The 111,564-nt window shown below is 67.8% G+C and carries 116 protein-coding genes (2 of these 116 only partly in view); 65 read left to right on the forward strand and 51 right to left on the reverse strand.

Translation table 11 applies throughout. The annotated features are described in order from the left end of the window. Together OHA70_RS29895 and OHA70_RS29900 are read right to left on the reverse strand one after the other, a co-directional pair. Positions 1-1,246: the 5' portion of a hypothetical protein gene (locus OHA70_RS29895; RefSeq protein ID WP_328323109.1), read on the reverse strand. It extends 278 nt beyond the left edge of the window; 1,246 of the gene's 1,524 nt are visible here — the first part of the coding sequence; the start codon lies at positions 1,244-1,246; its stop codon lies off the left edge, out of view. Between the two features lie 63 nt (positions 1,247-1,309). Next, positions 1,310-1,804, reverse strand: a complete 495-nt coding sequence (locus OHA70_RS29900) for a DUF402 domain-containing protein (protein ID WP_328323111.1) — start codon at positions 1,802-1,804, stop codon at positions 1,310-1,312. A 64-nt stretch (positions 1,805-1,868) separates the two neighbouring features. On the opposite strand from OHA70_RS29900, the gene rfbB reads away from it, so the two are divergent. The 4 genes from rfbB (at position 1,869) to OHA70_RS29920 (ending at position 6,028) form a co-directional block, all read left to right on the forward strand. Beyond that, a complete protein-coding gene (gene rfbB, locus OHA70_RS29905; RefSeq protein WP_328323113.1) occupies positions 1,869-2,864 on the forward strand; it encodes a dTDP-glucose 4,6-dehydratase in 996 nt (331 codons plus the stop codon). A 148-nt stretch (positions 2,865-3,012) separates the two neighbouring features. Further along, positions 3,013-4,803 (forward strand): LamG domain-containing protein, encoded by a 1,791-nt coding sequence (locus tag OHA70_RS29910; protein ID WP_328323115.1) that lies wholly within the window; start codon positions 3,013-3,015, stop codon positions 4,801-4,803. Between the two features lie 44 nt (positions 4,804-4,847). Beyond that, positions 4,848-5,486, forward strand: coding sequence for a hypothetical protein (locus tag OHA70_RS29915; protein ID WP_328323116.1), 639 nt, complete (start codon positions 4,848-4,850; stop codon positions 5,484-5,486). Between the two features lie 104 nt (positions 5,487-5,590). Continuing rightward, on the forward strand, positions 5,591-6,028 hold the full coding sequence (locus tag OHA70_RS29920) for an SUKH-3 domain-containing protein (RefSeq protein ID WP_328323118.1): 438 nt from the start codon (positions 5,591-5,593) through the stop codon (positions 6,026-6,028). Positions 6,029-6,097: 69 nt separating this feature from the next. Here the strand turns inward: OHA70_RS29920 and OHA70_RS29925 are convergent, their stop codons facing one another. Continuing rightward, positions 6,098-6,610, reverse strand: coding sequence for a DUF402 domain-containing protein (locus tag OHA70_RS29925; protein ID WP_328323120.1), 513 nt, complete (start codon positions 6,608-6,610; stop codon positions 6,098-6,100). A gap of 170 nt (positions 6,611-6,780) precedes the next feature. Here OHA70_RS29925 and dxs point away from each other — a divergent pair, with 170 nt between their 5' ends. From dxs to OHA70_RS29950, 5 genes are all read left to right on the forward strand, one after another. After that, the gene (dxs, locus tag OHA70_RS29930; RefSeq protein WP_328323122.1) at positions 6,781-8,673 is read left to right on the forward strand and encodes a 1-deoxy-D-xylulose-5-phosphate synthase; all 1,893 of its coding nucleotides are present in this window, start codon (positions 6,781-6,783) and stop codon (positions 8,671-8,673) included. Next, the gene (locus tag OHA70_RS29935) at positions 8,633-10,009 is read left to right on the forward strand and encodes a hypothetical protein (protein WP_328323124.1); all 1,377 of its coding nucleotides are present in this window, start codon (positions 8,633-8,635) and stop codon (positions 10,007-10,009) included. The genes dxs and OHA70_RS29935 overlap by 41 nt, the downstream gene beginning before the upstream one ends. Before the next feature lie 139 nt (positions 10,010-10,148). Beyond that, positions 10,149-11,492, forward strand: a complete 1,344-nt coding sequence (locus OHA70_RS29940) for a hypothetical protein (protein ID WP_328323126.1) — start codon at positions 10,149-10,151, stop codon at positions 11,490-11,492. A 72-nt stretch (positions 11,493-11,564) separates the two neighbouring features. Continuing rightward, positions 11,565-13,043, forward strand: a complete 1,479-nt coding sequence (locus tag OHA70_RS29945; protein WP_328323128.1) for an APC family permease — start codon at positions 11,565-11,567, stop codon at positions 13,041-13,043. Positions 13,044-13,149: 106 nt separating this feature from the next. Then, complete coding sequence (locus OHA70_RS29950; protein ID WP_328323130.1) at positions 13,150-14,448, forward strand: hypothetical protein; 1,299 nt, start codon at positions 13,150-13,152, stop codon at positions 14,446-14,448. On the opposite strand, the gene OHA70_RS29955 is transcribed toward OHA70_RS29950, so the two are convergent. From OHA70_RS29955 to OHA70_RS29970, 4 genes are all read right to left on the reverse strand, one after another. Then, positions 14,445-14,915: a vitamin K epoxide reductase family protein gene (locus tag OHA70_RS29955; RefSeq protein ID WP_328323132.1), complete on the reverse strand. Its 471-nt coding sequence runs from the start codon at positions 14,913-14,915 to the stop codon at positions 14,445-14,447. The two genes, OHA70_RS29950 and OHA70_RS29955, sit on opposite strands and share 4 nt — an antisense overlap. Positions 14,916-14,919: 4 nt before the next feature. Then, positions 14,920-15,828 (reverse strand): DUF929 family protein, encoded by a 909-nt coding sequence (locus tag OHA70_RS29960; RefSeq protein WP_328323134.1) that lies wholly within the window; start codon positions 15,826-15,828, stop codon positions 14,920-14,922. A 146-nt stretch (positions 15,829-15,974) separates the two neighbouring features. Beyond that, complete coding sequence (locus tag OHA70_RS29965) at positions 15,975-18,089, reverse strand: 3-hydroxyacyl-CoA dehydrogenase NAD-binding domain-containing protein (RefSeq protein ID WP_328323136.1); 2,115 nt, start codon at positions 18,087-18,089, stop codon at positions 15,975-15,977. Beyond that, positions 18,086-19,291: a thiolase family protein gene (locus OHA70_RS29970; protein ID WP_328323138.1), complete on the reverse strand. Its 1,206-nt coding sequence runs from the start codon at positions 19,289-19,291 to the stop codon at positions 18,086-18,088. The genes OHA70_RS29965 and OHA70_RS29970 overlap by 4 nt, the downstream gene beginning before the upstream one ends. 246 nt (positions 19,292-19,537) lie before the next feature. On the opposite strand from OHA70_RS29970, the gene OHA70_RS29975 reads away from it, so the two are divergent. From OHA70_RS29975 to OHA70_RS29985, 3 genes are read left to right on the forward strand one after another with little or no spacing between them, the layout of a single operon-like run. Next, entirely contained in the window at positions 19,538-20,128 is a 591-nt protein-coding gene (locus OHA70_RS29975) for a hypothetical protein (protein ID WP_328323140.1), read from the forward strand. 10 nt (positions 20,129-20,138) lie between these two features. Further along, entirely contained in the window at positions 20,139-20,813 is a 675-nt protein-coding gene (locus tag OHA70_RS29980) for a dienelactone hydrolase family protein (protein ID WP_328323142.1), read from the forward strand. An 8-nt stretch (positions 20,814-20,821) separates the two neighbouring features. Further along, positions 20,822-21,310, forward strand: a complete 489-nt coding sequence (locus OHA70_RS29985) for a glutathione peroxidase (protein WP_328323144.1) — start codon at positions 20,822-20,824, stop codon at positions 21,308-21,310. A 65-nt stretch (positions 21,311-21,375) separates the two neighbouring features. Here the strand turns inward: OHA70_RS29985 and OHA70_RS29990 are convergent, their stop codons facing one another. After that, positions 21,376-22,764 carry an MFS transporter gene (locus OHA70_RS29990; RefSeq protein ID WP_328323146.1) on the reverse strand — a complete coding sequence of 463 codons (1,389 nt, stop codon included), beginning with the start codon at positions 22,762-22,764 and terminating at the stop codon, positions 21,376-21,378. Positions 22,765-22,942: 178 nt separating this feature from the next. Here OHA70_RS29990 and OHA70_RS29995 point away from each other — a divergent pair, with 178 nt between their 5' ends. Next, positions 22,943-23,527, forward strand: a complete 585-nt coding sequence (locus tag OHA70_RS29995; RefSeq protein ID WP_328323148.1) for a helix-turn-helix domain-containing protein — start codon at positions 22,943-22,945, stop codon at positions 23,525-23,527. 11 nt (positions 23,528-23,538) lie between these two features. Here OHA70_RS29995 and OHA70_RS30000 read toward each other — a convergent pair whose 3' ends face one another. Beyond that, the gene (locus OHA70_RS30000) at positions 23,539-24,828 is read right to left on the reverse strand and encodes an HRDC domain-containing protein (protein ID WP_328323150.1); all 1,290 of its coding nucleotides are present in this window, start codon (positions 24,826-24,828) and stop codon (positions 23,539-23,541) included. Further along, the gene (locus OHA70_RS30005) at positions 24,825-25,427 is read right to left on the reverse strand and encodes a DUF3000 domain-containing protein (protein ID WP_328323152.1); all 603 of its coding nucleotides are present in this window, start codon (positions 25,425-25,427) and stop codon (positions 24,825-24,827) included. Before OHA70_RS30005 ends, OHA70_RS30000 begins: the two co-directional genes overlap by 4 nt. An 83-nt stretch (positions 25,428-25,510) precedes the next feature. Between OHA70_RS30005 and hemE the strand changes: the two genes are divergently transcribed. The 5 genes from hemE to OHA70_RS30030 all read left to right on the forward strand — a co-directional run bounded on the left by hemE (position 25,511) and on the right by OHA70_RS30030 (position 29,680). Then, positions 25,511-26,596: a uroporphyrinogen decarboxylase gene (gene hemE, locus OHA70_RS30010; RefSeq protein WP_328323154.1), complete on the forward strand. Its 1,086-nt coding sequence runs from the start codon at positions 25,511-25,513 to the stop codon at positions 26,594-26,596. A 25-nt stretch (positions 26,597-26,621) separates the two neighbouring features. Then, positions 26,622-27,098: a GNAT family N-acetyltransferase gene (locus OHA70_RS30015; RefSeq protein WP_328323156.1), complete on the forward strand. Its 477-nt coding sequence runs from the start codon at positions 26,622-26,624 to the stop codon at positions 27,096-27,098. Positions 27,099-27,110: 12 nt separating this feature from the next. After that, positions 27,111-28,514 (forward strand): protoporphyrinogen oxidase, encoded by a 1,404-nt coding sequence (gene hemG / locus OHA70_RS30020; protein ID WP_328323158.1) that lies wholly within the window; start codon positions 27,111-27,113, stop codon positions 28,512-28,514. 84 nt (positions 28,515-28,598) lie between these two features. After that, the gene (gene hemQ / locus OHA70_RS30025) at positions 28,599-29,300 is read left to right on the forward strand and encodes a hydrogen peroxide-dependent heme synthase (protein WP_328323160.1); all 702 of its coding nucleotides are present in this window, start codon (positions 28,599-28,601) and stop codon (positions 29,298-29,300) included. Positions 29,301-29,302: 2 nt separating this feature from the next. Continuing rightward, entirely contained in the window at positions 29,303-29,680 is a 378-nt protein-coding gene (locus OHA70_RS30030; RefSeq protein ID WP_328323162.1) for a VOC family protein, read from the forward strand. A gap of 1 nt (position 29,681) precedes the next feature. Here OHA70_RS30030 and msrB read toward each other — a convergent pair whose 3' ends face one another. Both msrB and OHA70_RS30040 read right to left on the reverse strand, forming a co-directional pair. Beyond that, a complete protein-coding gene (gene msrB / locus OHA70_RS30035; protein ID WP_328323164.1) occupies positions 29,682-30,101 on the reverse strand; it encodes a peptide-methionine (R)-S-oxide reductase MsrB in 420 nt (139 codons plus the stop codon). 120 nt (positions 30,102-30,221) lie between these two features. Next, positions 30,222-31,814 (reverse strand): M4 family metallopeptidase, encoded by a 1,593-nt coding sequence (locus tag OHA70_RS30040; RefSeq protein WP_328323166.1) that lies wholly within the window; start codon positions 31,812-31,814, stop codon positions 30,222-30,224. Between the two features lie 160 nt (positions 31,815-31,974). On the opposite strand from OHA70_RS30040, the gene OHA70_RS30045 reads away from it, so the two are divergent. Further along, positions 31,975-33,045 (forward strand): DNA polymerase domain-containing protein, encoded by a 1,071-nt coding sequence (locus tag OHA70_RS30045; protein WP_328323168.1) that lies wholly within the window; start codon positions 31,975-31,977, stop codon positions 33,043-33,045. Here OHA70_RS30045 and OHA70_RS30050 read toward each other — a convergent pair. Both OHA70_RS30050 and OHA70_RS30055 read right to left on the reverse strand, forming a co-directional pair. Beyond that, on the reverse strand, positions 33,037-33,792 hold the full coding sequence (locus OHA70_RS30050) for an SDR family oxidoreductase (RefSeq protein WP_328323170.1): 756 nt from the start codon (positions 33,790-33,792) through the stop codon (positions 33,037-33,039). The two genes, OHA70_RS30045 and OHA70_RS30050, sit on opposite strands and share 9 nt — an antisense overlap. 181 nt (positions 33,793-33,973) lie before the next feature. Next, the gene (locus OHA70_RS30055; protein WP_328323172.1) at positions 33,974-34,792 is read right to left on the reverse strand and encodes an SURF1 family cytochrome oxidase biogenesis protein; all 819 of its coding nucleotides are present in this window, start codon (positions 34,790-34,792) and stop codon (positions 33,974-33,976) included. A gap of 69 nt (positions 34,793-34,861) precedes the next feature. Between OHA70_RS30055 and moaA the strand changes: the two genes are divergently transcribed. Then, positions 34,862-35,878 (forward strand): GTP 3',8-cyclase MoaA, encoded by a 1,017-nt coding sequence (moaA, locus tag OHA70_RS30060; protein WP_328323174.1) that lies wholly within the window; start codon positions 34,862-34,864, stop codon positions 35,876-35,878. A 65-nt stretch (positions 35,879-35,943) separates the two neighbouring features. Here moaA and OHA70_RS30065 read toward each other — a convergent pair whose 3' ends face one another. Both OHA70_RS30065 and OHA70_RS30070 read right to left on the reverse strand, forming a co-directional pair. Beyond that, positions 35,944-36,150, reverse strand: coding sequence for a hypothetical protein (locus OHA70_RS30065; RefSeq protein ID WP_328323176.1), 207 nt, complete (start codon positions 36,148-36,150; stop codon positions 35,944-35,946). Positions 36,151-36,358: 208 nt separating this feature from the next. After that, complete coding sequence (locus OHA70_RS30070; protein ID WP_328323178.1) at positions 36,359-36,682, reverse strand: DUF3099 domain-containing protein; 324 nt, start codon at positions 36,680-36,682, stop codon at positions 36,359-36,361. Positions 36,683-36,755: 73 nt separating this feature from the next. Between OHA70_RS30070 and OHA70_RS30075 the strand changes: the two genes are divergently transcribed. The 5 genes from OHA70_RS30075 to OHA70_RS30095 all read left to right on the forward strand — a co-directional run bounded on the left by OHA70_RS30075 (position 36,756) and on the right by OHA70_RS30095 (position 41,215). Continuing rightward, on the forward strand, positions 36,756-36,968 hold the full coding sequence (locus OHA70_RS30075; protein WP_270130378.1) for a dodecin: 213 nt from the start codon (positions 36,756-36,758) through the stop codon (positions 36,966-36,968). 176 nt (positions 36,969-37,144) lie between these two features. Beyond that, positions 37,145-37,849, forward strand: coding sequence for a 3-oxoacyl-[acyl-carrier-protein] reductase (gene fabG / locus OHA70_RS30080; protein WP_328323182.1), 705 nt, complete (start codon positions 37,145-37,147; stop codon positions 37,847-37,849). 20 nt (positions 37,850-37,869) lie between these two features. After that, on the forward strand, positions 37,870-38,646 hold the full coding sequence (gene fabI, locus OHA70_RS30085) for an enoyl-ACP reductase FabI (protein WP_328323184.1): 777 nt from the start codon (positions 37,870-37,872) through the stop codon (positions 38,644-38,646). A 2-nt stretch (positions 38,647-38,648) separates the two neighbouring features. Then, a complete protein-coding gene (locus OHA70_RS30090) occupies positions 38,649-40,334 on the forward strand; it encodes a Mur ligase family protein (protein WP_328323186.1) in 1,686 nt (561 codons plus the stop codon). A gap of 38 nt (positions 40,335-40,372) precedes the next feature. After that, positions 40,373-41,215, forward strand: coding sequence for a hypothetical protein (locus OHA70_RS30095; RefSeq protein WP_328323188.1), 843 nt, complete (start codon positions 40,373-40,375; stop codon positions 41,213-41,215). Between the two features lie 124 nt (positions 41,216-41,339). Here OHA70_RS30095 and OHA70_RS30100 read toward each other — a convergent pair whose 3' ends face one another. The 8 genes from OHA70_RS30100 to OHA70_RS30135 form a co-directional block, all read right to left on the reverse strand. Next, entirely contained in the window at positions 41,340-42,521 is a 1,182-nt protein-coding gene (locus OHA70_RS30100) for a Dyp-type peroxidase (protein ID WP_328323190.1), read from the reverse strand. Then, entirely contained in the window at positions 42,518-43,051 is a 534-nt protein-coding gene (locus OHA70_RS30105) for a copper chaperone PCu(A)C (RefSeq protein ID WP_328323192.1), read from the reverse strand. Before OHA70_RS30105 ends, OHA70_RS30100 begins: the two co-directional genes overlap by 4 nt. Before the next feature lie 78 nt (positions 43,052-43,129). Continuing rightward, positions 43,130-45,940, reverse strand: a complete 2,811-nt coding sequence (gene cphA, locus OHA70_RS30110) for a cyanophycin synthetase (RefSeq protein WP_328323194.1) — start codon at positions 45,938-45,940, stop codon at positions 43,130-43,132. Further along, positions 45,937-47,073, reverse strand: coding sequence for a cyanophycinase (locus tag OHA70_RS30115; RefSeq protein WP_328323196.1), 1,137 nt, complete (start codon positions 47,071-47,073; stop codon positions 45,937-45,939). Before OHA70_RS30115 ends, cphA begins: the two co-directional genes overlap by 4 nt. 191 nt (positions 47,074-47,264) lie before the next feature. After that, positions 47,265-48,668, reverse strand: coding sequence for a glycoside hydrolase family 16 protein (locus tag OHA70_RS30120; protein ID WP_328323198.1), 1,404 nt, complete (start codon positions 48,666-48,668; stop codon positions 47,265-47,267). Positions 48,669-48,798: 130 nt separating this feature from the next. After that, the gene (locus OHA70_RS30125; protein ID WP_328323200.1) at positions 48,799-49,623 is read right to left on the reverse strand and encodes a GNAT family N-acetyltransferase; all 825 of its coding nucleotides are present in this window, start codon (positions 49,621-49,623) and stop codon (positions 48,799-48,801) included. Positions 49,624-49,757: 134 nt separating this feature from the next. After that, positions 49,758-50,978: a phosphoserine phosphatase SerB gene (gene serB, locus OHA70_RS30130; protein WP_328323202.1), complete on the reverse strand. Its 1,221-nt coding sequence runs from the start codon at positions 50,976-50,978 to the stop codon at positions 49,758-49,760. A gap of 28 nt (positions 50,979-51,006) precedes the next feature. Then, a complete protein-coding gene (locus OHA70_RS30135; RefSeq protein ID WP_328323204.1) occupies positions 51,007-51,750 on the reverse strand; it encodes a hypothetical protein in 744 nt (247 codons plus the stop codon). Between the two features lie 153 nt (positions 51,751-51,903). Here OHA70_RS30135 and OHA70_RS30140 point away from each other — a divergent pair, with 153 nt between their 5' ends. From OHA70_RS30140 to OHA70_RS30155, 4 genes are all read left to right on the forward strand, one after another. After that, positions 51,904-52,686, forward strand: a complete 783-nt coding sequence (locus OHA70_RS30140; protein ID WP_328323206.1) for an ABC transporter ATP-binding protein — start codon at positions 51,904-51,906, stop codon at positions 52,684-52,686. Between the two features lie 89 nt (positions 52,687-52,775). Further along, a complete protein-coding gene (locus tag OHA70_RS30145; protein ID WP_328323208.1) occupies positions 52,776-53,306 on the forward strand; it encodes an NfeD family protein in 531 nt (176 codons plus the stop codon). Positions 53,307-54,288: 982 nt separating this feature from the next. Continuing rightward, the gene (locus tag OHA70_RS30150) at positions 54,289-55,452 is read left to right on the forward strand and encodes an SPFH domain-containing protein (RefSeq protein ID WP_328323210.1); all 1,164 of its coding nucleotides are present in this window, start codon (positions 54,289-54,291) and stop codon (positions 55,450-55,452) included. A 173-nt stretch (positions 55,453-55,625) separates the two neighbouring features. Then, positions 55,626-56,372: a sulfite exporter TauE/SafE family protein gene (locus OHA70_RS30155; RefSeq protein WP_328323212.1), complete on the forward strand. Its 747-nt coding sequence runs from the start codon at positions 55,626-55,628 to the stop codon at positions 56,370-56,372. Here OHA70_RS30155 and OHA70_RS30160 read toward each other — a convergent pair. After that, the gene (locus OHA70_RS30160) at positions 56,356-57,018 is read right to left on the reverse strand and encodes a TetR/AcrR family transcriptional regulator (RefSeq protein WP_328323214.1); all 663 of its coding nucleotides are present in this window, start codon (positions 57,016-57,018) and stop codon (positions 56,356-56,358) included. The genes OHA70_RS30155 and OHA70_RS30160 overlap by 17 nt on opposite strands. Before the next feature lie 82 nt (positions 57,019-57,100). Here OHA70_RS30160 and OHA70_RS30165 point away from each other — a divergent pair, with 82 nt between their 5' ends. Both OHA70_RS30165 and OHA70_RS30170 read left to right on the forward strand, forming a co-directional pair. Beyond that, positions 57,101-58,054 (forward strand): quinone oxidoreductase family protein, encoded by a 954-nt coding sequence (locus OHA70_RS30165; RefSeq protein WP_328323216.1) that lies wholly within the window; start codon positions 57,101-57,103, stop codon positions 58,052-58,054. Between the two features lie 20 nt (positions 58,055-58,074). After that, the gene (locus OHA70_RS30170) at positions 58,075-58,506 is read left to right on the forward strand and encodes an organic hydroperoxide resistance protein (protein WP_328323218.1); all 432 of its coding nucleotides are present in this window, start codon (positions 58,075-58,077) and stop codon (positions 58,504-58,506) included. Between the two features lie 33 nt (positions 58,507-58,539). Here OHA70_RS30170 and OHA70_RS30175 read toward each other — a convergent pair whose 3' ends face one another. The 3 genes from OHA70_RS30175 to OHA70_RS30185 all read right to left on the reverse strand — a co-directional run bounded on the left by OHA70_RS30175 (position 58,540) and on the right by OHA70_RS30185 (position 60,256). After that, on the reverse strand, positions 58,540-59,364 hold the full coding sequence (locus OHA70_RS30175; RefSeq protein WP_328335238.1) for a helix-turn-helix domain-containing protein: 825 nt from the start codon (positions 59,362-59,364) through the stop codon (positions 58,540-58,542). A 68-nt stretch (positions 59,365-59,432) separates the two neighbouring features. Continuing rightward, positions 59,433-59,966, reverse strand: coding sequence for a YbaK/EbsC family protein (locus tag OHA70_RS30180; protein WP_328323220.1), 534 nt, complete (start codon positions 59,964-59,966; stop codon positions 59,433-59,435). Then, positions 59,963-60,256, reverse strand: coding sequence for a GNAT family N-acetyltransferase (locus tag OHA70_RS30185; protein WP_328323222.1), 294 nt, complete (start codon positions 60,254-60,256; stop codon positions 59,963-59,965). Before OHA70_RS30185 ends, OHA70_RS30180 begins: the two co-directional genes overlap by 4 nt. Before the next feature lie 116 nt (positions 60,257-60,372). Here OHA70_RS30185 and OHA70_RS30190 point away from each other — a divergent pair, with 116 nt between their 5' ends. From OHA70_RS30190 to OHA70_RS30200, 3 genes are read left to right on the forward strand one after another with little or no spacing between them, the layout of a single operon-like run. Beyond that, complete coding sequence (locus OHA70_RS30190; RefSeq protein WP_328323224.1) at positions 60,373-61,965, forward strand: MFS transporter; 1,593 nt, start codon at positions 60,373-60,375, stop codon at positions 61,963-61,965. A 32-nt stretch (positions 61,966-61,997) separates the two neighbouring features. Next, positions 61,998-63,467, forward strand: a complete 1,470-nt coding sequence (locus tag OHA70_RS30195) for a cobyric acid synthase (protein ID WP_328323226.1) — start codon at positions 61,998-62,000, stop codon at positions 63,465-63,467. Positions 63,468-63,482: 15 nt separating this feature from the next. After that, positions 63,483-64,046, forward strand: coding sequence for a DinB family protein (locus OHA70_RS30200; protein WP_328323228.1), 564 nt, complete (start codon positions 63,483-63,485; stop codon positions 64,044-64,046). A 42-nt stretch (positions 64,047-64,088) separates the two neighbouring features. Here OHA70_RS30200 and OHA70_RS30205 read toward each other — a convergent pair whose 3' ends face one another. Then, on the reverse strand, positions 64,089-64,775 hold the full coding sequence (locus tag OHA70_RS30205) for an SDR family NAD(P)-dependent oxidoreductase (protein WP_328323230.1): 687 nt from the start codon (positions 64,773-64,775) through the stop codon (positions 64,089-64,091). A 16-nt stretch (positions 64,776-64,791) separates the two neighbouring features. Then, positions 64,792-65,673, reverse strand: coding sequence for an NAD(P)H-binding protein (locus tag OHA70_RS30210; protein WP_328323232.1), 882 nt, complete (start codon positions 65,671-65,673; stop codon positions 64,792-64,794). A 69-nt stretch (positions 65,674-65,742) separates the two neighbouring features. Between OHA70_RS30210 and OHA70_RS30215 the strand changes: the two genes are divergently transcribed. The 10 genes from OHA70_RS30215 (at position 65,743) to OHA70_RS30260 (ending at position 73,828) form a co-directional block, all read left to right on the forward strand. Beyond that, on the forward strand, positions 65,743-66,549 hold the full coding sequence (locus OHA70_RS30215; protein WP_328323234.1) for a LysR family transcriptional regulator: 807 nt from the start codon (positions 65,743-65,745) through the stop codon (positions 66,547-66,549). Positions 66,550-66,572: 23 nt separating this feature from the next. After that, entirely contained in the window at positions 66,573-67,508 is a 936-nt protein-coding gene (sigJ, locus tag OHA70_RS30220; protein WP_328323236.1) for an RNA polymerase sigma factor SigJ, read from the forward strand. Between the two features lie 20 nt (positions 67,509-67,528). After that, positions 67,529-68,284, forward strand: a complete 756-nt coding sequence (locus OHA70_RS30225; RefSeq protein ID WP_328323238.1) for an SDR family oxidoreductase — start codon at positions 67,529-67,531, stop codon at positions 68,282-68,284. Beyond that, positions 68,281-68,703 (forward strand): hypothetical protein, encoded by a 423-nt coding sequence (locus OHA70_RS30230; protein ID WP_328323240.1) that lies wholly within the window; start codon positions 68,281-68,283, stop codon positions 68,701-68,703. Before OHA70_RS30225 ends, OHA70_RS30230 begins: the two co-directional genes overlap by 4 nt. A 39-nt stretch (positions 68,704-68,742) precedes the next feature. Then, the gene (locus OHA70_RS30235; protein WP_328323242.1) at positions 68,743-69,870 is read left to right on the forward strand and encodes a CaiB/BaiF CoA transferase family protein; all 1,128 of its coding nucleotides are present in this window, start codon (positions 68,743-68,745) and stop codon (positions 69,868-69,870) included. 10 nt (positions 69,871-69,880) lie between these two features. Next, complete coding sequence (locus tag OHA70_RS30240; RefSeq protein ID WP_328323244.1) at positions 69,881-71,023, forward strand: acyl-CoA dehydrogenase family protein; 1,143 nt, start codon at positions 69,881-69,883, stop codon at positions 71,021-71,023. 664 nt (positions 71,024-71,687) lie between these two features. Further along, a complete protein-coding gene (locus OHA70_RS30245; protein WP_328323246.1) occupies positions 71,688-72,284 on the forward strand; it encodes a sulfite oxidase-like oxidoreductase in 597 nt (198 codons plus the stop codon). Further along, a complete protein-coding gene (locus OHA70_RS30250; RefSeq protein WP_328323248.1) occupies positions 72,254-73,009 on the forward strand; it encodes a ferredoxin reductase in 756 nt (251 codons plus the stop codon). The genes OHA70_RS30245 and OHA70_RS30250 overlap by 31 nt, the downstream gene beginning before the upstream one ends. Continuing rightward, the gene (locus OHA70_RS30255) at positions 73,006-73,281 is read left to right on the forward strand and encodes a DUF6510 family protein (protein ID WP_328323250.1); all 276 of its coding nucleotides are present in this window, start codon (positions 73,006-73,008) and stop codon (positions 73,279-73,281) included. Before OHA70_RS30250 ends, OHA70_RS30255 begins: the two co-directional genes overlap by 4 nt. Positions 73,282-73,360: 79 nt before the next feature. Next, complete coding sequence (locus OHA70_RS30260; RefSeq protein WP_328323252.1) at positions 73,361-73,828, forward strand: DUF6985 domain-containing protein; 468 nt, start codon at positions 73,361-73,363, stop codon at positions 73,826-73,828. Positions 73,829-73,872: 44 nt separating this feature from the next. On the opposite strand, the gene OHA70_RS30265 is transcribed toward OHA70_RS30260, so the two are convergent. Together OHA70_RS30265 and OHA70_RS30270 are read right to left on the reverse strand one after the other, a co-directional pair. Next, entirely contained in the window at positions 73,873-75,006 is a 1,134-nt protein-coding gene (locus OHA70_RS30265; protein WP_328323254.1) for a hypothetical protein, read from the reverse strand. A 56-nt stretch (positions 75,007-75,062) separates the two neighbouring features. Then, positions 75,063-75,803: a MerR family transcriptional regulator gene (locus OHA70_RS30270; protein WP_328323256.1), complete on the reverse strand. Its 741-nt coding sequence runs from the start codon at positions 75,801-75,803 to the stop codon at positions 75,063-75,065. An 85-nt stretch (positions 75,804-75,888) separates the two neighbouring features. Here OHA70_RS30270 and OHA70_RS30275 point away from each other — a divergent pair, with 85 nt between their 5' ends. Both OHA70_RS30275 and OHA70_RS30280 read left to right on the forward strand, forming a co-directional pair. Continuing rightward, positions 75,889-77,109, forward strand: a complete 1,221-nt coding sequence (locus OHA70_RS30275) for an acetyl-CoA C-acetyltransferase (RefSeq protein WP_328323258.1) — start codon at positions 75,889-75,891, stop codon at positions 77,107-77,109. Continuing rightward, the gene (locus OHA70_RS30280; protein ID WP_328323260.1) at positions 77,106-79,250 is read left to right on the forward strand and encodes a 3-hydroxyacyl-CoA dehydrogenase NAD-binding domain-containing protein; all 2,145 of its coding nucleotides are present in this window, start codon (positions 77,106-77,108) and stop codon (positions 79,248-79,250) included. The genes OHA70_RS30275 and OHA70_RS30280 overlap by 4 nt, the downstream gene beginning before the upstream one ends. Before the next feature lie 2 nt (positions 79,251-79,252). Here the strand turns inward: OHA70_RS30280 and OHA70_RS30285 are convergent, their stop codons facing one another. Both OHA70_RS30285 and OHA70_RS30290 read right to left on the reverse strand, forming a co-directional pair. Continuing rightward, complete coding sequence (locus tag OHA70_RS30285; protein ID WP_328323262.1) at positions 79,253-80,239, reverse strand: small ribosomal subunit Rsm22 family protein; 987 nt, start codon at positions 80,237-80,239, stop codon at positions 79,253-79,255. Then, positions 80,232-80,765: a YbhB/YbcL family Raf kinase inhibitor-like protein gene (locus tag OHA70_RS30290; RefSeq protein ID WP_328323264.1), complete on the reverse strand. Its 534-nt coding sequence runs from the start codon at positions 80,763-80,765 to the stop codon at positions 80,232-80,234. Before OHA70_RS30290 ends, OHA70_RS30285 begins: the two co-directional genes overlap by 8 nt. A 90-nt stretch (positions 80,766-80,855) precedes the next feature. On the opposite strand from OHA70_RS30290, the gene cobT reads away from it, so the two are divergent. The 4 genes from cobT (at position 80,856) to OHA70_RS30310 (ending at position 84,866) form a co-directional block, all read left to right on the forward strand. After that, entirely contained in the window at positions 80,856-81,953 is a 1,098-nt protein-coding gene (gene cobT, locus OHA70_RS30295) for a nicotinate-nucleotide--dimethylbenzimidazole phosphoribosyltransferase (protein WP_328323265.1), read from the forward strand. Further along, positions 81,950-83,203 carry a uroporphyrinogen-III C-methyltransferase gene (cobA, locus tag OHA70_RS30300; RefSeq protein ID WP_328323267.1) on the forward strand — a complete coding sequence of 418 codons (1,254 nt, stop codon included), beginning with the start codon at positions 81,950-81,952 and terminating at the stop codon, positions 83,201-83,203. Before cobT ends, cobA begins: the two co-directional genes overlap by 4 nt. Continuing rightward, a complete protein-coding gene (locus OHA70_RS30305) occupies positions 83,200-84,003 on the forward strand; it encodes a TrmH family RNA methyltransferase (RefSeq protein WP_328323269.1) in 804 nt (267 codons plus the stop codon). The genes cobA and OHA70_RS30305 overlap by 4 nt, the downstream gene beginning before the upstream one ends. Before the next feature lie 305 nt (positions 84,004-84,308). Beyond that, the gene (locus OHA70_RS30310; RefSeq protein ID WP_328323271.1) at positions 84,309-84,866 is read left to right on the forward strand and encodes a GNAT family N-acetyltransferase; all 558 of its coding nucleotides are present in this window, start codon (positions 84,309-84,311) and stop codon (positions 84,864-84,866) included. On the opposite strand, the gene OHA70_RS30315 is transcribed toward OHA70_RS30310, so the two are convergent. Next, positions 84,828-85,976, reverse strand: a complete 1,149-nt coding sequence (locus OHA70_RS30315; protein WP_328323273.1) for a HAMP domain-containing sensor histidine kinase — start codon at positions 85,974-85,976, stop codon at positions 84,828-84,830. The two genes, OHA70_RS30310 and OHA70_RS30315, sit on opposite strands and share 39 nt — an antisense overlap. Continuing rightward, on the reverse strand, positions 85,969-86,664 hold the full coding sequence (locus tag OHA70_RS30320) for a response regulator transcription factor (protein WP_328323275.1): 696 nt from the start codon (positions 86,662-86,664) through the stop codon (positions 85,969-85,971). The genes OHA70_RS30315 and OHA70_RS30320 overlap by 8 nt, the downstream gene beginning before the upstream one ends. 87 nt (positions 86,665-86,751) lie before the next feature. Between OHA70_RS30320 and OHA70_RS30325 the strand changes: the two genes are divergently transcribed. The 5 genes from OHA70_RS30325 (at position 86,752) to OHA70_RS30345 (ending at position 90,621) form a co-directional block, all read left to right on the forward strand. Beyond that, positions 86,752-87,360, forward strand: a complete 609-nt coding sequence (locus OHA70_RS30325) for a M15 family metallopeptidase (protein WP_328323277.1) — start codon at positions 86,752-86,754, stop codon at positions 87,358-87,360. A 64-nt stretch (positions 87,361-87,424) separates the two neighbouring features. Continuing rightward, a complete protein-coding gene (locus tag OHA70_RS30330; RefSeq protein ID WP_328323279.1) occupies positions 87,425-88,390 on the forward strand; it encodes a D-isomer specific 2-hydroxyacid dehydrogenase family protein in 966 nt (321 codons plus the stop codon). Continuing rightward, positions 88,383-89,429 carry a D-alanine--(R)-lactate ligase gene (vanA, locus tag OHA70_RS30335; RefSeq protein ID WP_328323281.1) on the forward strand — a complete coding sequence of 349 codons (1,047 nt, stop codon included), beginning with the start codon at positions 88,383-88,385 and terminating at the stop codon, positions 89,427-89,429. Before OHA70_RS30330 ends, vanA begins: the two co-directional genes overlap by 8 nt. Next, positions 89,419-90,027 carry a D-Ala-D-Ala dipeptidase VanX gene (gene vanX, locus OHA70_RS30340; protein ID WP_328323283.1) on the forward strand — a complete coding sequence of 203 codons (609 nt, stop codon included), beginning with the start codon at positions 89,419-89,421 and terminating at the stop codon, positions 90,025-90,027. Before vanA ends, vanX begins: the two co-directional genes overlap by 11 nt. Before the next feature lie 33 nt (positions 90,028-90,060). After that, positions 90,061-90,621, forward strand: coding sequence for a maleylpyruvate isomerase N-terminal domain-containing protein (locus OHA70_RS30345; protein ID WP_328323285.1), 561 nt, complete (start codon positions 90,061-90,063; stop codon positions 90,619-90,621). 6 nt (positions 90,622-90,627) lie between these two features. Here the strand turns inward: OHA70_RS30345 and OHA70_RS30350 are convergent, their stop codons facing one another. Further along, complete coding sequence (locus OHA70_RS30350) at positions 90,628-91,296, reverse strand: GAF and ANTAR domain-containing protein (RefSeq protein WP_328323287.1); 669 nt, start codon at positions 91,294-91,296, stop codon at positions 90,628-90,630. Positions 91,297-91,508: 212 nt separating this feature from the next. On the opposite strand from OHA70_RS30350, the gene OHA70_RS30355 reads away from it, so the two are divergent. Genes OHA70_RS30355 through OHA70_RS30370 form a run of 4 tightly spaced genes read left to right on the forward strand, consistent with a single transcriptional unit; the run spans position 91,509 to position 96,025 of the window. Continuing rightward, positions 91,509-92,942: an aldehyde dehydrogenase family protein gene (locus tag OHA70_RS30355; RefSeq protein ID WP_328323289.1), complete on the forward strand. Its 1,434-nt coding sequence runs from the start codon at positions 91,509-91,511 to the stop codon at positions 92,940-92,942. 11 nt (positions 92,943-92,953) lie between these two features. After that, the gene (locus tag OHA70_RS30360; protein WP_328323291.1) at positions 92,954-94,267 is read left to right on the forward strand and encodes an ABC transporter substrate-binding protein; all 1,314 of its coding nucleotides are present in this window, start codon (positions 92,954-92,956) and stop codon (positions 94,265-94,267) included. A gap of 1 nt (position 94,268) precedes the next feature. Continuing rightward, on the forward strand, positions 94,269-95,186 hold the full coding sequence (locus OHA70_RS30365) for a carbohydrate ABC transporter permease (protein WP_328323293.1): 918 nt from the start codon (positions 94,269-94,271) through the stop codon (positions 95,184-95,186). After that, on the forward strand, positions 95,183-96,025 hold the full coding sequence (locus tag OHA70_RS30370; RefSeq protein WP_328323295.1) for a carbohydrate ABC transporter permease: 843 nt from the start codon (positions 95,183-95,185) through the stop codon (positions 96,023-96,025). Before OHA70_RS30365 ends, OHA70_RS30370 begins: the two co-directional genes overlap by 4 nt. Here the strand turns inward: OHA70_RS30370 and OHA70_RS30375 are convergent. Next, entirely contained in the window at positions 96,015-96,767 is a 753-nt protein-coding gene (locus OHA70_RS30375; RefSeq protein ID WP_328323297.1) for a helix-turn-helix domain-containing protein, read from the reverse strand. The two genes, OHA70_RS30370 and OHA70_RS30375, sit on opposite strands and share 11 nt — an antisense overlap. A gap of 88 nt (positions 96,768-96,855) precedes the next feature. Between OHA70_RS30375 and OHA70_RS30380 the strand changes: the two genes are divergently transcribed. Beyond that, positions 96,856-97,236 (forward strand): nuclear transport factor 2 family protein, encoded by a 381-nt coding sequence (locus tag OHA70_RS30380; protein WP_328323299.1) that lies wholly within the window; start codon positions 96,856-96,858, stop codon positions 97,234-97,236. Positions 97,237-97,238: 2 nt separating this feature from the next. Here the strand turns inward: OHA70_RS30380 and OHA70_RS30385 are convergent, their stop codons facing one another. From OHA70_RS30385 to OHA70_RS30410, 6 genes are all read right to left on the reverse strand, one after another. Beyond that, on the reverse strand, positions 97,239-97,772 hold the full coding sequence (locus OHA70_RS30385; protein WP_328323301.1) for a hypothetical protein: 534 nt from the start codon (positions 97,770-97,772) through the stop codon (positions 97,239-97,241). A gap of 11 nt (positions 97,773-97,783) precedes the next feature. Then, positions 97,784-98,839 (reverse strand): LacI family DNA-binding transcriptional regulator, encoded by a 1,056-nt coding sequence (locus OHA70_RS30390; protein WP_328323303.1) that lies wholly within the window; start codon positions 98,837-98,839, stop codon positions 97,784-97,786. A 23-nt stretch (positions 98,840-98,862) separates the two neighbouring features. Then, positions 98,863-99,972, reverse strand: a complete 1,110-nt coding sequence (locus OHA70_RS30395) for an amidase (RefSeq protein WP_328323305.1) — start codon at positions 99,970-99,972, stop codon at positions 98,863-98,865. Positions 99,973-100,022: 50 nt separating this feature from the next. Then, complete coding sequence (gene def, locus OHA70_RS30400) at positions 100,023-100,634, reverse strand: peptide deformylase (RefSeq protein WP_328323307.1); 612 nt, start codon at positions 100,632-100,634, stop codon at positions 100,023-100,025. 87 nt (positions 100,635-100,721) lie between these two features. Next, entirely contained in the window at positions 100,722-101,531 is an 810-nt protein-coding gene (locus OHA70_RS30405) for an LLM class F420-dependent oxidoreductase (protein WP_328323309.1), read from the reverse strand. Between the two features lie 74 nt (positions 101,532-101,605). After that, positions 101,606-101,983 (reverse strand): hypothetical protein, encoded by a 378-nt coding sequence (locus OHA70_RS30410; protein WP_328323311.1) that lies wholly within the window; start codon positions 101,981-101,983, stop codon positions 101,606-101,608. A gap of 81 nt (positions 101,984-102,064) precedes the next feature. On the opposite strand from OHA70_RS30410, the gene OHA70_RS30415 reads away from it, so the two are divergent. Further along, the gene (locus OHA70_RS30415) at positions 102,065-102,568 is read left to right on the forward strand and encodes a DinB family protein (RefSeq protein ID WP_328323313.1); all 504 of its coding nucleotides are present in this window, start codon (positions 102,065-102,067) and stop codon (positions 102,566-102,568) included. Between the two features lie 22 nt (positions 102,569-102,590). On the opposite strand, the gene OHA70_RS30420 is transcribed toward OHA70_RS30415, so the two are convergent. Further along, a complete protein-coding gene (locus OHA70_RS30420) occupies positions 102,591-102,941 on the reverse strand; it encodes a winged helix-turn-helix transcriptional regulator (RefSeq protein ID WP_328323315.1) in 351 nt (116 codons plus the stop codon). Between the two features lie 64 nt (positions 102,942-103,005). Here OHA70_RS30420 and OHA70_RS30425 point away from each other — a divergent pair, with 64 nt between their 5' ends. Continuing rightward, a complete protein-coding gene (locus OHA70_RS30425; protein ID WP_328323317.1) occupies positions 103,006-103,647 on the forward strand; it encodes an NADPH-dependent F420 reductase in 642 nt (213 codons plus the stop codon). Position 103,648: 1 nt separating this feature from the next. Here the strand turns inward: OHA70_RS30425 and OHA70_RS30430 are convergent, their stop codons facing one another. Next, a complete protein-coding gene (locus tag OHA70_RS30430) occupies positions 103,649-104,047 on the reverse strand; it encodes a hypothetical protein (RefSeq protein WP_328323319.1) in 399 nt (132 codons plus the stop codon). A 122-nt stretch (positions 104,048-104,169) separates the two neighbouring features. Here OHA70_RS30430 and OHA70_RS30435 point away from each other — a divergent pair, with 122 nt between their 5' ends. Beyond that, positions 104,170-105,156, forward strand: coding sequence for an SMP-30/gluconolactonase/LRE family protein (locus OHA70_RS30435; RefSeq protein WP_328323321.1), 987 nt, complete (start codon positions 104,170-104,172; stop codon positions 105,154-105,156). Positions 105,157-105,164: 8 nt separating this feature from the next. Here OHA70_RS30435 and OHA70_RS30440 read toward each other — a convergent pair whose 3' ends face one another. Next, positions 105,165-105,938 carry a dioxygenase family protein gene (locus OHA70_RS30440; RefSeq protein ID WP_328323323.1) on the reverse strand — a complete coding sequence of 258 codons (774 nt, stop codon included), beginning with the start codon at positions 105,936-105,938 and terminating at the stop codon, positions 105,165-105,167. A 63-nt stretch (positions 105,939-106,001) separates the two neighbouring features. Next, positions 106,002-107,714, reverse strand: a complete 1,713-nt coding sequence (locus tag OHA70_RS30445) for a BCCT family transporter (protein ID WP_328323325.1) — start codon at positions 107,712-107,714, stop codon at positions 106,002-106,004. Positions 107,715-107,883: 169 nt separating this feature from the next. Here OHA70_RS30445 and OHA70_RS30450 point away from each other — a divergent pair, with 169 nt between their 5' ends. Continuing rightward, on the forward strand, positions 107,884-108,738 hold the full coding sequence (locus tag OHA70_RS30450) for an LLM class flavin-dependent oxidoreductase (protein WP_328323327.1): 855 nt from the start codon (positions 107,884-107,886) through the stop codon (positions 108,736-108,738). Here the strand turns inward: OHA70_RS30450 and OHA70_RS30455 are convergent. Both OHA70_RS30455 and OHA70_RS30460 read right to left on the reverse strand, forming a co-directional pair. Continuing rightward, positions 108,719-109,222 carry a DUF6328 family protein gene (locus OHA70_RS30455; RefSeq protein ID WP_328323329.1) on the reverse strand — a complete coding sequence of 168 codons (504 nt, stop codon included), beginning with the start codon at positions 109,220-109,222 and terminating at the stop codon, positions 108,719-108,721. The genes OHA70_RS30450 and OHA70_RS30455 overlap by 20 nt on opposite strands. 92 nt (positions 109,223-109,314) lie before the next feature. Beyond that, positions 109,315-109,518 (reverse strand): cold-shock protein, encoded by a 204-nt coding sequence (locus OHA70_RS30460; protein ID WP_012921273.1) that lies wholly within the window; start codon positions 109,516-109,518, stop codon positions 109,315-109,317. Between the two features lie 449 nt (positions 109,519-109,967). On the opposite strand from OHA70_RS30460, the gene OHA70_RS30465 reads away from it, so the two are divergent. Next, positions 109,968-110,243, forward strand: coding sequence for a protealysin inhibitor emfourin (locus tag OHA70_RS30465; RefSeq protein ID WP_328323344.1), 276 nt, complete (start codon positions 109,968-109,970; stop codon positions 110,241-110,243). Positions 110,244-110,267: 24 nt separating this feature from the next. Here the strand turns inward: OHA70_RS30465 and OHA70_RS30470 are convergent, their stop codons facing one another. Then, positions 110,268-111,564, reverse strand: the 3' portion of a protein-coding gene (locus OHA70_RS30470; RefSeq protein WP_328323346.1) for a beta-N-acetylhexosaminidase. 329 nt of this gene lie beyond the right edge of the window; the window shows 1,297 of its 1,626 coding nt (coding positions 330-1,626); its start codon lies off the right edge, out of view — the gene reads right to left on this strand; its stop codon occupies positions 110,268-110,270.

Below are 111,564 nucleotides of genomic sequence, written 5' to 3' on the forward strand. Positions count from 1 at the left end.
CGGTCTGCGGACGGAAACGGACTGTCTGCAAGGGCAGGTCCGCGTACCCGACGACAGACTGCGAGGAGAAAGTCCAGACCGCCGAGCCTCGCACCGACAGCTGCGACCAGCTCGGCCGCGAGTAGTTGACTTCGAGGCGGTATTTGGTGGCCTTGCTGGGCAGGTCGGCTGCTTCGAGTCTCAGGTTGGACGACTTCAGCAGACGGCCGTCGGCGTACAGCCGCATCGCCTCGGTATCGAGGGGCGAGTAGCCGGGGTGGCCGTCCTGATCGCTGTGGGACATCAGATCGAACGTCATCTGGTTCTCCTGGCGTTCAGCCCGGCCGAGTAGGCGCCAGGAGGGATAGAAGGGGGCGGCGTTCCATCGGCGGACGTCGGCCGTGGGTAGGTTGAGGCCGAAGAGATCGGTGCTCCGATCGCCGCCGCCCAGCTCGACGAACTCGACGTCCCACGGGACCGGATCCATGTAGTGCGTCACCGTGCCCGACCGGCGGAAACGGAACTCGGCGATCGCTCCGGGAATGTCACCCGCCGAGGAGGACACCTCCTTCAGCAGCGGCCGGGCGGAGGTTCTGGTGTGCTGTGAGACGACCTTCGTCAGGCCGGCCTCGCGAACGACCCGCTGATAACCGGTCGGAAAGCCCGAGATCCGCTGCGAGAGGTCGTAGCTGAAGGGCGTGTCGGCGAAGTCGCCCTTCGGCCCAGGGACGGCCCAGTTCGAGCTGATGTGGGATTGGAAACTCATCCCGGCGGGGATCGGGCCGACCTGTGCCGTGAACAACCGATGCCCTGGCTCGGCGTGCAGCGTGTCTGCCACCCCGGCGTCACCCAACCGCGCTATGTAATCCACCTGGATGCTGTCCATCACCCGGGCCGACTTGCGCGGCACCGTAGTGGTCACCGGCTTGGCCAGGCGGGTGTCTACGACGATGGGCTTGTTTCCCTTCACCTGCAGGCCTGGCTGGACGAGTCGGTACCTGTCCCCGCCAGCCGTCGGCACGCTGCTGTCGAGAAGGTAGAGGCCCTTGGGTACCCGCGTCCTGGCATGGCCGTTCGTGACGGTGATCGTGCCTGGATCCTCGCCTTCTTCGGTGAGCGGTGACAGCAACAGCTCGGCGTCGTGCGCGAGCCGGCCGTCCGGGCCGATCACTGTGAAGACCAGCTCGTACTTCGCCGGCGTCGGCGCCGCTCCGCCAGTGGTCACCAGTACTGCGGCCATTCCGGCCGCGATCCATCGCATTGCCATGGTCGTCCTCCCCAGGTCGTTTGCTGGTTGACGCTGGGAGGACGGTGTTTGTTGGCGGAGCTGCTAGCGGACCTTGTCGAGCCAGGTCTTGAAGACGGTGAGGAAAGGCTCTTCGGTGGCGACCGCCGTGACCAGCCAGTCGGCGGTGGCCTGGGCCTGCTCGATCACCTCGGGCGGGTAGCTGTACTTCACCTGGTGCTCGGCGAACTCGTCCTCGTCGTCGATGTAGATCGAGCCGTCGCGCTTGCGGATGACGTCCAGGTCGAGGTCGACCATCGTGACGACGTCGTCCTTGAACTCGACGAGCGTGGTCACGTCGCAGTAGATCTCGGTCGAACGCGGCTCGTCGTTGAAGATCGCGGTGAACCAGCGGTCGCGCGGGAACAGCTGAACATGCGCCTGCTCGTGGTGCAGTTCGGGCTCGTCGCCGCGCTGGGAGACCGAGTTCGGCGGGGCGCCGAGCCACACGCCGTACTGGTCCTCGCCCAGGTACTGCATCCACTGGTGCCAGTGGAGCTTCTCGTCGAACTTGCGATAGACCACCCGGACGTTCCGCATGGCGTCACCGTACCGGCGCGCCCGGTCACCGCGCCGCTGGATATCGGCTGGCTATCCTGACCGCATGCAGCGGATGCTCGTCACGGGTGGGGCAGGATTCATCGGCTCGAACTTCGTCCTCGACACGCTGCGGCGGTCCCCGGACCTGGCGATCACCGTGCTCGATCTGCTGACGTATGCCGGCAGCCAGCGCAACCTCGACCAGGTGTCCGACCGGATCACCTTCGTCCACGGCGATATCTGCGACGCCGCGCTGGTCGACGGGTTGGTCCGTGATACCGACGTACTGGTCCACTTCGCCGCCGAGTCGCACGTCGACAACTCGCTGAACGACCCGTCGCCGTTCATCCGGACCAACATCCTCGGCACCTTCACGCTGCTCGAGGCGGTCCGTCGCCACGACAAACGAATGCACCACATCTCCACCGACGAGGTCTTCGGGGACCTCCCGCTGGACTCGGACGAGCAGTTCACCGAGCAGACGGCGTACGACCCATCGAGCCCGTACTCCGCCAGCAAGGCGAGCTCCGACATGCTCGTCCGCGCCTGGGTCCGCTCTTACGGTGTCGCCGCCACCCTCTCCAACTGCGCGAACAACTACGGCCCGTACCAGCACGTCGAGAAGCTGATTCCGCGCCAGATCACCAACGTCCTGCTGGGCGACCGGCCGAAGCTCTACGGCGCCGGCGACAACGTCCGCGAATGGACCCACGTCGACGACCACAACGAGGCCGTCCACCGCATCATCGCGAACGGCCGTATCGGCGAGACCTACCTGATCGGCTCCGGCGACGAACGCAGCAACAAGCAGATCATCGAACAGATCCTGCAACTGATGGACCAGCCCGCCGACGCCTACGACCACGTCCCGGACCGCCCCGGCCACGATCTGCGCTACTCCAACAACACCACCAAACTCCGCACCGAACTCGGCTGGCTCCCCACCTACGACTTCACCGCCGGCCTCACCGCGACCATCACCTGGTACCGCGAAAACCCCAGCTGGTGGAAACCCGCCAAATCCCAAACCGAAGCCAAATACAAACTCCTCGGCCGCTGACCCCGCGCGTTACCTCCGTTGCACGTTGCTGCAAATATCCACCCTTCGATAGACACCGCCCGCTGCACGCCGCAGGCTGATCCGGCCTGCGACTACACGAGCCGCCGGCGATGGGGAGGACTACATGGCCGGGTGGGGTAGGCGACGCGTGCGCGGAGTCGCCGTCATTGCTGCGTTGACACTGGGGATCGCAACTCTGACCGGCCTGCAGGCCTCGGCCGGCTCACTCGACGACCCGCCGGTACCACCGGCCGCGCCGCAGATCACCGCGACCTTCAACGGCGCCGCGATCCTCAACTGCCTGGACCAGCCGACCTGCCCGCAATCCGCGGTCACCGGCGAGCCGATCACGTTCACGATCACCACGACGTCGCCGAACGTGGTGCGGCAGCGCTACCGCTTCAACTCCATCACCCAAGAGGTCGACGGCGCGAACGTCACGCTGTCGCTGGTCTCGAACGGTCCCGGGCTGCAGCAACTCGAAGTCCAGAGCTACAACGAGATCGGGCAGTTCAGCGCGACCTCGTACTTCCGTCTCAACGTCGGACCGCGCCCGAAGGCAGTCGGTTCGTGGGGGTTCGACGACGGCTCCGGTACGACGGCCGCCGACGGCGCTGTCGTACCCCATCCGCTGACCCTCGTGAACGGGGCGGCGCTCGACGGCAAGGGCCGCATCCTCGGGTCGGTGGCCCTCGACGGGACCGACGACTACGCCGAGACCGCCGATCCGGTGATCGACACCTCGAAGAGCTTCACCATCTCCGCCTGGGCCCGGCCGACGAACGCCAGCAAGACGGGCGTGGTCGCGGCGGTGGGCGGTACGAACAGCAGCGCGTTCGTTCTGTACTACGACGCGTCGGCCAAGCGCTGGCTGTTCGCCCGGACCTCGGCGGACGTGAACAACCCGACCCGCTACCAGGCAGCCTCCAAAGAGGCGCCCGTCAACGGCGCCTGGACGCATTTGATCGGTACCTACGACGCCGCGACCGGTGCGCTGCAACTGTTCGTCAACGGTCGTCTTCAGCAGAGCGCTAGCTCTCCGACCACTCCCGCCTGGCACGCCGCCGGACCGCTCACGATCGGCCGGGCCAAGTACGCCGGCGCGCTGACCGGCTACTTCGCGGGCTCGCTCGATCAGATCAACCTGTGGCAGCGGGTGATCGTCGCCGGCGAGATCGGGCCGCTGGTCGACCCCCGGCTCGGCGCCAGCGGACACGACCGGCTCGCCGCGGGCGTAGCGGCGTACTGGCCGCTGGACAACGCGATCAAGGGCTCGAACAACGTCTGGCACACCCCGGAGGCCGTCCGCGGAGCCGACCTCACCGTTGCGGGCGTCGGGTCCTCGAGCAACCAGTCGGGTGCCTTCGTCGACGACCCGGAGCGCGGCCGGGTGCTGCAGTTGACCGGCAAGTCCCGCGAGTCCGTCACGCTGAACCGCCCGGTCGTCGACGGCAGCCTGAGCTTCACCGTCGCGGTCCGGGTCAAGATCGCCGACCCGTCCAAGCCGATGGTGATCGCTCGCCAGGGGACGGCCGGGAAGGACACCTGGCGGCTGGAGTACAAGCCGGTCGACCAGTTCAGCAGCCAATGGATCTTCGCTCGGGGCGACGCAGCCTCCGCCACGGAGACGCTGGCGGTCTGGCCGGTCGATCGCGAGACGCTGTCCGAGTGGCACCTGCTCGCCGGTACCTACGTCCCTGCGTCGGGTGAGTTCGATACCACAAAGCTGGAGCTGACCGACAACCTTCGTTCCTTCGACGGCTCCACCGTCCCGTACGCCGCCACGCCGCCGCGAGCCGGTGACACCGTGGTCGGTGCCGCCCGTACGACCGGCAAGGCATTCAACGGCCGCCTCGACGATCTGCGGCTCTACGCGGGCAATGCGCAAGGACCGAAACTCTGCGAAGACTACCCAGACCTCGACAACTGCGGCTCCTAAGCTCTCTTATGGTCCGATGAACGTACGAACGGTCGCCGGGCAGCATGGCGACGGCTGAGCGGGTGCTCTCGGTGGTGGACGCCACCGAGGGCTGGGACACGGAACTCGCCGAGCTGGGGGCTCGGGCGGAGGCCGCGGAGTACGGGCTGGTGGCCGATCTCGAACTCGAGGTCACCTTCCGGGGACCGAGCGACCTCACCTGTTTGCGGGTCGAAGGCTTCGATGAGGAGGGCTCCACGCTGGCCGTGGTGGTGACGTTGCCACACGGGCTGGTCCGCGAGCGCGACCAGGCGCTCCTGATGCTGCTGCAAGAGGCGCTGGACGCCGCGGACACCTTCGCCGAGGAGTCGGCCCGTGCAGCCGACCTGTGGGCCGCCTGGCAGGTCATGGTCCGCCTGACGTCGGGCGGTACGCCGTACGAGCGCTGGATGGACGCCTACATGCTGGCCCACCACGCCCCGGAGTCCCTGCGCACCCAACCCTGCCCAGATTGCGGCGCGTACCAACTCCACCTCGAATTCGAAGTACGCGACCCCTGCGCCGACCACGGCACCGCCTACTTCTGGTGCAACGCCTGCCTCAAAGGCCCGATGCCCAATACCGCCCCGCTCCCACCCAACGCCCGAACAACCCCGTGGGGCACCCTCAACCCACCCAACTACAAAATCATCCCGGAGAGCTGAGGGACATCGCAGGAGCTGGAATCGCCTACCATCCAGCCATGCAATGGCTTCGGCGCACCAGACGACAGCCTGCGCCACCCCTAGCCCGTCCGAATCCTCAATCAGTGGCCGAGTTCGAAGAGTTGGGCGCGAAGTGCCTCCCCGCGGCTGGCTGGCGGGAAGGCCGGCAGGTCGACGCGGACAAGGACCGGCAGGCTTATCTCGACGATGGATATGAGTGGCCGGGTTTCGTCGACTCACTGCTGGCGGAGTTCGGTGGATTGATCTTCGGCGAGCCATTCGGCCCTTTTGGCGACATCCTGACGATCGATGCCGCCCTGGCGGTCTCCGGGATCTACAAAGAGCGGGTCGAGGAGTACGAGGAGTTTCTGAGGCTGAAACTGTTCCCTGTCGGTGTTGGAGCCCGGGGCGTCCTGACCGTTGTGCTCAGCCCAGACGGCTCGTTCCACGGCGGCTATGACGATCACCTGGAGTTCCTGGGCGGCACCGTGCGCGAAATGCTCGGCCGGTTGACCGCAGGCGGCGGCGTCAAAGTGCGCTAGATGTGCTCGGATGAGCGAGTCCGCCCAGCGGATCGGAGTACCGACAGAAGACTGTCGTCGAGGAGTGGGCTAGCTGGTGATGCTTAGGGCCCGGAGGTTTTCGAGGTAGGTCTTGTAGACGGTGGTGAAAGGCTCGGCGGTGGCGATGTTGGCTACTACCCAGGCGCAGGTGGCTTGGGCGGTGGCGACTATTTGGGGCGGGTAGTCGTAGAGCTTTTGGTGGGTGAGGAATTCGTCTTCGTCCATGACTTTGATGGTGCCGTCTCTCAGGAGGCGGATGTCCAGGTCCAGGTCGACTGTGGTGACCGAGTCGACGCCGAAGACGGGTGGGGTGGTGATGTCGCAATAGATCCGGGTGGGGTGCGGGGTGTCGTTGAATAGGGCGCTCCACCATTGGCCTCGGGGGTAGAGGCGGACTCGGTGGTGGTCGATCGTCACCCAGGTGCCGTCGGCTCGCTGGCCGCGGGAGCCGGGTAAGGAACCCACCCACAGGCCGTGTTCGTCCTCGCCGAGATTGATGGACTCAAGGAGGCGGTGTGGCTTGCCGTCGTACTTGCAGAAGAGTGTCCTCACCATCTCCATGGCGCTCACTTTAGGTGAGGGTGGCATCACAAGCGAGCAAGCGCGCTCCGGCCGGGTCGGGCTGAGCGTGGGGGAGTGTGAGAAACGCATCTGCCGGGCTGCTGAGTTCGGTTTCGTCGCTGTCCGTGCATAGACTCAAGCGTTCGAGGACAACCCTGCGGAGGAGCTCGATGCGCGTTCTGGAGACCGTCGAAGGCCCGGCGGACCTCAAGGCGATGGCCGACGCCCAGCTGCGTGAGCTGGCCTCGGAGATCCGTGACGTCCTGGTGGAGACGGTGTCGCGGACGGGTGGCCACCTCGGGCCCAACCTGGGCATGGTCGAGATCACGCTGGCGATGCACCGGGTGTTCGAGTCGCCGCGCGACCGGCTGATCTACGACACCGGTCACCAGACGTACGTCCACAAGCTGCTCACCGGCCGGGCGGCGAAGTTCGACACGCTCCGTCAGGAGGGCGGCCTGTCCGGCTACCCGAGCCAGGCCGAGTCCGAGCACGACGTGGTCGAGAACAGCCACGCCTCGACGAGCCTCTCGTACGCCGACGGCCTGGCCAAGGCGTACCGGCTGCGCAAGGAGGACCGGCACGTCGTCGCGCTGATCGGCGACGGCGGCCTGACCGGCGGGATGGCCTGGGAGGCGCTCAACAACATCGCCGCGGCCAAGGACCTCAAGCTCGTCATCATCGTCAACGACAACGGCCGCTCCTACAGCCCGACCGTCGGCGGCCTGGCGACGCACCTGACCAGCCTGCGCACCAACCCGCGGTACGAGAAGATCCTCGACCTGGTCAAGAAGAACCTCGGCCGCACCCCGTATGTCGGCCCGCCGATGTACGAGGTGCTGCACGGCGTGAAGAAGGGCCTCAAGGACATGCTCGCCCCGCAGGGCATGTTCGAGGACCTCGGCCTCAAGTACGTCGGCCCGGTGGACGGCCACGACCGGCAGGCGATGGAGGACGCGCTCGCCAAGGCGAAGGCGTTCGGCGGCCCGGTGATCGTGCACGCGGTCACCCAGAAGGGCTTCGGGTACGCCGCCGCCGAGCAGGACGAAGAGGACAACTTCCACCAGGTCCGGCCGAAGAGCAAGCCGCGCGGCTGGACCGACGTGTTCGCCGACGAGATCATCGAGATCGGCCACCGCCGGCCCGACGTGGTCGCGATCACCGCCGCGATGCTGCACCCGACCGGTCTGGCGGCCTTCGCCGAGGAGTTCCCGGACCGGATCTTCGACGTCGGTATCGCCGAGCAGCACGCGGTGACGAGCGCTGCCGGCCTAGCGATGGGTGGTCTGCATCCGGTCGTCGGTCTCTACGCGACCTTCCTCAACCGCGCCTTCGACCAGCTCCTGCTCGACGTCGCGCTGCACAAGTGCGGCGTCACCTTCGTGCTCGACCGGGCCGGGGTAACCGGTGACGACGGTGCGAGCCACAACGGCATGTGGGACATGTCGATCCTGCAAATCGTCCCGGGCCTGCGGTTGGCCGCGCCCCGCGACGGCAGCCGGCTGCGCGAACTGCTGAACGAGGCGGTCGAGGTCGACGACGCCCCGACCGTACTGCGCTACGCCAAGGGCGAGGTCTTCCCCGACATCGAGGCCATCGACCGCGTCGGCGGCTGCGACGTCCTGGTCCGAACCGGTACCGACGTCCTCATCATCGGCATCGGTTCGATGGCCGCCACCGCGGTCGACGTCTCGCAAAGGTTGCAGCAACAAGGCTTCGGCGTCACCGTCGTCGACCCCCGCTGGGTGAAGCCGGTCGACCCGAAGCTGGTCGAGCTGGCCGGCCAGCACAAGTTCGTCGTCATCATCGAGGACAACGGCCGGGTCGGCGGCTGTGGTGCGGCGATCTCGCAGACGCTGCGCGACGCGGGCGTGACGACGCCGGTCCGCGACTTCGGCATCCCGCAGAAGTTCCTCGAGCACGCCAAGCGGGACAAGATCCTGCAGGAGATCGGTTTGACCGGCCAGGGGCTGGCCCGGGACGTGATAGAGATGATCGCCAAGCAAGGGGACGCGATCACCAGTGAGTCAGACACCGCGAGCGGCAGGCCGGGCGGGGCCTGACGGGGGACCGGCGAGGGGCCGTCACTCGGCGGCCCCCCGGCAGCGACGGCTGTGGCCGCTGCTGCTCTCGCTGGTTCTCATCGCCGGCGCTGTCGCCGGCGGTCTCGCCCTGCACCAGTCCAGCGCCGATGGCCAGGCGAACCTCGCCACGCCCAATCCGTCCGGTTCGCCAGAGGTCGACGAGACCGCCCGCGCGGCCGGCGTCAACAAGGTGCTGGTCCGACGCGCGCAGGCGATCCGGAACAACGACGAGGCCGAGTTCCTGCAGGACGTGGACCCGGCGGACAAGCTGCTCGTCGCCCGGCAGAAGCTGCTCTTCGAGAACCTGCGGCAGTTCGGGTTCGCGAGCCTGAGCTACGAGCAGCTCCGTGAGCAGTTCGACCAGCGGCTCGTCGACAAGTACGGGCCGTCGACGTACCTGGTCGGCGTGGCGATGACGTACCAGATCAAGGGCATCGACCCGCAGCCGGTCCGGACGATGCTCGGCTACACGTTCACCCAGAAGCGCGGCGGCAGTTGGCAGTTGGTGTCCGACTCGGACATGGACCACCTGCTCCCGCGCGGATCGCACCAGGAGGCTTGGGATCTCGGCGAGGTCCTGGTGAAGCGCGCGCCCCGGGTGCTGATCGTGGTCGAGCGCAACGAGGCCAAGCTCGCCGACAACCTCGCGGCGAAGGCGGTGAGCGCGGTCCAGGCGGTCAGCAAGGCCTGGCCCGGCGGCTGGACGGGCTCGGGCGTGGTGATCGCGCTGGACGACAAGATCGTCCGGGGCGCCGACTACACCGTCCCGAAGAACGCCGAGGACGCGCTCGCGATGGCGACCTGGGTGTACCGGACGCTGCCCGGTGAGACGACGGAGCTGGGGGAGCGAGCCGACTCGTACGTCGTGATCAACCCGCGCAACCGCGACAAGATCGACGCGCGCACGCTGGCGCACGAGTTCACGCACGTGGCGACCGCGCCCTACGGGGCCTACGCGCCGCGCTGGCTGGTGGAGGGCGCAGCGACGTACGTCGAGTTCCTGCCGATGGCCGGCGAGGAGAACCTCGCGCTGGACAAGTACCGCAAAGAGGTCCAGACCAAGTACCTGGCGAAGGCGAAGAGCCTGCCCACGGACAACGTGTTCTTCAAGGACTCGGACAGCTCGTACCCGATGTCCTGGCTCGCCGTCGACTACCTGTTCCAGCACTTCGGCGCGGTCGAGGTCGGCACGCTGTACCAGGAGATGGCCTCGCTCGGCTCGACCCAGGCCGAGCGCAACCGGATCATGCTGGAGCACCTGAATCTCACCGAAGGCCGGCTCTTCCTCCAGCTCAAAAAGGAAGCGGGCAGCTAGGGGCAAGTTGTATACCCGGCGTGTCGGTGGTGGAAACGGCTGGACCGAGTAGGGTAGCCGGGCTGTAGCAGGACGGGCGGACCGGAGGAATCGACCCGACGTGAGTTCCACACCACCTAGTGCCGCACCGTCCGGCACTATGGCTCCGCCCCACGGGCCCCGCCGCTGGCTGGGCCTGCTGATTGCTGTGGCCGTGGTCTCCGCCGGCGTCGTCTACGCGGTCGAGGACCGGGAGCAGGATGCCCGGGCCAGGCCCAGCGCGCCCCTCACCAAGACCCCGACGACGCAACCGAACAACGGTAAGAAGCCGCCGTCCAAGACGGCTGCCGCGGTCGCGGCCCGCCGGCTGGCCGTCGACACGATCCTGCTGCGCCGCGCCAAGGCCGTCCGGACCGTCAACGAGAAGATGTTCCTGGAGGACGTCGACCCGGCGAACACGAAGCTGCGGCAAGAGCAGAAGGTGCTGTTCGCGAACCTGGTCGAGCTCGGCCTGGACGAGATCGGCTACAGCCAGGCCGAGGAACGGTTCGACCAGAAGGCGGTCAAGGCGCACGGCCCTTCGACGTACCTGGTCCGGGTGCTGATGCGGTACCAGATCCACGAGGTCGACCTGACGCCGGTGACCACCGAGCTCGGCTACACCTTCGTGCATCGCGGCGGCCGCTGGATCATGGCCGACGACAACGATCTCGACGACGAGCTCGGCCCGGGCGCGCACCAGGAAGCGTGGGATCTGGGCCGCTTCGAGGTGCATCGCGCACCCCGTGTGCTCGTGCTGGTCGACAAGGGTGACACCCAACGCGGCCGCTCGATCGTCACCGAGGCCACCGAGGCGCTCGGCGAGGTCACGGCCTACTGGCCGCGCAAGTGGCGTGGCTCCGTGCTGATCGCCGCGCTGGACGACGCCGATGTCCGCGACGCGCGGTTCAACGACGAGGACGTGGAGTCCGCCGCGAGCGCCGGGTCGACCTTCTCGTCGCTGCCCGGTCAGGACACCGCCGACGGTACGGTCGCCGGTGCCTACATCGTGGTCAATCCCAAGGAACGCGACCGCGTCGACGAGATCCTGCTGTCGCATGAGATCACTCACGTCGCCACGGCCGACCTCGGTGGGTACGAGCCGTTGTGGCTGGCCGAGGGCGCAGCGGAGTACGTGTCCTGGCGTGGGATCGAGGCGATCAGCGGACCTGGCGAGGTCGGCAAGTGGGAGCAGGAAGTCATCGACGACGCCCTGCCGTTGCTCAGCGCGCTGCCGTCCGATCAGGGCTTCTACAACAACACCGCCGACGTGTACGGCGTGAGCTGGCTGGCTGTCCGCTTCCTGGTGAAACGGCTTGGACTGGCGGCTGTCGAGGACCTGTACGAGGATCTGGCTAAGCATGGAACCGATCAGGCGTCGCGGGACCGGATCCTCCTGACTCGCACCGGGTTCACCGAGGCGACACTCTGGATCTACCTTAAGGACTACGAGCCTCAACGCTGAGTGGCGGTTTGACCTCAACCCGTCAGCTTGGCAGGCTCGGAGGGTTCCGTCCGAGTTTGAGGAGGCGTACAGATGAGTCTGTTGCGAACCAAGACGATCGAGCAGTCGATCGCGGACACCGACGAGCCGGAGTACCAGCTCAAGAAACGCCTCACCGCCCTCGACCTGACCGTCTTCGGCATCGGCGTCATCATCGGCGCCGGCATCTTCACCCTGACCGGCCGGGCCGCCAAGGCCTACGCGGGTCCGGGCATCGCGTTGTCGTTCGTGTTCGCGGCGATCTGCTGCGCGCTGGCGGCGCTGTGTTACGCGGAGTTCTCGTCGACCGTGCCGGTCTCCGGTTCGGCGTACACGTTCTCCTACTTCTCGCTGGGCGAGATCTTCGCCTGGATCATCGGCTGGGACCTGCTGCTCGAGTTGATGCTCGGGGCAAGCGTCGTCTCCCAGGGCTGGTCCACCTACGCGAAGCTCTTCCTCGACGAGATAGGACTGGGCTGGCCCGACTCGATCGGGCCGGACGCCCACGTCAATGTGCTGGCGATGCTGTTGGTGATCGTGCTGACCATCTTGGCGACGGTCGGCATCAAGGAGTCGCTGCGGGTCAACCTCGTGCTGGTCGCGGTCAAGCTGTTCGTCGTGCTGTTCGTGATCATCGCCGGGCTGTTCTACATCAAGAGCTCGAACCTGACTCCGTTCATCCCGCCGGCGGTGCCGGCCCCGAACCATGACGCCACCATCACGACGCCGCTGATCCAGTGGATCTTCGGGGCGCCGTCGACGTTCGGCGTGATGGGCCTGGTCTCGGGCGCGTCGCTGGTGTTCTTCGCGTTCATCGGCTTCGACGTGGTCGCGACGACCGCGGAAGAGGCGAAGAACCCGCAGCGCGACCTGCCCCGCGGCATCCTCGGCTCGCTGGCGATCTGCACGGTGCTCTATGTGCTGGTCTGCATCGTCATCACCGGCATGGTCAAGTACACCGATATCAGTGGTGAGGCGGCGCTGGCGGAGGCCTTCCGGTCGGTCGGTAAGCCGGGCTTCGCGACGCTCATCTCGGCCGGCGCGGTCGCCGGTCTGACCACCGTCGTGCTGACGCTGATGATCGGCGCCGCGCGCGTCGTCTTCGCGATGAGCCGGGACCACCTGGTGCCGGCCAGGCTGGGCAAGACGCACCCGAAGTTCGGTACTCCGTACCGCCTCACGATCGGTATCGGCGTGACGGTCGCGATCGTGGCCGGGGTGACGCCGATCGGCAAGCTCGAGGAGATGGTGAACATCGGCACGCTGGCCGCGTTCACGCTGGTCTCCATCGCGGTGCCGCTGCTGCGCCGGAGCCGTCCGGACATCGAGCGCTCGTTCAAGGTGCCGGGCAACCCGGTGGTACCGATCATCGCCGCGGCGATCTGCATCTACCTGATGCTGAACCTGTCGCTGGAGACCTGGATCCGGTTCCTGGTCTGGATGGTGCTGGGCTTCGCCGTCTACGCCCTCTACGGCTACCGCAAGAGCCGCGTCGGCGAGACGGAGCGCACCGGCGAGAGCACCAGAGCGTAGTCGGGCAGGGCCGCGTCCTCAGGATCCATTCCGGGGACGCGGCCCTTTCGACGGTTTTGGGGAGTAATATCCGTCCGGCCGGATCGGGCCGGGCGAGGAGCTGGACATGACGATGCAGCGGGGACGCCTGTTCGCGGGCGCTACCGTGCTGGTCCTGGCGAGTGCCGTCGGCGTCGTCGTGGTGACCAAACCGGACGGCAAGAGCGCCCCGGGCGGTACTGCGGCCGCTGCCGAGGCCACCCTCAAGACCCCGTCGCCGACGTCCCGGACGGCCGCGCTGAACGCGATTCTGGCGCAGCGTGCGACCGCGGTCCTCAAGGACGACGTGAAGGGGTTCATCGCCTCGGTCGACCCCAAGCAGCCGAAACTCGTGGCCGAGCAGCGGGTGCTGTTCGGCAACCTGCGGCAGTTCGACTTCACCACCCTGCGGTACTTCGTCGCCGACGAGCGGGTCGCGCCGACGATGATCCAGAAGTTCGGCAAGACCGCCTTCACCACCCGCGTGATGATGCGCTACGAACTCACCGGGCTCGACCCGAAGCCGGTGCAGACGGACCTCGGCTACACCTTCGTACTCCGCTCCGGCCGCTGGATCCTGGTCGCCGACGACGCGATCGAGGAGGCACTGAGCGAGGACGGCCACCGCCAGCCGTGGGACTTCCAGCCGGTCAAGGTGGTCCACCGCGGCACGGTCACCGTCGTGGTGGACAAGAAGGAAATCCCGATGGGCAAGAAGATCGCCGGCATCTCGCAGGACGCCGTCGCCGCCGTCCGCCGGCACTGGCCGCGGCCCTGGAACGGCAAGGTGCTGGTGGTCGCGATGCCGGAGCCGCGGGTGATGTCGATGCACTGGACGACGGGCACCGGCAACGGCTGGACGATCGCGGCCAAGGCCGTCACGCTGTACGACGGTGAGCCGCTGAGCGTGAAGGCGGTCGCACCGGTGGGCAGCAGGATCGTGATCAACCCGGCCGTCCGCAAGAGCCTCGACGAGGATCTGCTCGTGCACGAGATGACGCACGTCGCCACCGTGCCGACCGGTCTCGGTACGCCGACGTGGCTGGTCGAAGGTCTCGCCGAGTACGTGCGGTGCCGGTCGATCGAGGACGACCCGCAATGGACCGTCGATCCCTACCGCAGGACGGTCAAGACGAAGTACCTGCCGTCGATGAAGGTGCTGCCGGGAGAAGCGGAGTTCGACGCGAACGGCGACCGCTCGTACGGGCAGGCCTGGTGGGCGACGGAGTACCTGGTCTCCACCGAGGGCGTGAAGGGGATGGCGGCGCTCTACCTGGATCTCGCCCAGCACGGGGTCAGCCCGGCCGCCGATGCCACGATCATCAAGAAGCACACAGGCAAGACGACGGCCGAGCTGGTCACCGCGGTGAAGAAGTTCCGGGGCTAGTCGTCAAGCGGTGGTAGTGCCTGACGGATGACGACCAAGCCGAACAGGATGATCGTCAGGCCATGGACGACCGTGCACCACAGGCAGATCGCGTCGATCTGGAACAGCTCGGCCCAGATCAGGTAGCAGACGAAGACCACTCCGACGACTACGGCCGCCAACCGCAGCCGACTCGGCCACGAGGACGTAGTACGCCAGAGCGGTGGCAACGAGAGCGCCGTCATCCCGACGAAGAACAGCAGGCCGAGCAGCGCGACCGGGATGCCGAACAGCTTCGAGTACTGGCTGCTGGTGACCTTCATGCAGTTCACGACACCCGTGTCCGGGCAGGCAAGCGTCGTACCGGCGGTGAAGTGCTCGTAGGTCAGGTACGCCGCCACCGCGACCCCGGCGACGGAGAGCACCAGGGTCGTCCAGGGGAGCCAGCCGAGCGACTTGCGCTCCGTCGTCGTGACACCGGCGCTCATCTGGTCAGCTCTTCTTCTCGAGCTTGCTCGCCGCTGCCTTGACCACGTCCGTCGAGCAGACGGCGGCGGGCTGGTTGTTGGTCAGCGCGCAGATGGCCGCGGTGTAGACGTTGGCCGAGCCGTCGACCGCCTTGGCGATCGGGCTGCTCGCGTCCTTCAGCGCGTCGGCGATCTCGGCCTGGGTCTTCCCGGCCAGGATCTCCGGCGAGTACGTCGCGCCGGAGCCGACGAACTTGCCGCCGAGGTCGACGAACGGGATCGAGCCGCCGCTCTGCACGTAGGGCGGCTGGTTGAACGTCGAGAAGGTCTTCTGGTCCTCGGCGGTTGGCGTGTCCAGCGGCGCGTACTGGCCGTTGACCTGCTCGTTGGTGGTCGTCTCGACGCCGGTGAAGGCGAGGTACTGGCTGGTGTAGGTGGCGCCGTGGAAGGACAGCGTCGCGGTGTTCGGGAAGACGTCGGCGGAGGCCGAGTGGGTCGTGCCGAGGTTCTTGAAGGTGCCGAAGCGGGAGAGCGCGACCGTGACGGGCCAGCGCTCCGCGGCGCAGTACGGGCAGAACTCGGCGCCGATGTAGAGCACCTTCGGCTTGCCGCCGGCGGTCAGGGCCGGGGCGGTGATGGCTGAGGGAGAAGCGTTCACGGCGCCGGTGCCGACCGCGGCGAAGGTCTCCGGCGGGATGCCGGCCAGCGTGGAGATGAGGTTCGTGTCGGCCGTACCGGAGGGTCCGGCGGCTTCGTCCTTCTTGCCGCCACCGGCGAGGCGGACGGCGACGAGCCCGCCGATCACCACGATGACCACCACGACGGCGCTGACTGCGATCAGCAGCTTCCTGCGGCGCTCGGCCCGCGCCTGCTCGGCGGCCAGTGCGGCCGCCCGCTCGCGAGCCTGAGACTTCTGTTCCACGCGCTTGCTCATGTTCTCCCCAGCTCTGGTTCAGTCCACCAGGGACAACTGCCGACAAACCAAAGAAGTTCCGCGCGACATGTTGCAAACCCGAGAAAGTTGCTGGGGGCCGGACCGGGCTTCCGGCGCCGGACCGACCCCCAGCAGTTCAGGTGGTACTACGCGATGCTTGCGACGCCCTTCGCCAGGAAGCGCTTGCCGTTGGTCTTCTCGGCGATGCCGCTGCGGTCCAGGTACGGCGTGATGCCACCGAGGTGGAACGGCCAGCCCGCGCCGAGCAGCAGGCACAGGTCGATGTCCTGAGCCTCCGCGACCACGCCCTCGTCGAGCATGATCTGGATCTCCTCGGCCAGCGCCGACAGCACCCGGGTCCGGAGCTCCTCGGCCGTCGACGGCTTGTCGCCGACGGTCACCAGCGCCTCGACCTCCGGGTCGACCGACGGCTTGCCCTCGGCGCTCCAGACGTAGAACGAACTCTTGCCCGCGGCAACTACCTTGGCGAGGTTCGCCGACACCGCGAAGCGATCCGGGTACGCCCGGTTCATCGTCTCCGCGACGTGCAGCGCGACCGGCAGCCCGACGAGCTGCAGCAGCACGAACGGCGGCATCGGCAGACCGAGTGCCGAGAGCGCCTTGTCCGCCTCGGGAATCGGCGTGCCCTCGTCGACCGCCGCGCTGACCTCACCGAGGAAGCGGGTCAGCAGCCGGTTCACCACGAAGGCCGGCGCGTCCTTGACCAGTACGCAGGACTTCTTCAGCGTCTTGCCGACCGCGAAGGCCGTCGCGAGCGAGGCGTCGTCGGTCTGGTCCGCGCGGATGATCTCCAGCAGCGGCAGGACCGCGACCGGGTTGAAGAAGTGGAACCCGACGACCCGCTCCGGGTGCTCCAGATCGGCCGCCATCTCGGTGATCGACAGCGAGCTGGTGTTGGTCGCGAGGATCGCGTCCGGCCGGACGATCTTCTCCAGGTCGGCGAAGATCGTCTTCTTCAGCTGCAGCTCCTCGAAGACCGCCTCGATCACGAAGTCGGCGTCGGCGAAGACAGCGCGATCCACCGAACCGGTGACGAGCGCCTTCAGCTGGTTGGCCTTGTCCGGCCGGATCCGGCCCTTGCCGAGCAGCTTGTCGATCTCACCGTGCACGTAGCCGACACCACGGTCGACCCGCTCCTGGTCGAGGTCCGTCAGTACGACGGGAACCTCGAGCCGGCGCGCGAACAGCAGCGCCAGCTGACCGGCCATCAGACCGGCGCCGACGACACCCACCTTGGAGACCTTGCGGGCCAGCGACTTGTCCGGCGCACCCGCCGGACGCTTGGCGCGCTTGTTGACCAGGTCGAAGGCGTAGAGGCCGCTGCGCAGCTCCTCGCTCATGATCAGGTCGGCGAGCGCCTCGTCCTCGGCGGCGAAGCCACGGTCGCGGTCGTTGTCCTTGGCCGCCGCGATCAGATCCAGGGCCCGGTACGGCGCCGGCGCCGCGCCGCTCACCTTGAGGTCGGCGAACGCCTTGCCGCGGGCAACCGCCGCGTCCCAGGCTTCGCCCCGGTCGATCTCGGGCCGCTCGACGACGATCTCGCCGGTCAGCACCTTGCTCGCCCAGATCAGCGACTGCTCCAGGAAGTCGGCCGAGTCCAGCAGCACATCGCCGATGCCGAACTTGACCGCCTCGGGACCGCTGAGCATCTTGTTCTGGTTCAGGGCGTTCTCGACGACGACCTTGACGGCCTTGTCCGCGCCGATCAGGTTCGGCAGCAGGAAGTTGCCACCCCAGCCCGGCAGCAGTCCGAGGAAGACCTCGGGCGTCGAGATCATCCCGGCCGCGACCGAGACCGTCCGGTACTGCGCGTGCAGCGCCACCTCGAGGCCGCCACCAAGAGCGACCCCGTTGACGAACGCGAACGACGGCTTGCCGCCATCGAGCAGCTTGCGCATCACGCCGTGCCCGATCTTGCCGAGGTTGAGCGCCTGCTCCCGCCCGGCCAGCTTCGGTACGCCGCTGAGGTCCGCGCCCGCCGCGAGGATGAACGGCTTGCCGGTGACACCGATCGCGACGACGTCCTCACGAGCCAGTGCGGCGTCGATCGCCTTGTTCAGCTCGGCCAGACCCTTGGGGCCGAAGGTGTTCGGCTTGGTGTGGTCCTGGCCGTTGTCGAGGGTGATCAGGGCCAGCGTGCCGGCCTTGTTCGGCAGGACGACGTCGCGGCTCGGCGCCAGCGTGACGAGCTCGTCGTTCTCGATCGCCACGGCCTCGTCGATGAGGTCTTGCAAGCTCATGCCTTGTTCCCCTCGAAGTTCGGGTTCTCCCAGATGACGGTCCCGCCCATGCCGAGGCCGACGCACATCGTGGTCAGGCCGTACCGGACCTCGGGGCGCAGCTCGAACTGCTTGGCCAGCTGGGTCATCAGCCGGATGCCGGACGAGGCCAGCGGGTGGCCGTACGCGATCGCGCCGCCGTACGGGTTGACCCGTGGGTCGTCGTCGGCGATGCCGTAGTGCTCGAGGAACGCCAGCACCTGGACGGCGAACGCCTCGTTCACCTCGAAGGCCTGGATGTCGTCGATGGTCAGGCCGGCCAGCTTCAGCGCCTTCTCGGTCGCCGGTACCGGGCCGAAGCCCATCACCTCGGGCTCGACGCCGACGAAGCCGTACGAGACCAGCTTCATCTTCGGCTTCAGGCCGAGCTCCTCGGCTGCCTCGGCCGACGTCAGCAGGGCAGCTGTTGCGCCGTCGTTGATACCGGCCGCGTTGCCCGCCGTGACCCGGCCGTGCGGGCGGAACGGGGTCTTGAGCTTGGCCAGGTCCTCCAGCGTGGTGCCCGGGCGCATTGGCTCGTCGGCGGTCGCCAGGCCCCAGCCGTGCTCGGCCGAGCGGATCGCGATCGGGACCAGGTCCGGCTGGATCAGGTCGTTCGCGTACGCCTTGGCGGCGCGCTCCTGGGACAGTACGGCGAAGGCGTCGGTCCGGGCCTTGGTGATGCTCGGGTACCGGTCGTGCAGGTTCTCCGCGGTGGAGCCCATCACCAGCGCGCTGGTGTCGACGAGCTTCTCGGAGATGATCCGCGGGTTCGGGTCGACGCCCTCGCCCATCGGGTGCCGGCCCATGTGCTCCACACCGCCGGCGATCACCACGTCCTGGGCGCCGAAGGCGATCCCGGAAGCGAGCGTGGTCACCGCCGTCATGGCGCCGGCGCACATCCGGTCGATGGCGTAGCCGGGGGTGGTGTTCGGCAGGCCGGCCAGCAGGGCCGCGGTCCGGCCGATGGTCAGGCCCTGGTCGCCGATCTGGGTGGTGGCCGCGATGGCGACCTCCTCCACCTTCTCGGGCGGCAGCGACGGGTTGCGCCGGAGAATTTCCCGGATGCACTTGATCACCAGATCGTCGGCGCGCGTCTCGGCGTACAGGCCGGTGGCCTTGCCGTTTCCGAACGGGGTGCGAACGCCGTCGACGAAGACGACATCGCGGATCTCACGGGGCACGAGGCCCTCCTCTGGGTTCCAGGAGTGGGAGCACCCCCGATGCTACCCGCCGGTAACACTTCACCCCAACCCGCCACGCCTGTGCCGCTGCTCACAAGCCGATTCGAGTGACCCGTGGCGTCGGCGGGGTTTCGGGCGCATTCTGGGACGAGGAGCGTCTCAGGAGCCGCAATGAATAATTTCGAGCTTGCTGTCCCGGTTCTGTCGCGGGGCAAACATCGCAACCCTCGCAAGGGTGCCTGCTTCATGGAGTTCGCCTCGTACCTCGCGGGCGAGCCCTGGTCGGATCACCCGGCCTGTACCCATCCACTGCTGGCCGGAGTGGCCCGCGACGTCAACGACTGCACCACGGACGCAGGGCGGTCGCGCCTGGCTCCGATGATCCCCTCGGTGATCGGGCTGGTCCCGGAGGACCCGCACGTCGTACCGATGGTGACGGCGATCTGCATCCAGCACGCGTTGCCAGTGGTGTCGCAGGAGCGGCAGTACATCCTGGCGGTCGCACTGCTGGTGGGGGAGCGCCACCTGGCCGCGCTGGACGGCCGCCCGCTCGACAGTCTGCGGCCTGAGGCTCAGGAGGCGCTGGACGGAGTACCGGCGGCTACCAAGTGGGCCAGGACCTTCACTGCCCGGCCACACCGCGGTACTCCGGACTTCGAGCGCCGGACGGCTCCACGGGCTGTCTCGTGTGCCGTGGAGGGCATTTCGCAGGCCTGCGTGTCCAACCCGGACGAGCGGCTCTATGAACTCCTTCGAGCAACCATCGCGGAGTCCGAGCGCTGGATGCCTGCGCCGGTAGCCCCGGTGTCGCAACGGGAGACTGTAGAGGCGAAGTAGGCTCCAAGGTGTGACCTTGGAGATTGATACCGGCTCAGGGTTGATGCCGGCACACGAGTGGGGACCTGCCAACGGATCCGGGCCCGGCATCCTGCTGCTGCAGGAGATCTTCGGGATCTCCGACTACATCAAGCAGCGGGCCGAGGACCTGGCTTCACTCGGGTACTACGTGATCGCACCGGAGATCTACTGGCGCCTGGACAATGCCGAGCTAGACGAGTCGGGTCCGGACCTGCTGGGCCAGGCGGTCGGGCTGATGCAGCAGGTCGACTGGCCGACCGCCGTGTCGGACTCGGTGGCCGCGCTCGACTACCTGCGCAGTCGTGAACAGGGCGTCGGCATCGTCGGGTTCTGCTTCGGCGGGGGACTGGCCTTCAATGTGGCCGCCGTGTCGTCTCCCGACGTACTGGTGAGCTACTACGGCTCCGCCCTGCCGCAGTTGCTGGAGCTCGCTCCCGACGTCGACACGGTCAGCCTGCATCACTTCGGTGACGCCGATGACTACCTGACCGACATCGACAAGCTCGTCGAGGCCCTTGACGGTCCCGAGAACGAGATCTACCGCTATCCCGGAGCCGGGCACGCCTTCGACAACCCGATGCCCGCCTTCCACCACGCCGCGGCCTCAGCCCTCGCGTGGAGCCGTACCGAAGACTTCCTCAACCGCCACCTGCCAACCGCTTAAGGATTTTGATGAGCCTGTACGACATTCCGCTGCAGACCCTGTCCGGCGCCGACACCTCGCTGGCCGAGTACAAGGGCAAGGCCGTGCTCGTCGTGAACGTCGCCTCCAAGTGCGGCCTCACCCCGCAGTACGAGGGCCTGGAGAACCTGCAGAAGCGCTACGAGAGCCGCGGCTTCACCGTGCTCGGCGCGCCCTGCAACCAGTTCGGCGGCCAGGAGCCCGGCACCGCCGAGGAGATCGAGACCTTCTGCTCGACGACGTACGGCGTGACGTTCCCGATGCTCGACAAGCTCGAGGTCAACGGCGACGACCGGCACGCCCTGTACTCCGAACTGACCCTGACCCCCGACGCGGAAGGCGCCGCCGGCGACGTCCAGTGGAACTTCGAGAAGTTCCTCCTCACCCCCGAGGGCACCGTCGCCGCCCGCTTCCGCCCGCAGACCCTCCCCGAGTCGGACGAGGTCATCACCGCAATCGAATCCCAGCTCCCGGCCTGATCGTCCCGAGGCTCGGCGTCCCGGCGCCGAGCCTCGCTGCGTCAGCGCCCTCTGCCTCGCCGGCGTCAGCCTCGTGGCTGGATTCGGGTGCTGTTGATTGCCGCGACCAGGAGCAGGGCCGCGGCCGATCCGAGGCTGATCCGCAGCCCGGTGAGGAAGGTGTCCGGGTTGGCGATCAGGGCGCCGAAGACGGCGATGGCGACTGCTCCGCCGATCTGGCGGAAGGTGTTGAACACGGCGCTGGCGGTTCCTGCCCGCTCGGCCGCGACACCTTCGAGCACGACTCCGGTGATCGAGGGCATCGCCAACGATCCGCCGGCGCCGATCGGCACGACGCAGAGGGCGGTCACGACCGGCGACTCCAGCGGTGCCGAGACGAGCAGGGCCAGGAGTCCGGCGGTCATCGACAGCAGCCCGGCCACGACCGGGACCCGCGCTCCGAACCGGTTGGTGATCGGGCCACTGGCGAGGTTCCCGGCGATCGCGAAGAAAGCGGAGGGCAAGAACGCCAGCCCGGCGTGCAGCGGCGACAATCCGAGGTGCTGCTGGAGGTACAGGCTGACGACGAACACGTTGCCGTAGTTGCCGACCATGAAGGCGAACCCGACGGGCAGGGCCAGTCGGAAGCCGCGCGCCCGGAACAGTTCCAGCGGCATCATCGGGTGCCGGCCACGGGCCTGAACGGCCAGGAAGGCGGCGAGGGTGATCACGGCGCTCGCGAGCGCGGCGACGACGGCGGGATGGGTGAACCCGCGATGGCCGCCTTCGATGAGTCCGTAGACCAGGGTGGACAAGGCAACGACGGCGAGGATCTGGCCGGCCCAGTCGAACCGGGACGGTCGGGTGGGCGAGGCGGCCACCGCGACCAGGAAGGCGACCATGCCGACGCAGACGGGCAGGTTGATCGTGAAGACCCACCGCCAGTCGAGAGTCGTGAGCAGCCCGCCGAGAGGTTGTCCGACCAGTCCGGCGACGGCGCCGCCGACCGCCCAGACGCCGAGCGCACGGGCTCGGCGGCGTGGGTCGGGGAACGCTTCACGCAGCAGGGCCATCGACGCCGGCAGCATGATCGCGGCGGCAGCGCCTTGCGCACAGCCGGCGGCGACCAGTACGCCGATCGTGGGCGCGGCCGCACAGGCGGCCGAGGCCAGTCCGAACCCGACGATGCCCGCGCCGAGAGCCTTCTTCGCGCCGATCCGATCCGACAGGTTGCCCGCGAACAGCAGCAGCGCGGCGAACAAGAGGGTGTAGCCGTCGATCGTCCACTGCTGGCCGGTCGTTCCGCCGCCGAGCTCGGTCCTGATCCGGGACAGGGCGACGTTGACGATCGAGATGTCCAGCGTGATCAGGAAGAAGCCCAGTGAGGCGATCGTGATGACGATCCGCGCATGCGGCGCATCCGGGATGGCTGCGTCCTCGGTCGGGCGGCTCGGCTCTGCGTCGGTACGTGACAAGGCATTCCGCTCTGCGCACAGTTGCGCGGTCGGTCTCGATACATCAGCTCGCGTACCGAGTCTCCCAAATTCGCTCGCGACAAGGCAGGTACTGCGATTACCCCGGTTCATGTCCGCACAGTGCGGCTGGGCTCCCTAGAGCTGCAACATTGGTTGCTGTTTCTGGGACAGTGGGTGGATGGGCGAACAACCGGCGTACCAGGCGGTGCTTGACGAGGTGGGGGAGCGGCTGCGGCGGTTGCGGGCGCAGCGGGGGATCACGCTGGCGGTACTGGCCGAGACGACCGGTATTTCGAAGAGCACCTTGTCGCGGCTGGAGTCGGGCCAGCGTCGGCCGAGTCTGGAGTTGCTGTTGCCGCTCGCAACGGCGTACCGGGTGCCGTTGGACGAACTGGTCGGGGCTCCCGAGGTGGGTGATCCCAGGGTGCAGTTGAAGCCGCATAAGTCGGCGAGCGGGGAGACGTTCGTGCCGCTGTCCCGTGCGCCGGGGCCGCTGCAGGCGTACAAGCTGATCGTTCCGGATCGCGGGACCGAGCCGAAGCTCCGCAGCCACGAGGGTTATGAGTGGCTGTACGTGCTGCACGGACGGCTGCGGGTGGTGCTCGGCGAGCATGACGTCGTGCTCGGGTCCGGCGAGGTCGCGGAGTTCGACACAAAGGTCCCGCACTGGTTCGGCAGTGCGGACGGCCGGCCGGTGGAGGTGCTCAGCCTGTTCGGCCGGCAAGGCGAACGCATGCACGTCCGCGCGAAAACCACCGACTGAAAGCGCAGAAGCTAGGGAGCCTCGGGCTCGGTCGGTTCCAGCGGCGCACTCGGGGCGGCCTCGGTCGCGAGGGCGTCGGTGAGGACCTCGGCGGTGAGACCGATCTGCCAGTCGCGGGCGTTGTGTTCGCGCAGGAACGTCGACACCGCCGTGAGGTCCGCGTCCGCTGGCGGGGTCCAGGCGAGCCGCCGGATCGTGTCGGGGGAGAGCAGGTTCTCCGTAGGCAGTCGGTGCGATTCGGCGATCTCGCTGACGGCCGAGCGCGCTGCCGACAGCCGAGCGGCCGCGTCGGGGTCGCGATCCGCCCAGGCGCGAGCCGGTGGCGGTCCGTCGTACCGGGGGCCTTGCTTGGGGAGCTCGCTGTCGGGCAGGCGGCGAGCGTGGTCGATCGCCTCCCACCAAGTGCGCATGTGGCGATGAGCGCCGCGCCCCTTGAAGGCGGTCAACTTCTGCAACGTGTCGCGATCGACCGGCATCGCGGCGGCCGCCTCGACGATGGCCGCGTCCGGCAGGATGCGGCCGGGGGAGATGTCGGCGGACTCGGCGATCTGGTCGCGCGCTTCCCACAACGCCCGTACCACGGCCAGGCTGCGGCGGTTGCGGACGCGGTGCATGCCCGACGTCCGTCGCCACGGATCCGGCTTGGGCTCACGCGGCGGAGCGTTCAGGATCGCGAGGAACTCCTGCTGCGCCCACTCCCACTTGCCCTCGCGGCGCAGCTCGGCCTCGATCGCGTCGCGCAGCTCGATCAGCATCTCGACGTCGAGCTGGGCGTAGATCAGCCACGGCCCGGGCAGCGGACGCGTCGACCAGTCGGCCGCCGAGTGCTCCTTGCGCATCTTGTAGCCCAGTACTTCGCTGACGAGCGACGCCAGCCCGACCTTGGGGTAACCGAGCAGCCGGCCGGCCAGCTCGGTGTCGAAGACGGTCTGCGGGACCATCCCGACCTCGGCCAGGCAGGCCAGGTCCTGGTTCGCCGCGTGGATGATCCACTCCGCGTCGACGATCGCGTCGCCGAGCGAGGACAGGTCGCCGAACGGGATCGGGTCGACCAGCGCCGAGCCGGAACCCTCCCGGCGCAGCTGGACCAGGTACGCGCGGTGCGAGTAGCGGTAGCCGGAGGCCCGTTCGGCGTCGACGGCCACCGGGCCGGTGCCGGAGCGGAAGGCTTCGACGACCTCGGCCAGGGCCGGGTCGGTATCGATCACGTCGGACAGTCCGTCGCGCAGTTCGAGCAGAGGCTGTTCCTCGGCCGGGTCGTCCGGCACGGGCGGCTGCTGCTGGGTCTCGGCCGGGCTCATCGGCCCCGCTGACCGCGCCGGGTCGGCATCGCGACCACCCCCGGCGGTACCGGCGGGAGTCCCGCCGCCGTACAGAGCACCTCGCCCCAGGCCTCGGCATGGTGACTCACGTCGACCATCCCGTCCGGTCCGGGGACAGGACTCCAGGACGCACGGATCTCGATCTCAGCCGTCGCGTCGTCATCGGCCATCCCGCCGAAGCTCTCGGATACCACCCTCGTGACGGTACCGCTCGGGGCCAGGTACTCCGCGCCCCGGTCGGCCAGTGCCTCCATCAGCCAGGTCCAGCCCACGCCACCGAGCAGCGCGTCCGTCACCATCTCCGGTTCGACGGCGGCACGCACATACGCGACACAGCGGAAGGTCGACTGCCAGGCGTCGTTCCCCGCGGGGTCGTAGAGGACGACCAGCCGGCCGGTGGCGACATCATCGCCATCGACCGTCACGTCAGCGCTGACCGCCGCCGCATGCGGTGCGATCCGCTGCGGTGCGGGCATCTCCTCGACGAACACCTCGGGCCGGAACCGGGCCTCACGCAACTGAGTGAGGGCCTCGGCGAACTCCGCGGGTGGCGCGTCGACCTGCTTGCGGGCACCCATGCTTCGCAGCCTACGACTGATTACTCACCGACGCCGGTGACGACGCGCCGGTGACAGGTTCCGGGCATGGGATCATCGGACCTGTGCCCGTGACGCAACCTGCCCAATCACCCACCGCTACCAGTGCCCTACCGGAGTCCGCCTTCCTGCGGGCCGCCCGGGGTGAACCGGTCCCGCACACGCCTGTCTGGTTCATGCGCCAGGCGGGTCGCTCGCTGCCGGAGTACCGGGCGATCCGCGAAGGCACGACGATGCTCGAGTCCTGTATGCGGCCCGACCTCGTCGTGGAGATAACGCTGCAGCCGGTACGCCGTTACGGCGTCGACGCGGCGATCTTCTACTCCGACATCGTGACGCCGCTGAAGTCGACCGGCTTCGGTGTCGAGATCAAGCCCGGTGTCGGCCCGGTGGTCGCGGACCCGATCCGGGACCTGGCCGGTCTGGATGCGGTTCGGCCGGTCACTGAGGCCGACGTTCCGTACATCATCGAGTCGGTGCAGGAGCTGGTGTCGCAGCTCGGTGGGACTCCGTTGATCGGGTTCGCCGGGGCGCCGTTCACGGTCGCGTCGTACCTGGTCGAGGGTGGGCCGAGCAAGGACCACGCGAAGACGAAGGCGCTGATGCATGGCGACCCCAAGCTGTGGCACGCGCTGGCGGATCGGCTGGCGGATGTGGCGATCGCCTATCTGTCGGTGCAGATCGAGGCGGGTGCGTCGGCGGTCCAGCTGTTCGACTCGTGGGCCGGCGGGTTGTCGGCGCGCGACTATGCGGAGTTCGTGCAGCCGCATTCGGCGAAGGTTTTTGCTGCACTCGAGCAGTACGGCGTACCGCGGCTGCACTTCGGGGTGAACACGGGCGAGCTGCTCGGGCTGATGAGCGAGGCCGGCGCGGATGTCGTCGGTGTTGACTGGCGAGTGCCGCTGGATGAGGCCGTACGCCGGATCACCGCGGCCGGCGGTTCGCCGAAGCCGGTCCAGGGCAACCTCGACCCGGCCCTGCTGATCGCCGGCTGGGACGCCATCGAGCCCGAGATCGACCGCATCCTGGCCGAGGGCAAAGCCGCCCCGGGCCACATCTTCAACCTCGGCCACGGCGTCCCCCCGACGACCGACCCTGACGTCCTCCACCGAATCGTCAAGGCGGTCCAGGAGAAGTCCGCCCGTGGTTGATGGAGGTCTGCCGGGCGGAGCTCGGTTGGAGCGTCTACGGGTTGAGCACGGACCGGCGCTGCTGGCGTTCGAGGTGGAGAACCGGGCGTACTTCGCCGGCTTCATCTCCGATCGTGGGGATGCGTTCTTCGCGGAGTTCGATGAGCGGCTGGCGGCTCTGCTCGGGTATCAGGCGGACGGGACGGATCATCCTCATGTCTTGGTCACTGACTCGGGTGAGGTGGTCGGCCGGGTGAATCTGGTCGATGTGACGGACGGGTCAGCCGAGCTCGGGTACCGGATCGCGGAGAAGGCGGCCGGGAAGGGGCTGGCGACGGCGGCCGTGCGGGAGGTCTCTGCGCTGGCGGCGGGGGAGTACGGGCTGCGGGAGTTGCGGGCAGGGACGAACCTGGACAACGCGGCCTCCCGGGCGATTCTCGAGCGGACCGGATTCGTACCGGTCGGGGAGCGGGACTACGGCGGCCGGCCGGGGATCGAGTACGTGCTGGCTTTGACCGTCTGATCTGATGGGGCTGTGGAGCGTCGTTCGGTAGTTGTCGTCGGTGGCGGGATCAGTGGGCTGGCTGCGGCACACGCGTTGGCGAGTGGACCCAACCCGCCGAAGATCACCGTGCTGGAGTCGTCGCCACGCCTCGGCGGGAAGCTGGCAGGAGCCGAGCTGGAAGGCGTCCCGGTGGACCTCGGTGCGGAGTCTGTACTCGCCCGCCGGCCCGAAGCTGTCGAGCTGATCAAGGCCGTGGGGCTGGGGGACGACCTGGCGCACCCGGCAACGACCTCGGCCGGGCTCTGGATCGGCGACCGCATCCGCGCCATCCCGCCGACGGTCATGGGCGTACCGACCGACTCCTCATCGACGGTCGATGTCCTCGGCGAGGAGGCGGCCGAGGTGGTCGCGCACGAGCCCGAGCTGGCGGCGCCTGCGTTGACGGAGGACGTCGCGATCGGACGGTTCGTCGCCGAGCGGATGGGTGCAGCCGTCTCCGACCGGCTCGTCGACCCGCTGCTTGGTGGGGTCTACGCCGGCCGTGCCGAGGAGATCTCGCTGGCGGCCGCAGTACCGGAGCTGTACGCCAAGCTGAAGACGGCTCCGAGCTTGCTGGCGGCAACGGCCGAGTTGCGGGAGATCGGCCAGCGCCGCAACACACCTGGCGCACCTGTCTTCGCAGGCATCGTCGGAGGCATCAACAGGCTGATCACCGCCCTAGAAGCCGAACTGGTGGCCCGCGGTGTCCACATCCAGCGCAGCGCGACCGTACGCCGGATCCGCCGCACTCCAGACGGCTACGAGCTGGAGTCCGGCCCAGTGCCCGCTCCGACCTTCCTCAAGGCCGACGCGATCGTCATAGCCGTCCCCGCAGCCCCGGCGGCCCGCATGCTCGCCGACGTGGTCCCGCAAGCCTCTACCGAGCTCGCAGCCATCCAGTACGCGAGCATGGCGATCGTCACCCTCGCAGTACGCAAGGCGGACTGGCCGGCGGGTACAACCGGCTCCGGCTTCTTGGTGCCGTCCGTCGAGGGCCGCACGATCAAGGCGTCGACCTACTCCCACGCCAAGTGGCAGTGGTCCGCCGATGCCGGGGGAGACCTCGCGGTACTCCGCTGCTCCGTCGGCCGCCTCGGCGAGGAGTACGTGCTCCAGCGGTCGGATGAGGAGCTCGCAGCCCTCGCAGCCGCCGACCTACGAGCCGCCATAGGCCTTCAGGCGCCCGTAGTCGGTTCCTTGGTGACCAGGTGGGGTGGTGGGCTTCCGCAGTACGCCGTGGGGCACCTGGACCGCGTTGACCGGGTAGAGGCGGCCGTTGCTGGTCAACCTGGGCTGGCCGTGTGCGGAGCGGCGTACCGGGGTGTTGGGATCGCTGCCTGCGTCGCCAGTGCTGGAAAGGCGGCAAGCCAGGTGCAAGCGCATCTGCGCAGGTGATTCCCGCGGGTAGTGACTGTTGTCACGAAGAGTAGGAGCAACCCGGGTGCACGCTTGGGCGGATCCATTGGTGACAATGGCTGGGTGACCGAGACGAAGCCGAAGGCGCGCGAGCTGAACAATGTGATCCGCTACACCATGTGGTCGGTGTTCAAGGTGGAGACGCCGCTCGGTGAGGCCGATCGCGAGGAGCTGGCGGCGGAGCTCGAGGAGGCGCTGGGCAAGCTCGGTGCCGACGAGGATGTGGTGATCCGCGGCTGGTACGACGTGGAGGGCTTCCGCGCCGACGCCGACTTCATGGTCTGGTGGCACGCGCCGACGTCCGACGCGCTGCAGAAGGCCTACCACCAGCTGCGTCGCTCGCGGCTCGGGCGGCACCTCGCGCCGATCTGGTCGCAGTTCGCACTGCACCGGCCGGCCGAGTTCAACAAGAGCCACATCCCGGCGTTCCTGGCCGACGAGGAGGCGCGGGCTTACATCTGCGTCTACCCGTTCGTGCGGTCCTACGAGTGGTACCTGCTGCCCGACGAGGAGCGCCGGTTCATGCTCGCCGAGCACGGCAAGATGGCGCGCAGCTACCCCGACGTCCGGGCGAACACCGTGGCGTCGTTCGCGCTCGGCGACTACGAGTGGATGCTCGCCTTCGAGGCCGACGAGCTGCACCGGATGGTCGACCTGATGCGTGACCTGCGGGCGTCGACGGCTCGTCGCCACGTGCGCGAGGAGGTCCCCTTCTACACCGGCAAGCGGACCGACCTCGGTGACCTGATCGCGAACCTGGCCTGACGATGGAGCGCAAAGCCTTCCCGGTCCTGTACGTCACCGACGTCCGCCGGTCACTCGAGTTCTACGCCCTGCTCGGCTACGAGTCCCGGTACCAGTTCCCGCTGGAAGGCGATCCACACTACGTCGGCCTCGAACGCGGCGACTCCTCGCTGGGAATCGCCGACGCCAACTGGCCCGAGGCCCAACTCGGCATCACCGTCGGCACGGCGCCCCGCTTCGAACTCTTCGTCTACGTCGACGACGTCGAAGCCACCGTGGAGACCTTCCGCACGGCCGGCCACCCGATCCTCCAGCAGCCGGCCACCATGCCCTGGGGTGAACGCCAGGCCTACGTCTCCGACCCGGACAACAACCCGGTCGCCCTGGCCACCCCGATCTGAGTTACTCCGCGGGAGCCAGCGCGAGGCTGACGGAATTGATGCAGTAGCGGAGGTCGGTGGGGGTGCCGTAGCCCTCGCCTTCGAAGACGTGGCCGAGGTGGGAGCCGCAGTTCGCACAGCGGACCTCGACGCGCTTCATGCCCAGGTCGTGGTCCTCGATGTACTCGACCCGGTCCTCGGCGAGCGGGGCGAAGAAGGACGGCCAGCCGCAGTGCGAGTCGAACTTGGTCTCGCTGCGGAACAGCTCCGCGTCACACGCGCGGCACTTGTAGACGCCGATGGTCTTGGTGTCGGTGTATTCGCCGGTGAACGGACGCTCGGTACCGGCCTTGCGAAGGACCTGGAACTCCGCGGGAGACAGCTTCGCGCGCCACTCCTCGTCGGACTTCTGTACTGCGTACTGCCTGGTGCTCTCTGTCATGTCCCCATTATCGGCGGCCGGTCAACCAAAACCCCGCGCTGTCCGCCGACGTAAGCGTGCCGCAATCGCCGGGGCCTGTCCGCCCCAGTGGGACAGGCCCCGGCGATGCGGCAGCTCACCTCAGTTGACGCTGACCGCCGTCCAGGCAGTCGCCACGGCGGCCCGCTCGGCGCTGGCGGCGCCGTACAGGTCGGTGGCCGCGTTGAGCGTCGCGACCCGCGCCTGGGCGTACGTCGTACCGGTGGTGAAGTACGTCGTCAGTGCCCGGTACCAGATCTTGGCGGCCTTGGCCTCCGTGATCCCGTTGAAGGTCGACCCGGTGCAGCTGCTGCCGTTGTGCGGCAGACCGCCGATGGTCTTGGGGCCGGTGCCCTCGGAGAGGAGGTAGAAGAAGTGGTTCGCCACCCCCGAGGAGTAGTGGACGTCCAGGTTGCCGGTGCCGGACGTCCAGCAGTCGACCGAGTTGCCGTCCTTGCTCGGCTTGTCCATGAACCGCAGGGCCGGCCGGTCCTTCATGATCTCTTCGCCGATGTAGTAGTCGCCCGGGTCGTTGGCGTTGTTGGAGTAGAACTCCACCGCGGTCCCGAAGATGTCACTGGTCGCCTCGTTCAGGCCGCCGGACTCACCCGAGTAGGTGAGGTTCGCGGTCGCCGAGGTGACGCCGTGGGACATCTCGTGACCGGCCACGTCGATCGAGACGAGCGGACCTGCCACGACGTTGTCGCCGTCGCCGTACGTCATCTTCTTGCCGTCCCAGAAGGCGTTCACGTAGTTCGTGCCGTAGTGCACCCGGCTCGGGACGCCCTTGCCGTCGTTGAAGATGCCGTTCCGGCCGTGGATGTTCTTGTAGTAGTCGAACGTGGTCGCCGCGCCGTAGTGGGCGTCCACCGCGGCCGAGGCCCGGTCCGTGTTCAGGCCGGTACCCCAGTGGTTGTCCGCGTCGAGGAACTTCACCGCGACCGGGCAGCCCAGCCCGAACAGCTGGCACAGGATCGAGTCGGTCTTGTTCTGCGCGTCGAGGGTGGTCCCGCCGCCGCGCACCGTGTCGGTCAGGTTGAACCCGCCGGTCACGGCCGTGGTGTCGATCGGCACCGTTCCGGAGTACAGGCTCTTGCCGTCACCGGTGACCGTCTCGATGTGCTGCTCGCTGACGAGCTTGGCGCCGGTCAGTGCGTCGATCGTCGTGGTCACATTGCTGGGTGTGCCATCGGCCTGCGTACCGCCGCTGGTGACCAGGTAGGCGAGCCGTGGAGCTCCCTTGCGGGCCTCGATGACCAGGGACGGCTTGCCTTCGGCCTTGAGGCCGCCGGCGACTCCCTTGGCGAGTGCGGTGGCGGTGCTGACCTTGGGCGTCCGGCTGACGTTCGCCGACTGGGTGAGGGTCTGGCTGACGCCCTTGAGGGCGCCGTCCTTGGCCTGGTGCATGACGAGGTCGCCACCCAGGACCGGCAGACCACCGATCGTCCGGTCCATCCGGACATGGCTGGTGCCGTCGGCGTCCAGGATGACGTCCTTCACGACGAAGGCGTCGGCGCCGGTGGCTCTGAGCGTGCCGAGATTCCCAGGGATCGCAGCCTTGGCCCGGGCGACCGCTGCGGCTGGGGTGGTGCCCGGGTCGGCCTTCGGTGCGCCGGTGGCGGTACCGGCACCGAGCCCTAGGGCGGTTGCGGTCGCCACTGCGGTAGCAGCGGCGAGCAGGGCGGATTTCTTCATCCTCGTGCTCCTTCAAGAGTGTCCCGGGGGCCTCACGCCCCAGGAACGAGGTGCGGGTACGTTACCGCTCGGTCACCTAGGGTGGCCAGGGGTTGAGAAAACTTCCCTTTTCCGTGGGCCTCACGGCATTTGGTCCCCGCCGACCGGTAGCGTCCCGAGCATGGCGGCGACCAAGGCAATCGAGCTGGAGATCGCGGGGCGGACCGTCCGGGTGAGCAATCCGGACAAGCCGTACTTCGCGGACCGTGGACTGACCAAGCTGGACATCGTGAACTACTTCGTCGCGGTCGGCGACGGCATCCTGGGCGCGCTCCGGGACCGGCCGACCACCCTGGAGCGCTGGCCCGGCGGCTGGTTCGAGGGCGCCAAGCTGTCGACCCGGATGGACAACAAGGGCGACGCGTTCTACCAGAAGCGGGTCGCCAAGGGCGCGCCCGAGTGGGTCGAGACGGCGACGATCAAGTTCCCCAGCGGCCGGCCCGCCGACGAGGTCTGCCCGACCGAGTTGGCCGTCGTCGCCTGGGCGGTCAACCTCGGCACCCTGACCTTCCACCCGTGGCCGGTCCGCCGCCCTGAGCTCGACTCGCCGGACCAGCTCCGCATCGATCTCGATCCTCAGCCAGGTACGGACTTCAAGAGCGCTGCGGTCGTAGCGCCGGTACTACGTGAGCTGCTGGCCGAGCATGGACTGGAGGGGTACCCGAAGACGTCGGGCGGTCGCGGCCTGCACGTGTACGTCCCGATCGAACCGCGCTGGGACTTCATCCAGGCACGCCGGGCCGTCATCGCGGTCGGTCGCGAGTTGTCCCGCCGGATGCCCGACCAGGTCACGGTCAACTGGTGGAAGGAGGAGCGTGGCGAACGCGTCTTCATCGACTACAACCAGATGGCCCGCGACCGCACGATCGCCTCGGCGTACTCGGTCCGCCCCAACGCCCGGGCCCGCGTCTCGGCGCCGCTGCGCTGGCAGGAGGTGTCCGAGGTGGTACCGGACGATTTCGACGTACTGACGATGCCGGCCCGCTTCGCCGAGGTCGGTGACCTGCATGCGGCCGTCGGCGAGAAGGCGTTCTCGCTCGAGTCGCTGCTGGAGCTGTCCGCCAAGCACGAACGCGACTTCGGCGAGGGCGACATGCCGTACCCGCCCGAGTACCCGAAGATGCCGGGCGAGCCGAAGCGGGTCCAGCCGTCGAAGGACCGCGACAGGCCCAAGGATGAACCGTCAGAGTGAGCGGAGCGCGCCGCCGTCGATCGGGATGATGGCGCCGGTCAGGTAGGACGCGGCGGGGGAGAGGACGAAGGCGGCCACCCGGCCGAATTCGTCCGGGTTGCCGTAGCGGCGCAGCGGGATCGCCTTCTCCGCGGTACGCCGGGCAGCGTCCGGGTCACCCGTCTTGCCGTCGAGCTCCTTCAGCCGGTCGGTCGCGATCCGGCCGGGCATCAGCCCGTTGACGCGGACCCCTTTCGGGCCGAGCTCGTCGGCGAGGGTCTTGGCGACCATCGCGAGCCCCGGCCGCAGCCCGTTGGAGATCGCCAGTCCCGCGATCGGCGCCTTCACCGATGACGAGAGCACGAAGGCGATCGAAGTACCGTCGGTGCCCGCGCGGGCGACCGAGCGGGCGATCCGCAGGCCGCCCAGGAAGACGCTGTCGAAGGCTGCTCGCCAGTCGTCCTCCTCGGTGTCCATCGCCGTGCCGGGCCGGGGGCCGCCGACACTGATCAGGGCGCCGTGCAGGGCACCCCACTTGGCGACCGCGGTCGCGGCCAGCCGCTCGGCGCTCTCCGGGTCGGCGTTGTCGACCGGGATGCCGACGACGTTCTCGCCGAGCTCGGCCGCCGCCCGGGAGATCGACTCCTCGTTGCGGCTGGAGATCACCAGCCGGGCACCCTCCGCGGCGAGGGCTTTCGCGGTGGCGAAGCCCAATCCACCGCTGGCGCCGGTGACGATGTAGATGCGATCGCGCAGTCCTAGGTCCACGGCTCCATCCTGCCTGACGCCGGCTGATCTCGCCGCCGAGCGCGCCACGACGGGTGGCAACGATCTCACCCAATGGAACGCTGTCTCACCGCAAGGTCGTTGCCGCCAGCGTCAGACGCCCGATCACCGTCTGTACAAGGCCCGACACGCCGGTGGTAGCCAGAGGCAACGGCAATCGGTACTACGGACCGTCCGCGCCTGATCGCGATCCGGCCGTCGTCGTTGCAGGGGGCAACGACTCCTCGGGACTCCCGGACTCACTTTCTGTACTGGCGTTGTCACCCGTCACGTCGCGCCGGGAGAAGTAGACCAGCCCGCCGATCGCCAGCAGCGCGAAGAAGAACCACTGCAGCGCGTAGAAGAAGTGCGGCCCGTCGTCGATCTCCGGCCCAGGAAACCCGTCGAAGGCCGGATCAGCGGCCGGAGTCTGCTGCGTCACCGTCATGTAGCCGTCGTACAGCGTCAGGCCGAGTACAGGGGCGAATTCGGGCCCGTTGATGAGCCGGGCGGTCCCGTTGTCCGGCGTACCGCCGTTGGTGTGCCCACCACGCTCGCTCCGGCGGAGCCGACCGGTCACGGTGACCTCGCCGGTCGGCGCCGCCGGGATGCTGCTGGGAGCCAGCTCGCCGCCCTGCTTCGGCAGGAAGCCGCGGTCGACCAGTACGGCGCTGCCGTCGCTCAGCATCAACGGCGTGACGATCTCGAACCCGGGCCGGTCGTTGATGTTCCGGTACCGCATCACGACCTGCTTGCTGGAGTCGTACCGTCCCGTGGCGACCGCCGTCCGCCAGTCGTGCTGCTCGCCGATCACCCGTTGCGGCCCGACGATCTCGGCCAGCGGCGCCGGCGGAGCGGCCAGGTTGGTCCTGGTGACCTCGTTGCGCGCCTTCCGGGCGTCCAGCCGATGCAGCTGCCATCGGCCGAGCTCCACACACACCCCGGACAGGAGGAGGATCACCAGCGCAGTGGCGATCCACCGGACATTCATCAGACGACGCACAGCTCGAACTTAAGCCATCCACCGAAACGCCCGGCCGTCGGCTGCTGGCTGCGACGTAAGCTGGGCCGGATGACAGCGCCCAGCACGACCCAGACAGGCCTGGCCGACAGCTACGGCCGGGTCGCTACCGACTTGCGCGTGTCCCTTACGGACCGCTGCAACCTGCGCTGTACCTACTGCATGCCCGAAGAGGGCCTGGACTGGCTCGGCAAGCCTGAGCTGCTGACCGACGACGAGATCGTCCGGCTGATCGAGATCGCCGTCACCCGCCTCGGTGTCGACGAGATCCGCTTCACCGGCGGTGAGCCGCTGCTGCGCCGGGGCGTGGTCGACATCGTCACCCGTACTGCGAAGCTGGAGCCGCGACCGCAGTTGTCGATCACCACGAATGGGATCGGCCTGTCCCGGCAGGCGAAGGCGCTCCGCGAGGCCGGCCTGGACCGGGTGAATGTGAGCCTCGACACGATCCGGCCGGACACCTTCAAGGAGCTGACCCGGCGCGACCGGCTGAAGGACGTACTGGAAGGGCTTGCGGCGGCTCACGAGGCCGGTCTGACGCCCGTGAAGGTGAACGCGGTCCTCATGCGCGGCGTGAACGACGACCAGGCGCCGGAGTTGCTGCAGTTCTGCCTCGACCACGGTTACGAACTGCGGTTCATCGAGCAGATGCCGCTGGACGCCCAGCACGGCTGGAGCCGCGACCAGATGGTGACCGCGGACGAGATCCTCGAACTGCTCGGCGAGCGCTTCACGTTGTCGCCGACCGATGCGGCGACCCGTGGCAGCGCGCCGGCCGAGTCCTTCACGGTCGACGGCTACGCGACGACCGTCGGCATCATCGCGAGCGTGACGCGACCGTTCTGCGGCGATTGCGACCGGGTCCGGCTGACGGCCGACGGTCAGGTCCGCGATTGTCTGTTCGCGAGGACCGAATCAGACCTCCGTACGGCGTTGCGCGACGGCGCCGACGACGAGGAACTGGCCGACCGCTGGCGGCGCGCGATGCGCGGCAAACTGCCCGGCCATGGCATCAACGACCCGAGCTTTCTGCAGCCGGTCCGGCCGATGTCCGCGATCGGCGGCTGACCTTTCTAAACCGGAAATTTACTTTTTCCGGTGTAACGCAGACCGGCGTCCCAGTAAGGGGCGCGTTAGGGCCGCGGGAAAGCCTCGACCTCGCGCAGGAAAGAACGCGCGCCGAGGAAGTCGGACAGGCTCTGCTTGTGGTCGTCACAGGCCAGCCAGGTCTTGCGCCGGTCGGGGGTGTGGATCTTCGGGTTGTTCCACAACAGCGCCCAGGTGGCCGGTTGGCCGCATCCCCTTGCAGAGCAGGTGGACGGGATGGCTTCTTCGCTCACAGCTGGGTCTCCTGGGGGGCATTGCGGTCGGCACAGGCAATTGTTCCTGACCACTCAATAATCAATAGCCTGGGCAAAATGAAGCGACGTCGGACAGCCACGGGGGGAGCCGTCCGACGCCGCATCAAGTCTCTGAATTCCAACCGTGAACTTCAGAGCACGCAGATTCTGACACGGATCCGTCGTGAGAATCCAGTCCCGACGCAGATCACTTTTCGGTGTCGTGATCCGGACCGAGTTCGGGCCGGGCCGGCGGCACGTAGACCGCGGCTCCGGACACTGCTTTCGTCCGCCGCGCATTGGCCAGTACGACGGCCACCGACGGCAGGAAAACGGCCCCGACGAGCAGGATCCAGCGCCACGGCGACGGGGTGATGACGGCGGCGACGAAACACACCACCCGCAGCGACATCATCCAGGCGTACCGGAAGATCCGGCTCTCCAGGTCCTCCGACCGGCCGGGCTGCGCGCTGGTCACCGAGATGACCTCTGCTTCTGCCCGCTCTCGAGCCCGCTTACTGCGCTGTGACATCTATTCTCCTCACCAACACCCAACGGTACGCCGGTGCAGAAGTTCCGGCGCACCCAGGCGAAGGGGAACAGTCATGACCGATCGGACCTACCGCGTCACCGAACTCGTCGGCACCTCCAAGGAGGGCGTCGACGCGGCGATCACGAACGCGATCAGCCGGGCCGGCGAGACGCTGCGGCACCTGGACTGGTTCGAGGTGACCCAGATCCGGGGCCACATCGTCGACAACGCGATCGACCACTACCAGGTCGGCCTGAAGGTCGGCTTCCGCCTCGAGGACTCCTGACCCCCACCCACCTGTTCATTCGCCCCGTTTTCACCCGCCACGCCGAGCCGCTGAGGCCCGCGAGCCTGTAGAGCGGGTGAAAACGGGGCGAATGAACAGGTGTGGGGGTGGGGGAGATAACGTTCGTGCGGCAGCGCCGTACAACGGCTGGAAGCACTTCTGTGAGGAGATGGAACGTGGCGAGATCGGTACTGGTCACCGGGGGCAACCGGGGCATCGGCCTGGCCATCGCGACCGCCTTCAAGGAGGCGGGCGACCAGGTCGCCATCACCTACAACAGCACCGAGCCGCCGGAGGGCTTCCTCGCCGTCAAGTGTGATGTGACCGACACCGCGCAGGTGGAGGCCGCGTTCGACACGATCGCGGCCGAGCACGGCCCGGTCGAGGTACTGATCGCGAACGCCGGCATCACCCGCGACACGCTGCTGCTGCGGATGTCCGACGACGACTGGGACGCCGTCATCCAGACGAACCTGACCGGTTCGTTCAAGGTCGCCAAGCGCGCGGCCAAGGGCATGCTGCGGCTGCGCCGGGGCCGGATCGTCTTCATCTCCTCGGTGGTCGGCATGCTCGGCTCACCCGGTCAGGTGAACTACGCCGCCAGCAAGTCGGGTCTGATCGGGATGGCCCGTTCGATGGCCCGCGAGCTCGGCAGCCGTGGCATCACCACCAACGTGGTCGCGCCCGGTTTCGTCGAGACCGACATGACCGCGGTACTGCCGGAAGAGACCCAGCAGCAGTACCTGAGCCAGATCCCGCTCGGCCGGTTCGGCCTGACCGAGGAGATCGCCAACGCCGTGCGCTGGTTGTCGTCGGACGAGGCCGGGTACATCACCGGCGCGGTGATCCCGGTCGACGGCGGCATCGGCATGGGCAACTAACTACTTTTAGAAGAAAGGGCATGCCGGTGGGCATCCTCGACGGCAAGCGGATCCTGGTGGCGGGCGTGACGCTCGACTCCTCGATCGGCTTCGCGACCGCCAAGGTGGCGCAGGAACAAGGCGCCACGGTGCTGATCTCGAACTTCGGCCGGGCGCTGAACATCACCAAACGGATCGCCGGCCGGCTGCCGGTCACGCCGCCGGTGATCGAGCTGGACGTCACCGACGAGGAGCACCTCGCGGCGCTGCCCGACGCGATCCGCGAGCACGTCGACGGCCTGGACGGCGTCGTGCACTCCATTGCCTACGGCAACCCCGAGACGATCCTCGGTGGCAAGTTCCTCGAGGGTCCGTGGGACGACGTATCGCGCGCGGTGCACGTCTCGGCGTACAGCCTGAAGTCGCTCGCGGTGACGTGTGCTCCGCTGATGAGCCGGGGCAGCAGCGTCGTCGGGCTGACCTTCGACGCGTCGGTCGCCTGGCCGGGCTACGACTGGATGGGGGTCGCGAAGGCGGCGCTCGAGTCGACCTCGCGCTACCTGGCGCGTGACCTCGGCGCGCAGGGGATCCGCTGCAACCTGGTCTCAGCCGGTCCGCTGAAGACGCTGGCCGCGAAGGCGATCCCGGGCTTCGAGAAGTTCGAAGGACCGTGGCTGGACCAGGCCCCGCTGGGCTGGGACCCGTCCGACCTCGAACCGACCGGCAAGACGATCGTTGCCCTGCTCAGTGACTTCTTCCCCTCCACCACCGGCGAGATCATCCACGTCGACGGCGGCTTTCACGCGATGGGTGCCTAGCTGTGTCCACCTCTTTGGTCGAGCTCCGTGTTCTGGACGGGGCCAACCTGTACTTCAGCCGTGCGGCGGTCAAGCTCACGCTCGACCTGACGGCTCTCATCGACGCCCCGGCTCCGGCCGCGAAGGCGTACGCGCAAGCGCTCGGACTGGGCGCGACCCGGCCCGGGCGGATCGGGTCGGGGTTCCGGCAGCGGTTCGCGGTGCGGGTGGTCGGGCACATCGTCCGGCGGATCGCGCGCGAGGCGGGGATCGGGCGGATCGGCGTACGGGTCAGGTCTGAGACCGATGTGCATCGCCTCGTGGTGGCGTTCCCGTGGGCGCATGAGGGCCGCGCCCGGGCGCTCGGTCAGGCGATCGTCGATGTGGTCGACGCGTTCGGCGCAGAGCACCTGCCCGAGCTGGTGGCGACCGTCGGCGACCGGGTCCGCAACGAGCCGGCCGGCGACGCGCCGCCGACGCTGCGGCCGAAGATTCCCGTCGTCGCGGTCACCGGGACGAACGGCAAGACGACCACCTCGCGGATGATCGCGCACATCGGCCGCGCGGCCGGGCTGCACGTCGGTTGGTCGAGTACCGATGGCGTGTACTTCGACGGCGAGCTGGTCAAGTACGGCGACTTCTCCGGCCCGAGCGGCGCTGGTCAGGTGCTCTCGCAGCCTGGCGTCCAGCTGGCCGTCACGGAGACGGCCCGCGGCGGCATCCTGCGACGCGGGGTCGGCGTGGCGTACAACGACGTCTCTGTCGTGACCAACGTCACCGCTGATCACCTCGGCCTCGGTGGGATCGACACCGTCGACCAACTCGCCGAGGTGAAGGCCGTGATCACCAAGATCACCCGCCCGCGGGGCTGGTGCGTGGTGAACGGCGACGACCCGCGGACGTTCGCGATGCGGCTCGACTCGCCGGCCAAGTGCTGGGTGTTCTCCCGCGACCCCGACTCGCCGTCGATTCGCAGCGTGCTCGACGAGGGCGGCCGGGCGACCACCGTGCTCGATGGGTTCATCACCGTGCTCGACCAGTCCAGTGACGCCGAGCCGCTGCTGAAGGTCGTCGACGTGCCGATGACGCTGTCCGGGCTCTCGCACTACAACGTCGAGAACGCCCTGGCTGCAGCCTCTGCCGCGCTCGGTCTCGGACTGCCGCGCGCCGCGGTGATCGAGGGGCTCAGCACTTTCTCGCCGTCCGAGAACAACCCGGGCCGGATGAACATGTACACCGTCCGCGACTTCACCGTCGTGATCGACCTCGCCCACAACGAGGCCGGCCTCGAAGCGCTGCTGGAGATCATGAACGGGGTCCGCCAGCCGGGTGGGCGACTGCTGCTCGCTCTCGGCTCGCCGGGCGACCGGGCCGACGACATGGTCAGCGCGATGGGGGCGATCGGTGCCCGTGGCGCGGACCGCGTCGTGATCGGGCACAAGGGCGAGTACCTCCGTGGCCGGCCGCCCGAGGAGCTGGAGGCGGTCTTCCGCGAAGGCACCAGTTCGGTCGGCGTCGACGACGTACCGTCCTTCCCGACCGAGCTCGAAGCGGCCCAGGCACTCGTCCGGGAAGCGCAGGCCGGTGACGTGGTCGCGGTGATGTCTCTGCAGGATCGGGCGAGTCTTGACGCCTGGTTGCGGTCCGAGGGAGCTACCGTCGATAACCCGGAGACCTTGAAGGCGAAGGTCGAACGAGCACAGCACTGATCCCCGGGACTCCACCGCCCGGGGCGGATCGGGGTTTCATGCGTTACTTGTGGTCGATACCGGCGGCGGTGGTCGCCTGGTTCGTGGCCGGCTTCGCGCCGACCTATCTGAACGGGCTGCCGGCCGGCTCGACCACGTTCGTCGGGACCCGGGTGGATCTGCTCGTCCTGGGCGGATTCACCGGGGGAGTGCTGGCCGGGCTGATCGTCGGCCGGGTGCGGATCGCGGTGCCGTTGGTCCTGATCGTTGCCGCGGGCGCCTGGTGGTTGAGCGGGTACGACCTGTCGGACAAGCGGTTGCCGGCGATGTTGCTGGCGGCAAGTGTCGTCGGTGCGTTCTTCGGTGCCCTGGGCATCCGAAGTACGGTGCTGGCGGCGTTCGCCTTGGCGGTGCCGATCGCTTGGTACGCGCTGCGCCCGGCGGCTGAGCTGCAGGACTGGCGCTGGCTGTGGCAGCTCAACGGACTCCTCGTCGCGATGGGCCTCACGATCATCCTGTACGTCGCCTGTTGGCGGCGAGGCTGGCGATCGGCGTACTTCTGGCTCCCGTTGACCGCGTTCTACCTGGCGTCGTTCGCGATCGTCGAGGGACTCCAGGCGGTGACGGCGGCCAAGGGCAAGTCGGTCAACGAGATCGCCAACGCCGGTACCGATGCGTTCTTCGACGGCTTCGAGCCGCTGCTGCGGGAGTACTGGCCGTGGCTGGCGCTGGCCGTGCTGCTGGCGATCCCGATGGTCGCCCTCAAGGTCAGGGCGCTGCCTCCGCCGCCACCACCACCCACGCTCGACGACGGCCGCGGCAACGACGCGGTCCTGTCCGACGACCTCGACTGGATCGACCGCGAAGAGCCAAAGCGCCGCCTACTCCCGGCCCGCCGCTAGACCAGGACGCGCTTCGGTTGCTTACGGCCGGACCGCCACCACATCAATACCCCTCGGGAGATCGATTGCCGTCGGCGTGTCGAGGTGGTCCGCGAGGGTTCTGTAGTGGTGGCGGTCCGGCCCGCTAACTCAGCAACCCTTCGCCGAGCCAGCTGGCTTCGTGGAAGCCTGGTGGGATCGCGAAGGTGGCTGAGCCGATGGTGGTGGTCCATTCGTTGAGGGCGTCGGCGGCGTTTAGTCGGGTGAGTAGGGGCAGGAACTGGCTGACCAGGTCGGCTTGGTAGCTGAGGAAGATCAGGCCTGACTCGCGGGTGGCGCCGGTGTCTTGGACGTAGTTGAGGCCCTTGCGGAAGATGCGGCGGCCGTCGTTCTCCGAGTGGTGGGAGAGGCGGGCGTGTGCGTTCTTCGCGATCACCAGGCGGTTGTCGGCGTCGCGGGCTTCGAGGTCGAGCTCGTCGTGTTCGGCGGTGCTGGTGAGTGGTGCGCCGTTCGAGAGTTTGCGGCCGACGGCACGCTCTTGTTCGGAGCGGGTGAGTTCGTCCCAGGTGTCGAGGTTCAGGCGGATCCGGCGGACGACGAGGGTGGTGCTGCCGTCGGCATTCCAGACTGTGGCGTCGAATTCCGGCGTACCGGGGGCGGGGTTGCCGGTGCCGTCGACCTGGTTGAAGAGGTTGCGTCCGGTGACCGGCTGACCGTCGGCGCCCGTACTGTTCCAGAAGCCTGTCTGTCGCCAGAGCGGCTTTGCGAAGGGTGCTGCATCAGCGACCAACCGCCGGACCGCGTGAACCACCGACACCGCGTCGTCCGCGCCGACGAGGATGAGCAGATCGCCACCGGTCCATCCGGGTTGCAGGCGATCGAGTGACATCGCCGGTACTTCGCTGAACCCGTGTGGCTTGCGGCCGGTGAGTCCAGGCAGGCCGAACACCTTGGGCCCGAAGCCCACGGTGATGGTGAGTGCGACGCCGGGCAGAGCCAGCTCGGGAGCCGTATCGCCCGGAGCTGGACGTCCAGCGGCGAGGGCGGTGATGTCGTTGCTCCACAAGCGCATCAGCCGGCCGAGTGCTGCTTTGTCGGTCGTCGGCAGCATCGTGAATGCGACCAGCTCGGCGTGCTTCGGCGAGGCAGTCGCGATGGCCGGCTGGCGGTCGCCGTACGGGCTGATGTTCTGGGCGGCGACCAGCGCGGTGTCGGGGGCAGTGGCGGAGTCCTTGCCTAGGGCAACTGCTCCACCAGTGACCGCAGCTCCTGCGGCGGCGGCTCCGGCGTACCCGAAGAGCTGCCGCCGGGACGGGCGTCCGGTCAAGGTGTCGTGCTGGGGGTCGTCGACGGGTGGTAGTGCTCTTCCTCCTCGGTGAACGCCTTCACCGGCACGGTCAGATCGTGCGAGGTGCCGTCGGAGAACTTCAAAGTGATCGGTACTTCGTCACCCGGCTTGAGCGCCTGCTTGAGCCCCATCAACATCACATGGTCACCACTCGGCGCGAGGTGCGCGTGCGACTCGGCCGGCACCTTGATGCCGCCGGCCTTCTCCTGCATCACCATCTTGCCGTCCTTCATCGCCATCTCGTGGATCTGCACCATCCCGGCCACCGGAGAGGTTGCCGAGGTCAACGAGATGTCGGCCTTGCCCGGGTTGGTCAGCGACATGAACGCCGCCGTCATCGTGGTGTCCTTCGACCCGACCGTCGCGCGTACCCAGGCGTCCTCGACCAGTACGCCGGGAGTCGTCACGGCTGCCTTGGTCACCGGCGCATCCTTCTCAGAGGATCCGCAGGAGGACAGCAGAAAGGGGAGGGCGACAGCCAGGCCGGCCATCAGCAGCTTCGTCTTCACGGACAGGCCAACGATGCTTCCGGCAACCGAGTTCCCGGTAGAGCGGGGACACACCGTGTGTCCCCGCTCACGATCTGGTTACTCCTCTGACTGGTCAGGGTCCGACTCGTCCGGCTTCACGAAGTCGGGGTCGCCGCCTTCGTCGCCGGAGCGGGCACCGGCCTGGGCAAGGTGGGACACCGACTCGAGGTGGGCCAGCACCTGCTGGTGCTGGTCGACGCAGAGCACCACCAGGTCACCGCGGTTCGACCGGGACAGCGCGTGCTGTACCGCGGTCAGCTCCTCGAGCACCGTCTCGACCTGACGGCAGCGGGCGCCGTTCTCCATCGCCCGCCGAACGCCCTCGGTGACGAGCTCAGCCGTGCTGCCGGCTGTCCGGCCGCGCAGCCGGACGTCCTCGCGCACGATCACCACGTCGAAGTGCTGCGCGGCGACCTCGCCGAGCTCGCGCATGTCGTCGTCGCGTCGGTCGCCCGCGGTCGCGATCACGCCGATCCGCGACGGCCGGCCCAGCTCGGACGAGGCGTTCAGGCTCTCGCCGAGCTTGTCGACGAAGTCGCCGAGCATCCGCATCGCGGGCGCGTTGTGGCAGTAGTCGACGATCACGGTCCGGCCGTCGACGTCGATCTCGTTCAACCGGCCGGGCGATAGGTAGTACGAGGTGCTGAACGTGCGCAGGCCCTGCCGGATGTCGTGCAGCGGAGCGCCGGCGGCGAAGGCGGCGGCCGCGGCGGCCATCGCGTTCTGCACGTTCATCATCGCCCGGCCGCCGAACGTTGCCGGCAGCAAGTGCGTCCAGGCCAGCTGCATCGAGCGCCGGCCGTGCTTCATGATGATCATGTCGCCCAGGTCGGACCGGTCGAGCACGACCGCGCGGCCACCGCGCCGGCAGTGGCCCTCGATGTACTCGCGTACCTCGCTGCCCGGCTCGGCGATGCTGAACCAGACCACCTCGCCCGAGCACCTCCGCCGCATCTTGCGGACCAGCGGGTCGTCGGCGTTCAGTACTGCGAACCCGTTGCGCGGCACCGCCTCGACCAGCACGGCCTTCACGTCGGCCAGTTGGTCCAGCGTGTCCACCCCACGCATCCCGAGGTGGTCCGGCTGGATGTTCAGCACCACGGCCACGTCGTTGCGCTGGTACCCAAGACCCTCGCGCAGGATGCCGCCGCGAGCCACCTCGAAGACGGCGAAGTCGACGCGCGGGTTCTGCAGCACCATCCGGGCGGACTTCGGCCCGGACGCGTCGGACCGGATCACCAGTCGCTCGTCGATCACGATGCCGTCGGTCGAGGTCATCCCGACCTTGCGGCCCATCCCCTTGAAGACGTGGCTGATCATCCGCGAGGTAGTGGTCTTGCCGTTCGTACCGGTCACCGCGACGATCGGGATCCGGCTGGTCGCGCCCGGCGGGAACAGCATGTCGACGACCGGCTTCGCGATGTACTGCGGATCGCCGATCGTCGGGTTGGTGTGCATCCGGAACCCGGGAGCGGCGTTGACCTCGCAGATCGCGCCACCGGTCTCGCGGACCGGCTGGGTGATGTCGGGGCAGATGAAGTCGATGCCGGCGATGTCGAGCCCGATCATCCGGGCCGCCTCCTCGGCGATCTCGACGTTCTCCGGGTGCGCCTCGAAGGTGCGGTCGATCGAGATGCCGCCGGTGGACATGTTGCCGGTGAGCGTCAGCTTCACCATCGTCTCTTCCGGCGGTACGTCGTCCATCTCGAAGCCCTGCGACTTCACCAGCTCGCGCGCGGCGTTGTTCACGGTGATCCGGGTCAGGATCTTCTCGTGGCCGACACCGCGACGCGGGTCGGCGTTGGTGATCTCGACCAGCTCCGCGACGGTGTGGACGCCATCACCGACGACATGTGCGGGGACCCGCTCGGCGATGGCTTCCATCCGCCCGTTGATGATCAGGCAGCGATAGTCCTTGCCGGTGACGAAGCTCTCGACGATCACCGAACCGCGTCGCGACTGCTCGGCCGCGATCGGGAAAGCCTCCCGGACGGCGTCCGCGTCCTGCAGGTTCAGGCAGACGCCACGGCCGTGGTTGCCGTCGAGCGGCTTGCACACGACGGGGTAGCCGATCTTGTTCGCCGCCGAGACAGCGTCGTCCACGTCACGGACGGAGGCGGAGCGAGGTACCGGTAGGCCGGCGGAGGCGAGCAGTTTGGTGGTGAGGTCCTTGTCGCTGGCCACGTCGACCGCGATCGAGCCGGTCTCGGACGTCATGGTCGCCCGGATGCGCTTCGCATGGACGCCCTGACCGAGTTGCACCAGGCTGAACTTGTTGAGCCGGATCCACGGGATGTCGCGGGACACCGCCTCGTCCACGATCGCCTGCGTCGACGGGCCGAATGCGCTCCGCTCGGCGATCCGGATGAACTTCTCCAGCTCGGTGGTGAAGTCGAAGTCCTCGGTCGGCTGGACCAGGTAGTTGACGAACCGGACGGCGAGTTCACCCGCGGCCAGTCCGACGCCCTCATCGGCGTACGAGTAGATGATGTTGTACCGGCCGGGCACACCCTTGACCTGGCGGGTCTTGCCGCGCCGCATGTCGTGGCCGGCCTCCTGCTGGAGTTGCAGCGAGACGTGCTCGGCGATGTGGCCGAGCCAGGTGCCCTCTTGCAGCCGCTCGATGAAGCCGCCGCGCCGGCCGCGCGAGCAGTGGTGCTGGTCCAGCCGGGGCAGGTACTCGAGCAGCCGCTCGGTGAAGCCGTCGATCGTGTTCGACGGGAAGTCCTCCAGCGAGCCCAGGTCGACCACCAGGTGGATGGCCGGGTCGTAGCTCCAGATGTTCGGACCGCGGTAGACGCGGGTCTCGATGATCTTCAGGTCCGGGCTCGGCGTCCCGTGGGTCTGGTCGGGGGCGGTGTCGGTCATGCTCTCCCACTGTCTGCTTGCGGGTCGGTGTCTGGTCGGCTGAGTTCGGCGCCCGCGCTCAGAGGCTCGGTCGCCTCCGGTCTGGACTGGGCCGCCGCCGACGACCTCGACTTCTTCGACGCCGCCGCCTTCTGCGAGACAGCTGTCTTCTTGGCGGAGTCGGTGGCCTTCGCCGTACGCCGGCCCGCCCGGCGCTTGCGCTCGGCGTAGTACGCGGGGGACACGCCCTCGGCCGCGATCTCCTTGGCCAGCTTGCGCAGGTCCGCCTCGGCGGCCTCGATCGACGCGATCTCCTCGGCCGGCGGCTGCGGACCGAACGACAGCAGCACGCGCGCCTTCAGGTCGAAGGTCGACGACGCGGGCAGGACATGCAGGACGACGCCCGACGCGAGGATCGCCTCGGACCGGCTCGCGTAATGCGCGTTGGAGGTGATCCGGCTGCCGTCGAAGATCGTCACAGCACCCCGCCCGACGACCTCCAGGTGAGATCCCCGTACTACGGCCGCCGTGTCCTCGTCGACGCCGATGCCGAGCAACCCGGGGGATTGCGCCACGAGCGAGAGCAGGCGGCCGTACCGGTTCCGTTGGGCGAAGTGCTGGTCGACGATGGCGCCCTGGACGAGTCCGAGCCCGCCGGCGAGCTGGCTCATCCGCTGCCTCGGGGTGGCGCCCGAGCGGCCGAAGGCGATCATGTGCTCGGCGAGGATGCTCGCACCGGCCGACGTACCGCCGACGGCTGCACCTCGTGCGTGGGCCGCGGTGACGGCCCGGCCGAACGCGGTACCGGTGACGACACCGCTCAGCTTGAGCTGGTTGCCGCCGGTCATGAAGATGCCGGTGGCCTGCTCGAGCGGCTCGATGAAGGCGGGATCGTCGGCGTCCTCACGGTTCTCCGGCCGGACGCCGACCACGCTCGCGGCGCCGAGCGCGGCGAACAGCGCGGAGTAGACGTCGATCACGTCCGGACCGAGCGCGGAGGCGGTGGGAACCACCACGATCCGCGCCTTCGACCCGCCGGCCGCCTCGACGAACTCCTGCAGGACCAGCCGCTTCTTCAGCTTGTCCTCGGCCCCACCGATGGCGAACAAGGCACCAGGCCCGCTCGTCGTCACCCCACCCTGCTGTTCAGACATAGCCGAAGAATAAGCGCTGAACCCCTCTCGCCCCGCTTCGGTGACAACGCGAGCCTTCATCAGCCGACCTGATCGGTTGCAAGTAGCTGCAACTCGGGTACGGAGAGTAGTTGCTTGTGGCATTCTTCATCGGTGAATCGACAAACAAAACCTGGCGATGGTGCCGGGCGGGACAGCCCGGCACCATCTGATCAGTGGCCGAAGGTGAACCAGTTGAGGTTCACGAAGTCGGCTGGTTGGCCGCTGGTGAAGGTTAGGTAGACGTTGTGTACGCCGGTGACCGCGCTGATGTTGGCGGGGACGCTGCGCCAGCTCTGCCAGCCGCCGGTGTTGCCGATGGCGAAGCTGCCGATCGGGGTGTTGGATCTGCTGTCCAGGCGTACTTCGACCAGGCCGCTCACTCCGCCGCCGGCGCCCGACGCGACGCGGCCGATGAACTGGTGGGCGGCGGAGGTGCCGAAGTCGACGTTGGGGTAGAGGGCCCAGTCGCCGTTGCCGAGCTGCATGAGGTTCTGGCCGCCGCCGGAGTCGCTGGTCGTCTCGACGCCTACACCGCCTTGCTGGGTGTAGGACTCGGCCTGGATGGTGCTGTACGCGCTACCGCCTCCGCCGGGCGGCGTGGTCGGGGGAGTGGTCGGGTCGCCGCCACCTCCGCCTCGGGTGGAGACGGCGACGTAGTCGATCACCATCGGACGGTCGGGGACTGTCTCGGCGCGAGGTGTTGGTGCGGCGAGGGCATCCGGGAACGCCCCGCCGATGGCGACGTTGAGCAGGATGAAGTAGCCCGCGTGCGAGGTCATCGCGTTCCAGGTGTCGGCCGGCAACTGGCCCTGGCTCACGGAGTGGAACTGTTGCCCATCGACGTACCAGCGGAATTGGTTCGGCGAGATGCTGGTATCCCACTCGAACCGGTACGTGTGGAAGCCGGCCTGGCAGGTGCTGCCCGGGCAGGCGCGGTTGTTCGCGATGCCGGTCGTCTCGTTGCAGGGACCGCCGGGGTTCACGCCGCAGTGCAGGACGCCCCAGACCGAGTTGAGCCCGTTGACGTTCTCCATGATGTCGAACTCGCCGATGCCCGGCCAGTTCCAGTAGTTACCCCGGTACGGCGAACCGAGCGCCCAGAACGCGGGCCAGTACCCGAGAGCCGCGTTTCCCGTGACGTTCGGCATCTGGATCCGCGCCTCCATCGCGACCACTCCACCCGACGGCGGCCTGAAGTTGCTGCGCTGCGTCTCGATCCGGGCCGAGGTCCAGTTGCCGGCACCGTCGCGGCGAGGCGTGATCCTGAGGTTTCCCGCTCCGTCGAGGGCGAGGTTGTTCGTACTGTTCGTGTAGTTCTGGATCTCCCCGGTACCCCAGTTGCCAGGGCCGCCGGGATAGGCGTGACCGGTGTCGATGATCCAGTTGGCGCCGGACGGCAACGTGCCGCTGGTGCCGTTGAAGTCGTCGCTCCACACCGTCGTCCACCCGGCGGGTGGCGGCGGAACGCTGGCCTGCGCCGCGACGGTCAACGCGGTCACGACCAGGACGGGGGCGAGCAGTGCACTGAGGATGGTTCGGCGACGGGTGGACGGTTTGCTGGGGCGGGAACGCATGGGTGACCTCCACGGTCAGGCGCCGTCACCAGGGCAGCGCCAGGGCGGGTGCGTACGCCCATGGGAGCGCTCTCACTCCGGCGTGTCAACGCCTCGTCACAGCACCGGCCCGAGGGACCGTTCCCCAAGCTCAGAGCTTGCGGCTGAACACCGTCGTGCTGTGCTGGACGGTCATCCCCAGCCGCTCGTACATGGCCAGCGCGCCGGTACCGGAGTGGGTCCACAGCACGAGGTCGGGCCGGCCCTGGCGATAGAAGCCGAGGGACGCATGTGCGAGCAGTGCCCTGGCGATTCCCTTGCCGCGCTGATCCCGCCGTACTGCGATCTGCTCGACATACCCACTATCCGTGTCGGGCAGCGCCAGGCAGATCGCGACCCCGACGAGTTCGTCACCGGCGAAGGCGACGGGGGAGAGGTCAGGCACGAATGTCGTGCGCTCGACGGTCATCCGCGCCCACTCCACGAAGTCCCAGCGGCGTGGTTGCCATTCGTCGAAGGCGTCCTGGATCACCAGATGCGCGGCCGCTGCGTCCTCGCCGGAGTAGGGCCGGATCGTGATTCCGGCCGGCAACTCGGGCAGCACAGGCTCCTCGGCGGCCCGCATCTCCAGCTTCCAGTTGGTGGCCAGTACGCCGTACTCGCGCGACTGCAACAGCGCAGTACCGGCGAGATCATCGTCGTCGACCGTCTGGGCGACCCACTCGCCACCGGACTCGATAGCCCTGGCCTCGACCCAGTCGAGTAGCGCACTCCCGAGACCCAGACCGCGGTACTCCACCCCGACATCCACTTGCGACCGGCGACCCCGAACGTAGGCCCAGGCGGCTATCCCATCATCAGGCGCCAGAACCAGCATGGTGTCGACCGCCGCGTCCAGCCCCGGTCGCTCGAGCGTCGCCTCGACCTCGTCCACCTGGATGCCGGACATCCCGGCGATCGCACGAGCGTCCGCCATGGTCGCGGATCGGCAGCTGAATCCAGCAGGGATTACCGGAGGAGTGGGCACGACCACCGATCCTCACCCGCCCGCGCCACAGACGCAACAACCAAAGCCGGACCGGACCTGGCCAACGGCAACAACCGGCGAGGCTAGTTGCCCTCGGCATCCGCGTCGGCGGCCTCGACTTCCTCCCGGCTGATGCCGAGGAGGTACAGAATCGTGTCGAGGTAGGGAACGCTGACGTGCGTGTCCGCCGCCGCACGGACGACCGGCTTGGCGTTGAACGCGATCCCGAGCCCCGCAGCCGCGAGCATGTCGAGATCGTTGGCGCCGTCACCGATCGCGACCGTCTGCGACAACGGCGTACCGGAGGTCTCGGCGAAGCGGCGCAGGGCGGTCGCCTTGCCGGCCCGGTCGACGATCTCGCCGATCACCTTGCCGGTCAGCTTGCCGTCGACGATCTCCAGCTCGTTGGCGCTGGCGAAGTCGATGCCGAGGTCGGCGGCGAGCTTGTCGGTGATCTGGCTGAAGCCGCCGCTGACAATCGCGAACTGGTACCCGAGCCGCTTCAGCGTCCGGACCAGCGTCCGCGCACCCGGCGCCAGCTGGATCGCCTGGTACACCTCGTCGATCGCCGACTCCGGCAGCCCTTCGAGCGTCGCCACCCGGCTGCGCAGCGACTCGGAGAAGTCGAGTTCCCCACGCATCGCCTGCTCGGTGACGGCGGCAACCTCCTCGAGCCGGCCCGCGTGCGCCGCGAGCATCTCGATCACCTCGCCCTGGATCAGGGTCGAATCCACATCCATCACGATCAGCCGCTTGGCCCGCCGGTACAGACCGCCAGGCTGTACTGCGACGTCCAGCCCCTGCACGACGCCTTCCAGCGCCAGCACCTTCCGCAGCGAGTCAGGGTCGGCACCCGACACCGCGATCTCCATCGCGGTCACCGGATAGCGCGCCATCCGGCTGATCCGGTCGATATTGGCGCCGGTGTCGGCGATCCGGCCGGCGATCGCGGCGAAGCCCTGCGCGGTCAGCGGGCTGCCGATCACGGTCACCTGGGTCCGGCCCTTGCGCCGGGGTTCGTTGTCGCCGAACCCCTTCTTCAGGCTGATGTCGACCTCGAGGTTCTCGGCCAGCTCCTTGAGTTCCTTCTTGAGTTCCTTGTGATCGCGCGGCGCCGACAGCAGTACGCCGAGCACGAGCCGACCTCGGAGTACCACCTGTTCGGCATCGATCACGTCGAGCCCGCGCAACGCGAGCATCGACAGTACTGCGGAAGTCAGGCCCGGCCGGTCCGTACCGGTCAAAGTGACCAGCAGCGTGGGGCGGTCCGCTATCGACGTCTCGTGCTCAGCCTGTCCTGTCATCTCAAGGCCTCAGGCTACCGATGAATTGTTAACGGGAGGTTGGCGGTCCACATGCCGCGACAAGTGCCCGCCTGGCAGCGGCGGCCAGATCGGTCAGCGCTCGGCGACGGGCGTCGGCCTCCGCGCCGGTGATCGCGGCGCCGTCGTCCTCCAGAGCGGCGTCGGCGATGGCGAGACAGCGGCGGGCGGTCGCGGCCGTCTTCACCGCACGGGCTTCGTAGCCGGGGGCAAGGTCGTCGCCCTTGCCCGAGCCGATCCGGCGGATGTCGATCAGCGCGTCGGCCACCTCGGGCTTCCACTTCGCGACGTCGAGCTTGGCCAGCGAATCGGCCGCCTCGATCAGTGCGGCTCGCAGGCCACGATCCGCCTCGCCCAAGTCGGCCGGCAGCGGACTGGTTGCCGGCAAGACGGTCCACTGCACTGCTGGGCCGACGTACGAAGGTACGAGCCCGATCTCTGCTCCGGTCAGTACTACGGCCTCGCCCGTCTCCAGCGCTGCCTCGTTGAAGGTAGGCGGCCCAGCCAGCCCGATCGGGTCGCCCGGGATCGGCAGGGCGAGGTGGGCCTGGGTCGCCCCGGCCGCACGCAACAGGTTCAGTGCCACGGGCAACGTGGTCGGAGCCGGGTGCGCGGCGAGGCCGGACACGTGGTGCCCGACGTCCTCGCCGAGGATCTTGTGCGCGGCCGTGTCCGGATCGCAGGCGCCCGTCAGCATGGCGTTGGTCCAGACGGTGAAACGCACCGAGGCGGCAGTGGTCAGCACACCTGCCATTGTCCCATCCGCCCGGCCGTCACCCGACGCGGGCGGGGCCGTCGCGAGTCGCAGGGGATTACCCCGCCCACCACCCTCCCGCTCTTGTCTTCATTTCCCGTCGGAGCAGGGTCGGCGTCGGCCGCCGAGGACGACCCCGTAGGTTTTGGCTTTATGACTGCAGTGGCGGAGCTGGCTGGTGTTTCGATCGTGCGCGGTGGCGCGCTCCTACTCGACTCCGTCGACTGGTCCATCGAGGAGACCGACCGCTGGGTCGTGATCGGCCCGAACGGGGCCGGCAAGACGACGATGCTCCAGATCCTCGCGGCTCAGATGCACCCGACAACCGGTGTGGTTGGGCTGCTCGGCGAGGTGCTCGGTGCGGTCGATGTTTTCGAGCTGCGGCCGCGGATCGGACTGACCAGCGCGGCGCTCGCCGACCGGCTGCCGAAGTCGGAGCGGGTGTCCGACGTTGTCGTCTCCGCGTCGTACGCCGTACTGGGCCGCTGGCGCGAGGAGTACGACGAGCTGGACCACGACCGGGCCAAGGAGCTGCTCACCGAGCTCGGCATCGGGCAGCTGAGCGACCGTACCTTCGGAACGCTGTCCGAGGGGGAGCGGAAGCGGGTGCAGATCGCCCGTGCCCTGATGACGGACCCCGAACTGATGCTGCTGGACGAGCCGGCGGCGGGGCTGGACCTTACGGGTCGCGAACAGTTGGTCCGCTCGCTCAGCTCGATCGCGACCGCCGAGGGCGCTCCTGCGATGGTGCTCGTGACGCATCACGTCGAGGAGATCCCGCCGGGCTTCACGCACGCGCTGCTCCTGAAGAAGGGCCGGGTCGTCGCGGCCGGACCGATCGAGCAGGCGCTGACGGCCGAGACGCTGAGCGACACCTTCGACCTCGCCCTCAGCCTCGACCACCGCGACGGCCGGTACTTCGCCCGCGCGCTGTAAATCCGCTCGACCGGAATCCTGCGGCTGTTTCTCCGCGTCACACTGGAGATGGACCTGCCTGAGGTCCCGAACGCGGATAGAGTTGGCAGATGATGGATTGGCTGCGGGACAACGTCTGGGCGGCGTGGCTCGGGATCGCCGTTGTGCTCGGTCTGGCGGAGCTTGCTTCGCTCGACTTCACCTTGCTGATGCTCGCCGCGGGGGCGATCACCGCGGCCGGCGTAGGCGCCTTGTTCCCGCACCTGCTCTGGTTGCAGATCGTCGTCGGTCTGGTCACCGCGGCCGCGATGCTGGGCGCCATCCGCCCGCTGCTGGTCCGCAAGCTGCACCACACCGGTGAGCTGAAGACCGGCTCGGCGCACGTGATCGGCCGCAGCGGCGTCGTGGTCAAGGAGATCCACCCCGACGGCGGCGGCTCGATCAAGCTCAACGGCGAGCTCTGGACCGCGCGTCCGTACGACGACGTCTCCACCATCCAGCCCGGCACCCGGGTCGAGGTGATGTCGATCGACGGCGCCACCGCCGTCGTCTACCCGATCGGCCAGCCGATCGACCACACCCTCCCCGAGCTCCGCGGCCCGGACAAGACCGAGCCGAAAGACTCCGAACCACCCCGCTGACCGGGCAGCCACGCAGGGACGGCTGTGGTTGCGGGGTGCTGTGGATGAGGGATTGTGGTTGTGGGGGGCTGCGGTGCGGGCTGCTGTGGTGAGGGGCTGTGGTGCCGGGTGCTGGGCCCGAAGGGGAGTGTGGTGCGCGGTCTCCGCTGCGGGAGTGTGCTGGTCGAGAGGGTGTGGGTCAAGAGTGCTTCGCGTCCCTTCGGGATCGAACAAGTTCGACTCTTGACGCACACCCTCTCGACCAGGGAAGGACGCAGCTACCGGGATCCCGCGGAGGGGTCTGAGTCGATGGGGCACCTTGGCAAAGCCGGTTGAGTAGCGGGGTGACGATCGCAAGGCCGGTCGGGTCGCGGGGTGACGACGGCAAGGCGGGCCGGTTCGCGGGCGATGATGGCAAGGTCGGCTGGCTCGTGGGTGATGGTGGGAAGTTGCCGGGTAGGCGGTTGGGGAGGGAAATCCCTCCGGGATAAGGGGTTTTGGGGAGGGTACTACCCCCGAATCGGCACAATTTCTTCCCCAGTCTCCAGAAAATCCTCCCCAAACCCCGGCCGGCCCAGTAAGACAGGTTCCTCGGCGGGGACGGTGCTGTCGCGCCGCGACGACGGCCAAGTCCAGCCGAATGGGCCCGTCCCGGGGTCGGCTGGCGGGTTTTCGTGCGGCTGGCCGGATGCTTCACGTCAGCGGCCCGATAACCTGCTAGCGCCCAGGCGAATCGGGGCCCTGGCAGGGGTAACGCGGTTGGTGGGGGTGCTCGGTGAGGGGAGACGCAGTCTCCTGCCGAGTAGCCACCCACATGCCGACCACTGCCATGGTGTGGCGCGGTTGCGCGGGGGAGTGGTCGAAGTACTGTCGGAAGTACGGACATCGTTGCCATCGACGGCCAACCGACGAGGTTTCCGGATCGTGAGGGAACCGTTGTCTTCAGTGGCCCGTCGATAGGAAAGACTGTCCGTCCTGAGGGTTCTTCGAGTGGGAGGGTCACGTGACCGCGTTCCTCATAGTGCTGGCATTGGTCGCCTTACTGGTGGTCGTCACACTGATCAAATCTGTCCGGGTCGTGCAACAGCAGACCGTGGGCATCGTGGAACGGTTCGGGAAGTTCAAGGTCGGCTTGCAGCCCGGCCTGAACCTGCTGACCCCGTTCGTCGACAAGGTCCGCTACACGATCGACATGCGTGAGCAGGTGGTCGCGTTCCCGCCGCAGGGCGTCATCACCGAGGACAACCTGATGGTGTCGATCGACTCCGTCATCTACTTCCAGGTCAACGACCCGGTCCGGGCGACCTACGAGATCTCCAACTACATCCAGGCCATCGAGCAGCTGACGATGACCACGCTGCGCAACATCATCGGTGGCATGGACCTCGAGCAGACGCTGACCTCGCGTGAGGAGATCAACGAGAAGCTCCGGTACGTACTGGACGAGGCGACCGGCAAGTGGGGCATCCGGGTCAACCGGGTCGAGCTCCGCTCGATCGACCCGCCGCCGTCGATCCAGGACTCGATGGAGAAGCAGATGCGCGCGGACCGCGACAAGCGCGCCGCGATCCTCACCGCCGAAGGTATGCGGCAGTCGGCCGTTCTGTCGGCCGAGGGCCAGAAGCAGTCCGCGATCCTGACCGCGCAGGGCGACCGGGAGTCCCGGATCCTGCGCGCCCAGGCCGAGCGGGAGGCGCGGATCCTGAAGGCGCAGGGTGAGGCGCAGGCCATCACCACCGTCTTCAACGCGATCCACGCCGGCAAGCCCGACCAGGGCCTGCTCGCTTACCAGTACCTGCAGATGCTGCCGTCGATCGCTCAAGGCGACTCGAACAAGCTGTGGATCATCCCGAGCGAGATCGGCAAGGCGATGGAAGGCCTCGGCAGCGCCGTCGGCCAGATCGCCGGTATCACCCAGAAGGCCGAGGGTCCGTTCCCGGAGCCCGACCTGGGCGACTCGCAGGCGGTCTCGGTCGACAGCGGTATCGGTTCGGCGGCCACGCCGGACGCGGCCGTGGTCGAGGCCGACAACGCGGTGCAGGAAGCCATCGCGGCAGCGCAGAACGCGGCCGTCGGCAACCGCGCCGCGCAGCAGGCACCCCCGGCGGTCACCTCGGCTCCCGAGCAGACCTCCCCGGTCCAGGACGGCCCTCCGCTCGAGCGCTAAGACCTGGTACTACGCAACGCCACCCGGCCCGGCTCGCCTCCCAAGGCAAGCCGGGCCGGTGTGACGTTCGCTGCACTCTGACCGGGGCGGTGGGGTGGGAGTCAGCATTTGTACAGCTCAGCCGCCGGACTGATGACCGGAAATCGCTATCAGGTGCGTAGAGTCTTGCGACGATGACATGGTTCGAGGCGCTGTTCGTCCTGGTGGCGGGAATGGGCGCGGGCACGATCAACGCGGTGGTGGGGTCCGGCACGTTGCTGACCTTCCCCACGTTGCTTGCTGTCGGCATCCCGCCCGTCCTGGCGAACGTCAGCAACAACATCGGCCTGTCGCCCGGTACCGCGGCCGGCGCGATCGGCTATCGCCGTGAACTCGAAGGCCAGCGCGGCCGCCTCCTCCGCCTGATCCCCGCCTCACTCCTCGGCGGCATCGTCGGAGCCGTCCTGCTCCTGAAGCTCCCGGGCTCGGCCTTCAAAGCCGTCGTCCCCGGGCTGATCCTGCTCGGCTGCGTCCTGGTCGCCCTGCAACCCTGGCTGTCCAAGCGGATCAGTGTCCCGACCCACACCCACCGCGGCGCCTGGTGGGTGATCCCCGCCGTCTTCCTCACCGGCATCTACGGTGGGTACTTCGGCGCGGCCCAAGGCGTCCTGTTGATGGCGGTGCTCGGCATCGGCATGGACGCGAACCTGCAACGGATGAACGGCCTCAAGAACGTGCTCGCCACGGTCGTCAACGGCGTCGCGGCGATCCTGTTCATCATCGTCGCGGACGTCGACTGGCTCGCCGCTGGACTGATCGCGGTCGGCTCGACGATCGGCGGTTTCGTCGGCGCGCGCTACGGCCGCAAGCTCCCGCCGACGGGTCTCCGGGTCCTCATCGTGGTGATCGGCATCGTCGCCATCGTCACGATGGTCTTCTAGCCTCGAGGCCGGCCAGCAGGAGATCCAGCCCGTAGTCGAACTGCTCGTCGCCACCCGAAGTACGGGCGAGCTCTGGTGCCAGTTCGACGACAGTGGGGAACTCGTGCGCGGACAGCGACTCCATCGAGGTCCGCAGGCGGCGCCAGGCATCGGGGTCGAGTCGCTCGACGGCCATCTGGACCTCCCAGGACGTTGCCCCGAGCACGAAGGTGAACAGCGTGGTGTGGGTCCGGGCGGCGGTCTCGGGATCGAAGCCGGCGGCCCGCAGTACGCCGAGCAGGCCTTCGGCCACCCGGGCGGTCTCCTTGCCGCTCAGTGGACGGCTCGCAAGTAGTTGCGCAAGGCAAGGGTGTTGCAGCATCAAGGCGCGCAATCCGCGGCAGACGAACCGGACCTGGTTGGGCCAGGGGAGGTCTTGCGGCACGTCGGGCACCAAGGCCATCAGATGGTCGCGGACCGCGTCGTACAGCTCGTCCTTGTTACGGAAATAGGTGTAGAGCGCCATCGGACCGACACCCAGCTCGCCGGCCAGGCCGCGCAAGCTGAAGCCGTCAGTGCCCTTGGCCTCCATCAGGCGGAGCGCGGTCTGCACGATCAGCTCGGGGCTGAGCGTGTTCCGCGGTGTTCTGGGTTTGGTGTCCGACATCTCATCGACCTCCTTAACGTACAGTGTATAGTACGTTGTAAGGCAGTTGTTTCTCAGCGGGAATCGGAAGGAGCGCGACACAGTGCGAGCCGTACAGATCAGCGAGTTCGGAGGACCCGAGGTCCTCAAGGTGGTCGACATCGGGGAACCGGTGCCGGCTGAGGGGCAGATCCTGATCACCGTCGACCGGGCGGGCGTCAACTACGCCGATACGCACCAGGTCGAGAACAGCTATCTGTCCAAGGCGAAGCTGCCGCTGACGCCGGGTGGCGAGGTCGTCGGTCACACCGAGGACGGTCGCCGGGTCGTCGCGCTGGTCGGCTCCGGTGGTTATGCGGAGAAGGCGGTCGGTTACGCCCAGGCCGCGTTCGACGTACCGGAAGGCGTCAGTGACGCCGACGCGCTGGCTCTCATCGTGCAGGGCACGAGCGCCTGGCACCTGCTGAAGACTTCGACCCACCTGCAGCCGGGGGAGTCCGTACTGATCCACGCCGGCGCTGGTGGCGTCGGCTCGCTCGCCATCCAGCTCGCGAAGCTGTGGGGCGCCGGCCGCGTCATCGCGACCGCTTCCACCGAGGAGAAGCGCAAGCAGATCCTCGAGCTCGGTGCGGACGCCGCGATCGACGGCGAGCCCGAGGGCCTGAAGGACCGGATCATCGAGGCGAACGACGGCAAGCCCGTCGACATCGTGCTGGAGATGGTCGGCGGTACCACCCTGAACGAGTCGTTCGACGCGCTGGCCACCTTCGGCCGGCTCGTCACCTTCGGCGCCGCATCACGCCAGATGGCCGAGCCGATCGCGCCGGCCAGCTTGATGAAGGGCTCGAAGACCATCGCCGGCTTCTGGCTGGCGGACTGCTTCAAGACCCCCGCGCTGCTGGGCGAGCCGCTCGCCGAGCTGTTCGGGCTGGTCCAGGACGGCAAGCTGCGCTCGATCCTCGGCGGCGACTACGCCCTGTCCGAGATCGTCACCGCGCACGAAGACATGCGGGCCCGCCGGACCGTCGGCAAGCTCGTGCTCGACCCCACTCGCTGAAAACCCAGGAGCTACGCACCATGACCATTGCAGTCGAGAAGGTTCTCTACACCGCCCGCGCCACCGCCGAGGGTGGCCGTCAGGGCCACACCGCGAGCGACGACGGCAAGCTGGACGTCACCCTCGCCCCGCCGAAGGAGATGGGTGGCAACGGTGACGGCACCAACCCCGAGCAGCTCTTCGCCGCCGGGTACGCGTCCTGCTTCCACAGCGCGATGAAGACGGTCGCCCGCAAGACCAAGCAGAACGTGGACGACTCGACCGTCACCGCGGCCGTCGGCATCGGCCCGATCAACGGCGGCACCGGCTACGGCCTCGAGGTCGAGCTGGTCGTCTCCCTGCCGCACCTGGAGCGCGCCGAGGCCGAGGCGCTGGTCGCCACGGCTCACCAGATCTGCCCGTACTCCAACGCCACCCGCGGCAACATCAAGGTCGACCTCAGCGTCGCCTGACCCCAGTACTACGACGGCGCCGGCCGGCACCGCTCAGGACATTCGCTCGAGGGCTTCCGCGAGCAGGGACTGGGTGGCGCTGACCGGCGCTGCTGCGATCGTGAGGGCTTCCATGATCGCGGCGTACTCGTCCAGGTCCTCGAGCTTGTCGAGGTAGAGCGCGCTCGCCGCGTGCTCGATGTAGACGACGTCCGGCAGGTCGCCTTCGGGGAACCGCAGGATGCTGAACGCGCCGCCGGCGTCCGGATATCCGACGCTGCTGAACGGCATGATCTGCAGCGTCACGTTCGGCCGCTGCGAGGCCTCGATCAAGTACTGGATCTGCTCGCGCATCGTGTTCCGGCCGCCGACCGGCCGGTGCAGCGCGGCCTCGTCGAGCACGACCCACAGGCGGGCCGGATCGGGCCGGGTCAGGATCTGCTGCCGGGTCACTCGTAGTGCCACCCGCTGGTTGATCTCCTCGGACGGCAGGTAGGCCTTACCGAGCTGGACGACAGCGCGGGCGTAGTCCTCGGTCTGCAGCAGTCCGGGGACGAAGAGCAGCTCGTACGTCCGGATCAGCTTGGCCGCGACCTCGAGCCCGACGTAGTTGCCGAACCAGCTCGGCATCACGTCGCCGTACCGGGACCACCAGCCGGGGTTGTTGGCCGCGCGGGCCAGCTCCATCAGCCGCTCGCGTTCCTCGGCGTCCTTCATCTCGTACAGGTCGAGCAGGTCGTTCACGTCGCGTTCTTTGAACCCGACCCGGCCGAGTTCCATCCGGCTGACCTTCGACTCCGAGGCCCGGATCTGCCAGCCCGCGTCGGCGCGGCTGATCCCCGCGGCCTCGCGCATCCGGCGGAGATGCCCGCCGAGCATGATGCGGAGCGCGGTCGGCCCACCATCACCACCCGCCGCCACCGTCACCCCAGCATGTTAGCCGGAGTTCAGGCGGGAGTCGCGAGTTCGAGCACCGTGGCGCTCGGAAGCTTGGCCAGGTCGGCGCCGTCGATGAGCAGCTTGGAGCCGCGGATGCCGCTGCCGATCACGACCAGCCCGGCCTGAGCCACTGCCTCGTCAACGAGCACCGGCCAGGCAGCCGGTACGCCGATCGGCGTGATGCCGCCGTACTCCATGCCGGTCGAGCCGACCGCGTCGTCCTGCGCCGCGAACGAGATCTTCCGTACGCCGAGATGCTTGCGCACCACGCCGTTGACGTCGGCCCGATGAGTGGCGAGCACCATCAGCGCGGCGTACGTCGACTCGCCGGCCCGCTTGCCGTGCACGATCACGCAGTTCGCCGACGCTGCCATCGGTACGTCGTACTCCGCGCAGAACGCCGCCGTGTCGGCCAGCGTCGGGTCGATCGCAACCGCCCACGCAGGAAGGTCACCAAGAGCAGCCCGCACCGGCTCGGCCAGCAACTCCGGTACTTCGGCGGCCGCTCGCCACTCCAGCTTGCCGAGAACAGGTGCGCTCACTCGGCGTCCACCAGGTCGGCGTACTCGGTGTGCTTCTTCAAGAAGTCCTGGTAGTACGGGCAGGCCGGGCGAACCCGCAGCCCCGCGTCCCGAGCGTCGTTCAGCGACTTGGTTGCGATCTTGCTTGCCACGCCCTGGCCCTGGTACTCCGGCAGTGTCTCGGCGTGCCGGAACGCGATCACCGAGCCGAACCGCTTGTAGTCGACGAACCCCATCAAGTTGCCGTCGGCATCGCGCGCCTCGTACCGGCCGGCATCCGTGGCGTCCGTGATCGCGATCTCGTTCTCCATGCCAGCCACTGTATCCAGCCTCCGGCAGCCTCGGTGGTGGCGGTGGGTTTTGCAGGAGTTACTCGCGGGGTACGGGCTTTAGCGGAGATTTCTGACGCCGGCCGGGAGGAGTGCCAATGAGCAGCGAGCATGCCTTGGACGAGGGCAAGGCGATACCGAGTCTGGTACCCGCCCGGATGGACCGATTACCGTGGACGCGGTTCCACTGGATGATCGTCGTCGGTCTCGGCGTCTCCTGGATTCTGGACGGCCTGGAGATCCAGCTGGTCTCCCTGGTCGGCAACACCCTGAAAGAAGGCGCGACCCTCGGGCTCAGCACCAAAGAGGTCGGCCTGCTGGCGTCCATCTACCTCGCTGGTGAAGTCGTAGGTGCGCTGTTCTTCGGGCGGATGACCGACAAGTTCGGTCGGAAGAGCCTGTTCATCATCACGCTGGTCGTCTATCTGGTGGCCTCCGGCGCCGCGGGTCTGACCTGGGACTTCTGGTCGCTGGCGCTCTGCCGGTTCGTGGCCGGGATGGGTATCGGCGGTGAGTACGCCGCGATCAACTCCGCGATCGACGAGTTGATCCCGTCGAAGTACCGGGGCCGGGTCGACATCGGCGTCAACGGCACGTACTGGGCCGGTGCGCTGATCGGCTCCGCAGTCGGTCTGGTCTTCCTCGACAAGGACCTCATCCCGGTCGAGTGGGGCTGGCGGCTGTGCTTCCTGGTCGGTCCGGTGATGGGCCTGATGATCATCTACCTGCGTCGGCACATTCCGGAGAGCCCGCGCTGGCTGATGACGCACGGCCGGGTCGAGGAGGCCGAGCGGACCGTCGACTCGATCGAGGAGACCGTCCGGCGGCAGGGCGGTTCGCTGCGCGAGGTGACCGACGACGAGGCGATCAACGTCGTCGACTATCCGCCGATCACCTACCGCGAGATCGCCCGGGTGATGCTGCGCGACTACCGGAGCAGATCGTTCCTCGGCTTCTCGATGATGGTCACCCAGGCCTTCCTCTACAACGCGATCTTCTTCACCTACGCGCTGGTGCTCAAGTCGTACTTCGGCTTGTCCGACTCCGGCGTCGCGCTGTATTTCTTCCCGTTCGCGATCGGCAACCTGGCCGGCCCGTTGCTGCTGGGGCACTGGTTCGACACCATCGGCCGCCGCAAGATGATCCTGGCGACGTACTCGATCTCGGCGGTGGTGCTGTTCATCACGGCGCTGCTGTTCAACTCGGGCGCGCTGAACGCGGCCGGGCTGACCGCGATGTGGTGCGTGGTGTTCTTCTTCGCCTCGGCGGGCGCGTCGTCGGCGTACCTGACGGTGAGCGAGATCTTCCCGATCGAGCTGCGCGGGCAGGCGATCTCGTTCTTCTTCGCGATCTCGCAGCTGACCGGTGGTGTGATCGCGCCGTTCCTGTTCGCCTCGCTGATCGGTGAGGGCGACAACCCGCCGCGTGGGCCGTTGACGGTGGGCTACATCATCGGCGCGGCGGTCATGTTGATCGGTGGTCTGATCGCCTGGTTCTTCGGGGTCGACGCGGAAGGGCAGTCGCTGGAGAACGTGGCCAAGCCGTTGTCGGCGCGTGAACGGGCGTCGGGGACACGGTTCCAGGGGACGGCGCCGCGGTTGCCGAGTACGGATGCGCAGGGTCGAAGGATCACTCCGGTGGTACCGGAGTCTGAGCAACCTGGGTCGGAGGATCCGCCTCAGGATCGGTAGTCGCGTCGTACCGGCCACTAGGATCAACCCCCGTGGGTTCCCTTCTAGTGGCCGGTACTACGTCCGACGCGGGTAAGACGACCGTCGTGACCGGGCTCTGCCGATGGCTGGCGCGGCAAGGGGTCCGCGTGGCGCCGTACAAGGCTCAGAACATGTCCAACAACTCCATGGTCTGCGCTGACGGCGCAGAGATCGGCCGGGCCCAGTGGATCCAGGCAGTGGCCGCCGGTGCCGAGCCCGAAGCGGCCATGAACCCAGTGCTTCTGAAACCCGGCAGTGACCGCCGTAGCCACGTAGTACTGATGGGGGAGCCGTGGGGTGAGCTGACCGCCCGCGGGTTCCTCACCGAACGGGCCGAGCTGGCCAAGGCGGCGTTTGCGGCGTACGACGATCTTGCGTCCCGCTACGACGTAGTGATCAGCGAAGGTGCGGGCAGCCCCACCGAGATCAACCTGCGTCAGTCGGACTACGTGAACATGGGTCTCGCGCAGCACACGAAGGCGCCGGTGGTGGTCGTGGGGGACATCGATCGCGGCGGGGTGTTCGCGTCGATGTTCGGCACCGTCGCGTTGCTCGATGCCGCCGACCAGCGGTTGATCAGCGGGTTCGTGGTCAACAAGTTCCGCGGCGACGTGAGTCTGCTGCAACCGGGGATCGACATGTTGAGCTCGGTGACCGGGCGGCCGACGTACGGCGTACTGCCCTGGCTCCCCGGTCTCTGGCTCGACTCGGAGGACGCGCTCGACGTACCGGCGCGACGGCTCTCGCAGGACTCCTCTGTACTGACCATCGCCGTGGTCCGATTCCCGCGGATCAGCAACTTCACCGACCTCGACGCGCTCGCCGTCGAACCGACCACGAGCGTCTTCTTCACCGCAAGCCCCGCGGAGGTCCGCGACGCGGACCTCGTCGTCCTGCCTGGCTCGCGCGCAACCACCGCGGACCTCGCGTGGCTCCGCTCAACCGGGCTGGCCGATGCAGTGACCGAGCGAGTCGCGGCAGGCCGACCGGTGCTGGGGATCTGCGGCGGCTACCAGTTGCTCGGCGGAGAGATCTCAGATCCTCTAGGTGTCGAGGGTGGCGGCAACCACACCGGCCTCGGGTTGTTGCCAGTAGCAACCACCTTCGCTGTCGAGAAGGTGCTCGCGCGTCCGGCGCCCACGGCGTACGAGATCCACCACGGCGTCGTCACCGTGACAGGCACAGCGTCGGACTTCCCGGGCGGCTGCCGCTCGGGCGTCGTCTGGGGAACCATCTGGCACGGCCTGCTCGACGACGACTCCGCCCGCCACGCGTTCCTGACCGAGGTCGCCGCCCTGACCGGCAAGCCCGCACCTGACGGCACTGTCTCGTTCGCCGCTCAACGTGAAGCCCGCCTCGACCTGCTCGCCGACGCCATCGACGAACACCTCGACACGAAGGCCCTGCTGTCTCTGATCGACTCTGGTCCGGCCGACTTTCCCTTCGTACCACCGGGTGCGCCAAAACTGTCGGCGAGCTGATCTAGCGTCGTCCCCGTGGACCTCAAAGCCGAGTTGCACCAGAAGCTCCAGACCACCCGCGCGGTCATGCTCGCCAAGCTCGACGGCCTCGGCGAGTACGACCGGCGCCGCCCGCTCGTGCCCTCTGGCACCAATCTGCTCGGCCTGGTGAAGCACCTGGCCGGTCTCGAATACCTGTACCTGGGTGAGGCCCTCGGCCGCACTCCACCCGAGAAGCTGGCCTGGGTGGAGGACGGCACCATCTGGGACGGAGCCGACATGTGGGCGCTCCCGTCGGAGACGAGCGAGTACCTGATGGGCTTGTACCAACGCGCCTGCGCGTTCGCCGACGAGACGATCAGCTCACTCGACCTGGACGCGCCCGGCGAGGTGCCGCACTGGCCCGAGGGCGCGCGGGGCACGACGCTGGGGATCCTGCTGATCCGGATGGTCGACGAGACGGCGCACCACGCCGGCCACGCCGACATCGTCCGCGAACTCATCGACGGCACCGGCGGCCCCGACGCCGACATGCTCGACGAGGCCGGCTGGACCGAGTTCTACGCGGCGATCCACCAGGCGGCCGAGACCTTCAAGTAGCGCCACTTCGCGCCTCCGACAGGGGAAGGCGCGAAGTTGCGATCACCAGGGGACGGTTTCGCCTTGGTAGTCGAGGAACTGGAGGCCGGGCTTGCCTTGCTGGGCGTTGATGGTTGCTGCGACGCCGGGGATGCTCTCGTCGATGGTGAGGACGGCGCCGGGTCCGCCGAGGTCGGTCTGTACCCAGCCGGGATTCATGAGCAGCAGGGTGTGCGCGTCATCGGCGTACCGGGCGGCGTAGCAGCGCATCAGTTGGTTGAGGGCCGACTTGCTGGCGCGATAGGCGTCCTGGCCGCCATTGGTGTTCATCGCCACGCTGCCTTGTCGGGAGGACATCACGCCGATCGTCCCGTCGGGCGTGACGAGTGAGCGCAAGGCCTCGATCACGCGGAGCGGGCTGAGGGCGTTGGTGATCAGGACCTCGGTGAACATCTCGGTCGGGACGTCGGCGATCGGCAGATTGCCCCGGGTGACGCCGGCGTTGACGAAGAGCAGGTCGAGCATTCGATCAGTCAGCCGGTCGCGCAACGCCGAGAGCTGGTCGGGGTCGGTGATGTCGAGCGACTCGACGACGAGCCGCCCCTCGGAGGAGTCGGCCAACTCGTGCAGCTTGGTCCGCTCGGTGCCGCGGACGGTACCGATCACGTCCCAGCCGAGGCGCAGGTATTCGGTTGCCAGCGCGAGCCCGAGCGTGCGGGAGGCGCCGACGATGAGTGCAGTGTGGGTCACGCGTTCTCCAGAAATTTCAGGCGTTGACAGCGGGCTTGAGAACGTCCGAGCACCACTGGCGGAACGTTGTCGGGGTAGCGGTCTGCGGTGTCCGGGCGACACCGTCGTCGAGACCCTCATCCTTGGCACGCATCATGTCGACCATCCCGCCGACGAAGGCGTCGCTGAGGCCGAAGCCCTTCATCCTGGCGGCAAGACCCTCAAGGGATTCGCGTTCGTAGCGGACCGGCCGGCCGAGTACCTCCGACATGATCCGCGCCATGTCGTTCGCCGATAGGTCCTCGGGCCCGAGGACAGGAACGGTGTCGACTCCGGTCCACGACCGGTCGACCAGCAACCCGGCCGCGACGGCGGCGATGTCACGAGTGGCCGCCGCCGGAGCCTTGCGATCAGGGTCGACGGTGTCGCTGAAGACGCCGTCGCGGATGGAGTCGACCTGGCGCAGCAGGTTGTCCATGAAGGACGGGTTGGCGAGTGCCCGGTACGCGACGCCGGTACCAGCGATGAGGTCGTCCATGGCAAGGGAGGCCGTGACGAGTCCCGCGCTGCCAGCGACCGGCGTACCGCGACCGAGCGCCGAGACCCCGACAACATGGCTGACGCCAGAGCTGGCGAACGCCTCCGCGGCGACGCCGGTGAACCCGGAGAACGCGGCCTCCAGGCTCACCGAGTGGCTGTCCGGCGGAACAACCCAGAAGACCGCGTCGGCGTCGGCAAAGGCCTTGCCGACGACCTCCGGATCGCCGTGCGATCCGGTCACGATGTCGACGCGTCCGTGCACCGCGTCGGGAAGTTTGGCGGGGTCGCGCACGATGACACGCAGGTCCTCGTCGCTGTCCAGGAGAAGCTTGAGTAGTTGACTGCCGATATCGCCGGTGGGCGTGGTGAGAACGATCATGAAGTCAACTCTGCGTGACCGTGAGCGGCAGGTCCAATACCTCTCTGTGACTATTGATACGCTTGAGGTATGGATCTCGACCTCCGCAAACTCCGGTACTTCGCGGCCGTCGCCGAGCACCAGCATTTCGGCCGGGCGGCCGAGGAGCTCTACATCGCCCAGCCCGTGCTGAGCCGGCAGATCCGTTCGCTGGAACGCGAACTCGGCTGCGACCTGTTCGTCCGGACCACGCGCAGCGTGCAACTGACGGCGGCGGGGGAGCAGTTGCGGCAAGAGGCGCGAGGGGTGTTCGCGACCGTCGACTCCGCGGTCCGGCGCGTGCACGAGATCGATCGCGGGGTGCAGCGGATCGTGGTCGGCTTCGCGTCCGGTTTGCACGTGTCCGAGGTGGTGCTCGCGTTCACGGCGAAGTACCCGGAGGTCGAGGTCGACGTGCTCAGCCTCAACTGGTGGGAGCAGGACGCGCCGCTGCGGGACGGCCGAGCGGATGTCGGCTATCTGCGCGGCGCGTTCGACCGTACCGGGATGCATATCGTCCCGATCGGGTTCGAGCACAGGGTCGCCTGTCTGCCGGTCAGCCATCGGCTGGCCGAGCGCGAGTCGTTGGTACTGGCCGATCTTGACGGTGAGTCGGTGATGAACGCGCTGCCGCGGCGGATGGCGTCGCTGGAGGAGAAGTTCGAGGCGATCGCCTCCGGGCAGGGCATCGCCTTGGTGCCCGACACCGTGGCCAGGCTGTATCCGCGCAACGACCTGGTCTACCTGCCGATCCTCGACAAGGAGCCGGACGAGACCTGCCTGGTGGTGCCGACGAGCCGCCGCACCGATCGAGTGCTCGACTTCCTCGAGCTGGCCACCGCCGCCCTCCAGTCCTGAGACCGCCTGCGAAGATTGGTTTCGTGGCGGAGCAGTTGGCGGTCTTCCAGGAGCATCGTGGGCGGATGTTCGGCATCGCCTACCGGATGCTCGGGACGGCGACGGAGGCCGAAGAGGTTCTTCAGGACGCCTGGCTGCGCTGGCAATCGGTCGACCACGAGAGCGTCAAGGAGCCGGCGGCCTTCCTCGCGAAGACGGTCACCAACCTCTGCCTCAACCAGCTCACCTCGGCACGGGCGCGGCGGGAGACGTACATCGGCGAGTGGCTACCCGGACCCGTCTTGACCGGCAACAGGCTCGACGACCTCGGTCCACTGGATGAGGTCGCGCAACGCGAGTCGGTCTCCTTCGCGCTGCTCACCGTGATGGAGAAGCTCACCCCCGCGGAGCGCGCGGCGTACGTCCTCCGCGAGGCCTTCGCCTACTCCCATCGCGAGGTCGCCGACCTGATCGGTACGACGGAAGCCAACGCCCGCCAACTCCATTCCCGCGCCCGCAAGCGAGTCGCCGCCGACCCGCAAGCGCATCAGCTGCCAGACCCGCAAGCGCACCAGGTTGACGCCGGCCATTGGCGCGCCCTGGTCGAGCGGTTCCTTGCCGCTGCCCAGCTGGGCGACATCGCCGGCCTCGAGTCGCTGCTCGCCGCCGACGTGGTCTCCCGTGCCGACGGCGGCGGCAAGGTCAACGCCGCGCGCAGGCCGGTCGAGGGCCGTGACCACGTCGCGCGGTACCTGGTCGGCGTGCTGGAGCGCTTCGGCGCCGGCATCCTCCCGTACTTCGCCCAGGCCAACGGCGAGCCCGCGATCGTTGCTGTCGGCCCCGATGGGATCCGCGCGGTGCTCTTCCTGACCTTCGACGGCGACCAGCTCCGCAGCCTCGAGATCGCCATGAACCCGGACAAGCTCAGCCGGGTCGAGGACCAGTTGTCACGAATCGGCGGGGTGTCCGGTCTGGGCTGATGACCGAAAGGACATCAGCCATGCGAACCATCCTCGTCACCGGTGGCACCGGCACCTTGGGCCGCCCGACGACCGCCAGCCTCCGAGCAGCCGGCCACGACGTCCGCGTCCTCAGCCGGAGCAGCGGCCCAGGCCTCACCACCGACGACCTGACCAAAGCCACCGGCCTCCGCGAGGCACTCAACGGCGTCGACACAGTGCTCCACCTCTCCACCAGCCAGAGGCGCGCCGACGTCGCCCAGGCGCAGAACCTCCTCGAGGCCCTGCGCCCGTCCGGCGTCGAGCACCTGATCGTCGTCTCGATCGTCGGCGTCGACCGGATTCCGCTGCCGTACTACCGCTACAAGCTGGAGATGGAGCGACTGGTCGACCGCTCGTCGATCCCGTACTCGCTGCTGCGGGCCACCCAGTTCCATGACCTCGTCGACAAGGTCTTCACCGCCCAACGCTTCCTGCCACTCCTCCTCGCCCCATCGATCGACCTCCAACCCATCGCCGTGGACGACGTAGCGACCCGCCTCACCGAACTGGCCGACGCCCAACCCGCCGGCCGGGTCCCCGACATCGGCGGCCCAGAGCAACGCTCCGTCCCCGACCTGGCCCGCCTCTGGAAGCAAGCGGCCGGCTCCCATCGACCAGTCGCCTCCATCCGCCTCCCAGGCAAGGCCTTCCGCGCCTTCGCCACCGGAGCAGCAATGACCGGCGATACGAAGTACGGCCAAAAGACCTTCACCAACTACCTGACCGACCGCTTCGCCACGGAGGTACCGAGATGAGCCGCGGGGCGTCGCCGAGCACCGGCTGGCTGCGCAGCGGGTTGGTGGTGCTGGGAGGAATCCAGTTGGTGGTCGGTGGCTGGACATTGTTCTTCCCGGCGAGCTTCTACGACGACGTGCCGACGGTCGACTGGACACCGCCGTACAGCGAGCACCTCTTCCGCGACTTCGGCAGCACCACGCTCGGGATCGGCATCGTGGTCGCCGCCGCCGCGATCTGGCTCGAACGCCGCCTCGTGACCGTCGCCCTGATCGCGTACCTCGCCTACTCGGTCACCCACCTGGCCTTCCACGCCGATCACCTGAACGGCGACTCGCCGGGCTGGTCGGCGGTGCTGCTCGCCTTCACCATCCTGTCGGTCCTGCTCCCGCTCGCGTTGCTGCTCGCCGCGCTCAGGAGTCCGCGCGGTGCAGGATGACTTGACGACTGTGACAGTACTACTGTCACAATAACTCGCATGGGTCCACTGAGTGGGGTGAAGGTCGTCGAGCTGGCCGGGCTCGGGCCGGCGCCGTTCGCCTGCATGATGCTGGCCGAGCTCGGCGCCGAGGTGCTGAGGATCGAGCGCCCGGGCGGCGGCCTGGCCATGGGCCCGCCGGAGCTGGAGCTGCTCAACCGTGGCCGCCGCAACGTCGCGCTCAACCTCAAGAACCCGGCCGCAATCGACACCGTGCTCCAGTTGGTCGCGGGTGCGGACGTACTGATCGAAGGCTTCCGGCCGGGCGTCGCCGAGCGGCTCGGGCTCGGCCCGGAGGCCTGTCACGAGGTCAATCCGAAGCTCGTCTACGGCCGGATGACCGGCTGGGGGCAGGACGGCCCATTGGCTCAGTCGGCCGGGCACGACATCGACTACCTCGCGCTATCCGGCGCGCTGCACCTCATCGGCCGGGCGGGCGGCCCGCCGCAGGTCCCGGTGAACCTGCTCGGCGACTTCGCCGGCGGCTCGCTCTACCTCGTCGTCGGCATCCTCGCCGCGGTGGTCGAGGCCCGGGGGAGCGGCCACGGTCAGGTCGTCGACGCCGCCATCGTCGACGGCGCGGCACACCTCACCACAATCGTGCACGGAGCGTTGGCGGCCGGCAATTGGCAGCTGCAGCGCGGTACGAACCTCCTCGACACCGGAGCCCCGTTCTACGACGTGTACGAGACCTCCGACGGCGAGTTCATGGCGGTCGGCGCGATCGAGCCGCAGTTCTACGACGAGCTGATCCGCCTGCTCGCCGTCGATGCGCCCGACCGGTACGACCAGGCCAACTGGCCGGAGCTCCACAAGCTCCTCACCGGCACCTTCGCCCAGCGCACCCAGGCCGAGTGGACCGAGATCTTCGACGGTACCGACGCCTGCGTCTCCCCGGTACTACGGCCGGCCGCTGACCACCCCCACCTAGTTGCCCGAGGCACCTTCGTCGACCACGACGGCGTCCGGCAGCCCGCCCCCGCACCACGCTTCTCCCGCACCCCGACCCAACTCGGCCAGCCACCAGCGCGAGCCGGCCAGCACACCCGCGAAGCCTTGGCCGACTGGGGAATCGCCGACATCGAAGCCCTGCTCGGCTCCGGCGCCGCAGTACAAGCCGAACTCTAGGAGCCCGCCCGTGGAACGTCACCTCTTCGATGCCGATCACGACGCCTTCCGCGAGACCGCCCGCGCGTTCTGCGAGAAGGAGATCACCCCGCACCACGACGGCTGGGAAGACGCTGGCATCGTCCCGCGCGAACTCTGGACCGCCGCCGGATCCGCGGGCCTGCTCGGCTTCATGATGCCCGAGCAGTACGGCGGTGGAGGTGTCCGTGACTTCCGCTTCAACACCGTGGTGATCGAGGAAGTGACCAAAGCCCGTGCCAGCGGCCCCGGCTTCACCATTCACGCCGACCTGGTCTCGTCCTATCTCCTCGACTACGCCACCGAGGAACAGAAAGCCCGCTGGCTGCCCAAGTTCTGCTCCGGCGAAATGATCACCGCGATCGCCATGACCGAGCCCGGCGCGGGCAGCGACCTGCAAGGCATCACTACGACCGCCAAGCGCGACGGCGACGACTACGTCCTGAACGGCCAGAAGACCTTCATCTCCAACGGCATCCTCGCCGACCTGGTGCTGGTCGTCGCCAAGACCGACCCGGACGCCGGCTACCACGGCATCTCGCTGCTCGTCGTCGAGCGTGGCATGCCTGGCTTCGAGCGCGGCCGCAACCTGGAGAAGATCGGCCTGAAGGCCCAGGACACCGCCGAACTCTTTTTCGACAACGTCCGCGTCCCGGCCACCAACCTCCTCGGCGAGGAAGGCAAGGGCTTCATCTACCTGATGGAGAAGCTCCCCCAAGAGCGCCTCACCATCGCCGTGGTCGCAGCCGCCGCCTGCGAAAGCATCCTCGACACCACCCTGGCCTACGTGAAGGATCGCAAAGCCTTCGGCCGCCCGATCGGCTCCTTCCAGAACAGTCGCTTCGTCCTGGCCGAGCTGGCCACCGAGACCCAGATCGCTCGCGTCTTCGTCGACCGCTGCATCGAAGAACTCAACGCCGGCACCCTCACCGTCTCCGACGCCGCGATGGCCAAATGGTGGACCACCGAACTGCAGAAGAAGGTCGTCGACAAGTGCCTCCAGCTGCACGGCGGCTACGGCTTCATGACCGAGTACCCGATCGCCAAGGCCTACCTCGACACACGCATCCAGACCATCTACGGCGGCACCACCGAAATCATGAAGGAGATCATCGGTCGCACCATGGGGATCTGACCGTTCAGGTACAGCCGATCTCAAGAGGTCCGATCTACCCGAAGGATCAACAGGGCCTGCAGCTACACGGATCCCGCGCAGGGGTCAGTCAACGGACGGCATCGGCAGGGCGGGCGTTGGCGGGTTTGCCGGGGCGGTACCGGCTGGGCAGGGAAATCCCTTCGGGATAAGTGGGGTGGGGAGGGTTATACCCCCGGATCGGGCCAATTGGCTCCCCGGTCTCCAGAAAATCCTCCCCAACCCCGTCCAGACAGGTGTTTCGGTAGAGACGGTGATGTCGCGCCGCGACGAACCGTCCCAATCCGCCTGATTCGGCCCCGATCTGGGGTCGGCTGGCGAGGAGCGGAGTTCGCAGGCGGGTTCTTGTACCGCTGGCGTGATGCTTCACGCCAGCGGGCCTACAACCTGCCAGTGGCCACCCTCAAGGGGTGCAGGCCGGGTGTGACCCACTCCAGGGGCTGGCCGTACTCGTCTCGGGCCGCGAGACGGGTCCGCCGGGCGTTGGTGGTGAACCTGTCGTCTGTGGACACTCGCGCAGCCGGGCGACACGATCCATAGTCTCTGTCATCTACTCCGGGACCTCAGTAGCCCGGAACTCCGAGACCTCCGGGCTGATTCGTGGTTGACTGCCGGGAGTGGTTTTCAGCTCGAAGGAGGTTCCCTGATGAGTACTGTGTCGCCGGGGTTCACCGGGCGTCGGCGGAGTGGGGACGACCTGCCGCCGGGGCAGTACCTGACGCACGATTTTCCGGTGCTGTCGGCCGGGCCGACTCCGCACATCCAGCCGGAGCACTGGGAGTTCACCGTCGCCAATGAGGCGGGGGAGACGATCCGGTGGGACTGGAAGGCGTTCACCTCGCTGCCGAGCGAGAAGATCACCAAGGACCTGCACTGCGTGACCAGGTGGTCGAAGCTGGGCACCGAGTGGCGGGGTGTCTCGCTGGACGTCCTGCTGGCCGATGTCGAGACCGCCGCTGACTTCGTGATGGTGCACAGCTACGGCGGGTACACGACCAACCTGCCGCTCGAGGACCTGCTGGACGGGCAGGCGTGGGTCGCCTACGAGTACGACGGTGAGCCGCTGCACCCCGAGCACGGCGGCCCGGCCCGGCTGCTGGTGCCGCACCTGTACCTGTGGAAGAGCGCCAAGTGGGTGCGCGGGATGATCCTGTCCGACACCGAGGACCTGGGGTTCTGGGAGACCGCCGGCTATCACGAGTACGGAGACCCATGGAAAGAACAGCGATACGCCGGCGACTGACCTGGCAGGTCGGCACCGTCACCGAGGTACGGGACGAGACGGCGAGCGCCCGGACCGTGGTGCTCGAGGTACCGGACTGGCCAGGGCATCTGCCTGGGCAGCATCTGGACGTCCGGTTGACCGCGGAGGACGGCTACCGCGCCTCCCGGTCGTACTCGATCGCCTCGGCCTGGACCGGTACGACCATCGAGCTGACCGTCGAGCAGGTGCCTGACGGTGAGGTCTCGCCGTACCTGGTCGACGTGCTCAAGGTCGGCGACCCGCTCGAGGTGCGCGGCCCGGTCGGCGGCTGGTTCGTCTGGAAGCCCGAGCAGGAGGGCCCGATCCAGCTGATCGGCGGCGGCTCCGGCGTCGTACCGCTGATGGCGATGCTCCGCGCCCACGCGGCCAACGAGAGCACCCAGCAGGCGAGGCTCCTGTACTCCGTACGCAAGCCCGCGTCGGTGATCTACGTGCACGACCTGAAGGAGGTCGCGGCCTCCGAGGACGTCGAGATCACCTTCGCCTACACCCGCGAAGCCCCGCCGGGGGAGACCCGTCCACCGGCTCGCGTCGACGCGGAGCTGCTGAAGTCGGTGACCTTCCCGCCGGAAGACCAACCGACCGTCTATGTCTGCGGGCCGACCCCGTTCGTCGAAACGGTGGCCGATCTGCTCGTCGAGGCCGGGCACGACCCGGCCCGGGTGAGAACCGAACGCTTCGGACCTACAGGAGGACCGCGATGACCGCGGACGTTCCGACCTATCTGGATGGCAATGCGGCTGCCGGCACGCTCCGGGAGTTGTTCGCCGTCGACATCACCGCAGCCATCGGCCGATGCGCCGGCTGCGGACGTACCGGCGTCTTTGCCGAGACCCACGTCTACATGGACGCACCGGGCCTGGTCGCCCGCTGCTCCGGCTGCGACGACGTCCTACTCCGCGTAGTCACCACCCCCACAGATACGTACCTCGACCTCCGAGGGCTCACCTACCTGCGGTTCTCCACGCCAAGCTGAAGGCAGATTGCAGCAACTGACATTGCACGCAGCTCGAATCGGCCGGAATGTGGGCTTTTTTACTTCTAGCATCCGGCGCATGGAGATTCCTGGGCTGGGGCCGGTCGTGGAAGACGAGGCCTTCGAGGGGTATCGCAGCAAGGCCGTCCCGGTCGCGGTGCTCGGTGGGGTGGATTGCGAGTTCCTCGTGCAGGGGTACGAGGAGCCCGAGGACCGGGAGGACTTCCATGCGGCGATCCGCAGCTTCCTCGAACTCGACCCGGGCGCGCTGACCGACGCCCGGCAGGCGATCTACGAGTACTACCTGAAGATCCGCACCGTGCACGGCGACGGGCTGGCGGTCCGGATCGACGGTCCGGACGACGTGTTCGAGTACGTCGACCTGGGCAACGAGCCCGAGGTGTTCCGCAACGACGACGGCGACGGCCGGATCTACGTGTCGCTGGAGTGCGAATGCGACTGGGAGCCCGAGCACGGCCTGCAACTGATCTTCCGCGATGGCTGCAAGCTGACCAAAGCAGGACCGTATGACGGCGAGGTCGACTGAACCGGCCCGGTCCACCCGGGCATGGGCAGACCGGGCCGGCGTCATCAGGGCAGGTCCACCTGGACATCGATCGTCGAGAAGGCCCCCAAGGGTTTGATGCTTCCGTCGAGGATTGAGTTGCTGTGGGTATCGCCGAGTAGGTAGCGACGGAAGAACGCGGACAGGTACGTCGTCGAGACCAGCCGCTGCTGCGTCTCGGTCAACTGCTTGTCGGAACGCTCGTGATCGTCGTCGGCGAGGCAGTGTCCCGGCGACGGCCGCGGCGGATCGAGCTCGGCGTCGTCGTAGGCGCCGACCTGGCCGCTCGACGGCGACCATTGGGTGTTGTAGAAATCGTGATTCGCACCGTGCACGTAGTACTCGTAGTACGGCGCCTTGTTGTGCGCGCCGAGGTACCCGAGATGCCCGTCGACCGCGCGGTCACAACTCCCGACGAACGACGCGACCGGGATATTGGTGATCCGGTAGTTGTCGTACTCCGGGTTGTCCGGGTTGTCGTCCGGCGCATAGGGCTCGGCCGCGGCGAGCGGCACGACCGCCTTGATCTTCACACCGGCCGGCCAGTTCTTCTGGTTCACATCCGCCGCCTCGAGCAGCGTCCCGCGCCCACCTCGCGAGTGCCCCATCAACCCGACGTTGGTCAGATCGGCATGATCCCGGAAGTCGACCGCCTTGCCGTGATCCTTGAGCTTGCCGGCCAGCGGACCGGTCCCACGAGCGGACAGCTGCTGCCACATCGCCAGGTGCCGGTTGATCAGCGATGCGCGGGCGGCATCCTGCTCCTCACCCATCAGATCGATCGTGCTGTTCGCGTCGATCGAGATCACGATCATGCCCTGGGTCGCGAGCGCCTTGCCGAGGTAGTCATAGCCGCTGTAGCTCGGGATCTCAGGAATCCCCGCAGGACAAGGCCAAGCGGACAACTTCTCGTAGTCCTGGTCATCCCAGGCCTGCTTGTCCGCGCAGGTGATCCACAGTCCGTGCGACATCAGCACGACCGGATACTTGTGACCGGCGAGATCCTTCGGGTAGTGAACGACAGCGGTCAGGTCATTGCCGACGCTGTACGTGGCCGAGCCGACTGGATGGAGTGCTGATGCTTGGGCGGTGGTTGCCGTCGGTACCAGCGACGCACCCGACAGGGCGAGCGTGGCGACGACGGTCAGCAGTTTCCTCATACAGCTGCCACGCGCGACCCTGACAGCTGGTTGTCAGCCCGAATGTCAGGGTCTTGTCAGCGCCGCGGCGGCTTCGTACGTGAGCGCCGGATGGTGTCCCGCTGAGTCTCGCCGACCGCCCGCTCGTAGGCGATCACCAGGCCTTGGATGGTGACCGGCTTGAACCGCTCGACCAGTTGCTGGATGTGCTCCGGCGGGCCGCCCGAGTCGCGGTAGTGCGGCCAGACCTTGGTCCGGAACACCTCGGTCAGCTCCTCGGCCAGCGCGCGCCCGTGCTCGCTGAAGATCCGCCCGACATCGAGCACGGCATCGACGGGCAGATCCAGTTCGAGCAGCTCCACGCCGAGGCTGAGGTGCGCGGTCGCGACCTGGAAGACGTCCTCGTCCGGGGTCGGCTCGACCACGCCGAGCGCGATCAGCATCTCGATCTCGTCATCGGTCAGTTCACGGCCGGTACGCCGTACCAGCGCCGCGCGGTCCAGCGTCTCGGGCAGGTCCCGCATCCAAGGTGTGAGCAGGGTCCGGTGCAGCGCGATGTCCTGCGGAGTCGCGTCGGCCGGAATGCGGTCCAGGTAGCCCTCGATCGCCGACAGGTTGAAGCCGTGCGCCTGGAGCTCCCGCACCAGGTCGAGCCGGGCGATGTGCTCGGGACCGTAGTACCCGACCCGCCCGCGGCGTACCGGCGGAGGGATCAGCCCGCGGCCCGCGTAGAAGCGCAGCGTCCGCACGGTCATCCCGACCCGGGCGGACAGCTCATCGACCGTGAGGGTCGCTTCGTCCGCGGTTGTTTCAGACATGGCCGAGATCATAACGACCCCCTCTTGACGACCATGACACCAGAACTGTCACAATCAGCGGGACGACTCGACCGACGGGATCCCCATGAGCACAGAAGCGTTTCTCTACGATGCGATCCGGACACCGCGCGGCAAGGGCAAGGCGGCCGGCGCGCTGCACGAGGTGAAGCCGATCCAGCTGATCACCGGCCTGCTCGAGGAGCTGCGGGTCAGGCACCCCGAGCTCGACGAGGAGGCGATCGACGACGTCGTACTCGGTGTCGTCACCCCGATCGGCGACCAGGGCATGGATATCGCTCGCACTGCGGTCCTCGCGGCGGGCTACCCGGAGACGACCGGCGGCGTGCAGCTCAACCGCTTCTGCGCCTCCGGCCTCGAAGCCGTGAACCAGGCGGCGCAGCGGATCCGGTCGGGCTGGGAGGACTTCATCCTGGCGGGCGGTGTCGAGTCGATGTCGCGGGTGCCGATGGCCTCCGACGGCGGCGCCTGGGCGATGGACCCGGAGACCGCGATCCAGACCAACTTCATCCCGCAGGGCATCAGCGCCGACCTGATCGCCACCATGGACGGCTTCTCCCGCACCGACGTCGACACCTACGCCGCCGAGTCGCACGCGCGCGCCGCCAAGGCCTGGGCCAACGGGTACTTCGCCCGCTCGGTCGTCCCGGTCACCGATCGCAACGGGCTGCAGATCCTCGACCACGACCAGCTGGTACGACCTGGTACCACGGTCGAGACGCTGGCCGGGCTGCCGGCGTCCTTCGCGGCGATCGGCGAGCACGGTGGGTTCGACTCGGTCGCGCTGGAGAAGTACGTGACCGTCGAGCGGATCAACCACGTGCACCACGCCGGCAACTCGTCCGGCATCGTCGACGGCGCCGCCCTGGTTGCCATCGGCAACGAGAAGGCCGGCGAGGCGCTCGGTCAGGCGCCGCGCGGCCGGGTGGTCGCGGCTGCGGTCAGTGGTACCGACCCGACGATCATGCTGACCGGCCCGGCGCCGGCCGCCCGCAAGGCGCTGGCCAAGGCCGGGCTCGAAGTCTCCGACATCGACCTGTTCGAGATGAACGAGGCCTTCGCCGCCGCGGTCCTGCACTTCATGAACGACCTCGGCATCCCGCACGAGAAGGTGAACGTCAATGGCGGCGCGATCGCGCTCGGCCACCCGCTCGGCGCCACGGGCGCGATGCTGATCGGAACCCTGCTGGACGAGCTGGAGCGGCGCGAGCTGCGCTACGGTCTGGCCACCCTGTGCGTCGGCGGCGGCATGGGTGTCGCCACCATCATCGAGAGGTTCGCGGCATGATCGACTGGAAGAACGTTGATGGCGTCGTTACCTTGACGATGGACGACCCGGCCGCCTCGGCGAACACGATGAACGACACCTACATCGCCGCGATGGCCTCCACGGTCGAGCGCCTGGAGGCCGAGAAGGACACCCTGAAGGGCGTGGTGATCACCAGCGCCAAGTCCACCTTCTTTGCCGGTGGCAACCTTCAGATGCTCTCCCAGATCCAGCCCGAGAACGCGGCTGAGGTGTTCGAGACGATCGAGGAGGTCAAGCGCCAGCTCCGCGCGCTGGAGACGCTCGGCGTCCCGGTCGTTGCCGCGATCAACGGTGCCGCACTCGGCGGTGGGCTGGAGATCGCGCTCGCCTGCCATCACCGGATCGTTGCCGACGACAACCGGATCGAGCTCGGCGTGCCCGAGGTGACGCTCGGCCTGCTGCCCGGCGGTGGCGGCGTCACCCGTACGGTCCGGATGCTCGGCCTGCAGGACGCGCTGATGAAGGTACTGCTCCAGGGTCAGCGGATGAAGCCAGCGCACGCCAAGTCGGTCGGCATCGTCGACGAGGTCGTCCCCGCCGACGAGCTGCTGGCCGCGGCGTACCGGTTCATCGATGCGTACGACGGTGACGCGAAGCAGCCCTGGGACCGCGACGGCTACAAGATCCCCGGTGGCACGCCGTCCTCGCCGAAGCTGGCCGCGTTCCTCCCGGCCTTCCCGGCGAATCTGCGCAAGCAGCTCAAGGGCGCGCCGTACCCGGCTCCGCGAGCCATCATGAGCGCCGCGGTCGAGGGTAGCCAGGTGGATTTCGCCACGGCGAGCAGGATCGAGTCCCGGTACTTCGTCTCGCTGGCGACGGGGCAGATCGCGAAGAACATGATCAACGCGTTCTTCTTCGAGCTCCAGGCGATCAACGCCGGGGCATCGCGGCCGGCCGACGTACCGGCGTACAAGGCCCGGAAGGTCGGGGTGCTCGGCGCGGGCATGATGGGCGCGGGCATCGCGTACGTGTGCGCCAAGGTGGGCATCGAGGTCGTGCTCAAGGACGTCTCGCTCGAGGCGGCCGAGAAGGGCAAGCAGTACTCCGAGAAGCTGCTGGCCAAGCAGGTGCAGAAGGGGCGTAGTACGCCGGAGAAGGCGGAGGCGTTCCTGAGCCTGATCACGCCGACCGCCGACCCGAACGAGCTGGCCGGGTGCGACCTGGTGATCGAGGCGGTGTTCGAGAGCGAGGAGCTGAAGCAGAAGGTCTTCGCGGAGATCGCCGGAGTGGTCGAGCCGGACGCGCTGCTCTGCTCGAACACCTCGACGCTGCCGATCACGTCGCTGGCCGAGGGCATCGACCGGCCGGACGACTTCGTGGGGATGCACTTCTTCTCGCCGGTCGACCGGATGCCGCTGGTCGAGCTGATCGTGGGGGAGAAGACGTCGGATCGCGCGCTCGCGAAGGCGTACGACGTGGTGCGGCAGATCAAGAAGACGCCGATCGTAGTCAACGACAGTCGTGGCTTCTTCACCTCGCGGGTGTTCGGGACGCTCGTGATGGAGGGCGCCGCGATGGTTGCCGAGGGCGTGAACCCGGTGACGATCGAGCGCGCTGCGACCCAGATGGGCTTCCCGGCGCCGCCGCTGGCGATGCTCGACGAAGTCACCCTGACCCTGCCGATGAAGATCCGCGACGCGGCCCGCGCCTCGGGGGACAGCGCCGGTGCCTTCGACGACCATCCGGGGATGGCGGTGACCGAGCGCCTGGTCACCGACTTCGACCGCAAGGGCAAGGCGGCCGGCGCGGGTTTCTACGAGTATCCGGCGGACGGGCCGAAGCACCTGTGGCCTGGGTTGTGGGAACACTTCGTCCGGGCTGACGTCGACGTACCGCTGATCGATCTGCAGGAGCGGATGGCGTTCGCGATGTCGCTGGAGACGGTGAAGTGCGTCGAAGAGGGCGTGCTGCGCTCGACGGCCGATGCGAACATCGGCTCGATCTTCGGCATCGGCTTCCCGCCGCTGCACGGTGGCGCGCTGCAGTACATCAACGCCTATGCCGGTGGTTTGGCTGGCTTCGTCGCCCGTACCCGGGAGCTCGCCCAGAGTTACGGCGCGCGCTTCGAGCCGCCGGCACTGCTGGTCAGCAAGGCGGAAGCCGACGAGAAATTCGACTGAACTCAAGGACTGATCGGTGGCCAGGGGTCGCCCCACTCGGTGTCTCTTGCCGAGCGGTACAGCGGCCCCTGGCGCTTGGAGACGATGGTGTCCTCGAGGGTGCCACCGTTGGTACAGAGCCGGAGCGACACCAATCCCTTGCGTTGCTGGGGATGCCGCAGGACCCGGTTCTCCGCCGGCTCGGGGACCGCCGGGGTGCTGATGACGTACGAGAACTTCTCGTCCTCGAAGCTCAGTTCGGCGCCTTTCGTCTGCCGGTGCGCCGCGCTGCGGTTGACCCGGCTGGCGAAGTGACACCAGTCGCGGCCGCGCGGGATCGGGCAGTCGAGCGAATGGGGGCACGGGGCAACGATCGTGTGCCCGGCGGCGATCAGCTGGTCCCGGGCCGTCACGATCCGTTCGTACCCGGTCGGCGTACCCGGCTCCACCACGACGACGAGTCCGCGTTGTGCGGCCAACTGCTGGACCAGTGCTTCTTGCTGGGCGGTCGACAGTTCGCTGAGCACGTACGAGACCGTGACCACGTCGGCGGCAGCCAGCGTCCCGAGATCGTCGATCCTGCCCGCCTGCCAGGTCGCGTCGCGAACTGCCGGCGACTCAGCGCCTTTGGCGAGTTGCTTCCCGAGGGCGATCGCTTCGGGGACCTGTTCGACCACGGTCACGGACTTCAGCGACGGCCAGACGGTGGACGCGGCCCAGATCGCGGCGCCGGTCCCGCCGCCGAGGTCCAGTTGGCTGGCTGGTTCGAATCCGGGCCGCGAGGTGGCGGCCTGTTCGAGCGCCGCGCGTACGGCACCGAAGGTCGCGGGCATCCGGTACGCCGAGTAGGTGACGACATCCATCGGCGACTTGAGGATCGGCGCGGTGGCGGCCACCTCTTCGCGGTACCGGGTGCTGAGCCGTTGGAACGAGCTGCTCAGCGCGGTACCGGACGCGCCGCTCGCCGCCGCGTCCAGTGCGTCGCGAAGGTCGCGGGGAAGGTCAGCCACCTGAAATCTGGTACGTCGGGGTGATGATGGCGCGGGCCAGCGTGTGGAAGGCGAGGTTGAAGCTGACCACGGCGGCGCTGGCGTCGTGGTCGATGTCGAGCGCCTCGACGTCGATCGCGTGCACGACGAAGTGGTAGTGGTGCAGCTGGTCACCGGGCGGCGGGGCGGCACCGGCGTACGCCTTCATGCTGTAGTCGTTGCGGAGGTGGAAGGCGCCGTTCTCGAGGTGCTCAGTGCTGCCAGCGTCCGTCGGGAGCTCGGTCACCGTGGCGGGCAGACCGACCAGGACCCAGTGCCAGAAGCCGGACGGCGTCGGCGCGTTCGGGTCGAAGCAGGTGACGACGAAACCCTGCGTCTCGGCCGGGAAGCCCTCCCAGCTGAGCTGCGGCGACTTGTTGCCACCGGCGAAGGCCTGATCGTCGCCGAGCTGCTCGCCGTCGGTGACATCGGTACTGGTGACCGTGAACGATCCGACCTCGGGAAGCAGCTTGTACGGGTCCGGCGCGACGGGTCGATCGAGCGACATCTGGTGATCCTCCTGGGATCTCGCGAAATGTGGTGAATCCGACATTACTGTCCACAGGTCAGCGGTCCTGGCAGGGGCCGGGGTTCCGGGATGCGAAGATCGGAGCTGGCCGCGTCCGGGCGGCCGTCGCGAGTGGAGGGATCAGCGGTGGAGGACTACCTGGCCAGGATCGGGCCGGCCGACGAGGCCGCGATGCGGGCGGCGACGGAGCGTCAGCAGAAGCTGACGAAACCGGCCGGTTCCCTCGGCGTGCTGGAGGAGCTGTCGGTACGGGTCGCCGGTATGACGGGAGTCTGCCCGCCCGTGGTCCCGACTGCAGCCGTCGTGACCGTCTTTGCCGCCGACCACGGCGTCCACGCGCAGGGCGTCTCGCCCTGGCCGCAGGAGGTCACCGCGGCGATGCTCGCGAACTTCGCGGGCGGCGGCGCGGCGGTGAACGCGTTCGCGGCGAACAACCGGGTCGACGTGCGGGTCGTCGACGTCGGCGTTGCCTCGGATGTCGCCGGGCTGGACATCGTCCACGCGAAGGTGCGGGCCGGGACGCGGGATCTTTCGGTCGAGAAGGCGCTGACTGAGGACGAGGTCCGGGCTGCAGTGGCGGTCGGCTTCGAGCTTGCCTGCCAACTGGTGCTCGACGGATACCAGTGCCTGCTGACCGGCGACATGGGGATCGCGAATACGACGGCCTCGGCCGCGTTGATTGCGACCTTCAGCGGTGGGACGGCCGATGAGGTGACTGGCCGGGGGACCGGGATCGACGACGCCACGCTGGCGCACAAGACCGAGATTGTCCGGGCGGCGCTGGCACTTCATGACGTACCGGCCTCGGAGCCGCTGGCTGCGCTGGCGGCGTACGGGGGACTGGAGCACGCTGCGCTGGCCGGGTACATCCTCGGTGCGGCGGCGAACAAGGTACCGGTGATTCTCGATGGGGTGATCGCGGGGGCTGCGGCGCTGGTTGCGCAGGCGCTTGAGCCTGCGGTCATCGACTACTGCATTGCCGGGCATCGCTCGGCTGAGGCGGGGCATGCCGTGGCGCTCAAGACGCTGGGGCTGCAGCCGCTGGTGGATCTGGATCTGCGGCTGGGGGAGGGGACGGGCGCGGTGCTGGCCTTCCCGATCCTCACCTGCGCTGTGCGGGCGCTGGCGGAGATGGCGACGTTTGAGTCTGCGGGGATCGAGGCGTGACGGCACCGTACCTGTCCGGGCTGGTCCTCACCGGCCGCCGCGTGGTGGTCGTTGGTGGCGGTGGCGTCGCGCAGAGGCGGCTCCCGCGGTTGCTCGAGACGGGTGCGCAGATCGACGTCATCTCGCCGGTGATCACACCGACGATCGAGGGGCTGCTGACCAATCCGGATCTTCGGTGGGTCGAGCGTGGGTACGTTGACGGGGACCTCGAGGGTGCCTGGTACGTGGTGGTCGCGACGGATGATGCTTCGGTCAACGATCAGGTGTCGGCCGAGGCGGAGTCGCGGCGGATCTTCTGCGTGCGGTCGGATGATCGGTCGCGGGCGACGGCTTGGACGCCGGCTTCGGGGCAACACGATCAGGTGACCATCGGCGTACTGGGTGGTGGCGATCACCGGCGCTCGGCTGCGGTACGGGACGCGATCCTGGAGTCGTTGCGGGTTGGTGCTTTGGGGGCGCGGGACTCGTTGGCCAAGAAGCCTGGGGTGTATCTAGTGGGTGGGGGTCCTGGTGATCCCGACCTGATCACGGTGCGCGGGCGGCGGTTGCTGGCTGAGGCGGATGTCGTGGTCGCGGATCGGTTGGCGCCGCAGCCGTTGCTGGAGGAACTGCACCCTGACGTCGAGCTGATCGACGCGGCGAAGTTGCCGCGCGGGCGGTCGGCGGCGCAGGAGGAGATCAATCGTCTGCTGGTTGATCGAGGGTTGCAGGGCAAGGTCGTGGTGCGGCTCAAGGGCGGCGATCCTTACGTGTTCGGGCGTGGGTTCGAGGAGGCCTTGGCGTGCGCTGAGGCAGGCGTGCCGTGGACCGTCGTACCGGGCATCACCAGCTCGATCGCGGTGCCGGCGGTGGCGGGGATCCCGGTGACGCATCGCGGGGTGACGCATGAGTTCACGGTGGTGTCGGGGCACATCCCGCCGGGGCATCCGGATTCGCTGATCAACTGGGAAGCGCTCGCTTTGCTGCGTGGCACCCTCGTGTTGCTGATGGCGGTGGAGAACCTGCCGGTGATCGCCTCGACGCTGATTGCCAATGGCAAGGATCCTGCGACGCCGGCGGCGGCGATTGCCGATGGCACCCTTCCGGGCCAGCTGCAGGTCAAGTCAGACCTAGCCGGTATCGCCGAGGCAATGTCAGCTGCCGGAGTAGGCGCCCCAGCCATCGTCATCATCGGCCAGGTCGTCGACGTCGCCAGCCTCGCGACCCGGGGTGCGGCCTCCTCGACCGGTGTGGTGGCTGACGGTTCATGAGTCCGCTTGTTCCTGTTGAGGATGCTGCGGACGAGCGGCTAGGAGACTACGTCCAACTGCGTGAGGTGAATCTGCGGCGGATGCTCGAGGAGGAGCACGGGCTGTTCATTGCCGAGGGCGACAAAGTGATCCGCCGGGCGGCCGACGCTGGGTACGAGCCGCGGTCGTTCCTGCTGGCCCCACGCTGGCTGGACTCGTTGGCCGACGTACTGGAGAAGTGGCCTTCGGCCCCTGTCTACGTGGTGACCGAGGAACTGGCCGAGCAGGTCACCGGCTTCCACGTCCACCGCGGCGCGCTCGCGTCGTACCGGCGGCAGCCCGCGCCCGACCTGGACACCTTGCTCACCGGCCGCCGGATCGCGATCTTCGACGATATCGTCGACCACACCAACGTCGGCGCCGGCTTCCGTGCCGCCGCGGCGATGGGCGTCGACGCCGTCCTCATCACCCCCACCTGCGCCGATCCGCTGTACCGCCGCTCGATCAAGGTCTCGATGGGCACCGTCTTCCAGATCCCCTGGACCCGCCTGACCTCCTGGCCCGACTCCCTCGCCCTGCTGAAGGACCGCGGCTTCGTCAGCGCTGCGCTGGCCCTCACCGACGACTCGATCACCCTCGACGAGCTGACCGCCCGCCACGACCCCAAACTCGCCCTCATCTTCGGCACCGAAGGCCACGGCCTCAAGCCGCACGTGCTCGATCGGGCAGACCTCACGGTGAAGATCCCGATGGCCGGCGGCGTCGACTCCCTCAACGTGGCATCCTCAGCAGCAGTAGCCTTCTACGCCACCAGACCCTGACTCGCACGCCGCCCCACGCCAGGAGTACCTGGCCCATACCGGGGATTAGCCCACGCCAGGGGACCTGGCCCACGCCGGGGGCACCGGCTCACGCCGGAGAGCAACCGCTCAGCTCGCCGGGGGCCACTTTGTGCACCACGTGAGTGATTTGAAGGCTGGCCGATGCTCAGACGGAGCACAAGGTGCCCATGGCAACGGGGCGCCACCGGGCTGAAGGGGCAAACTTGATGGCGGGTTGGCTGTGGGCGTGGCATCGTCGGGTGTGGATGCGTTCCGCGCATCAGAATCTGACCTTGGGGGTCGTCATGCGCACGACCGATCGCCTGCTCCTGCGGCCCTTCCGGGATGAGGATCTCCCCGCTTGGGCCGAGTTGAACACTGACCCCAAGGTGATGCGGTACCTCGGCGGTAAGCCCCTGAGCCAGGCTGAGACGGATGAGATCGCGAGCGGGGTCAACCGGCAGTACCTGGCGGAAGGTACCGGGTTTCTTGCTATCGAGCGGCGGTCGGACGGGGCGTTCCTTGGCGCGGGCGGGTTGACGCACGAGGTCTGGCATCCGGATGACCTCGAGCTCGGGTGGCGGCTGGCGCGGGAGTACTGGGGGCATGGGTACGCGACCGAGGCCGCCGCAGCTTGGCTCGCCTACGCCTTCTTCGACCTCAATCTTCCCCATGTGCTGGCGTCCACCGAGACCGCCAACACCAAGAGCATCGCCGTGATGCAGCGCATCGGCATGAGCTTCGATCATGAGGCTCGGCTGGAGGAGGACGGCGAAGCGTTCGACGCGGTCGTTTACTCCATCACACAAGAAGCCTGGCGAGGTTCACACGGTGGTCCGGACGGGTCTGGGAGCGGCGGGTAGTTCCACTGTGACGCGCAGGCCGCCGTCGGGGCGGGGCGTGAGGGTGAGGGTTCCGTCGTGGGCCTCGGTGATGCTCTTGACGATCGCCAAGCCGAGGCCGACGCCGCTGTGGTCGGTGCGGATGCGTTCGGTACCGCGCTGAAACGGCTCGACCAGAGTGGAGACCAGTTGTGGGGTGAGCTTCTCGCCGGTGTTCTCGACGATGAGCTGCACGCTCTGCGGGCGAACTCTGGTGGTGACCCACACCGTGCCCCCGGCAGGCAGGTTGTGGACGATCGCGTTGTGCAGGAGGTTGGTAGCCAGCTGGACGATCAGGGTGCGTGAGCCCATGGTCGGAGTGATGTCGCCCTCGGTCTCGATCGTGAGGCCGCGGGCTTCGGCGAGCGGGAGCAGTGTCTCCGCGGCTTCCTCGGCCGCCAGCGAGAGATCGACTGGCTCACGGGTGAACGACCGCTGGTTGGCGCGGCTCAGCACGAGCAGCGCTTCGGTGAGATCGATCGCCCGGGTGTTGATGGAGTGCAGGTGCTCGACAAGTTTGCCGTTGTCGCGGTCCGGGTCGTTGCGGGCGACGTCGAGCAGGGTCTGCGTGATCGCCAGCGGAGTGCGCAGCTCGTGGGACGCGTTGGCCGCGAATCTCTGCTGCTCGGCGTCGTGGGCCTCGAGCCGCGCGAGCATGGTGTCGAAGGAATCGGCGAGTTCGCGGAACTCGTCGCCGCGGCCTTCCAGCTCGATCCGGTGGGAGAGCGTCCCCGTCGTCGCCAGCCGGGTGGCCTGGGTGATCTGAGCCAGCGGCGCCAGCATGCGGCCGGCCAGGATCCAGCCGCCGAGCAGTCCGAACGCCAGCAGGAACACCAGCATGAGGGCTACTTTCGGACCGAAGGCGACCAGCAGATCGTGGCGGTCCGGGATGACCATCGGACCGGGCGGCGAGGGTGTCCCACGCACGTGAGGTAGGCCGGTCGTCGGCAACGGGTCGGCGATTACATCAGGCACGTACCGGAGCAGGAACACCCAGACGACCGCGAGCAGCAACGCGCCCGCGATCATCAGGAATCCCGCGTAGCTGAGGGTGAGCTTGAGCCGGACGCTCCAACCCTGTTCCCTAGCCACGGTCGCCGCCCGCGTCGGCGCTGTCGGGCGCTGCCTCGATGCGGTAGCCGGAGCCGGCCACGGTGGCGATGATCCACGGTTCGCCGAGCCGCTTACGGAGTACGGAGACTGTGATGCGCGCGGCGTTGGTGAACGGGTCGGCGTTCTCGTCCCAGGCCTTGGCCAGGAGTTCTTCGGCGCTGACGATGCCGCCCTCAGCGGCGACCAGTACTTCGAGTACGGCGAACTGCTTGCGGGTGAGCGCGACGTACCGGCCGTCGCGGTAGACCTCGCGGCGGAACGGATCGAGCCGCAGACCCGCGATCTCACGCACCGGCGGCCTGTTGTGGGCCCGCCTGCGGTCGAGCGCCCGGAGACGGAGCACGAGCTCGCGCAGGTCGAACGGCTTGGTCAGGTAGTCGTCGGCGCCGAGTTCGAAGCCGGAAGCCTTGTCGTCGAGGCGGTCCGCGGCGGTCAGCATCAGGATCGGCATTCCGCTGCCGGAGGCAACGATCTGCTTGGCGATCTCGTCGCCGGACGGGCCGGGGATGTCGCGGTCGAGGACGGCGATGTCGTATTCGTTGATGCTCAGCAGTTCCAGCGCGGTATCGCCGTCACCAGCAATGTCGGCGGCGATCGCCTCCAGCCGCAGGCCATCGCGGATGGCTTCGGCCATCACGGGTTCGTCCTCGACGATCAGCACACGCACACCCTCGATGCTACGGGCCGGCTGTTATCGCCGGCATATCGAAATCCGCAGACCGGCCGGCAACACCGGGCTGGCTTGTCTGGTGGTATGTCTGCCATCAAACCGGCGCCCGCAGCAGGACGCCGTACCAGATTGACCGTCCGCGTGGCGTTCGTGCTCGCGAATGCCGCGCTCGCCGCCGTCTTCATCCAGCAGGCGGTGGCGCCGTCTTCGTTGTCGAGCGCATCGACCAGCGAGGCTCGCCATCGTGCGCTCGGCGAGGAGAACGGGTACGTCCCTGACGGGGTGACGGTCTTCGACGCTTCGATTCCTGCGGTCGCCAACATCGACCCCGCTCTGCTCAATGCCCTGCGGAGAGCCGCGGTGGCTGCTCGGGACGACGGAGTCGAGTTCGTGGTCAACAGCGGGTGGCGCTCACCGGCGTACCAGGAACAACTGCTGAGTGAGGCGGTCGCGGAGTACGGGTCGAAGGAGGAAGCGGCTCGCTGGGTGGCCACGCCTGACAAGTCTCCGCATGTTTCGGGGCATGCGATCGATCTCGGGCGGGATGCCGCCCACTGGCTGTCCAAGCGCGGCGGGGCCTATGGGTTGTGCCAGATCTATGCGAACGAGGCCTGGCACTACGAGCTGCGGCCGGAAGCCGTGAACGACGGCTGTCCTGCGTCCTACGCCGACCCAACGCATGATCCCAACTGAGTTGTCGTCGGGTTATCGATTTCGCCATACGGATCGGCAACCGCCCGGGCTTTTGACTCGGGGTATGACATTGGAAATCACCGCTTTCGGCTGTGAGCCCGACGAGGACGTGCTGTACCGGGAACTGGCGCCCCATTTCGGCGTACTGCCGACCATCACCGCGGCAGCCGTATCCGAAGCGAACACCGACCTGGCCATCGGTAACCGCTGCATCAGCGTCGGTCACAAGACCCGAATCACGAATGCCACTCTGCACGCACTGAGCCGGATCGGCGTGCAGTACATCTCGACCAGGAGTATCGGCTACAACCACCTCGACCTGGAATTCGCCGAGCAGGTCGGTATCTCCGTCGAGAACGTGAGCTATTCGCCGGACAGTGTCGCCGACTACACGCTGCTGCTGATGCTCATGGCGATCCGCAATGCGCCAGCCATGATCCGGCGTACGGACGTCCAGGACTACCGGCTGGACGAGGTCCGTGGGCGGGAGTTGCGGGACCTGGTGATCGGGGTCGTCGGCACGGGACGCATCGGCGCGGCGGTCCTGAACAGGCTGCGGGGGTTCGGGTGCCGGACCCTGGCCTACGACAGCCGGCCCAACACGTCTGCGGACTACGTCTCGCTCGACGAGCTGCTGCGGTTCAGCGACATCGTCACTCTGCACATCCCGCTCACCGCGGAGACGCATCATCTGCTGAATCGCCAACGGTTGAAGAAGTTGAGGCCGAGTGCGCTCGTCGTCAACACAGGGCGCGGCGGTCTGATCGACACCGAGGCATTGATTGCGGCGCTGGAAGACGGACGGCTCGGCGGAGCCGCGCTGGATGTCGTCGAAGGTGAAGAGGGAATCTTCTACGCCGACCATCGGGGCAAGGCGATCGACAGCGAACCTTTGCAGCGGTTGCAGCGGCTGCCGAACGTGTTGATCAGTCCGCACACCGCTTACTACACGGATCGCGCTCTCAGCGACACCGTCGAAAACTCTCTCGTCAACTGTCTCAAGTTCGAAAGCAGGAATCAGTATGCCTAGGTTGAAGGTCGGCATCGTCTTCGGTGGCTTTACCGAGGAACGCCACATCTCCGTCAAGTCCGCATTGGAGATCGCGAAGCATCTCGATCCCGAGAAGTACGAGCCGTATTATCTGGGGATCACAGAGAAGGGCGCTTGGATGCTCTGTGACTTCCCCGGTCCAGAGTGGGAAGCGGGTCGGTGCCAGCCGGCCGTCCTCGTGCCGGACCGGAGTGTGCGCGGGCTGCTGGTGCTGGACGAAGGGAAGTACGAGATTCTCGAACTGGACCTGGTGCTGCCCGTTCTGCACGGCAAGTTCGGCGAGGACGGCGCGATCCAGGGCTTGCTGGAGCTGTCCGGGATTCCCTATGTGGGCTGCGATATCGCGAGTTCTGCGCTGTGTATGGACAAGTCCCTCGCGTACACGGTCGTCGGCACAGCGGGGATCGCGACGCCGAACTTCTGGACGGTCACGGGGGAGCAGACCGTCGATCCCGATCAGCTCACCTATCCGGTCTTCGTGAAGCCGGCTCGGTCGGGATCGTCTTTCGGCGTCAGCAAGGTGGCTCACGCGTCGGAACTGGCTGATGCTGTGGCGGTCGCCAGGCAGTACGACTCGAAGGTAGTGATCGAGGAGGCGGTCGTCGGGCAGGAGGTCGGATGCGCGGTGCTGGGCACGGATCCGGAGCTCGTGGTGGGCGAGGTGGATCGGATCGCGCTGTCCCACGGCTTCTTCAGAATCCACCAGGAGAGTGCGCCGGAACAGGGCTCCGACAACTCGACGCCGATCGTTCCCGCGGATATCTCGGCGGAGTCGCGCTCGCTCGTCCGGGAGACCGCTAAGGCTGTCTATCGCACGTTGGGCTGCAGCGGGCTGGCTCGAGTGGACCTTTTCCTGACGGCCGACGGGCAGGTGGTCCTGAACGAGGTCAACACTTTCCCTGGAATGACGTCGTACAGCCGCTATCCGCGGATGATGGCCGCCGCGGGGATGCCGCTCGCCGAGGTGATCGACCGGCTGGTGTCGTCGACGTTGGCGGTCGGTTCCGGTGAACGCTGACTTCGTCTACGTGGACGAGTTCACGACTGGTCTGCGGTGGGATGCCAAGTACGCCACCTGGGACAACTTCACCGGCAAACCGGTGGACGGCTATCTGGCCAACAGGATCGTCGGCACCAGGGCTCTGTGCGCGGCGCTGGACGAAGCGCAGCAGAAGGCTGAACCTCAGGGCTTCGGGCTCCTGCTTTGGGACGGGTACCGCCCGCAACGGGCCGTCGATCGCTTCCTGGAGTGGTCGAAGCAGTCCGAGGACGGCAGGACGAAACCACGCCACTACCCTTGGCTCGACAGAGCCGAGATGTTCACCAAAGGCTACGTCTCCACCAGATCTGGCCACAGCCGCGGAAGCACCGTCGATCTAACCCTGTACCACCTGACCACCGGCGAACTCGCGGCGATGGGCGGCGACCACGACCTGATGGACCCAATCTCCCACCACGGCGCCGCAGGCATCACGCCAACCGAGGTAAGCAACCGCCAAGCCCTCCTCGCCGTCATGTCCGCCTGCGGCTTCTCGTCCTACGCCTCCGAGTGGTGGCACTACACCCTCACCGACGAGCCCCACCCAAACACCTACTTCGACTTCCCGATCACCTGAGGACAGAGCCTCGGCGGCGGTAGCCTTCCCACGGTGGACCTCATCCAGGCGGCCGGCGCCGAACTCATCCGCATCGTCTCCTCCGTAGGTACCGATGCGTGGGGCAACAGCACGCCCGCCGACCTCACGGTCCACGAGGTCGTCGACCATGTTGTCGTCGGCAACATCTTCGCCGCCCGCCTCCTCGGCGGCGCCTCCGCAGCCGCGTCGGTCGCCGGCCTGGACACCGACCAACTGGGCGAGGACCCGCTGGCAGCCGTCACCACCTCCTGCGAATCCCAGCACCACGCCTTTGCCACCGCGGACCGAACCCTGCTCCTGCATCACCCCAGCGGCGACATCACCTACGACACCTTCGTCCGCTTCCGCGCGGGCGACCTGGTAGTCCACGCCTGGGACGTAGCCACCGGCGCCGGACTGGATCCAACGCTCGACCCTCGGGTCGTCACCGACCTCTGGGCAATCGTCCAGCCCCACCGGGACGCTATGCGCCAGATGGGCGTCTTCGGAGCCGGCGCCAGCAACACCCTCCCGCCCGACGCGCCCACCCAATCCCGCCTGCTGGACGCCTTCGGCCGCCGGCCGGCGAGTTGAGCACGGCTAGTCGGGGAGGTTTCCGGTCTCGATGACGTGGGCGGCGACCGCGTTGAGGCGCTGGTTGCGGTCCTGCGAGTAGCGGCGGAGGACGACGAAGGACTGCACCGCGTCGAGGCCGTAACGCTCCATCAGGCGGCCGACTGCCTGACCGACGATCTTGCGGGAGTCGATGGCTTCTCTCAGCGACGTCTCCAGCCGGGCCGAGGCGATGGCGATCGACGCGTGCAGGGCGAGCAGCCGGGCGGATTCGCGATCGGCGTCGGTGAAGTCGAGGGGCTGCGCGGAGACCAGGTTCAGGACTCCGCTGGTGGAGTGTTCGGTGAACAGCCGGATCGCCAGCGCTCCGCGGATCCCGTACTCTGCCGCGATCGGCGACCACTCCGGCCAGCGGGTCTCGGTGGTGGTGTCCTCGACCAGGACGTCGGCGTGGTCGGAGATCGCCAGCAAACTGGGTCCCTCACCGAAATCGAGCTGGAGCTGGTCGGCCTTGGTGATCAGCTCGTCGGTCGCCGCCACGGTCTCCGGTCGCCGGCGGCGCATCAGCAGCACCGACGCGTGGTCGTAGCGCAGCACCTCGGTCGCGAACTGCAACACGCCCTCGACGGTCGCCAGCGTGCCGTTCTGGTCGTGCAGGTTCATGGCCAGCTCACCGAAATCGCCAGCTTGGTTCATCCTCTGTCACTCCTCGTAACAGCAGATCTCCGTACGGGCGCCATTGTCTTGACGCCGAAATCCGCGGTAATTATGCCTCAGCCCACGCCGAACTTATGCAGCGAGCGCACCGGTACCCAGTACCCCCGATCGCTACCTCTTGACCCCACACCGGGAATGCGCAATCCTGCGGGAAAGCGCATTCCTAGGTTGGGTTGAGTGGAGGTATGCCGATGAGGTCGGTTCCTGCGAGTGGGTTGCGGGATTACGAGGCGCAGGTGTGGATCGACGGGTGGTGTGAGCCGCCGGCGTCGGACTGGGTGCCGGTGCTCGACAAGGCGGCCGGGAAGCCGTTCGCGCGGTACGGGAGTGCGTCGGCCGAGCAGGTGGACCGGGCGGTTCGCAGTGCGCGGCGGGCTCAGGCCGAGTGGGCCGAGGTCGACGCGAACACCAAGAGCGAGATTCTCCGGGCGTTCGCGCGCGAGCTGGAGAACCGGCACGACGAGCTGACCACGCTGATCATCCGGGAGACCGGTGGTACGACGGAGAAGGCGGAGGAGGAGCTGGGGCAGTCGATCAACCAGCTGCTCAACTCGGCCACCCAGCTCACCGAGAACGCCGGCGCCATCCTCCCGCCGTACAAGAGCGGCAAGATCTCGCTCTCCCGGGCGGTGCCGCTGGGCGTGATCGGGCTGATCGTGCCCTGGAACTACCCGATGAGTCTCGCGATGCGCGCGCTCGCGCCCGGCCTCGCCTACGGCAACGCGGTCGTCCTCAAGCCCGCCGAGCTCACACCGATCGCCGGCGGTCAGATCCTCGCCGAGGCGGCCAAAGCGGCCGGAGTACCGGCTGGTGTCTTCAATGTCGTACCTGGCGACGGCCCGACCACTGGGCGAACGCTGTCTGAGCACCCCGACCTGGACCTGATCCACTTCACCGGCTCGTTCGAGGTCGGTCAGCAGATCTCGAGCTTCGCCGGCAAGAACTTCCGCGCCGCCGCGACCGAGCTGGGCGGCGACAACGCCTTCGTCGTACTGGACGACGCCGACCTCGACCAGGCGGTGAGCTGCGCGCTCTGGTCGTCACTCTGGTACCAAGGCCAGACCTGCATCACCGCCGGCCGGCACATCGTGATGCGCTCGGTCGCCGACGAGTTCACCGAAGCCGTGGTGGAGCGGGTCAGCAAGCTCCGGGTCGGCGACCCGCTGCGCGACGACGTCGACCTCGGCCCGATCATCACCGAGACCCAGCTCAAGCGATTCCACGAGGGTCTGGTGCAGCCGTCGATCACGGCCGGCGCCAGGCTCGCGACCGGTGGTACGTACGACGGGTTGTTCTACCAGCCCGCCGTACTGACCGGGGTGACCCCGCAGATGCCGGTGTTCACCGAGGAGATCTTCGGCCCGGTGATGCCGATCACCGTGGTCGACAGCGAGGCCGAGGCGCTCGACCTCGTCAACCGTCATCGCACGCTGATGAACTCGGTCTTCACCAAGGACCCGATGCGCGGGCTCGCGTTCGCGGAGAAGGTCAAGAGCAACGAAGTACACGTCAACGACGGGTACGCCAGGCACGGCGGCGAAGGCCAGCTGGCCGGTTACACCCACCGCCAGTGGATCGGCATCCAGACCACCCCCACCGAGTACCCCGGCTGGGCGTCGAAATGAGGAAACCCCTGATGAACCTCCGCAAGAGCGCCGCCCTCGGTGCTGTCCTCGTGCTGGCCCTGGCCGCCTGTTCGAGTAACGACGACAGCCCCAGCGCTACCGGCTCGAGTGCCACCAAGGGCGAGAAGGTCAACCTGACCTACGTCAACTGGGACGGCGGCATGGACAAGGTCGTCGACGAGTGGAACAAGCTCAACCCGGACATCCAGGTCAAGCTGAGCAAGCCGTCCGGCACCGGCTACACCTTGTACAACAAGCTGATCACCAACAACAAGGCCGGTACCAACCCTGACATCACCGAGGTCGAGTACCAGGCGCTGCCGGCGTTGATCGCGAACCAGGTGGTCGTCCCGATCGACGACTACGTGAAGGGGCTGGACACGAAGTACGACAAGGCGTCGCTGTCCCAGGTGCAGTTCGAGGGCAAGACGTACGGCGTACCGCAGAACGTCTGCCCGATGGTGTTCTTCTACCGCAAGGACGTGTTCGACAAGCTCGGCCTCAAGGCGCCGACGACGTGGGCGGAGTACGCGACGGTCGCGGCCGCGATCCACAAGGCGGATCCGAAGAAGTACATCGGCAACTTCACCGCCGCCGACCCGGGCTGGTTCGCGGGGCTCGCACAGCAAGCCGGGGCCAACTGGTGGAAGGCCGACGGTGACACGTGGAGCGTGGCCATCAACGACGAGGCGAGCAAGAAGGTCGCGAACTACTGGGACGACCTGATCAAGAAGGGCCTGGTCAGCCCACAGCCGAACTGGTCGGCGCAGTGGAACACCGACATGAACAACGGCACCATCGTCGGCTGGGTCGGCGCGCAGTGGGGACCGAACCAGCTGCCGTCGATCGCGAAGGACACCGCCGGCAAGTGGGCCGCGGCACCGCTGCCGGCCTGGACCGCCGGTGACACCGCCGTCGGCATCTGGGGTGGCGAGACCGAAGCCGTGACAGCGAACTCCAAGCACCCGGCCGAGGCCGCGAAGTTCGTCGAGTGGATGAACTCGTCCGACGCGGGGATGGACTCGCTGATCAAGAACGTGCAGGTCTTCCCGGCGTCGCCGCAGGGTCAGGCGTTGCCGGCGCTGAAGACGCCGCCGCCGTTCATGTCGACGCAGCCGGACTACAACACGCTGATGGCGACCGCGGCCAAAGGCGTGCGGACGTTCGACATCTGGGGCCCGAACGCGAACGTCACGTTCGACTCGTACTCCAACGCGTTCGGCGCCGCCCTGCAGAAGAAGACAGCCCTCTCCGGCGCGCTCGACACGATGCAAGAGGCAACGATCAGCGACATGAAGAAACTCGGCTTCCAGGTAGCCGGCTGAGATGAGCGGTCCTCGTACCGCCACGGCCGCGAGCAAGTCTCGCAGCCGTGGCGGGCTGCTGCCCGTCGCGCTGGTCACGCCGGCGGTCGTGCTCCTGCTGCTGTTCACGATCGCCCCGGCGATCTATGCGATCTTCCTCAGCTTCCGCCGGATGAAGGTGGGCAAGGGCCTGCTCGGCGGTGGCAAGCCGACCGAGGTGTGGGCCGGCATCTCCAACTACACCTCGACCCTGAGCGACAGCGAGTTCTGGGCGAGCCTCGGCCGGATGCTGCTGATCGCGGCGTTCGGCGTACCGCTGACGGTGATCCTGTCGACGCTGTTCGCGTTGTGCCTGGACGCGAAGCGGGCCCGGCTGGTCGGCTTCGCGCGGTTGGCGATCTTCCTTCCGTACGCCGTACCGGGTGTGGTCGCGTCGCTGTTGTGGGGCTTCATGTACCTGCCCGCCACGTCACCGATCGGCGGCGACGTGGTCAACTACTTCGGCACCAAGGGGATCTTCTTCAGCGTGGCCAATGTGGCCGTCTGGGGCGTCGTCGGCTTCAACATGGTGATCCTCTACACGGCGGTACGGAGCCTGCCGAAGGAGCTGTTCGAGGCGGCCGAGCTGGACGGTGCGACGGAGTTCCAGATCGCCGTCCGGGTGAAGCTGCCGATGATCGCGCCGGCGGTGGCGATGGTCGCGCTGTTCTCGGTGATCGGCTCGCTGCAGCTGTTCAACGAGCCGACCACGCTGAAGCCGCTGGCGAACGCGATCTCGTCGACCTGGGTCCCGCTGATGCGGGTCTACACCGATGCCTTTGTCAACAACAGCATCTACGAAGGCGCCGCGACGTCGTTCGTGCTGATCGCGATGACGGTCGCCGCGACCGTTCTCGTCTCGGCCGTCGGCCGCCGGATCGCCCGGAGGTCCACCAGATGATCCGACAGCGCACCCGCTGGATCCCGACGCTGATCCTGCTGATCGGCGCCCTGTACTGCGTATTGCCGGTGCTGTGGATCGTCATAGCCTCGACCAAGACCAACGACGAGCTCTTCTCCACCGCACCGTTCCTGCCCGCCTTCAACGGCGGCTTCTGGAGCAACCTGGACGCGCTGTTCAGCTACAACCACGGCATCTTCGGCCGCTGGGTGCTGAACTCGGTGATCTACGCGATCGGCGGTGGATTGTTGTCGACGGCAATCGCCGGGGCAGCTGGTTATGCCTTGGGCAAGTATCGCTTCGCCGGCAGCACAATGTTGTTCAGGGCAATCGTCGCCGCGGTCTTGCTACCGCAGATCCTGCTGGCAGTCCCACAGTTCTTGCTGCTGGCAAAGGTCGGCATGACCAACAACTACGCCTCGGTACTGCTCCCACAACTGGTCAGTCCCTTTGCCATCTACCTGTGCAAGATCTACTCGGAGGCCTCGGTCCCCGACGAGATCATGGAAGCGGCCCGGATCGACGGCGGCAGCGAATGGCGCATCTTCCGCTCGGTCGGCGCCCCGCTGATGATGCCGGCCCTGGTGACCGTCTTCCTGCTCCAGTTCATCGGCATCTGGAACAACTTCCTGCTCCCGTTCGTGATGATCAACAACGACCACCTGTATCCGCTGACCCTCGGCCTCTACGGCCTGATGATCATCACCGGCGGCCAAGCCGCGCAGTACTCGATCGTCATCGCCGGCGTCCTGGTCTCGATCATCCCGCTCGGCGTCCTCTTCCTCAGCCTCCAGCGCTACTGGAAGATCGACCTGATCAGCGGCGGCGTCAAGCTCTGAAGTACGCGGCGGTCTGGTCGTCGGCCGGGTAGTAGGACTCGACGGCGAGTTCATCGAGGGTGAGATCGAGTGGAGTGCCGAAGGTCGTGATCGTGGAGAACATCCGCAGCTCGACGCCGTCGACGCGGATGATCATCGGGATCACGACCTCGGCCTCGACCGGGTCACTGGTCTCGCCTGGGGCCAGCAACTCTTGGTAGAGCGCGCTCAGCTTGGCGTCCGGGGCGGCCGCGAGTTGCCGTCGGACGCGGGAGCGGAAGACGGTCCGCACGTCGTCGCGGTTGACGACGAGGGCGGCCAGGCCGCGAGGGTCGAGTCCGAGGCGCAGCAGGTTCATCGGGGGCTCGAGGAGTTCCGGGGCTACGCCGGTGAGGAACGGGTCGACAGCCCGGTTGGTCATGACGATGTCCCAGTGGCGGTCGAAGGCGAGTGCTGGGTAGGGCTCGTGGGCCCGCAGGACGCGTTCTACGGCGGCGCGCGCCGCTGACAGCGCGGTGCTGTCGAGGGGGCTTTCGGCGTACCGGGGTGCGAAGCCGGCCGCGAGCAGGAGGGCATTGCGCTCACGCAGCGGTACGTCGAGTTGCTCGGCGAGCCGCAGTACCATCTCGGCGCTCGGCTGGGACTTGCCCGTCTCGACCAGGCTGACGTGCCGCGCCGAGACGTCGGCGGCGATCGCGAGATCGAGCTGACTCAGCTGTCGCCGATGCCGCCACTGCCGCAGGAGCTCTCCGACCGTTGCCATGGTCATCGAGCCTACTCATCCTGCGCCGTCTGTCGATGAAATCCCACTTCATCGACAACCGCCGCGACCCGCCACAACACTGCTGCCCATGACCACACAGCACAAGCAACTCGTCCAGCAGGCGTTGGCTCAACTGATCGGCGACGGCGGCGTCGAAGCCCTGGAACCATTGCTGACCAACGACTTCCGTCACCACCGGCCCGACGGGCTGACCCGCACCAAGACCGAATGGCTGACCGACGTCGGCAATGCCTTGACCCCGCTCGCCGGAATGGAGGTCGAGGTCGTGCACCTGCTCTCCGACGGCGACCACGTCATCCTCCACACCCACCGCCACCTCCCCAACGGCGGGCCGGCCATCGCAGTTGTAGACATCATCCGCATCACCAACAACCAAATCACCGAAGCCTGGGAAGTGATCGAGCCACTAGCCGACGTCAACTCCCACCTGGCCTGGTGGGAGCTCTGACGTCAGGTCGTTCGACTCGCGCGGCGGTGCCGGAGTTGCTCGATGCGGATGAACGCGCTGCCGATCAGGACGGCCAGGATGAAGGATGCGAAGGCCTTGATGAGGGAGGGGATCATCTTGTCGACGGAGGCGCGATCGCCTACGTAGTACGGGATGGTGTTGTCGGCGTTGGTGCAGGTGACTGTGAAGGTCTGGGGTGGGACGGGGGACTTCGAGTGGGCGATGACGTAGTAGCTCGGGCCGTCCACGGAGTAGTTCTCACGCCTCAGCGGCCCCTTCAGGGGGATGTCGGCACCGGTGGCGTCCTTGACCTGACAACTCGGGGTCTGGCCTTGCGCGGTCGTCGAGATGGTCAAGCCGTCGCGGTCCAGCCGGACGACACCATCCCCGAGTGGCACCGGTTCGGTTGGCATCGCACTCGTCATTTGCAGCAGGAAGATGGAGCTCAGCACGACGCCGGCAGCGAAGAAGACGATGGCGATCCACAGCAGCGGCCGGCGGCTGAAAGGCGGCCGGACGCCGGGTTGCATGGTCATAGCCGGAAAGACTAGTGCTGAGAGAGGGGCGGGGTGCTGGCGCGGATCACCGGGTAGGCGGGGACTGTGCGGCGGGTGAGGTCGGTGTCGGTGGTCGTCGCGCGGTAGACGGCTTCCTGGGCGACGGCGTTGAGGGCTACGTGGACTGTGGTCAGCTTCGGGACGACGTCGCGGAGGGTGCTGATGTCGTCGAAGCCCGCGATACCGATGTCTTCGGGGATGCGGAGGCCTCGTTCGCGGAGGCCTGCGAGGGCGCCGAGGGCCATGTCGTCGGTGACCGCGAAGACCAGTTGGAGGTCCTGTACTTCGGAATCGGTCAGGCTCAGCACGAAGTCGCGCGCTCCGGCCCAGCTGAAGCCTGGGTGGTGGACCCGGGTGGCCGCGTCGGCGACGCCCGACTCGACGAGGCCGGTGACGAAGCCTTCGACGCGGCGGCGCATGGACAGTAGGGGAGTACCGCTGCCAAGTACCAGGCAGCGCTCGTAACCGAGTCCGGCCAGCTCGCGGGCGAGCTGCCGGGAGCCGTCGTGGTTGTCGAAGTCGACGGTCTCGAAGGGGAGGTCGGAGCGGCTGATCAGTACCACCCGGCCGCCGGTCTCCTCGTACCGATGCAGTTCGTCGACGAGTTGCTGCTCGGACGGCGGGTCGACGTACCCGGTGCCGGCCAGGATGATGGCGCGTGGTTGCTGGCCGCGGAGCTCGCGGACGAGATCGAGCTCGCGATCGGCCTGGCGTTCGGTGACGGCGATCGAGACGTGCAGCCCGATCGCCTCGGCCTGCTTCATGATCTCGGCGGCCATCGCGGAGAAGTACGGGTCGGAGATCAGGCTGATCACCAGAGCGATCGTCCGCGACGTCCCACGCGCCATCGCCTGCGCCGGCAGGTTGGGCGTATACCCGAGCTCCCGCGCAGCCTCCAGCACCCGCTCCCGATAGCTCTCGGCAACCTTCCGCGAACTCCCGTTCAGCACCCGCGAAGCAGTCGGCTGGGAGACCCCCGCGGCCCGCGCGACATCATCAAGCGTGACAGGCCGCCTGATCCCCGAGTCACCCAGCATCCCGTTCATTGCGGCAGTTTATCGGCGAACCCTCACCCAGGTACCGAAATCGCCCGCACGATCCGCGCCGCCACCGCCAGCGCGACATCCTCCCGCCCGTGCGGCGCCACAACCTGAGCCCCCACCGGCAACCCATCGACCAATCCGACCGGCACACTCACAGCCGGATGCCCGGTCACGTTGAAGCCCCAAGACAGGTCGCCAACGACGATGTTCTGCTCATGCTGGTCATACCCATGCGCCACCCTCGGGGTGGTCGGCGTAACCAGCGCATCGACCGAGGAGAACAAGTCCGCCATTGCCGTGTTGTTGTGGCTGCGTACTCGCACGGCCGCCCGCAATGCCGACGGCTCGACCGCCAAGCCCGCATCGAGATCCCGCAGCGTCAGCCAAGCCGACTCGACCGGCAGCCAATCGAGCGCAGCATCCTGTACGACGACGCCCGGTACGCCGAGACTCGCACGCACCACCGCATCGACCGGCGGATCGCAGGCCAAGGAACTCAACGCCGACCGATAGGCCACCCGCCACGGCCCAAGGCCCACGATCGAAGGCACCGGCCAGCGAGGCAACGCCCCCGGATCCAGCCGATCCGGCCCACTGACCAAGCTGGTCGCCAGCGCGACATCTTCCACCGACGTCCCGATGAAGCCGCCGATGGTGAGCCCGGCCAATGACCGCCCGTCCGCCCGAGGCACTCGGCCAGCCGTCCCCTTGAGGCCCACGACACCACAGAACGACGCCGGAATCCGCAACGACCCAGCACTGTCTCCACCGGTAGCCAGCGGTACGACGCCAGCCGCCACAGCCGCCGCAGCACCGGCCGACGACCCGCCCGACGAGCGGGACAGATCCCAGGGATTGCGCGTGTATTCGGACCCGTTCCACCCGAACGTCTGCGAGACAGCATCCGGCCGCGCACGCGTCGACGTACCAAGAGGGATCGCCCCGGCCGCGATCAACCGCGTGACGATCGGCGAGCCAACCGGCGTACGGGCCTTGATCAGAAACGGCACCCCGGCCAACGGCAGGCCGAGATCCACAGAACGAGCCCGAGCTAAAGCGCCTTCGGCATCGAGGGAGTCGATGAAGTGCAGCACCGGGTCCCAGCGAGCAACCCCATCCAGCGCCTCCGAGACCACCTCGACGGCAGTGCGTCGCCCCGCGCGCAGCGAGGCGACAAGCTCGGTGATCAGGCGTTGAGGCCTTCGTCGCTGTGGTCGTGTTCTTCCTGGTTGAGCATGGGGGAGACGGGCCAGTCGTCCGGGTAGTCGGGGGCGAACTCCTCGGCCTCCGCGAACAGACGCTTCTTGTACTTCCGGGACAGCCGGTCTCCGAACACCATGCCCTGCGTGTGGTCGGTCTCGTGCTGCAGGCAGCGTGCGAGCAGGCCGTCACCCTCGTACGTGACGGGCTCGCCGTTCTCGTCCACCCCGGTGACCCGGGCGAAGTCCGGCCGGGCGCACTTGGTGAAGGCGCCGGGCAGCGACAGGCAGCCTTCGTCGCCCTCGTCGAGCTGGCGGTCCTTGCCCTCGGGGAGGTCGAGGACCGGGTTGCAGACGACGCCCGACTGGAAGGCGCCGCTCTTGTCCGGGCAGTTGAAGACGAACAGCTGCAGATCCACGCCGACCTGGTTCGCGGCCAGTCCGACACCCTCGGCGGCGTTCATCGTCGCGACCATGTCCGCGACGAGCTTGTGCAGTTCCTCGCCGAACTCGGTGACCGGCTGGTTCAGGTGGTGCATGACGTCCGTGCCCCAGCGGGTGATGGGTCGCACAGAGCCGTCAGTAGGCAGCGTAGACATGCCCGAAATCCTAGCGAATCCGGGCGGCCTCCGGACGCGCGCGTCCGTAGTACCGGTAGACACCCGGTACTACGGACGCGCGGCGGCTCAGCCTTGGTTGACCTCGTCGCGCCACGCGACCCAGTCGCGGAGCAGACCCAGGTCGTAGTCGGGGCCGGACGTGCTGACCGTGAAGAGCCGGGTGCCGATGTCGAGCATCGCCTTGCCGAGCTCCGCGGGGCTCTTGTCGCCGACGGCCGTCGAGCGCTCGATCTCGCCCGGGTCGCGGCCGATCGCGGCGCAGTGCGCGTCGAGCACCTCGTGCTTGTGCGCGATCGTCTCGGCGTCGCCGAAGCCGTGCCAGATGGTCGCGTGCTTGGCGACCAGCTTGAGGGTCTTCTTCTCGCCACCGCCGCCGATCAGGACCGGGATGTCCCGGGTCGGCTTCGGGTTGAGCTTGGCCCAGCGCTGCTCGATCCGCGGCAGCGACTCGGCCAGCGCGTCGAGCCGGCCGCCCGCCGTACCGAACTCGTAGCCGTACTCGTCGTAGTCGCGCTCGAACCAGCCCGAGCCGATGCCGAGGATCAGCCGGCCGTTGCTGATGTGGTCGACCGTACGGGCCATGTCGGCGAGCAGGTCGGCGTTGCGGTACGTGTTGCAGGTGACCAGGCAGCCGATCTCGATCCGCTCGGTCGCCTCGGCCCAGGCGCCGAGCATCGTCCAGGCCTCGAAGTGCAGGCCGTCCGGCTCACCGCTGAGCGGGTAGAAGTGGTCCCAGTTGAAGGCGATGTCGACGCCGATCTCCTCGGCGGCCGCGACGGTCCGGCGGATGGCGGCGTACTCCGCGTGCTGAGGCTGCACCTGGAGGCCGATCCGAACCGGATACTTGCTGTAAGGGAGGGGGCTCTCAGTACTCATGCCCGCCACCCTACGCGGTATCGGAGGATCCTCCGGATGAAGGCCGGTATCTGAGCCAGGACTGTAAAACGCCGCTACTGCGGCCACCCGCCGACGCTGTTGCTGGGCTTGGGAGTCGCCACGATCTTCAGGCAGGCCGCGCGCGACTGGTCCTGCAACCAGGTCGGCGGCAGCTCGCCCTTGGCCATGATCACCCGGGCGTTCTTCTGGATCTTGCGGAGCGCGTCGTACTTGTCCGCGGTCAATCCCATGTGCTGGTAATCGCCCTCTTGGCCGGGCGCGCCGCGCAGATTCTCGGTGCCCCAGTAGACGAGCTGGTCGACGCAGCTGGTCAGCGGGTCCTTCGACGGCTTCACCGTGGGCGTGGGGGTGGCCTTGGTGCTGTCGTCCCCGCAGGCGGCGGCTCCGGCGAGCACGGCCATGGCCAGCATCACGGTGATACCCAGTCTCATCCTGACAGTTTGCGACACCGCGGAGTCATCGGGCATCAATCGTCAGGCGGATTGTCGGTGGGAGGCGGTAGGTTCCCGGGCATGGACCTCAACGGCAGACCTGACCCGCCGACCGAAGCGGGCGAGAAGGAGACTCTCGTCGGTTTCCTGGACTTCCAGCGCGCCACGCTGCGGTGGAAGTGCGAAGGCCTCACGCCCGAGCAACTCGGTACGCCGTCCATCGACCCGTCCTCGATGACGCTGCACGGTCTGATCCGGCACCTCACCGAGAACGAGCTGGGCTGGTTCGTCGGCACCTTCACGGATGAGCCCGTCGTCTACCCGTACGCGACGCCCGAGCGCCCCGAGGGCGACTGGATCGGCCTCGACCCGAAGCAGTACGCCGCCGACCTGTACCGCTACGACCAAGCCGTCGAGCGGGCGCGAGCCGCCATCGCGGACCTCGGCCCTGACTTCGTCGGCGAGGACGAAGGCCGCCGCTTCTCGCTCCGTTGGGTCCTCGCCCACATGATCGAGGAGTACGCCCGCCACAACGGCCACGCCGACCTGCTCCGCGAACGCCTCGACGGCTCCACCGGCGAATAGCTGTCGGCCCAACGGCGAGTACTCAGGCGGTGCAGGTTGCTTGCATCAGATTCTCAGCGTGCTTGGCGGCCCAGTCGCCCAGGGCACGGATGGGGATCAGCAGGTCCTGACCCGGCACAGTCAGCGAGTACTCGACGCGGGGCGGCGCTTCGGCGTACCGGTGACGCTCGACGAGCCCGTGCTGCTCGAGCTTGCGAAGCGTCTCGGTCAGCACCTTCTGGCTGATGCCGCCGATCTGGTCCCGGAGGACGCCGGGCCGGACGGGTCCGTCGGCGAGCGAGTAGAGGACCACGGCGGACCAGGTCCCGCTGATCAGGTCGGCGGCGACCCTGGCCTGGCAGTCGGCGAAGAACTTCTGCTGTGCGTCCGTCACCGTTCCATTCTGCCTGGCCCGAAACACACCATCAGGTGCCTGACGGATCGCCTAGCTTCGCAGCATGCGAATCGGAATTCTCGGCAGCGGATTGATGGCAGATGCTCTGGGCGGGCAATGGGTACGGGCCGGCCATGAGGTGATGGTCGGCGGGCGCGATCGGTTGAAGTCAGCAGACCTGGCCGGCCGGATCGGTGCGTCGAGCGGAAGCTTGCTCGAGGCAAGTGCTTTCGGCGAGGTCACCCTGCTCGCGGTCCCGGCCGAAGCCGTCAGCGAGGTGCTGACCGGTGGACCGCCCGGTCGTTTCGCCGGCCGGACCGTTCTCGACTGTACGAACGCCGTCATCCCGGGCGACTTCACGCTGGCCGTTCCCGCGATGGCCGAGCAAGTCGCCCAGCTGGCTCCCGACGCTCATGTGGTCAAGGCCTTCAACCTCGCGCCCGACACAGTCTGGCAAGACGCCCCCTGCACCTTCGAAGGCGAGCCACTCGGCGTACCGTTCTGCGGCGACGACGAGGCCGCCAACGAGCAGGTCGCAGTCCTGATCCGCGCCCTCGGCTGTACGCCGGTCAAGGCAGGCGCCCTGGTCAGAGCTCGCCTGCTTGAAGCAACAGCCGCCCTCGCAATCGGCCTGTGGGTGGACGGCGCCGACACCCGCTCCCTGTTCCCACCGAAAGCTGCGGCCTTCGGCACCGTCCATCCCTGACTCAGCAGAAATTGACTCCGGGGAAGGGGTCCTGCGGGGTCCAGACGTCTACCGCCGGGACGTAACCCCAGGCGCCGACGTCATCGCCATAGGTCCGGTACCAGATCGAGTTGCCGCCCCCGTGCGGCTGGCCGATCGTGTAGCACTTGAAGTAGCTGAAGCCGGAGCGCAGGGTGTCGACGATCTCGATCGGGTTGCCGCTCGCGGTGTCGTAGCGCGGGCTCTTGTAGATGGCCGCGTTGACCCGGTTCCCGCAGTACAGGTTGCCGCTGCTCGCGTGGCATGTCGCCGCAACCGTGTCGGATGTCATCGGAGCGGCGGAGGCTGTCGTAGCGGTGCCCGCTGCCAGGACCGCTACGGCGCCGGCCGCAGCCAGTGCGCTCGTCTTTCGGAATCCCACAGTGTTTCTCCCCTCGTCCAGCGCCGGGGTTTCCAGCGCCGCGGTCAGTATGGGCAGCCGCGAGGGGCGCGACCGGGTCAGTTCGAGGAACCTCGAAGGGGTTGACGGACTAAGGTTTCGGCATGAGCCCCAAGTCGAGCATCGCCCCGGTTCGCTGGACTCCGCCGCCGTCGCCGCCCACCAGGGAGCCGCGGCGGATCGAAGTACGGGCTGTGCCGGTACCAGGGGAAGGCCCCGAGGATGCCTTGATCGATGCCGAGGGCAACGTGTTGACCGGGTTGGTCGACGGGCGGATTCTCCGGGTCAGCGCGGACGGGGCGACGATCGAGGTGCTCGCGGACACCGGTGGGCGGCCGCTCGGGCTGGAGTGGCTGCCGGACGGCAAGGTGCTGGTCTGCGATGCGAACCGTGGGCTGCTCACGCTCGACCAGGACGGCCGGCTCGAGACGCTGCTGGCCGAGATCGACGGCCGTCCGATGAGGTTCTGCAACAACGCGGACGTCACTCCCGACGGCACCATCTACTTCACCGACTCGTCCACCCGCTTCGGCGTCGACGAGTGGATGGCCGATCTGCTCGAGCACTCGAGTACCGGCAGCCTCTACCGGCTCACTCCCGACGGCGAGCTCACCCGGCTGGCGACGAACCGCCCGTTCCCGAACGGCGTCGCGCTGAGCGGCGACCGCCAGACGCTCTTCTTCGTCGAGACCGCGAGCTACGGACTCTTCAAGGTCGACCTCACCACCGAAGGCGCCGAACCGGAGCTGGTTGCGATGATCCCCGGCCTGCCAGACAACATCTCGCGCGGCTCGGACGGCCTGATCTGGGTCGCGATCGGCTCACCCCGCAACGCCCTGCTGGACATGCTCCTGCCCAAACAGCCGGTACTCCGCAAAGTGGTCTGGGCCCTGCCCGAGGCGCTCAAGCCGAAGGCCGCCGACATCATCGAGATCCAGGCGTACGACGATGCCGGCACCCTGGTGCACGACCTGCGCGGCAAGCACCCCGACTTCCGGATGCCGACCGGCGTTCGCGAGCGCGACGGGCAGGTCTGGCTGAGCAGCATCGGCACGACCCACCTGGCGACCTTCCCGACCCCCGAGCGCTGAGCGCTGAGTCAGCCGATCTGCCAGGACCGCTTGGACAGTCCGTACCAGAATCCGTCGACCACGGTCTCCGCAGTACCGAGTGAATCCTCCGCCGCGCCGAGGGAGACGAACAGCGGGGCGAAGTGCTCGGTCCGCGGATGCGCGATGCCCGCGGCCGGCGCCTTGTGCAGGAAGTCGATCAACGAGTCGATGTCCTGCTTCGCGAGCGCGCGCTTGGCCCAGTCGTCGAACTCGATCGACCAGCTCGGCGCGACGCCGTCGGGCGCTCCGCTGAGATTGATCGCGCTCAGGTTATGGGTGGTGAATCCGCTGCCGATGATCAGCACACCCTGGTCGCGCAGCGGCGCCAGCTTGCGGCCGATGTCGAACAGCTGCTTCGGGTCGAGCGTCGGCATCGATACCTGCAGGACGGGGATGTCCGCGTCCGGGTACATCTCCTTCAGCGGCACATAGGCGCCATGGTCGAGCCCCCGCCGAGGGTCGTCGTACACAGGAGTGGCGGGGGACTGCAACAGCTTCCGCACCTGGTCGGCAAGCTCGGGCGCGCCAGGGGCGGCGTACTGGACCTGGTAGTACCGCTCCGGGAATCCCCAGAAGTCGTAGAGCAGCGGCACCGTCTCCGTCGCGGCCAGCGTGAGCGGCGCGGCCTCCCAGTGCGCGGACACGATCAGGATCGCGCTCGGCTTGTCCATGCCGGCAGAGACCGCGGCCAGTTCCGCGGTCCACTGCCGGTCGTCCGCCAGCGGGGGAGCGCCATGACTGAGATAGAGCACTGACGTCATCGGAGAGGTCCTTTCGAAGGTGGTACCTCTATCAATGTAGTTGAATGCTCAATCTATTCCCAGTCAGTCCTTCTTCGGGGTCTCGCCGCTGACCACCAGGCTGAAGTCCTCGCCGTGGGTGGAGACGCCTTCGATCACGGCTGCCTCGACCGCCTCGGAGCCCATCGCCTTGCGCAGCATCAGCGGGTCGGTGCGCAGATCCTTGGCCAGGGCGACCGCCAGGCCGACCATCACGATGGCGAAGGGGAGGGCAGCGACGATCGTGAGGTTCTGCAGACCTTGCAACGCCTTCGCGCCACCGCCGCCAACGAGCAGCATCACAGCGGCGACCGCGCCGGTCAGCACGCCCCAGAAGACGACGACCGGTTTGCGTGGTTCGATCGAGCCGCGCTCGGACAGCGTGCCCATCACGATCGACGCCGCGTCCGCTCCGGAGACGAAGAAGATCGCCACCAGGACGACGACCAGGATCGTGGTCACCGACGCCAGCGGATAATGGTCGAGCAGGCCGAACAGCTGCCCCTCGGTCGTCGACTGGCCGGCGATGTCCACGCCGTGCCGCTGGGTGTCGATCGCCGCACCGCCGAAGATGCAGAACCAGACCAGGCTGACCAGCGACGGAACGAGCAGCACGCCGGTGACGAACTGCCGGATCGTCCGGCCGCGGCTGATCCGCGCGATGAACATGCCGACGAACGGCGTCCACGAGATCCACCAGGCCCAGTAGAAGACCGTCCAGCTGGACAACCAGGTCGCCATCGCGTCGCCGCCGCTGGCCTCGGTCCGGGCAGCCATGTCGGCCAGGTCGCGCGCATAGTCGCCGATCGCGGTCGGTACCAGGTTGAGGATCAGTACGGTCGGCCCGACGACGAAGACGAAGGCGGCCAGCACGATGGCGAGCACCATGTTGACGTTCGACAGCCATTGGATGCCCTTGGCAACACCGGAGACCGCCGACGCGACGAAGGCCGCGGTCAGCACGGCGATCACACCGACCAGTACGGCGTTCCCGGTCTTGTCGAGCCAGCCGAGGATCCGCACGCCGGAACCGATCTGGAGTGCGCCGAGCCCGAGCGATGCGGCCGAGCCGAACAGCGTCGCGAAGATCGCCAGGCTGTCGATGACCTTGCCGATCGGTCCCTCGGTCCGCTTGCCGAGCAGCGGCGCGAACGCTGAGCTGATCAGCTGCGAGCGACCGCGCCGAAAGGTGCCGTAGGCAATCGCTATGCCGACGACGGCGTAGATCGCCCACGGGTGCAGGGTCCAGTGGAACAGCGTCGTCGCCATCGCCGTCTGCAGCGCCGCATCGCTACCACCTTCGACCGTGCCCGGCGGCGGCGCCATGAAGTGCGACAACGGCTCGCTCACGCCGTAGAACATCAGCCCGATGCCCATCCCGGCGCTGAACATCATCGCTACCCAGGAGACTGTCTTGAACTCCGGCTCCTCGTCGTCGGCGCCAAGTGGGATGTTGCCGTACCGGCCGGCCGCGAGCCACAACACGAAGACGACGAAGCCCGAGGCGAGCAGCACGAACAGCCAGCCGGTGTTGGTCTCCACCCAGGTCAGCGCCGACGTCGACGCCGTACCGAGGCTCGACGCGTTCGCGAAACCCCAAGCCACGAAGGCCAAGGCGATCACGGCAGTGACGCTGAACACGATCCGGTCGAGCCCTGAGCCGGCACTCCGGCTGCCGGGTGGGGGTGGCGCCGCTAGAGCAGGATGCTCGTTCGCGTGGTCGGTGGTTGCTTGCCGGCTGTCGAAATCGATCGCCACAGCTGAATCACGCCTCGCTTCGGCGCGCCTCCGTTTCCTGATCAAATAGGGGGGACTGCCTTTCGACCATTCCGGAGATTGTGGCGGAACGCAACTATCGTGGTCTCGGCCACACCGGCGAGTCCCCGCTCCTCAGGCGTGGTCGCAGGCAGGCGTTAGGGTGCGGATCATGCGATTCGGAATCACCATCCTGCCGGAGTACCGGTGGTCCGAGGCCGGGCCGAAATGGCGCCGGGCCGAGGAGCTGGGCTTCGACCACGCCTGGACCTACGACCACCTGACCTGGGGCGGTCTGCAGGACTCACCCTGGTACGGGACGACCCCGACGCTGACCGCGGCGGCGCTGGCCACCTCGACGATCAAGCTCGGTACCTTCGTCACCTCGCCGAACTTCCGGCACCCGCTGGCGCTGACCCGCGAGCTGCTCGCCCTGGATGACATCTCCGACGGCCGCTTCCTGTGCGGGATCGGCTCGGGTGGCGGGATCGACTCCACCATCCTCGGCGGCGACGAGCTGACGCCGCGGCAGAAGGTCGACCGGCTGGCCGAGTTCGTCGAGCTGCTCGACAAGCTGCTCACCACCGACAAGGTCGACTTCAAGGGCGAGTACTTCGAGACGCGCAACGGCCGCACCTTGCCCGGCTGCATCCAGCAACCCCGGATCCCGTTCGTGATGGCCGCGAACGGTCCGCGCTCCTTGCGGCTGGCAGCCCAGTACGGCGCCGGCTGGGTGACCACGGGCGGCAAGGCCGACGACTACGAGGGCTGGTTCGGTACGGTCCGCGACCTCAGCCACCGGCTGGACGACGTACTGGAAGGCCGGCCGTTCGACCGCTATCTCTCCCTGGACTCCAAGCGCTACGCCCTGAGCAGCGCCGCTGCCTTCGAGGACGCCACCAGCCGCGCCGCCGAGCTCGGCTTCACCGACGTCATCACCCACTGGCCCCGCGCCGAGGGCGTCTACGCCGGTACCGAAGAGGTCCTGGAGCAGGTTGCGGGCGAGGTCATTCCGCGGCTCCGCTAGAGCGGCGGACCCAGGCCGGCAGGACGTACCAGAAGCCGACGAACCAGGCCAGGACGACGGCCACGGTGATGATCGCTGTCGTCCGGTTGAGGACGACGTCGAGGACGAGCAGCAGGCCGCCGCTGATCGCCACCATCAGGATGGCCAGGCCTGCGCTGGTCATCCGTGCGGCGATCGGGATCATCTTGTCGCGCACCTTGTGCTGGAAGACGATCCGGTGGAACGAGACCGGTGCGAGGAACAGGCCGGTCGCGAGCGCCGAGGCGACCAGCGTGCCGGCGTAGACGTCGTGGGTGAAGGCATCAGCGTCCTGGAAGACCGGGGTGAAGGCGATGCCGAGCAGGAACGCGAACAGGATCTGGGTGCCCGTCTGGGCCAGCCGCAACTCCTGGAGCAGCTCGATCCACTGCCGGTCCAGCCGCTCGCCCTCGTCCTCTTCCGGCCGGTGGTAGCGGGCTGCCCGGGGCTGCTGTTCGTCGGTCATGCGGTAGATGCTGCCGCAGACTGAAGAGAGCCGCACACCGGATGGTGTACGGCTCTCTCGTTACTCAGTTCTTAGAAGGACTGACCCGAAGATCAGATCGGGCGGATGTTCTCCGCCTGCAGGCCCTTCTGGCCCTGGGTGATCTCGAACTCGACGCGCTGGTTCTCGTCCAGCGAGCGGAAGCCCGAGGTCTGGATGGCCGAGTAGTGCGCGAACACGTCCGCGCCACCGTCATCCGGGGTGATGAAGCCGAAGCCCTTGTCAGCGTTGAACCACTTGACAGTACCGACAGCCATTGTTGTCTATCTCCTTGATGGCTTGTAACAAGACGCGATCCACACCTCATGAACCGCGTGTCGCCGAAAGGCCCCAGACGACGAAACCGGCCGTACAGCACAGCAAAAGTCAGTGGGAGTCCAAAACTGCAACGCGATAACTGTAGCCGATCCAGAGGCTCGTGTGGGGGGTGATCGGGAACACGTGTCGCGGAAAGTTGCCGCCCGCCACGGAGTGTGAATCACCGCCTGTAACGGCGGAGCCCCGCTGGGGCCCGGCAGGCAGACAACGAAACCCCCGCCGGACCTGCTGATTCACCGCTGGCAGGCGGCTCCGCAGCCGGTCCGGCGACAGACAAGGTCGGACAGAACCGCCTGTACGCCCGGTGATCGCTGCCCGTCCGTGCTGGATCGCTCCGGCGTGTCGTACAGCCCTGGACATCGGACACCAGGCGAGAAATGGTGTGCGGGTGATCCTCAAAGTGGTACGCAGCGGTGGATTCGCGGGGCTGACGGCGAGCGGTGAGCTCGATACCGCGGCCGAACCGGACAGTGAGCGCCTGGAGCAGGTCGCACGCGGCCTGGCCGGGGCAGACCTGGGCTCTGGCCGCCCGCAGCCCGACCGGTACGTCTACCGCCTGCAGGTGCACGGTACGGACGAGGCAGAGCCCACAGAGCTCACGGTGGCCGAGCAGGACCTGGACGCAGACACCGCCTGGCTCCTGGACCGCGTACTGCAGTCCTGAGCCAGGCGGTGCCGGGTTTGGTGCCTAGCGCCAGTTGATCTCAGGCGCGCGGTAGAAGTTGACGCTCAGCGCGTCCCACCGCGACGCCTGGGCGCCCAAGCGGTCCTTGTACGCCGTCCAGTCGAGTGCTGAGGCCTGCGACCAGCCCAGCTCGGCAATGCCCGGCAGACGCGGGAAGGCCATGTACTCGAGCTTGTCGACGTCATCTAGCGTCTCAGTCCACAGCGGCGCCTCGACACCGGCGACAGCGCTCTCCGGCAGGTTCGGGACCAGCGTGGACGGATTCCAGTCGTACGCCGTCTGCACCGAGACCAGACCGGCCCAGTCCTGCCCGTACGGCGTGTTTTCGTCGTACTTCATGTCCAGGTAGGCCCGGTTCGCCGGAGACATCACGACCTTGGCGCCCTGAGCCGCAGCCTTGCGAGCGAGTTCCTGCGACCCTGCGTCGTCGGTACCCCAGTACTGCGCGATGCTGCCGGCTGGCAGAACCGTGTCGCCGATCTCCTGCCAGCCCATCACCCGCTTGTGCTGCTTGGTGACCGCGGCGGCTGCCTTCGGTACGAACGTCTGGTAGTCCGAGTGCGGCGTGGAGTGCGCCTCGTCGCCACCCAGGTGGATGATGTCGCCCGGCGTCTGCTGTGCCAACTCACGGAACACGTCACCCAGGAAGCTGTAGGTGAGCGGCTTCGCGACGCAGAGGGAGCTGAAGCCGACGTCTGTGCCCGTGTAGAGCGGCGGGGCGACGCCGTCGCAGTTCAGCTGCGCGTAGGAGGCCAGCGCGGCGTTGGTGTGGCCAGGGGTGTCGATCTCGGGGATGACCTGCAGGTAGCGATCAGCGGCGTACCGGACGATCTCTGCGAACTGGGCCTTGGTGTACGAGCCGCCAGGGGTGCCGTTGACCTCCAGGCTGCCGCCGTACGTGGTGAGCCGCGGCCAGGAGTCGATCTGGATCCGCCAGCCCTGGTCGTCCGCTAGGTGCATGTGGAGCTTGTTGAGCTTGTAGAGGGAGGCGAGGTCGATGTAGCGCTTGACCTCGGCTACGGAGAAGAAGTGCCGCGACACGTCGAGCATGGCGCCGCGGTACTCGTAGCGAGGCGAGTCGGCGATCGCAGTACCGGGGAGGTTCCAGGGGCCCGCCTGGCGAGTCCGTGCGTCGGCCTTGGCGGGCAGTAGCTGGCGCAGGGTGGTCACACCCCGGAAGAGGCCCTCGGGGGTCGCAGCGGTGACGCTGACGCCTTTGCGGTCGACGCGTAGCTGGTACCCCTCGGCTCCGAGGGTGCTCGGACCGTTGGTGGACAGCTTGATGTCGGTGACGCGGGCT

It is taken from the genome of Kribbella sp. NBC_00382, assembly GCF_036067295.1.
Classification (GTDB): domain Bacteria; phylum Actinomycetota; class Actinomycetes; order Propionibacteriales; family Kribbellaceae; genus Kribbella.

Coding starts and splice junctions, on each gene's coding strand:
- OHA70_RS30140 (WP_328323206.1), top strand. CDS start 51,904: ATGACTGCAGTGGCGGAGCTGGCTGGTGTTTCGATCGTGCGCGGTGGC.
- OHA70_RS30040 (WP_328323166.1), bottom strand. CDS start 31,814: ATGAAGAAATCCGCCCTGCTCGCCGCTGCTACCGCAGTGGCGACCGCA.
- OHA70_RS30460 (WP_012921273.1), bottom strand. CDS start 109,518: ATGGCTGTCGGTACTGTCAAGTGGTTCAACGCTGACAAGGGCTTCGGC.
- OHA70_RS30210 (WP_328323232.1), bottom strand. CDS start 65,673: ATGATCGTTCTCACCACGCCCACCGGCGATATCGGCAGTCAACTACTC.
- OHA70_RS30305 (WP_328323269.1), top strand. CDS start 83,200: ATGAGTCCGCTTGTTCCTGTTGAGGATGCTGCGGACGAGCGGCTAGGA.
- OHA70_RS30145 (WP_328323208.1), top strand. CDS start 52,776: ATGATGGATTGGCTGCGGGACAACGTCTGGGCGGCGTGGCTCGGGATC.
- OHA70_RS30170 (WP_328323218.1), top strand. CDS start 58,075: ATGACCATTGCAGTCGAGAAGGTTCTCTACACCGCCCGCGCCACCGCC.
- OHA70_RS30235 (WP_328323242.1), top strand. CDS start 68,743: ATGGGTCCACTGAGTGGGGTGAAGGTCGTCGAGCTGGCCGGGCTCGGG.
- OHA70_RS29950 (WP_328323130.1), top strand. CDS start 13,150: ATGACGATGCAGCGGGGACGCCTGTTCGCGGGCGCTACCGTGCTGGTC.
- OHA70_RS30030 (WP_328323162.1), top strand. CDS start 29,303: ATGGAGCGCAAAGCCTTCCCGGTCCTGTACGTCACCGACGTCCGCCGG.
- OHA70_RS30120 (WP_328323198.1), bottom strand. CDS start 48,668: ATGCGTTCCCGCCCCAGCAAACCGTCCACCCGTCGCCGAACCATCCTC.
- OHA70_RS30185 (WP_328323222.1), bottom strand. CDS start 60,256: ATGGAGAACGAGATCGCGATCACGGACGCCACGGATGCCGGCCGGTAC.
- OHA70_RS30265 (WP_328323254.1), bottom strand. CDS start 75,006: ATGAGGAAACTGCTGACCGTCGTCGCCACGCTCGCCCTGTCGGGTGCG.
- OHA70_RS30290 (WP_328323264.1), bottom strand. CDS start 80,765: ATGTCGCTCGATCGACCCGTCGCGCCGGACCCGTACAAGCTGCTTCCC.
- OHA70_RS30215 (WP_328323234.1), top strand. CDS start 65,743: ATGGATCTCGACCTCCGCAAACTCCGGTACTTCGCGGCCGTCGCCGAG.
- OHA70_RS29975 (WP_328323140.1), top strand. CDS start 19,538: ATGGAGTTCGCCTCGTACCTCGCGGGCGAGCCCTGGTCGGATCACCCG.
- OHA70_RS30410 (WP_328323311.1), bottom strand. CDS start 101,983: ATGAGACTGGGTATCACCGTGATGCTGGCCATGGCCGTGCTCGCCGGA.
- OHA70_RS30245 (WP_328323246.1), top strand. CDS start 71,688: ATGAGTACTGTGTCGCCGGGGTTCACCGGGCGTCGGCGGAGTGGGGAC.
- vanA (WP_328323281.1), top strand. CDS start 88,383: ATGCCTAGGTTGAAGGTCGGCATCGTCTTCGGTGGCTTTACCGAGGAA.
- OHA70_RS30155 (WP_328323212.1), top strand. CDS start 55,626: ATGACATGGTTCGAGGCGCTGTTCGTCCTGGTGGCGGGAATGGGCGCG.
- OHA70_RS30160 (WP_328323214.1), bottom strand. CDS start 57,018: ATGTCGGACACCAAACCCAGAACACCGCGGAACACGCTCAGCCCCGAG.
- OHA70_RS29900 (WP_328323111.1), bottom strand. CDS start 1,804: ATGCGGAACGTCCGGGTGGTCTATCGCAAGTTCGACGAGAAGCTCCAC.
- def (WP_328323307.1), bottom strand. CDS start 100,634: ATGTCTACGCTGCCTACTGACGGCTCTGTGCGACCCATCACCCGCTGG.
- OHA70_RS30190 (WP_328323224.1), top strand. CDS start 60,373: ATGAGCAGCGAGCATGCCTTGGACGAGGGCAAGGCGATACCGAGTCTG.
- OHA70_RS30375 (WP_328323297.1), bottom strand. CDS start 96,767: ATGGCAACGGTCGGAGAGCTCCTGCGGCAGTGGCGGCATCGGCGACAG.
- OHA70_RS30260 (WP_328323252.1), top strand. CDS start 73,361: ATGGAGATTCCTGGGCTGGGGCCGGTCGTGGAAGACGAGGCCTTCGAG.
- OHA70_RS30250 (WP_328323248.1), top strand. CDS start 72,254: ATGGAAAGAACAGCGATACGCCGGCGACTGACCTGGCAGGTCGGCACC.
- OHA70_RS29915 (WP_328323116.1), top strand. CDS start 4,848: ATGGCGACGGCTGAGCGGGTGCTCTCGGTGGTGGACGCCACCGAGGGC.
- OHA70_RS30075 (WP_270130378.1), top strand. CDS start 36,756: ATGACCGATCGGACCTACCGCGTCACCGAACTCGTCGGCACCTCCAAG.
- OHA70_RS29995 (WP_328323148.1), top strand. CDS start 22,943: ATGGGCGAACAACCGGCGTACCAGGCGGTGCTTGACGAGGTGGGGGAG.
- OHA70_RS29965 (WP_328323136.1), bottom strand. CDS start 18,089: ATGAGCTTGCAAGACCTCATCGACGAGGCCGTGGCGATCGAGAACGAC.
- serB (WP_328323202.1), bottom strand. CDS start 50,978: ATGACAGGACAGGCTGAGCACGAGACGTCGATAGCGGACCGCCCCACG.
- OHA70_RS30000 (WP_328323150.1), bottom strand. CDS start 24,828: ATGAGCCCGGCCGAGACCCAGCAGCAGCCGCCCGTGCCGGACGACCCG.
- OHA70_RS29940 (WP_328323126.1), top strand. CDS start 10,149: ATGGCTCCGCCCCACGGGCCCCGCCGCTGGCTGGGCCTGCTGATTGCT.
- OHA70_RS29925 (WP_328323120.1), bottom strand. CDS start 6,610: ATGGAGATGGTGAGGACACTCTTCTGCAAGTACGACGGCAAGCCACAC.
- OHA70_RS30440 (WP_328323323.1), bottom strand. CDS start 105,938: ATGACGTCAGTGCTCTATCTCAGTCATGGCGCTCCCCCGCTGGCGGAC.
- OHA70_RS30355 (WP_328323289.1), top strand. CDS start 91,509: ATGAGGTCGGTTCCTGCGAGTGGGTTGCGGGATTACGAGGCGCAGGTG.
- OHA70_RS30415 (WP_328323313.1), top strand. CDS start 102,065: ATGGACCTCAACGGCAGACCTGACCCGCCGACCGAAGCGGGCGAGAAG.
- OHA70_RS30365 (WP_328323293.1), top strand. CDS start 94,269: ATGAGCGGTCCTCGTACCGCCACGGCCGCGAGCAAGTCTCGCAGCCGT.
- OHA70_RS30330 (WP_328323279.1), top strand. CDS start 87,425: ATGACATTGGAAATCACCGCTTTCGGCTGTGAGCCCGACGAGGACGTG.
- OHA70_RS30280 (WP_328323260.1), top strand. CDS start 77,106: ATGATCGACTGGAAGAACGTTGATGGCGTCGTTACCTTGACGATGGAC.
- OHA70_RS30350 (WP_328323287.1), bottom strand. CDS start 91,296: ATGAACCAAGCTGGCGATTTCGGTGAGCTGGCCATGAACCTGCACGAC.
- OHA70_RS30380 (WP_328323299.1), top strand. CDS start 96,856: ATGACCACACAGCACAAGCAACTCGTCCAGCAGGCGTTGGCTCAACTG.
- OHA70_RS29945 (WP_328323128.1), top strand. CDS start 11,565: ATGAGTCTGTTGCGAACCAAGACGATCGAGCAGTCGATCGCGGACACC.
- OHA70_RS29955 (WP_328323132.1), bottom strand. CDS start 14,915: ATGAGCGCCGGTGTCACGACGACGGAGCGCAAGTCGCTCGGCTGGCTC.
- OHA70_RS30405 (WP_328323309.1), bottom strand. CDS start 101,531: ATGAGTACTGAGAGCCCCCTCCCTTACAGCAAGTATCCGGTTCGGATC.
- OHA70_RS30370 (WP_328323295.1), top strand. CDS start 95,183: ATGATCCGACAGCGCACCCGCTGGATCCCGACGCTGATCCTGCTGATC.
- dxs (WP_328323122.1), top strand. CDS start 6,781: ATGCGCGTTCTGGAGACCGTCGAAGGCCCGGCGGACCTCAAGGCGATG.
- OHA70_RS30005 (WP_328323152.1), bottom strand. CDS start 25,427: ATGGGTGCCCGCAAGCAGGTCGACGCGCCACCCGCGGAGTTCGCCGAG.
- OHA70_RS30230 (WP_328323240.1), top strand. CDS start 68,281: ATGAGCCGCGGGGCGTCGCCGAGCACCGGCTGGCTGCGCAGCGGGTTG.
- OHA70_RS30045 (WP_328323168.1), top strand. CDS start 31,975: ATGGCGGCGACCAAGGCAATCGAGCTGGAGATCGCGGGGCGGACCGTC.
- OHA70_RS30135 (WP_328323204.1), bottom strand. CDS start 51,750: ATGGCAGGTGTGCTGACCACTGCCGCCTCGGTGCGTTTCACCGTCTGG.
- OHA70_RS30360 (WP_328323291.1), top strand. CDS start 92,954: ATGAACCTCCGCAAGAGCGCCGCCCTCGGTGCTGTCCTCGTGCTGGCC.
- OHA70_RS30325 (WP_328323277.1), top strand. CDS start 86,752: ATGTCTGCCATCAAACCGGCGCCCGCAGCAGGACGCCGTACCAGATTG.
- OHA70_RS30255 (WP_328323250.1), top strand. CDS start 73,006: ATGACCGCGGACGTTCCGACCTATCTGGATGGCAATGCGGCTGCCGGC.
- OHA70_RS30275 (WP_328323258.1), top strand. CDS start 75,889: ATGAGCACAGAAGCGTTTCTCTACGATGCGATCCGGACACCGCGCGGC.
- OHA70_RS30270 (WP_328323256.1), bottom strand. CDS start 75,803: ATGTCTGAAACAACCGCGGACGAAGCGACCCTCACGGTCGATGAGCTG.
- OHA70_RS30125 (WP_328323200.1), bottom strand. CDS start 49,623: ATGGCGGACGCTCGTGCGATCGCCGGGATGTCCGGCATCCAGGTGGAC.
- OHA70_RS30115 (WP_328323196.1), bottom strand. CDS start 47,073: ATGTCTGAACAGCAGGGTGGGGTGACGACGAGCGGGCCTGGTGCCTTG.
- OHA70_RS29960 (WP_328323134.1), bottom strand. CDS start 15,828: ATGAGCAAGCGCGTGGAACAGAAGTCTCAGGCTCGCGAGCGGGCGGCC.
- OHA70_RS29985 (WP_328323144.1), top strand. CDS start 20,822: ATGAGCCTGTACGACATTCCGCTGCAGACCCTGTCCGGCGCCGACACC.
- OHA70_RS30225 (WP_328323238.1), top strand. CDS start 67,529: ATGCGAACCATCCTCGTCACCGGTGGCACCGGCACCTTGGGCCGCCCG.
- OHA70_RS30175 (WP_328335238.1), bottom strand. CDS start 59,364: ATGCTCGGCGGGCATCTCCGCCGGATGCGCGAGGCCGCGGGGATCAGC.
- rfbB (WP_328323113.1), top strand. CDS start 1,869: ATGCAGCGGATGCTCGTCACGGGTGGGGCAGGATTCATCGGCTCGAAC.
- fabI (WP_328323184.1), top strand. CDS start 37,870: ATGCCGGTGGGCATCCTCGACGGCAAGCGGATCCTGGTGGCGGGCGTG.
- OHA70_RS30450 (WP_328323327.1), top strand. CDS start 107,884: ATGCGATTCGGAATCACCATCCTGCCGGAGTACCGGTGGTCCGAGGCC.
- OHA70_RS30435 (WP_328323321.1), top strand. CDS start 104,170: ATGAGCCCCAAGTCGAGCATCGCCCCGGTTCGCTGGACTCCGCCGCCG.
- OHA70_RS30455 (WP_328323329.1), bottom strand. CDS start 109,222: ATGACCGACGAACAGCAGCCCCGGGCAGCCCGCTACCACCGGCCGGAA.
- OHA70_RS30070 (WP_328323178.1), bottom strand. CDS start 36,682: ATGTCACAGCGCAGTAAGCGGGCTCGAGAGCGGGCAGAAGCAGAGGTC.
- cphA (WP_328323194.1), bottom strand. CDS start 45,940: ATGACCGACACCGCCCCCGACCAGACCCACGGGACGCCGAGCCCGGAC.
- OHA70_RS30385 (WP_328323301.1), bottom strand. CDS start 97,772: ATGACCATGCAACCCGGCGTCCGGCCGCCTTTCAGCCGCCGGCCGCTG.
- OHA70_RS30095 (WP_328323188.1), top strand. CDS start 40,373: ATGCGTTACTTGTGGTCGATACCGGCGGCGGTGGTCGCCTGGTTCGTG.
- cobT (WP_328323265.1), top strand. CDS start 80,856: ATGCGAAGATCGGAGCTGGCCGCGTCCGGGCGGCCGTCGCGAGTGGAG.
- msrB (WP_328323164.1), bottom strand. CDS start 30,101: ATGACAGAGAGCACCAGGCAGTACGCAGTACAGAAGTCCGACGAGGAG.
- OHA70_RS30310 (WP_328323271.1), top strand. CDS start 84,309: ATGCGCACGACCGATCGCCTGCTCCTGCGGCCCTTCCGGGATGAGGAT.
- OHA70_RS30425 (WP_328323317.1), top strand. CDS start 103,006: ATGCGAATCGGAATTCTCGGCAGCGGATTGATGGCAGATGCTCTGGGC.
- OHA70_RS30390 (WP_328323303.1), bottom strand. CDS start 98,839: ATGAACGGGATGCTGGGTGACTCGGGGATCAGGCGGCCTGTCACGCTT.
- moaA (WP_328323174.1), top strand. CDS start 34,862: ATGACAGCGCCCAGCACGACCCAGACAGGCCTGGCCGACAGCTACGGC.